At 60.0% G+C, this 114,020-nt stretch carries 102 protein-coding genes (2 of these 102 cut by a window edge); 50 read left to right on the top strand and 52 right to left on the bottom strand.

The window, feature by feature from the left end:
• Window positions 1-1,069, bottom strand: partial view of a T9SS response regulator signal transducer PorX gene (gene porX, locus IEW18_RS09895; RefSeq protein WP_188557675.1) — the 5' portion only. Its footprint begins 500 nt before the window's first position; only the first 1,069 of its 1,569 coding nucleotides appear in the window; the start codon lies at window positions 1,067-1,069; the stop codon falls past the left edge of the window.
• A gap of 345 nt (window positions 1,070-1,414) precedes the next feature.
• On the opposite strand from porX, the gene IEW18_RS09890 reads away from it, so the two are divergent.
• The 7 genes from IEW18_RS09890 (at window position 1,415) to IEW18_RS09860 (ending at window position 9,313) form a co-directional block, all read left to right on the top strand.
• On the top strand, window positions 1,415-2,644 hold the full coding sequence (locus IEW18_RS09890) for an HD domain-containing protein (protein ID WP_188557674.1): 1,230 nt from the start codon (window positions 1,415-1,417) through the stop codon (window positions 2,642-2,644).
• Window positions 2,645-2,711: 67 nt separating this feature from the next.
• Entirely contained in the window at window positions 2,712-4,511 is a 1,800-nt protein-coding gene (locus tag IEW18_RS09885) for a glycosyltransferase family protein (protein WP_188557673.1), read from the top strand.
• Window positions 4,512-4,532: 21 nt separating this feature from the next.
• A complete protein-coding gene (lpxD, locus tag IEW18_RS09880; protein ID WP_188557672.1) occupies window positions 4,533-5,573 on the top strand; it encodes a UDP-3-O-(3-hydroxymyristoyl)glucosamine N-acyltransferase in 1,041 nt (346 codons plus the stop codon).
• A 108-nt stretch (window positions 5,574-5,681) separates the two neighbouring features.
• Window positions 5,682-7,073: a bifunctional UDP-3-O-[3-hydroxymyristoyl] N-acetylglucosamine deacetylase/3-hydroxyacyl-ACP dehydratase gene (locus IEW18_RS09875; protein WP_188557671.1), complete on the top strand. Its 1,392-nt coding sequence runs from the start codon at window positions 5,682-5,684 to the stop codon at window positions 7,071-7,073.
• 95 nt (window positions 7,074-7,168) lie between these two features.
• Window positions 7,169-7,969 (top strand): acyl-ACP--UDP-N-acetylglucosamine O-acyltransferase, encoded by an 801-nt coding sequence (lpxA, locus tag IEW18_RS09870; RefSeq protein ID WP_188557670.1) that lies wholly within the window; start codon window positions 7,169-7,171, stop codon window positions 7,967-7,969.
• A gap of 105 nt (window positions 7,970-8,074) precedes the next feature.
• Window positions 8,075-8,707, top strand: a complete 633-nt coding sequence (locus IEW18_RS09865) for an ABC transporter ATP-binding protein (protein ID WP_188557669.1) — start codon at window positions 8,075-8,077, stop codon at window positions 8,705-8,707.
• A 246-nt stretch (window positions 8,708-8,953) separates the two neighbouring features.
• Window positions 8,954-9,313 carry a hypothetical protein gene (locus IEW18_RS09860; protein WP_188557668.1) on the top strand — a complete coding sequence of 120 codons (360 nt, stop codon included), beginning with the start codon at window positions 8,954-8,956 and terminating at the stop codon, window positions 9,311-9,313.
• A 163-nt stretch (window positions 9,314-9,476) separates the two neighbouring features.
• Here IEW18_RS09860 and IEW18_RS09855 read toward each other — a convergent pair whose 3' ends face one another.
• Window positions 9,477-10,253: a DUF4197 domain-containing protein gene (locus tag IEW18_RS09855; RefSeq protein ID WP_188557667.1), complete on the bottom strand. Its 777-nt coding sequence runs from the start codon at window positions 10,251-10,253 to the stop codon at window positions 9,477-9,479.
• 251 nt (window positions 10,254-10,504) lie between these two features.
• Complete coding sequence (locus IEW18_RS09850) at window positions 10,505-11,350, bottom strand: DUF4197 domain-containing protein (protein ID WP_188557666.1); 846 nt, start codon at window positions 11,348-11,350, stop codon at window positions 10,505-10,507.
• A 99-nt stretch (window positions 11,351-11,449) separates the two neighbouring features.
• Here IEW18_RS09850 and IEW18_RS09845 point away from each other — a divergent pair, with 99 nt between their 5' ends.
• The 3 genes from IEW18_RS09845 (at window position 11,450) to IEW18_RS09835 (ending at window position 14,559) form a co-directional block, all read left to right on the top strand.
• A complete protein-coding gene (locus IEW18_RS09845) occupies window positions 11,450-12,703 on the top strand; it encodes a competence/damage-inducible protein A (RefSeq protein WP_188557665.1) in 1,254 nt (417 codons plus the stop codon).
• Window positions 12,704-12,843: 140 nt separating this feature from the next.
• Entirely contained in the window at window positions 12,844-14,259 is a 1,416-nt protein-coding gene (locus IEW18_RS09840; RefSeq protein WP_188557664.1) for a dihydrolipoamide acetyltransferase family protein, read from the top strand.
• A 93-nt stretch (window positions 14,260-14,352) separates the two neighbouring features.
• The gene (locus IEW18_RS09835) at window positions 14,353-14,559 is read left to right on the top strand and encodes a hypothetical protein (RefSeq protein WP_188557663.1); all 207 of its coding nucleotides are present in this window, start codon (window positions 14,353-14,355) and stop codon (window positions 14,557-14,559) included.
• A gap of 138 nt (window positions 14,560-14,697) precedes the next feature.
• Here IEW18_RS09835 and IEW18_RS09830 read toward each other — a convergent pair whose 3' ends face one another.
• Together IEW18_RS09830 and IEW18_RS09825 are read right to left on the bottom strand one after the other, a co-directional pair.
• A complete protein-coding gene (locus IEW18_RS09830; RefSeq protein ID WP_188557662.1) occupies window positions 14,698-15,105 on the bottom strand; it encodes a DoxX family protein in 408 nt (135 codons plus the stop codon).
• 95 nt (window positions 15,106-15,200) lie between these two features.
• Window positions 15,201-15,803, bottom strand: coding sequence for a nitroreductase family protein (locus IEW18_RS09825; protein ID WP_229728676.1), 603 nt, complete (start codon window positions 15,801-15,803; stop codon window positions 15,201-15,203).
• A 113-nt stretch (window positions 15,804-15,916) separates the two neighbouring features.
• On the opposite strand from IEW18_RS09825, the gene IEW18_RS09820 reads away from it, so the two are divergent.
• Complete coding sequence (locus IEW18_RS09820; RefSeq protein ID WP_188557661.1) at window positions 15,917-16,540, top strand: hypothetical protein; 624 nt, start codon at window positions 15,917-15,919, stop codon at window positions 16,538-16,540.
• 188 nt (window positions 16,541-16,728) lie between these two features.
• On the opposite strand, the gene IEW18_RS09815 is transcribed toward IEW18_RS09820, so the two are convergent.
• The 5 genes from IEW18_RS09815 to IEW18_RS09795 all read right to left on the bottom strand — a co-directional run bounded on the left by IEW18_RS09815 (window position 16,729) and on the right by IEW18_RS09795 (window position 26,768).
• The gene (locus IEW18_RS09815; protein WP_188557660.1) at window positions 16,729-19,314 is read right to left on the bottom strand and encodes a TonB-dependent receptor; all 2,586 of its coding nucleotides are present in this window, start codon (window positions 19,312-19,314) and stop codon (window positions 16,729-16,731) included.
• 340 nt (window positions 19,315-19,654) lie between these two features.
• A complete protein-coding gene (locus tag IEW18_RS09810) occupies window positions 19,655-21,784 on the bottom strand; it encodes a S9 family peptidase (protein WP_188557659.1) in 2,130 nt (709 codons plus the stop codon).
• A 290-nt stretch (window positions 21,785-22,074) separates the two neighbouring features.
• Window positions 22,075-24,765, bottom strand: coding sequence for a valine--tRNA ligase (locus IEW18_RS09805; protein WP_188557658.1), 2,691 nt, complete (start codon window positions 24,763-24,765; stop codon window positions 22,075-22,077).
• A 102-nt stretch (window positions 24,766-24,867) separates the two neighbouring features.
• Window positions 24,868-26,181 (bottom strand): DUF2268 domain-containing putative Zn-dependent protease, encoded by a 1,314-nt coding sequence (locus IEW18_RS09800; protein WP_188557657.1) that lies wholly within the window; start codon window positions 26,179-26,181, stop codon window positions 24,868-24,870.
• A gap of 236 nt (window positions 26,182-26,417) precedes the next feature.
• Window positions 26,418-26,768, bottom strand: a complete 351-nt coding sequence (locus tag IEW18_RS09795) for a 4Fe-4S dicluster domain-containing protein (RefSeq protein WP_188557656.1) — start codon at window positions 26,766-26,768, stop codon at window positions 26,418-26,420.
• A gap of 235 nt (window positions 26,769-27,003) precedes the next feature.
• Between IEW18_RS09795 and IEW18_RS09790 the strand changes: the two genes are divergently transcribed.
• Together IEW18_RS09790 and IEW18_RS09785 are read left to right on the top strand one after the other, a co-directional pair.
• Window positions 27,004-28,029, top strand: coding sequence for an acyl-CoA reductase (locus tag IEW18_RS09790; protein WP_188557655.1), 1,026 nt, complete (start codon window positions 27,004-27,006; stop codon window positions 28,027-28,029).
• Between the two features lie 121 nt (window positions 28,030-28,150).
• Complete coding sequence (locus IEW18_RS09785; protein ID WP_188557654.1) at window positions 28,151-28,462, top strand: hypothetical protein; 312 nt, start codon at window positions 28,151-28,153, stop codon at window positions 28,460-28,462.
• A 259-nt stretch (window positions 28,463-28,721) separates the two neighbouring features.
• Here IEW18_RS09785 and IEW18_RS09780 read toward each other — a convergent pair whose 3' ends face one another.
• From IEW18_RS09780 to IEW18_RS09745, 8 genes are all read right to left on the bottom strand, one after another.
• Complete coding sequence (locus tag IEW18_RS09780) at window positions 28,722-29,594, bottom strand: nucleoside phosphorylase (protein ID WP_188557653.1); 873 nt, start codon at window positions 29,592-29,594, stop codon at window positions 28,722-28,724.
• 215 nt (window positions 29,595-29,809) lie between these two features.
• Window positions 29,810-30,763: an oxygen-dependent tRNA uridine(34) hydroxylase TrhO gene (gene trhO / locus IEW18_RS09775; protein WP_188557652.1), complete on the bottom strand. Its 954-nt coding sequence runs from the start codon at window positions 30,761-30,763 to the stop codon at window positions 29,810-29,812.
• 99 nt (window positions 30,764-30,862) lie between these two features.
• Window positions 30,863-31,501 (bottom strand): NeuD/PglB/VioB family sugar acetyltransferase, encoded by a 639-nt coding sequence (locus IEW18_RS09770; RefSeq protein WP_188557651.1) that lies wholly within the window; start codon window positions 31,499-31,501, stop codon window positions 30,863-30,865.
• Between the two features lie 139 nt (window positions 31,502-31,640).
• Complete coding sequence (locus tag IEW18_RS09765) at window positions 31,641-32,912, bottom strand: hypothetical protein (RefSeq protein ID WP_188557650.1); 1,272 nt, start codon at window positions 32,910-32,912, stop codon at window positions 31,641-31,643.
• Window positions 32,913-32,958: 46 nt separating this feature from the next.
• Window positions 32,959-34,242 carry a DUF2851 family protein gene (locus IEW18_RS09760; RefSeq protein WP_188557649.1) on the bottom strand — a complete coding sequence of 428 codons (1,284 nt, stop codon included), beginning with the start codon at window positions 34,240-34,242 and terminating at the stop codon, window positions 32,959-32,961.
• A 145-nt stretch (window positions 34,243-34,387) separates the two neighbouring features.
• Window positions 34,388-35,032 carry an outer membrane lipoprotein periplasmic chaperone LolA1 gene (lolA1, locus tag IEW18_RS09755; protein WP_188557648.1) on the bottom strand — a complete coding sequence of 215 codons (645 nt, stop codon included), beginning with the start codon at window positions 35,030-35,032 and terminating at the stop codon, window positions 34,388-34,390.
• A 119-nt stretch (window positions 35,033-35,151) separates the two neighbouring features.
• Entirely contained in the window at window positions 35,152-38,169 is a 3,018-nt protein-coding gene (locus IEW18_RS09750) for an FtsK/SpoIIIE family DNA translocase (RefSeq protein WP_188557647.1), read from the bottom strand.
• Window positions 38,170-38,288: 119 nt separating this feature from the next.
• Window positions 38,289-40,025, bottom strand: a complete 1,737-nt coding sequence (locus tag IEW18_RS09745; protein WP_188557646.1) for a DUF6044 family protein — start codon at window positions 40,023-40,025, stop codon at window positions 38,289-38,291.
• A gap of 109 nt (window positions 40,026-40,134) precedes the next feature.
• Between IEW18_RS09745 and IEW18_RS09740 the strand changes: the two genes are divergently transcribed.
• Window positions 40,135-40,557: a hypothetical protein gene (locus tag IEW18_RS09740; RefSeq protein WP_188557645.1), complete on the top strand. Its 423-nt coding sequence runs from the start codon at window positions 40,135-40,137 to the stop codon at window positions 40,555-40,557.
• A gap of 26 nt (window positions 40,558-40,583) precedes the next feature.
• On the opposite strand, the gene xerD is transcribed toward IEW18_RS09740, so the two are convergent.
• Window positions 40,584-41,486 carry a site-specific tyrosine recombinase XerD gene (xerD, locus tag IEW18_RS09735; protein ID WP_188557644.1) on the bottom strand — a complete coding sequence of 301 codons (903 nt, stop codon included), beginning with the start codon at window positions 41,484-41,486 and terminating at the stop codon, window positions 40,584-40,586.
• A gap of 214 nt (window positions 41,487-41,700) precedes the next feature.
• On the opposite strand from xerD, the gene aroQ reads away from it, so the two are divergent.
• The 5 genes from aroQ to IEW18_RS09710 all read left to right on the top strand — a co-directional run bounded on the left by aroQ (window position 41,701) and on the right by IEW18_RS09710 (window position 45,318).
• Window positions 41,701-42,147 (top strand): type II 3-dehydroquinate dehydratase, encoded by a 447-nt coding sequence (gene aroQ / locus IEW18_RS09730; RefSeq protein WP_188557643.1) that lies wholly within the window; start codon window positions 41,701-41,703, stop codon window positions 42,145-42,147.
• Between the two features lie 143 nt (window positions 42,148-42,290).
• On the top strand, window positions 42,291-43,358 hold the full coding sequence (locus tag IEW18_RS09725; RefSeq protein ID WP_188557642.1) for an aminotransferase class V-fold PLP-dependent enzyme: 1,068 nt from the start codon (window positions 42,291-42,293) through the stop codon (window positions 43,356-43,358).
• 92 nt (window positions 43,359-43,450) lie between these two features.
• Entirely contained in the window at window positions 43,451-44,011 is a 561-nt protein-coding gene (locus IEW18_RS09720) for a MarC family protein (protein WP_188557641.1), read from the top strand.
• Between the two features lie 115 nt (window positions 44,012-44,126).
• Entirely contained in the window at window positions 44,127-44,594 is a 468-nt protein-coding gene (gene rnhA / locus IEW18_RS09715; RefSeq protein WP_188557640.1) for a ribonuclease HI, read from the top strand.
• 1 nt (window position 44,595) lies between these two features.
• Window positions 44,596-45,318, top strand: coding sequence for a tRNA1(Val) (adenine(37)-N6)-methyltransferase (locus tag IEW18_RS09710; RefSeq protein ID WP_188557639.1), 723 nt, complete (start codon window positions 44,596-44,598; stop codon window positions 45,316-45,318).
• Between the two features lie 12 nt (window positions 45,319-45,330).
• On the opposite strand, the gene IEW18_RS09705 is transcribed toward IEW18_RS09710, so the two are convergent.
• The 4 genes from IEW18_RS09705 to IEW18_RS09690 form a co-directional block, all read right to left on the bottom strand.
• Entirely contained in the window at window positions 45,331-46,029 is a 699-nt protein-coding gene (locus IEW18_RS09705; protein ID WP_188557638.1) for an ATP-binding cassette domain-containing protein, read from the bottom strand.
• Window positions 46,022-46,300: a hypothetical protein gene (locus IEW18_RS09700; RefSeq protein WP_188557637.1), complete on the bottom strand. Its 279-nt coding sequence runs from the start codon at window positions 46,298-46,300 to the stop codon at window positions 46,022-46,024. Before IEW18_RS09700 ends, IEW18_RS09705 begins: the two co-directional genes overlap by 8 nt.
• A 2-nt stretch (window positions 46,301-46,302) precedes the next feature.
• Entirely contained in the window at window positions 46,303-46,968 is a 666-nt protein-coding gene (locus IEW18_RS09695) for a hypothetical protein (RefSeq protein ID WP_188557636.1), read from the bottom strand.
• A gap of 63 nt (window positions 46,969-47,031) precedes the next feature.
• Window positions 47,032-48,399 carry a saccharopine dehydrogenase C-terminal domain-containing protein gene (locus tag IEW18_RS09690; protein ID WP_188557635.1) on the bottom strand — a complete coding sequence of 456 codons (1,368 nt, stop codon included), beginning with the start codon at window positions 48,397-48,399 and terminating at the stop codon, window positions 47,032-47,034.
• A 285-nt stretch (window positions 48,400-48,684) separates the two neighbouring features.
• Between IEW18_RS09690 and IEW18_RS09685 the strand changes: the two genes are divergently transcribed.
• Both IEW18_RS09685 and IEW18_RS09680 read left to right on the top strand, forming a co-directional pair.
• Window positions 48,685-49,179, top strand: coding sequence for a cytidine deaminase (locus tag IEW18_RS09685; protein WP_188557634.1), 495 nt, complete (start codon window positions 48,685-48,687; stop codon window positions 49,177-49,179).
• 94 nt (window positions 49,180-49,273) lie between these two features.
• Entirely contained in the window at window positions 49,274-49,948 is a 675-nt protein-coding gene (locus IEW18_RS09680) for an alpha/beta hydrolase (protein WP_188557633.1), read from the top strand.
• A gap of 72 nt (window positions 49,949-50,020) precedes the next feature.
• On the opposite strand, the gene IEW18_RS09675 is transcribed toward IEW18_RS09680, so the two are convergent.
• The 4 genes from IEW18_RS09675 to IEW18_RS09660 form a co-directional block, all read right to left on the bottom strand.
• Window positions 50,021-50,773, bottom strand: coding sequence for an SDR family NAD(P)-dependent oxidoreductase (locus IEW18_RS09675; RefSeq protein WP_188557632.1), 753 nt, complete (start codon window positions 50,771-50,773; stop codon window positions 50,021-50,023).
• Between the two features lie 11 nt (window positions 50,774-50,784).
• Complete coding sequence (gene porT, locus IEW18_RS09670) at window positions 50,785-51,597, bottom strand: type IX secretion/gliding motility protein PorT/SprT (RefSeq protein ID WP_188557631.1); 813 nt, start codon at window positions 51,595-51,597, stop codon at window positions 50,785-50,787.
• On the bottom strand, window positions 51,546-52,274 hold the full coding sequence (ubiE, locus tag IEW18_RS09665) for a bifunctional demethylmenaquinone methyltransferase/2-methoxy-6-polyprenyl-1,4-benzoquinol methylase UbiE (RefSeq protein ID WP_188557630.1): 729 nt from the start codon (window positions 52,272-52,274) through the stop codon (window positions 51,546-51,548). Before ubiE ends, porT begins: the two co-directional genes overlap by 52 nt.
• A gap of 129 nt (window positions 52,275-52,403) precedes the next feature.
• The gene (locus tag IEW18_RS09660; protein WP_188557629.1) at window positions 52,404-54,623 is read right to left on the bottom strand and encodes an OmpA family protein; all 2,220 of its coding nucleotides are present in this window, start codon (window positions 54,621-54,623) and stop codon (window positions 52,404-52,406) included.
• Window positions 54,624-55,132: 509 nt separating this feature from the next.
• Between IEW18_RS09660 and yihA the strand changes: the two genes are divergently transcribed.
• From yihA to IEW18_RS09645, 3 genes are all read left to right on the top strand, one after another.
• Complete coding sequence (yihA, locus tag IEW18_RS09655) at window positions 55,133-55,750, top strand: ribosome biogenesis GTP-binding protein YihA/YsxC (protein WP_188557628.1); 618 nt, start codon at window positions 55,133-55,135, stop codon at window positions 55,748-55,750.
• 72 nt (window positions 55,751-55,822) lie between these two features.
• Entirely contained in the window at window positions 55,823-56,299 is a 477-nt protein-coding gene (locus IEW18_RS09650) for an energy transducer TonB (RefSeq protein ID WP_188557627.1), read from the top strand.
• A gap of 30 nt (window positions 56,300-56,329) precedes the next feature.
• Window positions 56,330-56,944, top strand: coding sequence for a DUF5606 family protein (locus tag IEW18_RS09645; RefSeq protein ID WP_188557626.1), 615 nt, complete (start codon window positions 56,330-56,332; stop codon window positions 56,942-56,944).
• Between the two features lie 75 nt (window positions 56,945-57,019).
• On the opposite strand, the gene fbp is transcribed toward IEW18_RS09645, so the two are convergent.
• Window positions 57,020-58,048, bottom strand: a complete 1,029-nt coding sequence (gene fbp, locus IEW18_RS09640; protein ID WP_188557625.1) for a class 1 fructose-bisphosphatase — start codon at window positions 58,046-58,048, stop codon at window positions 57,020-57,022.
• Between the two features lie 155 nt (window positions 58,049-58,203).
• Between fbp and IEW18_RS09635 the strand changes: the two genes are divergently transcribed.
• The 6 genes from IEW18_RS09635 (at window position 58,204) to IEW18_RS09610 (ending at window position 64,524) form a co-directional block, all read left to right on the top strand.
• Window positions 58,204-59,505, top strand: coding sequence for an aspartate kinase (locus IEW18_RS09635; RefSeq protein ID WP_188557624.1), 1,302 nt, complete (start codon window positions 58,204-58,206; stop codon window positions 59,503-59,505).
• Window positions 59,506-59,735: 230 nt separating this feature from the next.
• Entirely contained in the window at window positions 59,736-60,194 is a 459-nt protein-coding gene (locus tag IEW18_RS09630) for a Fur family transcriptional regulator (protein ID WP_188557623.1), read from the top strand.
• Window positions 60,195-60,305: 111 nt separating this feature from the next.
• Window positions 60,306-60,944, top strand: a complete 639-nt coding sequence (locus IEW18_RS09625) for a peroxiredoxin (RefSeq protein ID WP_188557622.1) — start codon at window positions 60,306-60,308, stop codon at window positions 60,942-60,944.
• A 304-nt stretch (window positions 60,945-61,248) separates the two neighbouring features.
• Window positions 61,249-62,469, top strand: coding sequence for a 3-deoxy-D-manno-octulosonic acid transferase (locus IEW18_RS09620; protein ID WP_229728675.1), 1,221 nt, complete (start codon window positions 61,249-61,251; stop codon window positions 62,467-62,469).
• Between the two features lie 114 nt (window positions 62,470-62,583).
• Window positions 62,584-63,510 carry a ribosome small subunit-dependent GTPase A gene (gene rsgA / locus IEW18_RS09615; protein ID WP_188557620.1) on the top strand — a complete coding sequence of 309 codons (927 nt, stop codon included), beginning with the start codon at window positions 62,584-62,586 and terminating at the stop codon, window positions 63,508-63,510.
• Window positions 63,511-63,600: 90 nt separating this feature from the next.
• A complete protein-coding gene (locus IEW18_RS09610; protein WP_373285718.1) occupies window positions 63,601-64,524 on the top strand; it encodes an NAD(P)-dependent oxidoreductase in 924 nt (307 codons plus the stop codon).
• Between the two features lie 231 nt (window positions 64,525-64,755).
• On the opposite strand, the gene IEW18_RS09605 is transcribed toward IEW18_RS09610, so the two are convergent.
• Window positions 64,756-65,409: a fasciclin domain-containing protein gene (locus IEW18_RS09605; RefSeq protein WP_188557619.1), complete on the bottom strand. Its 654-nt coding sequence runs from the start codon at window positions 65,407-65,409 to the stop codon at window positions 64,756-64,758.
• Between the two features lie 196 nt (window positions 65,410-65,605).
• On the opposite strand from IEW18_RS09605, the gene IEW18_RS09600 reads away from it, so the two are divergent.
• The 3 genes from IEW18_RS09600 (at window position 65,606) to IEW18_RS09590 (ending at window position 68,136) form a co-directional block, all read left to right on the top strand.
• Window positions 65,606-66,064 (top strand): peptidylprolyl isomerase, encoded by a 459-nt coding sequence (locus tag IEW18_RS09600; RefSeq protein WP_188557618.1) that lies wholly within the window; start codon window positions 65,606-65,608, stop codon window positions 66,062-66,064.
• A gap of 259 nt (window positions 66,065-66,323) precedes the next feature.
• Entirely contained in the window at window positions 66,324-67,685 is a 1,362-nt protein-coding gene (locus IEW18_RS09595; protein WP_188557617.1) for a dicarboxylate/amino acid:cation symporter, read from the top strand.
• A 184-nt stretch (window positions 67,686-67,869) separates the two neighbouring features.
• On the top strand, window positions 67,870-68,136 hold the full coding sequence (locus tag IEW18_RS09590; RefSeq protein ID WP_188557616.1) for a hypothetical protein: 267 nt from the start codon (window positions 67,870-67,872) through the stop codon (window positions 68,134-68,136).
• 137 nt (window positions 68,137-68,273) lie between these two features.
• Here the strand turns inward: IEW18_RS09590 and IEW18_RS09585 are convergent, their stop codons facing one another.
• Complete coding sequence (locus tag IEW18_RS09585) at window positions 68,274-69,800, bottom strand: sigma 54-interacting transcriptional regulator (RefSeq protein WP_188557615.1); 1,527 nt, start codon at window positions 69,798-69,800, stop codon at window positions 68,274-68,276.
• A 238-nt stretch (window positions 69,801-70,038) separates the two neighbouring features.
• Here IEW18_RS09585 and IEW18_RS09580 point away from each other — a divergent pair, with 238 nt between their 5' ends.
• On the top strand, window positions 70,039-70,734 hold the full coding sequence (locus IEW18_RS09580; RefSeq protein ID WP_188557614.1) for a 2'-5' RNA ligase family protein: 696 nt from the start codon (window positions 70,039-70,041) through the stop codon (window positions 70,732-70,734).
• A 29-nt stretch (window positions 70,735-70,763) separates the two neighbouring features.
• Here IEW18_RS09580 and IEW18_RS09575 read toward each other — a convergent pair whose 3' ends face one another.
• Window positions 70,764-72,236 (bottom strand): TlpA family protein disulfide reductase, encoded by a 1,473-nt coding sequence (locus IEW18_RS09575; RefSeq protein WP_188557613.1) that lies wholly within the window; start codon window positions 72,234-72,236, stop codon window positions 70,764-70,766.
• 210 nt (window positions 72,237-72,446) lie between these two features.
• On the opposite strand from IEW18_RS09575, the gene IEW18_RS09570 reads away from it, so the two are divergent.
• Both IEW18_RS09570 and IEW18_RS09565 read left to right on the top strand, forming a co-directional pair.
• Window positions 72,447-74,747 (top strand): PAS domain-containing sensor histidine kinase, encoded by a 2,301-nt coding sequence (locus IEW18_RS09570; RefSeq protein ID WP_188557612.1) that lies wholly within the window; start codon window positions 72,447-72,449, stop codon window positions 74,745-74,747.
• Between the two features lie 60 nt (window positions 74,748-74,807).
• On the top strand, window positions 74,808-75,221 hold the full coding sequence (locus IEW18_RS09565) for a response regulator (RefSeq protein WP_188557611.1): 414 nt from the start codon (window positions 74,808-74,810) through the stop codon (window positions 75,219-75,221).
• Between the two features lie 108 nt (window positions 75,222-75,329).
• On the opposite strand, the gene IEW18_RS09560 is transcribed toward IEW18_RS09565, so the two are convergent.
• On the bottom strand, window positions 75,330-76,436 hold the full coding sequence (locus IEW18_RS09560) for a vWA domain-containing protein (RefSeq protein ID WP_188557610.1): 1,107 nt from the start codon (window positions 76,434-76,436) through the stop codon (window positions 75,330-75,332).
• Between the two features lie 165 nt (window positions 76,437-76,601).
• Between IEW18_RS09560 and IEW18_RS09555 the strand changes: the two genes are divergently transcribed.
• Complete coding sequence (locus IEW18_RS09555; RefSeq protein WP_188557609.1) at window positions 76,602-76,883, top strand: DUF427 domain-containing protein; 282 nt, start codon at window positions 76,602-76,604, stop codon at window positions 76,881-76,883.
• A 229-nt stretch (window positions 76,884-77,112) separates the two neighbouring features.
• Entirely contained in the window at window positions 77,113-77,778 is a 666-nt protein-coding gene (locus IEW18_RS09550) for a hypothetical protein (RefSeq protein ID WP_188557608.1), read from the top strand.
• 70 nt (window positions 77,779-77,848) lie between these two features.
• Here IEW18_RS09550 and IEW18_RS09545 read toward each other — a convergent pair whose 3' ends face one another.
• Complete coding sequence (locus IEW18_RS09545; RefSeq protein WP_188557607.1) at window positions 77,849-78,829, bottom strand: acyl-ACP desaturase; 981 nt, start codon at window positions 78,827-78,829, stop codon at window positions 77,849-77,851.
• Between the two features lie 109 nt (window positions 78,830-78,938).
• Window positions 78,939-80,678, bottom strand: a complete 1,740-nt coding sequence (locus IEW18_RS09540) for a hypothetical protein (RefSeq protein ID WP_188557606.1) — start codon at window positions 80,676-80,678, stop codon at window positions 78,939-78,941.
• 281 nt (window positions 80,679-80,959) lie between these two features.
• Here IEW18_RS09540 and IEW18_RS09535 point away from each other — a divergent pair, with 281 nt between their 5' ends.
• The gene (locus tag IEW18_RS09535; protein ID WP_188557605.1) at window positions 80,960-82,645 is read left to right on the top strand and encodes an ArnT family glycosyltransferase; all 1,686 of its coding nucleotides are present in this window, start codon (window positions 80,960-80,962) and stop codon (window positions 82,643-82,645) included.
• Here IEW18_RS09535 and IEW18_RS09530 read toward each other — a convergent pair.
• The 3 genes from IEW18_RS09530 to IEW18_RS09520 all read right to left on the bottom strand — a co-directional run bounded on the left by IEW18_RS09530 (window position 82,642) and on the right by IEW18_RS09520 (window position 86,124).
• A complete protein-coding gene (locus tag IEW18_RS09530; protein WP_188557604.1) occupies window positions 82,642-83,550 on the bottom strand; it encodes a glycosyltransferase in 909 nt (302 codons plus the stop codon). The two genes, IEW18_RS09535 and IEW18_RS09530, sit on opposite strands and share 4 nt — an antisense overlap.
• Window positions 83,551-83,763: 213 nt before the next feature.
• Window positions 83,764-85,059, bottom strand: coding sequence for an MATE family efflux transporter (locus tag IEW18_RS09525; protein ID WP_188557603.1), 1,296 nt, complete (start codon window positions 85,057-85,059; stop codon window positions 83,764-83,766).
• A gap of 60 nt (window positions 85,060-85,119) precedes the next feature.
• Window positions 85,120-86,124 (bottom strand): hypothetical protein, encoded by a 1,005-nt coding sequence (locus IEW18_RS09520; protein ID WP_188557602.1) that lies wholly within the window; start codon window positions 86,122-86,124, stop codon window positions 85,120-85,122.
• A 214-nt stretch (window positions 86,125-86,338) separates the two neighbouring features.
• Between IEW18_RS09520 and corA the strand changes: the two genes are divergently transcribed.
• The gene (gene corA, locus IEW18_RS09515; RefSeq protein WP_188557601.1) at window positions 86,339-87,550 is read left to right on the top strand and encodes a magnesium/cobalt transporter CorA; all 1,212 of its coding nucleotides are present in this window, start codon (window positions 86,339-86,341) and stop codon (window positions 87,548-87,550) included.
• Window positions 87,551-87,775: 225 nt separating this feature from the next.
• Here the strand turns inward: corA and IEW18_RS09510 are convergent, their stop codons facing one another.
• Window positions 87,776-90,520: a PQQ-like beta-propeller repeat protein gene (locus tag IEW18_RS09510; protein WP_188557600.1), complete on the bottom strand. Its 2,745-nt coding sequence runs from the start codon at window positions 90,518-90,520 to the stop codon at window positions 87,776-87,778.
• Between the two features lie 345 nt (window positions 90,521-90,865).
• On the opposite strand from IEW18_RS09510, the gene IEW18_RS09505 reads away from it, so the two are divergent.
• Window positions 90,866-92,338, top strand: coding sequence for an APC family permease (locus IEW18_RS09505; protein ID WP_188557599.1), 1,473 nt, complete (start codon window positions 90,866-90,868; stop codon window positions 92,336-92,338).
• A 115-nt stretch (window positions 92,339-92,453) separates the two neighbouring features.
• Here IEW18_RS09505 and IEW18_RS09500 read toward each other — a convergent pair whose 3' ends face one another.
• Together IEW18_RS09500 and IEW18_RS09495 are read right to left on the bottom strand one after the other, a co-directional pair.
• Window positions 92,454-93,164: a carboxypeptidase-like regulatory domain-containing protein gene (locus tag IEW18_RS09500; RefSeq protein WP_188557598.1), complete on the bottom strand. Its 711-nt coding sequence runs from the start codon at window positions 93,162-93,164 to the stop codon at window positions 92,454-92,456.
• A gap of 284 nt (window positions 93,165-93,448) precedes the next feature.
• On the bottom strand, window positions 93,449-93,853 hold the full coding sequence (locus IEW18_RS09495) for a hypothetical protein (RefSeq protein ID WP_188557597.1): 405 nt from the start codon (window positions 93,851-93,853) through the stop codon (window positions 93,449-93,451).
• Between the two features lie 160 nt (window positions 93,854-94,013).
• Between IEW18_RS09495 and IEW18_RS09490 the strand changes: the two genes are divergently transcribed.
• The 3 genes from IEW18_RS09490 (at window position 94,014) to IEW18_RS09480 (ending at window position 97,236) form a co-directional block, all read left to right on the top strand.
• Window positions 94,014-95,348, top strand: coding sequence for an NAD(P)/FAD-dependent oxidoreductase (locus IEW18_RS09490; protein ID WP_188557596.1), 1,335 nt, complete (start codon window positions 94,014-94,016; stop codon window positions 95,346-95,348).
• Window positions 95,349-95,414: 66 nt separating this feature from the next.
• Window positions 95,415-95,645, top strand: a complete 231-nt coding sequence (locus IEW18_RS09485; RefSeq protein ID WP_188557595.1) for a hypothetical protein — start codon at window positions 95,415-95,417, stop codon at window positions 95,643-95,645.
• A gap of 172 nt (window positions 95,646-95,817) precedes the next feature.
• Entirely contained in the window at window positions 95,818-97,236 is a 1,419-nt protein-coding gene (locus IEW18_RS09480; protein ID WP_188557594.1) for a 4Fe-4S binding protein, read from the top strand.
• A 507-nt stretch (window positions 97,237-97,743) separates the two neighbouring features.
• On the opposite strand, the gene IEW18_RS09475 is transcribed toward IEW18_RS09480, so the two are convergent.
• From IEW18_RS09475 to IEW18_RS09465, 3 genes are all read right to left on the bottom strand, one after another.
• Entirely contained in the window at window positions 97,744-98,742 is a 999-nt protein-coding gene (locus tag IEW18_RS09475) for an alpha/beta fold hydrolase (protein ID WP_188557593.1), read from the bottom strand.
• A 72-nt stretch (window positions 98,743-98,814) separates the two neighbouring features.
• Complete coding sequence (locus tag IEW18_RS09470) at window positions 98,815-99,384, bottom strand: hypothetical protein (RefSeq protein WP_188557592.1); 570 nt, start codon at window positions 99,382-99,384, stop codon at window positions 98,815-98,817.
• A gap of 201 nt (window positions 99,385-99,585) precedes the next feature.
• The gene (locus IEW18_RS09465; RefSeq protein ID WP_188557591.1) at window positions 99,586-100,050 is read right to left on the bottom strand and encodes a peroxiredoxin; all 465 of its coding nucleotides are present in this window, start codon (window positions 100,048-100,050) and stop codon (window positions 99,586-99,588) included.
• A 218-nt stretch (window positions 100,051-100,268) separates the two neighbouring features.
• Between IEW18_RS09465 and IEW18_RS09460 the strand changes: the two genes are divergently transcribed.
• The 3 genes from IEW18_RS09460 (at window position 100,269) to IEW18_RS09450 (ending at window position 103,944) form a co-directional block, all read left to right on the top strand.
• Complete coding sequence (locus tag IEW18_RS09460; RefSeq protein WP_188557590.1) at window positions 100,269-100,982, top strand: glycosyltransferase family 2 protein; 714 nt, start codon at window positions 100,269-100,271, stop codon at window positions 100,980-100,982.
• 90 nt (window positions 100,983-101,072) lie between these two features.
• Window positions 101,073-102,563 (top strand): cellulose synthase family protein, encoded by a 1,491-nt coding sequence (locus tag IEW18_RS09455; RefSeq protein ID WP_229728669.1) that lies wholly within the window; start codon window positions 101,073-101,075, stop codon window positions 102,561-102,563.
• Window positions 102,564-102,624: 61 nt separating this feature from the next.
• Entirely contained in the window at window positions 102,625-103,944 is a 1,320-nt protein-coding gene (locus IEW18_RS09450) for an MptA/MptB family glycosyltransferase (protein ID WP_188557589.1), read from the top strand.
• On the opposite strand, the gene IEW18_RS09445 is transcribed toward IEW18_RS09450, so the two are convergent.
• The 8 genes from IEW18_RS09445 to IEW18_RS09410 form a co-directional block, all read right to left on the bottom strand.
• Window positions 103,919-104,875, bottom strand: a complete 957-nt coding sequence (locus IEW18_RS09445) for a hypothetical protein (protein WP_188557588.1) — start codon at window positions 104,873-104,875, stop codon at window positions 103,919-103,921. The genes IEW18_RS09450 and IEW18_RS09445 overlap by 26 nt on opposite strands.
• Before the next feature lie 28 nt (window positions 104,876-104,903).
• Window positions 104,904-105,560, bottom strand: a complete 657-nt coding sequence (locus tag IEW18_RS09440; protein WP_229728668.1) for a TIGR04282 family arsenosugar biosynthesis glycosyltransferase — start codon at window positions 105,558-105,560, stop codon at window positions 104,904-104,906.
• The gene (locus IEW18_RS09435) at window positions 105,553-106,101 is read right to left on the bottom strand and encodes a rhodanese-like domain-containing protein (protein ID WP_188557587.1); all 549 of its coding nucleotides are present in this window, start codon (window positions 106,099-106,101) and stop codon (window positions 105,553-105,555) included. Before IEW18_RS09435 ends, IEW18_RS09440 begins: the two co-directional genes overlap by 8 nt.
• A 111-nt stretch (window positions 106,102-106,212) precedes the next feature.
• Window positions 106,213-107,259 carry an arsenosugar biosynthesis radical SAM (seleno)protein ArsS gene (gene arsS, locus IEW18_RS09430; RefSeq protein WP_188557715.1) on the bottom strand — a complete coding sequence of 349 codons (1,047 nt, stop codon included), beginning with the start codon at window positions 107,257-107,259 and terminating at the stop codon, window positions 106,213-106,215.
• A gap of 73 nt (window positions 107,260-107,332) precedes the next feature.
• The gene (locus tag IEW18_RS09425) at window positions 107,333-107,665 is read right to left on the bottom strand and encodes an arsenosugar biosynthesis-associated peroxidase-like protein (RefSeq protein WP_188557586.1); all 333 of its coding nucleotides are present in this window, start codon (window positions 107,663-107,665) and stop codon (window positions 107,333-107,335) included.
• Window positions 107,666-107,763: 98 nt separating this feature from the next.
• Window positions 107,764-108,315, bottom strand: a complete 552-nt coding sequence (locus IEW18_RS09420; RefSeq protein WP_188557585.1) for a heme NO-binding domain-containing protein — start codon at window positions 108,313-108,315, stop codon at window positions 107,764-107,766.
• 122 nt (window positions 108,316-108,437) lie between these two features.
• Window positions 108,438-109,340 (bottom strand): anti-sigma factor, encoded by a 903-nt coding sequence (locus IEW18_RS09415; protein WP_188557584.1) that lies wholly within the window; start codon window positions 109,338-109,340, stop codon window positions 108,438-108,440.
• A 2-nt stretch (window positions 109,341-109,342) separates the two neighbouring features.
• Window positions 109,343-109,900, bottom strand: coding sequence for an RNA polymerase sigma factor (locus IEW18_RS09410; RefSeq protein ID WP_229728667.1), 558 nt, complete (start codon window positions 109,898-109,900; stop codon window positions 109,343-109,345).
• Between the two features lie 247 nt (window positions 109,901-110,147).
• Between IEW18_RS09410 and IEW18_RS09405 the strand changes: the two genes are divergently transcribed.
• A complete protein-coding gene (locus IEW18_RS09405) occupies window positions 110,148-111,548 on the top strand; it encodes an NAD-dependent succinate-semialdehyde dehydrogenase (protein ID WP_188557582.1) in 1,401 nt (466 codons plus the stop codon).
• A 159-nt stretch (window positions 111,549-111,707) separates the two neighbouring features.
• Here IEW18_RS09405 and IEW18_RS09400 read toward each other — a convergent pair whose 3' ends face one another.
• On the bottom strand, window positions 111,708-112,115 hold the full coding sequence (locus IEW18_RS09400; RefSeq protein ID WP_188557581.1) for a ribosomal maturation YjgA family protein: 408 nt from the start codon (window positions 112,113-112,115) through the stop codon (window positions 111,708-111,710).
• A 134-nt stretch (window positions 112,116-112,249) separates the two neighbouring features.
• Between IEW18_RS09400 and IEW18_RS09395 the strand changes: the two genes are divergently transcribed.
• A complete protein-coding gene (locus IEW18_RS09395) occupies window positions 112,250-113,035 on the top strand; it encodes an oxygenase MpaB family protein (RefSeq protein ID WP_188557580.1) in 786 nt (261 codons plus the stop codon).
• Between the two features lie 452 nt (window positions 113,036-113,487).
• On the top strand, window positions 113,488-114,020 hold the 5' end (the start) of the coding sequence (locus IEW18_RS09390) for an Ig-like domain-containing protein (RefSeq protein ID WP_188557579.1). Its footprint extends 4,126 nt past the window's final position; the window shows 533 of its 4,659 coding nt (coding positions 1-533); its start codon is at window positions 113,488-113,490; the stop codon falls past the right edge of the window.

Below are 114,020 nucleotides of genomic sequence, written 5' to 3'. Positions count from 1 at the left end.
TGACGTTGAGCTTGTAGTTGTTGTGCAGGTTGGCCATTTTTCCCAGCAAGTCCTTGCCCGCCTGCAGGTTGGTTACCTTGTTGTAGCTGTACTTGGCTTTCTGCCCGGCCTTCTGGAACATGATTTCCATGAACTCGGCCTCGTGCATGTTCTTGCCCTCATCGTCGTCGTCCCACACCCACAGGTTGGGATACTTCTTCTGGATGTCGCCGGGCATCATGCCCGAGAAGATGGCGTTGCGGGCGTAGGCCGTGGTAGTGGGCAGAATGCTGTAGTAAGTCTCCTCGGAGTCAACCGTGAACAGGTCGGCAATGATGGGCTCGAGCACCTTCCACTGGTCATAGCGCAGGTTGTCGATAAGCACGAAGTACACGGGCGTGTCACCGGTATCCTTGAGCATGGGAAATACCCGCTCCTTGAACAGCTGGTGCGACATTAGGGGGGCGTCCTTGTCGTCGCCGTTCACCCAATCCTCGTAATTCTCCGTGATGAAGCGGCCGAAGTACGTGTTGGCCTCGTCCTTTTGCATGTTGAAGACGTCGGCCATGCTTTTGCCCTCCGTCTCGTTGATTTCCAACTCCCAGTACACCAGTTTCTTGTACACCTCGGCCCACTCCGAGGGGCTGAGCCGGTCGGAAAGCTGCATGCCCAGTTGGCGGAAGTCGCGCTGGTAGCCTGAGTTGGTAGCTTCACTGATGAGGCGCTTGTTATCAAGCACCTTTTTCACCGAGAGCAGAATCTGGTTTGGGTTGACGGGCTTGATGAGGTAGTCGGCAATTTTGGCCCCGATAGCCGACTCCATGATGTGCTCCTCCTCGCTCTTGGTAATCATCACCACGGGCACGGTAGGGCGCACGGCTTTGATTTCGGTGAGGGTTTCCAGGCCGGTTAGGCCGGGCATGTTTTCATCCAGGAACACGATGTCGTACGTTTTCTCCTGAATTTCCTCAATGGCGTCGGCCCCGGAGTTTACGCCGGTTACCTCGTAGCCTTTTTCCTTGAGGAAGAGAATGTGGGGTTTCAGGAGGTCGATTTCGTCATCGGCCCAGAGGATGCTGTATTGTTGCATGGATGGGAAATGTGAGGTGTAACCTAGCGCCTTTGCGCCGGGTATCGTGGAACGAGCCTTGTGCACGCCGCCTGCCTTTAGCGCTCCATAGACTCCGGTGAGCCGTACGGGCTTAAACAGGTAGCAACTGAAGTTTCGTAAGTAGCTTTACTCCCAATCCCTGGTTTTTGATTTAAAAATTCTTGTCGCGCTATACTTAGAATAGCAACTCCGCGGTAAAGAAGCCAAAAATTGCCGAGTGTTGCGTGAGCGGCCATCTTTCTGCGGTACAGAATACTGGCCTACCCTGCGCGGTACTCGTTATGTTCTCCCATGTGGCCTGCGCAAGCCCGGCCCTGCCTTCTTATGAACAAAAAGAAAATCTTCAACGACCCCGTTTACGGCTTTGTCACCATCCCAACGGAGTTGCTGTTTGACCTGATTGAGCATACCTACTTTCAGCGCCTGCGCCGCATTCAGCAGCTGGGCCTCACCAGCTTCGTGTACCCGGGCGCCCTGCACACGCGCTTTCACCACGCCCTGGGCGCCATGCACCTGATGACGCTGGCCCTGCGCACGCTCAAGGACAAAGGCGTGCAGATTTCCGCCAAGGAAGGTGAGGCCGCCATGGCTGCTATTCTGCTGCACGACGTGGGCCACGGCCCCCTCTCCCACGCCCTGGAGCGCAGCATCTTCCACGACGTGCACCACGAGGAGTTGAGTTTGCACCTGATGCGCAAGCTCAACTCCCAGTTTCAGGGGTCCCTGGACCTGGCCATTCAGATCTTCGAAGGAACCTACTCCCGCCCCTTCTTCCACCAGCTGGTAAGCTCCCAGCTGGACATGGACCGCCTGGACTACCTCAACCGCGACTCGTTTTATACCGGCGTGCAGGAGGGTAGGCCCGGCGCCGACCGCCTCATCAAGATGCTGACGGTAGTGGACGAGCGGCTGGTGCTGGAGGAAAAGGCCGTGTACAGCATCGAGAACTTTCTGGTAAGCCGCCGGCTGATGTACTGGCAGGTGTACCTGCATAAAACCGTAACCTCGGCCGAGCAGATGGTCATCCGCATTATGCAGCGGGCCCGCGACCTGGTGCGGGCGGGCGTAGAAGTGCCCGCTTCCCCGAACCTGCATTTCTTTCTTTCGCGCAGCGTTACGCAGCAGGAGTTTGAAAAGGACGACGAGATTCTGCGCCGCTTCACCCGCCTCGACGATACCGACGTGTGGGGCGCCGTGAAGCTCTGGGCTGACCACCCCGACAAGGTGCTGAACTACCTGGCCCAAAGCCTGCTCGACCGGCACCTATTTAAAATCACGCTGCAAACGGAGGCTTTCGACGATGACTTCCAGTTGGGCATCGTGGATTTGATTGCCGAGCACTTCCAGCTGCCAGCCCAGGATGCGGCCCAGCTGATGATTGCCGGCCGCATCAGCAACAACGCCTACGACGCCGACGGCCAGGACCCCATTGATGTCCTGACCAAGCGCGGCCGGGTAGTAAACGTTGCCGAAGCCTCCGATTTGCCTAATATTCGCGCCATCAGCCAGCGGGTAGAGAAGCACTACATCTGCTACCCCAAGGAAATTCTGTAGCGGCTGTCTGCTGCGTTGCCCGGCCTGCTGGCAGCGCGGTTTCGTCGTTCCATTTTCGCCGCTGCGCATGCTTGCTTTCCTTCGTCGCTCTTTCGCCAGTTTACCCCTGAGCTTGCTGGCGCTGTTTTTTCTGGCGCTGAGCGGTAGCTTGGGGCTACTGTACAGCTGGGTTTCGCTGCCTGACTTGCAGGCAGTACGCCAGGGCATCTACGGCCGTAATGAGATGTCCGAGTTTGTGCTCCAGGCAACTCTCGCTCGCCTTAGCCTGCTGCGCTACGGGTTGCTGGCGGTAGCCGTGGGCGCCACTGCCACGCTAGTGTATATGGTGCGGAGCGGGCGGTTCCGGTCGGAAATAGAAGAGCTGCGGCAGCAATTTCGGGAAGTTAGTCGCGGTGTCGTCCGGGCTGTGCAGCACACCTCCCGAACCGAAAAGCTGCTGGCGATACTGCTGCTGCTCGGGATTCTGGGCTTGCGCTTGTATTACTTCCGCGTGTATCCGCTCAGTACCGATGAGGTAGCTACCTACGACTACTTTGTGCGGGGCGGGCCGGTGGCTATAACCAGCTTCTACCCTATTCCTAACAACCACATGTTGTTTAGCCTGAGCTGCTGGGTGGTTAGCTGGTTTACGGCTGATGATGGGCTGGTACTGCGCTTGCCTACCCTGCTCATCAGCCTTGTGGGCACGCTTGCAGCCTACACTGCCTTGATTCGGGTGACAAACTTCCGAATGGCCACGCTGGCCGTGGGCTTGTTCTGCCTCTCGCCAATGAGCCTGTACTATGCCGTGGCCGGGCGGGGTTACTTTCTGCTGATTGTGCTGGCGCTGGGACAGTTTTTTGCCATGCTGGCCATTCTGCACGCACCCCGTTACGCGCGGCTGGGCTGGGGCGCCTTTATTATGACGGGGGTGCTGGGCCTGTACACCATTCCTACCTATGCCTACCCACTGGTTTCGCTGGGCTTCTGGATGGGAGTAGTTTTTCTTCGGCGGCGCAATTTGGCTGGTTTGCGGCGGCTGACGGCCGCCGCAGTGCTGGTAGCGGCCGGTGCACTGGTAGCTTACGGGCCGGTGATGTGCGTTTCGGGCCTGAATTCCGTTACCGATAACCAATATATTGCGCCCCAAACGCTGCGGGAGTTTTGGCAGTCCTACGGTCTTTACCTCTATAAGCCTGCCCGGGAGCTGTTTGGGCACGAGCAGCTTAGTGCCCCCGGCTTCGTGGTCTTGTTGGCGGCCGCTCTGCTGGGGTTGCCCATTCTGCCGCACCGCTGGCGGCGGGTAGCCTTGCCGGCGGTGGTGCTGGTGCTGCTGCCCTTCGTGTTTATGCCTATTCAGCGGGTCTATAGCCCCGCGCGGGTACTACTCTATGGCACGTTCTTCTTTTTTCTGGGGGTAGCGGCCCTGGGCGAGTGGGTACTGCAACGGCTGCGCGTTTCCCGGCCCTTGGCGTTGGCAGGCATTGGGGCGTTACTCAGCCTCTACGGAATCTATCAGGCAGCCCACTTTCGCTACAGCGTGCGAGGCGCGCAAACCCAAGACCAGCAGCTTCGGCAGGCCTACGCCTGGCTCCGGCCCCGGCAGGCGCGCCGCGTGTACTTCGATGCCCCGTTTCACAAGCTTTACTTTCACCACTACGCCCTTACTACCGGCTACCCGCTGTGGCTGTTTGAAGCCACCTCAGCCCAGGGCACCCGCTACGACTACGTAGTATTATTCCGCGGCCAAACTACGTTGCCGGCCTGGCTTACTGCTGGGTACCGCCCCGTATATTCCGATGCGGGAGCCACTATCTATCAGGCACTAGCCCCGCCGGCTGCCCCGCCGGCCCCGACTCCGGCAGCGGCACCGCGCGCCGGGAAATAGATATTTCTCTACTTTTGCCCGATGGAATTTACCGTAGGCCAGATAGCAGAAGTACTGCGCGGAGCAGTTGAAGGGGACGCCGCCCAGCAAATCAACCGCTTGGCAAAAATCGAAGAAGCCCAGGCGGGCGCCCTCTCCTTTTTGGCCAACCCCAAGTACGAACCCTACCTCTATACGACGGCTGCCTCGGCCGTTATTGTGAGCCGCACCCTGGAACTCAGGCAGCCCGTACCGGCCGCCCTCATTCGGGTCGATGACCCTTACACCAGCTTTACAACCCTGCTTGAGTTCTATCAGCAGGCCACCCGCACCGGCAAGCGCGGCGTGGAGGAGCCCGCCTACCTGGCCGCCAGCTCCACCATCGGCGAAAACCATTACCGCGGGGCCTTTTCCTACGTGGGCGAAAACTGCCAAATCGGGCGCGACGTGGTGATTTTCCCCCACGTGTTCATCGGTGACCGGTGCAAAATCGGGGATGGCACCATTCTGTACGCCGGCGCTAAAATTTACGCTGAAACCGTCATTGGGGCCCGCTGCACCGTGCACGCGGGGGCCGTTATCGGTTCCGATGGCTTCGGCTTTGCGCCCCAGCCCGATGGCTCCTACCGCACCATTCCGCAAATTGGCAACGTGGTGCTGGAAGACAACGTGAGCGTGGGCGCCAACGCCACCATCGACTGCGCCACCATGGGCTCGACCATCATCCGGGAGGGCGCCAAAATCGACAACCTCGTGCAGATTGCCCATAACGTGGAAATCGGGCGCCACACGGTGGTAGCGGCCCAGACGGGCATTTCCGGCTCCACCAAAATCGGCGACTTCTGCGTGCTGGCCGGGCAGGCGGGCATTGCCGGGCACCTGAGCCTGGCCAACCGCACCACCGTCACGGCGCAGTCGGGGGTAGGTAAATCCATTAAGGAAGAGGGCGTGCTGCTGCAAGGCTCCCCGGCCTTCAACCTGCGCGACAGCCTGCGCGCCAATGCCGTATTCCGCCACTTGCCGGACTTGGAGCGCCGGCTCACCCAGCTGGAACGCCGCCGTACCGAACCGGAAAAGCCCTAGCTTTGCAGTCTATTTAGAAGTGAGAAGCGAGAAGTGAGAAGTGAGAAAACCTGATTTCGGGTCTTTCGCTTGTCTCACTTCTCACTTCTCACCTCTCACTTCTACGAAATGAACGACAAGCAACATACCATCAAGGCCCCCGTCACCGTGAGTGGCATTGGCCTTCATACCGGCGTGCAGGCCACCATGACGTTCTGCCCCGCCCCCATCAACCACGGCTACAAGTTTCAGCGCATTGATTTGCCCGGCCAGCCCATCGTGGATGCCGACGTGGACAACGTAGTGGACCTCTCCCGCGGTACCACCATTGAGCAGAACGGAGCCCGCGTGAACACCGTGGAGCATACCCTGGCCGCCCTGGTAGGCTTGCAGATCGACAATGTGCTGATTCAGCTGGATGGGCCCGAGCCGCCCATTATGGATGGCTCCAGCTTTGAGTTCATCAAGCCCCTGCAGGAAATTGGGCTGGAAGAGCAGAACGCCCTGCGCAACTACTTCGAGATTCCCGACGAAATCCGCTACGTGGACAACGCCCGGGCCGTGGAGCTGGCCGCCCTGCCCCTGAACAGCTACCGCCTCACGGTCATGGTCGACTACAACTCGCCGGTGCTGGGCTCGCAGCACGCGTCCCTGACCCACATCGACCAGTTTACCTCGGAAATTGCTTCCTCGCGCACCTTCTGCTTTCTGCACGAGCTGGAAGCGCTCTACAAATCCAACCTCATCAAGGGCGGCGACCTGAGCAATGCCATTGTGGTAGTGGACCGCGTGGTAAGCGACGAGGAGCTGGACGACCTGGCCACCATGCTGGGCAAGCCCAAGGTGGCCGTCAAGAAGGAAGGTATCCTGAATAACGTGGATTTGCGCTACAAAAACGAGCCCGCCCGCCACAAGCTCCTCGACCTGGTGGGAGATTTGGCCCTGGTAGGTCGGCCGCTGAAAGGCCAGATCCTGGCCGCTCGGCCCGGGCACGCGGCCAACGTGGCCTTCGCCAAGCGCATCAAGAAGAAGATGATGGAGGCCCACACCAGCGCCGTGCCCTCCTACGACCCCGCGCGCGAGCCGGTAATGGACATCAACAAGATTGCCGCTACCCTGCCCCACCGCTACCCCTTCCTGCTCATCGACAAGATCATTCACCTCGACGCCAACACGGTAACGGGCGTGAAGAACGTAACGATGAACGAACCCTTTTTTCCCGGTCACTTCCCCGGTAACCCCGTCATGCCCGGCGTGCTGCAGATTGAGGCCATGGCCCAGACCGGCGGCATTCTGGTGCTGAATACTGTGCCCGACCCGGAAAACTACTGGACCTACTTCTTGGGCATTGAAAACTGCCGCTTCCGCCGCATGGTAAAGCCCGGCGACACCATCATCTTCAAGTGCGACCTGACCGCCCCCATCAAGCGCGGCATTGCCAAAATGAGTGGTAAGGCCTACGTGAACGGCAAAGTGGTGATGGAGGCGGAAATGTCGGCCAGCATTGTGAAAAAGAATTAAATGCAGTGTGAAGAATTAAAGGTGGCCCTGACCGTTCAGGAAATGCCATTCTCTTCTCCCATTGCTTTTTAATTCTCAATTTTTAATTGAAAAGAATGAACCAGCCGCTCGCCTATATTCACCCCGAAGCCAAAATAGCCCAGAACGTGGTTGTGGAACCCTTCACGACCATTGATCAGGATGTGGAAATCGGGGAAGGCACCTGGATTGGACCCAACGTCACGATCATGGCCGGGGCCCGCATTGGCAAGAACTGCAAGATTTTCCCGGGCGCCGTTATTGCTGCCCAGCCCCAGGATCTGAAGTTTGCCGGCGAGAAAACCACCGTGTACATCGGCGACAATACCGTTATCCGGGAGTGCGTGACGGTGAACCGCGGTACCGTGGACAAGCTCAAAACCGTGGTGGGCGCCAACTGCCTGCTCATGGCCTACGTGCACGTGGCCCACGACTGCGTGATTGGCAACAACTGCATTCTGGCTAACACGGTGCAAGTAGCGGGCCACGTTGAAATCGGGGATTACGCCATTGTGGGCGGCTCCTCGGCCATTCACCAGTTTGTGCACATCGGTCAGCATGCCATGATTTCGGGCGGCTCCTTAATCCGCAAAGACGTGCCGCCCTTCGTGAAGGCGGGCCGCGAGCCACTTACCTACGTGGGCATCAACAGCATTGGGCTGCGACGCCGGGGTTTCTCCGACCAGAAAATTGCCGAAATCCAGCAGCTCTACCGCCTGCTGTTTCTGAGTGGCCTCAACAACGCCGCCGCCCTCGACCAGATTGAGTTGGAGCTGGCCCCCTCCCCGGAGCGCGACGAGGTAGTAAACTTTATCCGCAACTCGGGCCGGGGCGTGATTAAAGGCTACTCCCGCAACGGCAACGGCAACAGCGAGTAACAACAAAAGTGATACCTGAAGAGCTTAGGGCTTAGAGGTTGTTCTGACGCAAACGCTGTTAGAACGGCTTCTGAGCCCTAAGCTCTTCTTTCTAAGCGCGACACCATGCAGATTACCGCCGCCGGGTTGGGCAAGCGCTTTGCCCGGGAATGGATTTTCCGGGACCTGACCCACACCTTCCGCCCCGGCACGGCTACGGCCATTCTGGGGCCCAACGGGGCGGGCAAAAGCACCCTACTCAACACGCTGTCGGGGCAGATTTTGCCTACCTCCGGGACGCTGGCGTACGAACACGCGGGCCGGGCCATTGCCGTGGAGGACGTGCCCCCGCTGCTGGCTTACGCGGCTCCCTACCTGGAGCTGATTGAGGAACTGACCCTAACGGAGCAGATTCGGTTTCATACCCGCTTTAAGCCCCTGCGGCCCGGCCTAACGACGGAGCAGCTTATCACGCTGATGTATTTGGAGAAGTCGCGCCATAAGCTGGTGCGCGACTTCTCCTCCGGGATGAAGCAGCGCCTGAAGCTGGCCCTGGCCCTGTACGCGGCTACCCCGTTGCTACTGCTCGATGAACCGACTACCAACCTGGACCGCACCGGCGTGGACTGGTACCTGGAGCATGTACGCGCCACACTGCCAGGGCGCACGGTGCTGGTTTCCAGCAACGTGCCGGAAGAATACGACTTCTGCCAGGAGCACTTGCTGATAACTGATTTTGGGGCTAAAGCTGCGCGCTAACGGCTTTTCACCGGCATCTGCGTAGTTTAGGGAACTAGGGTAGAGTGCGAATGGTACCTACCTGGGCGGTTTTTCGGGAACTGTGACGTCGGGAACTGGACAGCAACCGACCAGTAGTTCCTTATGCTGCCCCCGGCGGCTGCCCCTACTGCAACCTTCCCTGCTACTCCTCGCGTATCTTCGCAACTGAAACGCAGCCGCGCCCTTTCACCTGAATTTTTCACCCTTACCGCCCCTAGCAAGGCCATGAGACAACACGACGACCTCGACGACGACCTCTTCGATGATGACGAGCTAGATGACTTCGCCACCACTGGTGGCAGCAAAACGCGCGGCAACCCCGAAGACCAGCTTTCGGCCAAGTACGCCGATTATTTGATGTGGCGCGACACGGGCTCCTCCCACGACGAGGCCCTGGACCTGGCCAGCATGACGGAAGACGAATTCGCCACGGCCGAAGCCACCGAAGACCCCGACGGTAGCACCAGCTTCAGCTCTCTGGACGACCTGGATGACGATGACTTCTCCGACGACGAAAACGACGAGTACGGCAGCGCCGGCAGCTCCCGCAACAGCCGCCGCAACTCCGACTACGACGACTACTAACGCGCCGAGGCAGAGGTGGTGATGTGCTGATGCAGTAAACAACAGGTAGCCATCCACTTCCTTTCAAGCAAAAGGCCCGCTTTCCATTCTCGGAAAGCGGGCCTTTTGCTTTTCTACCCCATTCAGCAGCACACAGCTCGTCAACAGTCGGTATATCAGTCCATTACCCTTGTTTGCTTCCAAAAACCCGACGAAGCAGCTCCGTGCCGCGGGCTAGTGGGTTTTCCCGGATGTTGGCTTCTTCCTGGGCAATAAGGGTAAACAGCCCGTCGATGGCTTTGCCGGTAGCGTACTGGTTCAGGTCAGTCTGCACGGGAGTAACCAGCGGAATGCGGTTGTAGCGCGTGGTGAGGTCGGTGTAGTAGCGGGTAGCGCCTACCTGGTCGAGGCTTTTCTGCACGATGGGTTTGAAGGCAACCGTGAGTTGCTCGGTGGTCGTGCGCTTGAGGTAGTTGGTGGCGGCGTTCTTCTCCCCCGTCAGAATTCCCCACACATCCTTGAAAGTAAGGCTTTTGATGGCCGTCAGGAAGATGGGTTTGGCACTTTTGGCCGCATCCTCGGCGCCCCGGTTCAGCGTCAGCTCAAACTTATCGACTTGGCTACCAAGGCCGATAGAGCGCAAGGTGTTGGCCACGCGCTGGGCATCGGGCGGAAAAGGAATCCGAATTAGCTTATTGAGGTAGAAGCCGTCCTGCTTGGAGGCTTGGTCGGCGCCCTTGCTGATGCCCTGGGTCAGGGCTTCTTTCAGGCCGCGGGCAGCCTCATCCTGGCTGATACTGCCCGTGCTACCCGTTTTAGCGGACGTGGTAGTAGTAGTAGAAGGGGCCGGAATCGTGGTTTTGAGAATATCACCCAGCTTGGGCAAACGCAGTTGGGCCGAAGCGGTAGTGTGCAGGCCCAGCAGGACCACGGGCAGAACAAGAAAACGGCGGAAGTTCATGGCGGCAAAAAAGCAAGTAAGAGGCTGCACACTACTTGGCAGAAACCGGACCAGTTTGCAGCAGATGGTGAGATAGGGAGATGGTGAATAAAATGTACGTCCTGCCGAGGCGGAGCCGAAGCATCTCGCTTGAATTGTTGCGTTGCTAGCCCAACGATTCAAGCAAGATGCTTCGGCTCCGCCTCTGCAGGACGTTCGGTTAATTAGCTATGTGCTACCAGACACCCAGCTTAGTTTACTCACTCCTACTCCTACTTGCCAAATACGCGCTTGAGCAGGGCACTGCCCTGGGCGGCGGGGTTCTGGCGGATGCGGCCTTCCTCAGCCGCAATGAGGGCAAACAGGCCGTCCACGGTTTTCTCGGTGGCGTAGGGTACCAGTTGCGGGTTAAGCGGCGTGACAAGGGGAATTTTGTTGTAGCGGGCCACCATTTCGGCGTACAGCTTAATGGCGCCGGTCTTTTCCAGTGACTGCTGCACGGTAGGCTGGAAAGCCGTGCGCAGGTCGGCGGCCGTCTTTTCGTAGAGCAGCGTGGTGGCCGCGTCGCTTTCTTTGCTGGTGGCCAGCGTAAGGGCATCTTGCAGGCTGAGGTTTTGCACCGCATTCAGGAAGATGGGCTTAGCCTGGGTGGAAGCCGTTTCGGCAGCGCGGTTCAGGGCCACCTCAAAGTTATCCACCAGCGCGCCGGCCCGCACCTTGCGCAGGGTAGCAGCTATTAGCTCGGCTTCGGGCGGAAACGGAATGCGGATATCGGCGTTGCCATTGAAGCCGTCGGTTTCGCCGGCTTGGGCTACGGCGCGCGTTACGCCTTGGCTCAGGGCTTCGCGCAGGCCGCCGGTGGCCTCGTCGGCAGTAAGGGGAGCCTTGACCGGGGCCGCGGGGGTAGCAACCGTAGTGGTTTTAGTAGCTGTGGTTTTGGTGGTGGTTGTTTTGGGGGCCGTCGTCGTCTTTTTCGCCGGCGTGGTTTTCTTAACGGTGGTGGTTTTTTTGGCCGTTGAGGTCGTCTTTTTCGCCGGGGTTTTGGTTTGGGCTACGGCCAGTTGCCCGGCGGCCAGGGTAAGTGTGAGGCCGAGGGCCAAGGTGCGGAACAGAGTCATAAGACAAAAAGAAGTAAACCCGACGGCCGTTGTGGCGTTGTTAGCCGACGGGTTGCCAATATTGCGCCAAATCCGGCACTCCTCCTAACGCTCCGCCCTATGCCCCTTATTCCCGACGTTGAAATCATGACTATTGGCGACGAGCTGCTGTACGGGCAGGTCATCGACACGAATTCGGCCTTTATGGGCCAGGAACTAGGCAAGTTGGGGCTGCGCGTGCGCCAGATTACCAGCGTCTCGGACCGGGCCGATGAAATTGTAGCCGCTCTGGACCAAGCCCGGCAGCGCGCCCAAGTGGTGCTGATGACCGGCGGCCTGGGCCCCACCAAGGACGATTTGACCAAGCACGTGCTGGCTCGCTATTTCAACTCGGAGCTCGTGCTGCACGCGCCTACCTTGGAGCACGTGGAAGGAATTTTTCGGCGCTTCAACCGCCCGATGCTCGAAGTAAACCGGCAACAAGCCTTGGTGCCGGCGGCCTGTCAGGTGCTGTTTAACGAAGTGGGTACCGCGCCCGGCATGTGGTTCGAGGACCAGGGCACCGTGTTCGTGAGTATGCCCGGCGTACCCCACGAAATGAAATACCTGATGACCCACGAGGTGCTGCCGCGCCTGCAGCAGCACTTCCAGACCCCTGCCATTGAGCACGTAGTAGTCCAGACCGTAGGCTTGGGTGAGTCCTTCCTGGCCCAGCAAATCGAGCAGTGGGAAGCAGCCCTCCCCCCAAACGTGAAGCTGGCCTACCTACCCTACCTGGGTGGAGTGCGCCTGCGCCTGACCGGCCACGACGATGGCCAGCCCAACCTCCGGGCCCGGATGGAAGCTCTGCTGCCAGCCCTGCGGGAGCTGCTAGGCGAGCATATTTTTGCCATCGGGGAAATTAAGCTGGAGGAAGCCGTGGGGCAGTTGCTGCAGGAGCGTGGCCTGACGGTGGGCACTGCCGAAAGCTGCACCGGGGGCCTGCTGGCTCACCGCCTCACCAGCATTCCCGGCAGCTCGCGCTATTTTCAGGGGAGCGTCATTGCCTACTCCAACGACATCAAGATGCGGGAGCTGGGCGTAAAGCCTGCAACGCTGGCTGCTCACGGAGCCGTGAGCGAAGCTACCGTGGCCGAAATGGCGGAAGGCCTGCGCCGCCAGTTGGGGGTAGATGTGGCCCTGGCTACCAGCGGTATTGCCGGCCCCGATGGCGGCACGCCCGACAAGCCGGTGGGCACCATCTGCATTGCGTATGCCGATGCCCACCGCACCGTCACCCGGCAGATCAGCTTCAACCGCGGCCGCCAGCTGAACGTGGAATATACTACCACCATGGCCCTGAATATGCTCCGGCATGAAGTGGTGAAGGTGTGAAACGGGGAGTTGCTGTTCAGTTTGCGCGAATGGCGCCGCTACAACAGCAACTCACTATTTCCCAACTTTACCTTTCACAACTTCACTTACCTTTGGGGCTCCAAACCCACCCCACCCTTTTTCCTAACTACCCCAACCGCATGGCACGAGTGGAAATGACGATGCCCAAGATGGGCGAATCCATCATGGAAGGCACCGTCCTGAAATGGCTTAAACAAGTAGGCGACTCCATTGACCAGGATGAGTCGGTGCTGGAAGTAGCCACCGACAAGGTGGACACCGAAGTGCCGGCCCTCCACGCGGGCATCCTCCAGGAAATCCTGGTGCAGGAAGGACAGGTAGTGGCCGTGGGTGCCCCCATTGCCATTATCGAAACCGACGCCGCCAGTGCCACGGCGGCCCCAACTGCCAGCGCCGAAATTCCCGCTCCTTCCGTGAACGGGGCCAACAAGCCCGCCCCCGAAGTTCCCTACCTGCCCGAAGCCGGCGACCCGCAGGCCAACCCCGCGCAGGCCGTAGCCGCCCAGCCCCAGGCCGGCCGCTTCTACTCCCCGCTTGTGCTCAGCATTGCCCGCGAGGAAGGCATTTCCATGGCTGATCTGGAGTATCTGCCCGGCACTGGCAGCGAAGGCCGTGTTACCAAGAAGGATATTCTCGATTACGTTGCCGGCGGCAAGAAATCCTTGGCTCAGCCGGCCGCCGCTACTCCGGCTGCCCAGTCGCCGGCCCCTGCACCCGTAGCGCAAGCCGCGCCGGCGCCGGCTGCAGCTCCCGCACCGCAGGCTGCTCCGGCCCCACAAGCGGCGGCGCCTACCCCCGCTACCAAGGCCGTACCTTCCATCAGTGGCAACCAAGAGCTGCTGGAAATGGACCGCATGCGCAAGATGATTGCCCAGCGCATGGTCGACTCCAAGCGGATTTCTCCCCACGTTACCTCCTTCGTGGAGGCCGACGTGACGGACCTCGTGAACTGGCGCAACAAGCACAAGGACGCCTACAAGAAGCGCGAAGGCGAAAACCTGACCTTCACGCCCATCTTCATCCAGGCCATTGCCCGTGCCATCCAGGATTTCCCGATGATCAACGTCTCAATTGAGGGCGACTACATCATCAAGAAGCGCGACATAAACGTGGGCGTGGCCGTGGCCCTGCCCTCGGGCAACCTCATCGTGCCCGTAATTCACAACGCCGACCAGCTGAACCTGAACGGCCTGAGCAAAAAGGTAAACGACCTGGCCAACCGCGCCCGGGCCAACAAGCTCAAGCCCGAGGACCTGGAAGGCGGCACCTACACGGTATCGAACGTAGGTTCTTTCGGCAACGTGATGGGCACGCCCATCATCATGCAGCCCCAGGTAGCCATCATGGCCGTGGGCGCCATCAAGAAGAAGCCCGCCGTGATTGAAACGCCCCAGGGCGACCTGATTGGCGTGCGTCACTTCATGTTCCTGTCCCACTCCTACGACCACCGCGTGGTAGATGGTTCGCTGGGCGGCATGTTCGTGCGCCGGGTAGCCGACTACCTGGAGCAATTCGACCCGAATACCACCATCTAACGTGGTGAAATGAGAACCGCTGAGGGTTGGTTATTAGGGCGCTGGTTCGCCTTGATAATCAGCCCTCCGCTTTTTTAGCCCTTGCTGTTCTGTATGAATAAAACGCTGCCGCTCATTGCCCTGCTGATTGCCCTGGGCCTGATCATCTTCCTCTACCAACGCCTGCGCACCACGGAAACGGCGCTGGAAATGTCGCAGAAGCGCTTCGCTGATTGCGAGCAAGTAAATTTCCAGCTGCAGAACCAACTGGTACAAGCCACCCGTGGCCCCGTACCCGATAGCCTGAAGATTACGGACTAGCTCAACTCTGAGGCCACAAAAAAAGGCAATCCGAGGCAGGAGGAATCTGGGTTAAATCGGTAAACGGTTCACCCTAGATTCTTCCGGCCGCGGATTGCCTTTTTTAGTGGCTTTCCTACTGTTGCTTTCCTGCGCAGCTTACACTACCGGACCAACGTTCCGGCTGCGGGCTGCATCAACGCTCCAGGGGCCGGGGCCGGCCGCTGCTAGGTACAGGTACACAAAGCAGTAGAGCACGGCCAATTCGCCTTGGTTCACGATGGGTAGGAGCCCTTGGGGCGCGTGGGCCATGAAGTAGGCTACGGCCATCAGGCCGGAGAGGATGAAGGCCACGGGCCGGGTAAACAAGCCGATAACCAGCAGCAGGCCGCCGCCAAATTCCAGGATGCCGGCCACCAGCATCAGGCCGCTGGCCCCGCCGCCGTGGTCGGAAGGGGGCCAGTTGAAGAGCTTCTGGCTACCGTGAAACAACATCAGCAGCCCCGCAACGATGCGCAGGACGCTGAGCAGCCGGGCCGACCAGGGCGAGAGGAAAAAAGTTGCCATACTATATAGGTAAAAGAGTGAGTACTACCCTGCCAACGCAAAAGCAGCTCGCCGGGATACAACGAGCTGCTGTTGAGGCTAGGTAAACGCGGGAGCTACTCCAGTACCCAGGTTACTTTTTCAGGTAGGGGGCGGCGGGTACTGCGGGCGGTAGCGCCTGGCTTGGGGTAGCCCAGATAGAAGAACCCCAACAGCTGGTCAGCCGGGCCGAGGCCGAAGAAGGGTTTGGCTTGCTCTTGGTACGTAACGCCCCCGCTGCTCCAGAAACCCGCCAGCCCGTGCGCTACGGCGGACAGGTGCAGGTTTTGCACGGCACAGGCTACGGCCGCAACCTCCTCTACTTCCGGCACTTCGGGGTTGCGCTTCAGCCCAATGGCAATAACGTGGGAGCTGAGCAAGGGATTAGTGGTGAGCTTTTCCAGCTTGCTGGCCTCGACGTTCTCACCCGCAGTGGCCCGGTAGAGCCCCACCTGAAAAGTGGCCAGCTTCTGGCGGCCGGCTCCGGCAAATACCACGAAGTGCCAGGGCTCGGTACGTTTGTGGGTGGGCGCCCAGGTGGCGTTTTCCAGCAGCTCCCGCACCAGCTCGTCGGGCACCACGCGGCCCGGCTCAAACAGCACCGGCTGCATGCTCCGCCGCCCCCGGATCAGTTGGGTGACCTGCGCGGCGCTTAGGGTAGTTTCGGCTTGATTCATCATGCTTACAAAAGAAAAGAGAGTTCTACTGTTTTGCCTTACTTGCTTTGCTTTTAAGTAGCCATCATGAATTTGGCTATGCTTCTCTCTTATTACTTACTACCTAGCTTATCCCTATGAAACTATTCGTAGCGCCTTTGCTGGCTGCCGCTGCCCTTAGCTGCGCGAGCTGCTCCTTGTTTGATGAGAGCGGAAAAACGACGGTAGCGGGGCAAGTGGTTGATTCCTCGACCGGGCAGGCGGTAGCCAACGCCCAGGTGCGCCTGTTCGCTAACCAGCGCAGCTCCTCTTCCGCCTCCTACAGCCCCGAAGGAAACTGGCGCTCCACGGACGGACAAGGCAAGTTCTCCTTTTCGTTCGACGCCGATGCGGACCTGTCCTATATCCTGCGGGCCTCGTCCTCCCGCGGCGACACGGAGTTTCAGAGTGCCCCGCAGGTTACAGGAGGGCGTAAAAATAAAGACCTGCGCGTACCGGTCGAAGCAGTGGCGTGGGTGCGTATTCACCTGCTAGATGTTCCTCCACGTACGGACGCAGTGAATGTGAAAGTAAGCGGCTTTCAAGGATCCATTACCCTGCACCCGCCCCTGGATACGGTTATCTACCGGATGATCAAGGCGGGTCCCAACCAAGTGGTCGTATGGGAGCTTAATGGAAGCCGGGTAGTACCTGCCACCGAGCATCGTATCCCCTACTCAGTAGCCGGCCTGGACACGATGCGCGTAGACATCCGCTACTAGGCTCCTTCCCTACCCGCTTGCTAGGCCTTCTTTTCTGGGAAGCCAAATTCAGATACTCTCCCTATTCGTCTGGGAGGAAGATGCTGATCAAAAACTCCTTTCTTTATTCTGAGAAGGAAAGCGGGACTCAATAAAAAGGCCTCTTCCTGCACGGAAGAGGCCTTTTTTGGTTTGGTAAATCAACCTTACTAGGGCCGGCCGCCGCTGGGGCCCTGGGCGGGCGTGGCGCCGGCGCCGTTGCCCCCGTCGCCGCCGTCCTTCAGGTCGTCGTTGCTGATGGAGCGGCGGCGCTTGGGCTGGGCCATGCTCATCTTGCCGATGCGGTAGCTCAGGTTCACGCGGAAGCCGGAACGGCGCAGCACGTTCACGCTGTACTGGTCGAGCACGGGGGTAGTGATAGAGCTGCGGATTTTGTTGGTGGGCGTGAAGAAGTTATCGGCCCCGAAGCCGATGCTGCCTTTCTTATCGGCAAAGTCCTTTTTCACGCCCATGCTGTACACCCCAAAGCCGCCCTGGTAGCCTTGCAGCTGCACCTGCCGGCCCCGGTAAAAGCTGAAGGCCTGCACGCCCCAGCCCTTGGCGAAGGTGTAGCCACCCATCAGGCGGCCACTGGCCACCCAGCCCTGGTTGCTGGCCGCGTACAGTACATCGGCGGTATTGTTGTCGAGGGTGGCGTAATACACATCGAAACCGCCGCCCAGCGTAAGCTTATTCTGGATGTTCACATTGGCATTCACGCTGCCGCCGTAGGCGTTTTCAGTGCCAATGTTGTCGTAGCTGGTTCGGATGCGTGCCTCGTCCTGGGTCCGCACGGGCTGAATGGAACCGTCGGTGTTGCGGGCAAACACGGTGAAGTTCAGCGAGGTTTGCTTGATGAAGGTACTGTAACCCAACTCGAAATTGTTGGTTTTCTCCGGCTCCAGCTCGGGGTTACCCACGGTATAGAGCAGCAAGTTGCCCGACTGCTCATTCGGGTTCAAGAACTGGAGCGAAGGGCGCTGAATGCGGCGGTTGTAGGCGGCCTTGAGCACGTTACCGTTAGCCAGCTTGCGCGAAAGGTTTACGCTGGGCACCAGCACCCCGTACGACGGAATAGCGGGCGCATTCTCGGTGCGGAAGTCGGCCGTGATGGTCGTGTACTCGTAGCGGGCCCCGGCTTTCAAGGTGTAGCTTTTCAGGAAGCTCTGGGTGTAGGACAGGTAGGCCGCCGCTACGTTCTGGTTGTAGTCGAACACGTTAGACAGCGTGGTGCCCGGCAACTGCTGCCCGTTGATGAAGGTAGCGTAGTCGCTGTTTACGCGGCGCATGATGTCCTTGGCCCCAAACTCCAGCAGCTGGGTTTTGCTCAGGGGCGTCTGGTAGTCGGCCTGCAGCGTGATTTCCTCGTTGTAGCTGTCGTTGAGGTTGCGGCGGTAGTCGCCGGCATTGTCCCCGCTCAGGGTGGTGTTGGTGAAGTTGTTGGTGCGGGTGTTGCGGCTGTACTGGGCCAGCAGGCTCAGTTCGCGCTGGGGCGTCTCGAAGGTGCGGGTGTAGTTTAGCGTCGCGTCCAGCGTGTTGGAGTTGTCGAGCACCTTCACGTCGCTGAGGCGGTTGGTAAGCGAGTCGCCCTGCACGGGCCGGAAGAACGTGGTTTGCGAGGCCAGGTCGTCCTGGTAGTTGGTGCCGTTGCGCAGGCCCAGCTGCACCGAGGCCGAGAGGAAGTTGTACTTGTTGATGTCGTAGTCCCAGCCCAAGGAGTAGCGCCCGAACACGTTCTGCTGGCGCGTATCGGCCGACTGCACGGTGCGCGTAAGCAGCTGGCGGTTAGCTATGTCGTTGCCACTGATGGCGTAGGTGGTTTGCTCGTTGCGGAAGCTGCCGGGCGTGTTGTACTGGCCCCGGCCGCCGCCGCCCAGCGAGAAGCCCATTTTGCCAACCCGGTACGTGGCGTTCAGGCCCAGGTCGGAGCTGCGCAGGCCGGCGCTGGTGCGCAAGTCCAGGGTAAAGCCCTGCAGGTTGTTTTGCTTGGTGACGATGTTGATGATACCGCCCGAGCCTTCGGCGTCGTACTTGGCCGAGGGCGAGGTAATGACCTCCACGGTCTTGATCTGGTCGGCCGGAATCTGCTTCAGGGCATCGGCAATGCTGTTGGCCGAGATGGTGCTGGGGCGGTTGTTGATGAGCACCCGGATGTTCTGGGAGCCGCGCAAGCTCACGTTGCCGTCGAGGTCCACGGAAAGGTTGGGCACGCGCTTGAGCACGTCGGTAGCGTCGCCGCCGCGGGTGGTTTCGTCTTTTTCGGCGTTGTACACCGTGCGGTCCACCTTCTCCTCCACCAGGCTGCGCTGGCCTTCCACGCGCACTTCGCCCAGGGCCTGCGCCGTCGACTCCAGGGCCACGCTGCCCAGGGCCACGGTGTTGCCGGCCTCCGTAATTACTACCCCGGTTTTCTCCACCAGCTTGTAACCGATAAAGCTGATTTGCACGGTGTAGGTGCCGGCCGCAATGCGCGGAATAGTGAACTTGCCGTTGTCGTCGGCGGCGGTGCCATCCACGGGTTTGCCGGTGGCTGGGTTCACCAGGGCCACGGTAGCGTAGGGCACGGGCTGCTTAGTGCCCGCATCGGTAACGGTGCCCGTGATGCGGCCAGCGCCGGCCTGAGGTTGCGGCGCGGTCATTGCCGGCGCACCAGCGGGCCGACCAGCCCCGGCGGGCCGCTCGCCGCCCCCGGGCACCTGGGCCAGCACCGTGTGGCCGCTACTCGTTATTACAATAAGAAAGAAAAGCTTTTTCATATGCGTGAGGGGAAAGAGCAACGCCCGGCAGAGGGTAGCAAACAGGTACTACCACTTCCTGGCACAAACCTACCTCACCCAAGAGAGCTGCTGAAATGAACCCGACCAAACGGCCAGTTTCTGCCCCCAAAACCGGATAATGTTCGTGCGAATGCCGAGCAACCGCAGCCACAGACGCAACTTTGCCCGCGTGGTCGCACGTTGCCGGGAATATTTATGTGCCTGCGGTCAGGACACAAACAAAAAAGCCGGTTCTTCGAAGAACCGGCTTCTTTATTTGGTCATCCTGCGCAAGCGAAGATGACGGATAAGTTTCCTACAGTTATCCAGCCCGTTTCTGCTACGCCTTTACGCCCAGCAACATCAGCATGAAGGCAAACTGCCGGGCCGTGTCGTGGATGGATTTGAAGCGGCCGGAGGCCCCGCCGTGGCCGGCGGCCATGTCGGTGTGCAGCAGCAGCAGGTTATTGTCCGTTTTCAGGGTGCGTAGCTTGGCTACCCATTTGGCCGGCTCGAAGTACTGCACCTGCGAGTCGTGCAGGCCGGTAGTCACGAGCATGTTGGGATAGGCCTGGGCCTTCACCTGGTCGTAGGGCGAGTAGCTGAGCATGTAGTTGTAATACTGCTGCTGGTTGGGGTTGCCCCACTCGTCGTACTCGCCGGTGGTCAGCGGAATGCTCTCGTCGAGCATGGTCGTTACCACGTCCACGAAAGGAACGGCCGCCACTACGCCCTTGTAGTACTCGGGGTGCAGGTTGACCACGGCGCCCATGAGCAGGCCGCCCGCCGAGCCGCCCATGGCAAACAGCTTCTGCGGGGAGGTGTACTTCTGGTCAAGCAGAAATTTAGAGCAGTCGGTGAAGTCGGTGAAGGTATTTTTCTTCTTGAGCTTCTTGCCATCCTCGTACCACTGCCGGCCCATTTCCTGCCCGCCCCGAATGTGACAGATGACGTAGGCAAAGCCCCGATCCAGCAAACTCAGGCGCGCCGCACTGAAGGTGGGGTTCATGGAAATGCCGTAGGAGCCGTAGGCGTACTGCAGCACCGGTGCGCTGCCATCCTTTCTAAAGCCCTTCTTGTACACAATGGACAGGGGAATCCGGGTGCCATCGGTGGCCGTGGCGTACTGGCGCTCCGTCACGTAGTCCTGCTTGTTAAAGCCGCCCAGTACGGTCTGCTCCTTGAGCAGCGTGCGCGTGCGCGTGCTCATGTCGTAGTCGAAGGTGGAGCTGGGGGTAGTGAGCGAGGAGTAGCCGTAGCGCAGCACGGGCGTGTCAAACTCGGGGTTGATGCTGATGGCGGCCGTGTAGGCCGGCTCCCCGAAGTTGAGGTAGTGCTCCTGCTTGTCCTGCCACCGAATCACGCGCAGCTGCAGCAGCCCCTCTTTCCGCTCGCCCAGCACCAGGTAGTCCTTGAACAGCTCCATGTTCTCCAGAAACACCTCTTTACGGTGCGGAATAATCTCCTGCCAGGCCGTTTTGGCGGTGTTGGCGACGGGCGTTTTCAGCAGGCGGAAGTTGGGCGCGCCGGCATTGGAGCGCACGTAAAACTCCTGGCCGAGGTGCTCGACCTCGTACAAATGGTCGGCTTCGCGGGGCAGAAAGGTTTTGAAGGCGGCTGCGGGGGTAGCCGCGTCCAGAAAGCGGGTTTCCGAGGACATGGTGCTTTCGGCCTGCAGGAAGATGTACTTGCGTGACTTCGAGCGGCCTACCCCGATGCGGAAGGTGTTGTCTTTTTCCTCGTAAATCAACTGGTCCTGCTTCGGGTCGGTGCCGAGGGTGTGGCGGTAGAGCTGAAAATCGAGCAGGGTGCCGGGGTCTTTGCGGGTGTAGAACACCGTTTGGTTGTCGGCGGCCCACACGGCGTTGCCGCTGGTATTCGGGATTTGCTCGGGGTAGAGCTGGCCGGTTTTCAGGTTGCGAAAGCGCAGGGTGTAGAGGCGGCGGCTCACCACGTCCTCGGAGTAGGCCAGCACCTGATTATCGTCACTAACTTCAAAGTCGCCGATCTGGTAGTAGGCTTTGCCCTTGCCCAGCTCGTTGGCGTTAAGCAGGATTTCCTCGGGCGCGCTTAGGCTGCCTTTCTTGCGGCAGTAAATCGGGTACTCCGCGCCGGCCTCGAAGCGGGTGTAGTAGTAATAGCCGTTGTCGCGGTAGGGCACCGACTCGTCCTGCTCCTTGATGCGGCCCTTGATTTCCTGGAACAGCTTTTCCTCCAGCCCCTTCACGGGGGCCAGCTGCTGCTGGGTGTAGGCATTTTCGGCGTTCAAGTAGCTGATAACTTCCGGGTTTTCGCGCTCATTCAGCCAGTAATAGTTATCGGTGCGGGTGCCGAAGGGTGAGGTGAGTTCTTTGGGCTTAATAGCCGCTACGGGTGGTTTCTGCATGGAAGAAGGCTTAGTTGACTGGGCCTGGGCCACGCCGTTTAGCAGCAGGCCCAGGCCCAATAGCAGGGTAGGTAATGGTTTCATAGCGAAGGAAGTGAGGTGAACTTCTGCGCTAAAGGAAACAGAATTTTCGCTACAAAGTAGCCGCATCCACCCGCCTGTCGTCCTGAGCATTCCGCGCATCAAGCAGCGAGGAAGGACCTTCTCAAGTTAGCGCGGTTTCGTACCAACGATTCGCTCTGGCGTGAGATAAGGACCTACGCTAGGCTCAGGACGACAGGCGGGTGGATGCGGCATCTTTACGCGGAAGGCAGCACAAACAAAAAGGCCGCCACGTTACCGTAGCGGCCTTTTTGGCAGGTTCTTACCTGGCTCTACAACGCGGCCAGGCTTTGTTCCAGGGCGGCAATCTTGGCTTCGGCATCGGCCAGCTTCTGCCGCTCGCGCTCCACCAGGTCGGGTTTGGCATTCTGCACGAATTTCTCGTTGGCGAGCTTTTTCAGCACCGAGTCGCGGAAGCCCTGGGCGTACTCAATTTCCTTGGTCAGGCGCTCCTTTTCGGCCCCAAGGTCAATCTGGCCTTCCAGGGGCACGAAGAACTCCGCCCCACCCGACACGAACCCTACCGCCGCGGCGGGAGCAGCATCAACTACACTGATTTCGGTGAGGGAAGCCAGCTTGCGGATGATGGCGTCGTAGTCCTGGAGTAGGGCTACATCGTCGGTTTTGGCGGCCAGAGTCAGGGGCTTGTTGGGGCCCAAACCCTTCTGGTTGCGGATGTTGCGCACACCGGCCACAATGTCGAGGGCGCGGTCCATGCGGGTTAGCAGCTCGGCGCTGCCGGCCACCGGCTGAGCTTTGGGCCAGGCGGCTACGCACACGTAGTCCTTGGGGCCGCGCGCAGCCAGCTCGTGCCAGATTTCCTCCGTGATGAAGGGCATGAACGGGTGCAGCAGCTTGAGCAGGGTTTCGAGGAAGCCCGTCGTCAGCCGCAGGGTTTCGGGGTCGATGGGCGCCTGGTAGGCGGGCTTGATCATCTCCAGGTACACGGAGCAGAAATCGTCCCACACCAGCTTGTACACGGTCATCAGCGCATCCGACATCCGAAACTTCTCGAAGTGCTCGTCCAGCTCCGTGAGCGTGGTGTGCAGCTTGGCCGAGAACCACTCCACCGCCTTGGCATTCACGAACGGCAGCTCCGCGCCTACCTCCCAGCCCTGAGTTAGGCGGAAGGCGTTCCAGAGCTTGTTGCAGAAGTTGCGGCCCTGCTCCACCAGCTTCTCATCGTAGAGCAAGTCGTTGCCGGCCGGGGCCGAGAACAGCATGCCCGTCCGGACGCCATCGGCCCCAAACTGCTTGATCAGGTCCAGCGGGTCGGGCGAGTTGCCGAGCTGCTTGCTCATCTTGCGGCCCTGGGCGTCGCGCACAATGCCCGTGAGGTACACGTTGCGGAACGGAATTTCCCGGCGGTACTCCAGGCCAGCCATAATCATGCGGGCCACCCAGAAGAACAGAATGTCGGGGCCCGTTACCAGGTCGTTGGTGGGGTAGAAATAGTTAACGTCGGCGTTGTCGGGGTCCTTGAAGCCGTCGAACACCGAAATGGGCCACAGCCACGAGGAAAACCAGGTATCCAGCACGTCCTCATCCTGGCGCAGGTCAGTTAGCTGCAGCTCGTCGTTGCCGCTTTGCACCCGAGCCAGCCGGAGGGCCTCCTCGGGATTGAGGGCCACCACGAAGGTGCCATCGGGCAGGTAGTAGGCCGGAATCTGCTGGCCCCACCACAGCTGCCGCGAAATGCACCAGTCGCGCACGTTTTCCATCCACACCCGGTAGGTGTTCTTGAACTTGGCCGGGTGCAGCTTCACAGTATCGTTTTCTACTACCTCCAGGGCGGGCTTGGCCAGGTGCTCCATTTTCAGGAACCACTGCATGCTCAGGCGGGGCTCAATGACGGCCTTGGTCCGCTCCGAGGTCTGGACGATGCTGGCGTACTCCTCCACCTTCATCAGGTGGCCGGCTTCCTCCAGGTCCTTAACAATGTTGCGGCGGGCGGCAAAGCGGTCCTGTCCCACGTACAGCACGGCCTTGTCGTTGAGGGTGCCGTCGTTGTGGAGAATGTCGATGACGGGCAGGTTGTGCTTGACGCCCAGCTCGTAGTCGTTCAAATCGTGGGCCGGCGTCACTTTCAGCGCGCCCGTCCCGAAGTCGATGCTCACGTACTCGTCCAGAATCACCGGAATCTCGCGACCCAGCAGCGGAATGCGCACCTTAGCGCCGTGCAAATGGGTATAGCGCGGGTCGTTCGGGTTTACGGCCACGGCCACGTCGGCCATGATGGTTTCGGGCCGGGAGGTAGCCACCGTCAAGTAATGAGGTGAAGAGGTGATGGAGTGAGGCGGTTGCTCTGCCCCATTCACCCCCTCACCTTTCACCTCATCACCTTTCACCACCTCGTAACGCAGGTGGTACATCTTGGCCATCACGTCCTTGGGAATTACCTCTTCGTCGCTGAGCGCCGTTTGGCCCAGGGGGTCCCAGTTTACCATGCGTACCCCGCGGTAAATCAGGCCTTTCTGAAACAAGTCCACGAACACGCGCAGGACGGCATCGGTCAGTTCCGGCTCCATGGTGAAGCGCGTCCGGTCCCAGTCGCAGGAAGCGCCCAGCTGCTTAAGCTGCTCCAGAATAATGCCGCCGTACTTCTCCTTCCAGGCAAAAGCGTGCTCCAGGAACTGCTCCCGGGTCAGATCCTTCTTTTCGATGCCCTGCTCCTTGAGTAACGCTACTACCTTGGCTTCGGTGGCAATACTGGCGTGGTCGGTGCCGGGCACCCAGCAGGCTTCCTTGCCCTGCATGCGGGCCCGGCGCACCAGCACATCCTGAATGGTATTGTTGAGCATGTGGCCCATGTGCAGCACGCCCGTTACGTTGGGCGGCGGAATAACCACTGAGTAGGGCTGTTTGCGGGGGTTGGCTTTGGCTTTAAAGAAGCCCTGCTCCTGCCAGCGCTGGTACCATTTGGCTTCAACGTCGGCGGGAGTATAGGTTTTGGCGATGGACATCGTCGAAGGGAATCAGGTCAGAATACGGGCAAAAGTAGACATTTCGGGCGGGGCCGGGAAATATGGTTCCGCCCGAAATGTCAGCGTCGCCAAGCGCCCGTTCTACTTCCCCGTTCGAAATCTTACCGAATACGGCTTGAGCGGGTAGCCGTCCTCGGACTGGAAGCCGCCGTCCGTGACCACAAATTCGTAGTCGTGTTCCGGCAGCAGATCTACTTTAAATGTGATGGACCGTTTGTCGGTCGCGAAACCAACTTTTTTTAAGTTAGGCCAAGTAGTCTTGCCGCCTGCCCCGTAATCAATGCTCGTATAGGGACTCATTGGCTGCGAGAATTCAATAATCAACTCCTTGAGGGAAGCATCTACTGCCTGGCTGCTGACTAAAGGTCGAATCTGGGTCACATAGGGCCGCTTTCTCTCGTAGGCTACTCTTAAGGCTGCAACTGAACTACCGCTGAAATACCGAGACTTCGTCAGAAAAGCTTCTACCGCCAGGTTACTGGTATAGTCCAGTTCAATCATTTCCCGGATAGCCTGCTGCTTGTTGGTGGCCCGCTGATAATAAGCTTTGCAAATGGCATAGCCCATGTAGTAGCCCAAGTCGCCTATATGGTTCGGGTCTTCGGAGCTATTGTTGTAAAACCAGTTCCGAAAACTCGGAACAAACATTTCCGTCTTGAACCGTTCTTTCAATGCAGCTTCATGCTGCGGGCCATAGCTCGTGTAGGCATAGGGCATAGTTTTGCCGGTTACCAGCTGCGTAATTAAGTCGCAGATTCCTTCGTATATGGCTTGCCCTAGCACATTCTGCCCGTAGTGACGAATCTGAGTGTGCACGTATTCGTGCACATTAAGCGGGATGATGTGTTTAATTGGGTCCGTTCGGTAGTTGTTTGCCAAAAAGATTTGGGTAGCCTTCGAGAATTCGGAAATATCCACGGCTGGGGTTCCGGTTGACACCTCGGCGCCAATCAGTACCAGGCTATCCTGAGTGGTACCGCCAGAGCGCAGGGCCCCGATGGTGAAATAGATGGTAGCTGGGCGCAGAGCCGGATACAACGCTTTAAATTTCAGCAGGTAATCTTCCAAACCCTCGACACCGGATTTGGCTAGTAGCGTGCGCGGCCGAATGGAGTTCCAGAACCGCGGATACCGCCGCACCGCACTCACCCACTCCCCGGGCGTGTAATCCTTGGCTTCCATCAGGGCCCGCAAGCCTGGGGTACCGGGCTCAATGTATATCCGGTTGAGGTAACTGAGTTGACGCAGGCTGTCGGTGGTAGTACGCATGCTATCATAGGCCACCCAGAACCGGTCGATATCCGAGGTAAAAACGCGTTGCTTTGTTTGCTGGCCCAGAACCTGGTGCCCTGCTAGCAACCCTAAGAAGCAGAAGGTAAGTAGGTGTTTTAGCATAATAATTCAAGTGAATAGTGGAAGTAAAGTAGCAGGAAAAGCATAGGCGGCTAAAGTGACTGCAGCTCTATGCTCTTCGTTGTCTTGGTACTGCTGGAGCGCTGCTTTATAAGCTACGCCTACCTCGCAATCAACAAAATGGCTCGCGCCCAGCGCGCTCCGGGTAGCAGAGCTTTTGGACACGAGCCATTTGCCGGCTATTACTGTAAACTAGCGGGACGTTTCTTCCGAAAAGCCTAGGCTTCCTGGTGCAGCCACTGCTTTTTGCTCAGCAGCTTCTCCTGCGTTTCGCGGTAGTCGGGGTCGTCTACGCAGCAGTCCACGGGGCACACGGCGGCGCACTGGGGCTCCTCGTGGAAGCCCACGCATTCGGTGCATTTATCGGACACGATGTAGTAGTACTCGTCAGAAATCGGGGTTTGGGGCGACACGCCCGAAACGGTAGCGCCCCCGTCTACTTGCACTTCTTTCAAGCTGGTGCCATCGGCCCAGCGCCACTGGGCGCCGCCTTCGTAAATGGCAGTATTGGGGCATTCCGGTTCGCAGGCACCACAGTTGATGCACTCGTCGGTTATCATGATGGCCATAGCCTCGGGTATCTTAAAAAGGTAGGAAAAGGGATGCTTTGCTAGTACGCAACCTGCCCCGGGCAGGATGCCGACGGGCAAAATTAGGAATTAGCCGTACTCAACAAGAATTTTGCCTCCTGAATTCCGAATGTCCGCCAGGAATCCAAACGTAGCTTGCGGGGGTTTACCTAGCTACTCACCGGAGGCACTACCTGCTCCTGCCTTTTTCTTCGCCTCGTTTTCCGTTTTACATATGACGCACGCCGACCGCCTGGCTGCATTTGTGGCCCTGGGCCAGCGCCTTACTGCACTCACTACCCCCGCCCACGCCGATGAGCTGGCCAGCCTGGCTGCCCGGGCTCGTAATCAAAACAATTGGTTTGATCTGCCCAATGTTGCTTCCGCTATCCGGGGCATTGGGCATCTGCTCGAGGAGGAGCCCTTGCGGCAGTGGGCGGGCCGCTACCGCCCGGAGCCCACTACCCCGCGCAAGATTGGGGTAGTCATGGCCGGCAACATTCCGCTCGTTGGCTTTCATGATGCCTTGTGCGTGCTGCTTTCGGGCCACCTTCTGCTGGCCAAGCTCAGCTCCGATGATACGGCACTGATGACGTGGATTCTGGAGGAGCTCACCCAACTGGAACCCCGCTTCGCGGAGCACATTCAGCTGGTACCGCGCCTGAACGCGGCCGATGCCTTTATTGCCACCGGCTCCGACAACACGGCCCGCTACTTTGAGTACTACTTCGGCAAGAAGCCCAACATCATCCGCCGCAACCGCACCAGCCTGGCCGTACTGACGGGCCGCGAAACCGACCACGACCTGGGCCTGCTGGGCGAGGACATTTTCCGCTACTACGGCCTGGGCTGCCGCAATGTGAGCAAGCTCTACGTGCCGGAAAAGTACGATTTCACGCCTCTGCTCGACTCCTTGCAGCCCTGGCACCGCGTGCTGGAGCACAACCGCTACCAGAACAACTACGACTATAACAAGAGCATCCTGCTGGTGAACCGCGTGCCCCACCTCGACTCCGGTTTTCTGCTGCTTACCCAAAGCACGCAGCTGGTGTCGCCCATTTCGGTGCTGCACTATGAAACGTACAGCAACGAGGTAGACCTGGTGGTACGCCTGGCCGACGTAGCGCCTCAAACCCAGTGCATTGTCTCCTCGGGCGGGCTGTTTGCGGGCAGCTTCCCGTTCGGGCGGGCCCAGGAGCCGGGGGTAGCCGATTACGCCGATGGCGTAGATACCATGGCCTTTTTGGCGGAATTGGCGTAAAAAAGCAGAACAGGACGGAAGGCAACTACCTGCCTGGCGCCCTTCAGGCGTTCCTCACGCCCGATTCGGCACTTTCCTTGCCTTCCCCTGTACTTCTTAAACGCTCTATTCCTGCATTGCCATGATTCCCGAACTAAAGACCACCGACCCAACTATAGAAACCGTTGAAAAAGAGGCCATTCCCGGCCTGCGCTTTGCCGCCGAGGATGCGCTGACGGATAAGGCCGCCATTCAGCGCCGCCGCCACGATGCCGAGCGCGCCGCCACCCTGGGCAATGCCTACCACGGCAAACTCGACATCTATTTCCAAACCGCCGATGGCAGCGTAAAACGAGTGTACACCACCGTGTGGGCCACCCACGAGGAGTACCTCACGCTTAAATCAGGCATCTCACTACCCCTGCACTCGGTGCTCAGCTTCGACTTCTACTAATCACGGATTGAGACGGATTTTTCGGATTACACGGATTTTTTCAGGTAGTCCACCTCCACAAGAATGTTCGTTGCACGAAATAAAAAGCCCGCTTGACAAGACGTCAAGCGGGCTTTTTTGGCGGTAGCAGGAAGCTACTGGGGCAGGTCACGGCCTCCTAACGTCAGTGTTTTGCAGAACTGCCAGAACGCCTAGTGAGTGCGCAAACCAGCCAGACAACGAATCCGTGTAATCCAAAAAATCCATCTAAATCCGTGATTTAGAGGCGTTCCAGGGTGGTGGCAATCAGTTGGTTGATGACCTCTTCGGAGTTGGTGGCGAATTCACCGGTAGCGCGGTTGGCTACAATGGCGTTCAAGGATACTACCTCGTGGCCCAGCATGCGGCCCAGGGAGTAGTAGCCGGCCGTCTCCATCTCGAAGTTGGTGAGGCGGAACTCGCCCTCGGCGCTGTGGTGGCGGAACTGCTGGAATTGCTGAATCAGAGTGGGCAGGCGCAGGTCGAGGCGCAGCACCCGGCCCTGGGGACCGTAGAAGCCGGGGCAGGTGAGCGTATTGCCGGTAATCATGCCCGCGCCTAGCTGCTCGCGCAGCAAATCAGAGCCACGGACGCAATACGGGCGGTAGTCAAGCTGCAGGCTTTGCTGTATGCCGCGCGCTACCTCTACTTCCAGACCAGTTTCTACCAGCGGATAGAACTGCATCAAGGAATCCAACCCCACGGCGTGCTCTGATACCAGCAGGGAGCCCACGGGAATATCGGCCTGCAGGGAACCGCTGGTACCTATCCGCACAATGCGCAGGTTGATGCGCTCCTCCAACGGGCGTGGCTCGCGGGTCACGAAGTCAATGTTCACCAGCGCGTCCAGCTCATTCATCAGGATGTCGATGTTGTCGGTGCCCATGCCCGTGCTGATGACGGTGAGGCGCTTGCCGCGGTAGTAACCCACGTGGGTTACAAACTCACGCTTCTGAATTATCGTCTCAATAGAGTCGAAGTGCTGGCTGACGGTGGGTACACGCTCCGGGTCGCCAACCGTGATGATGGTTTCAGAAAGGTGGTCGGGTAGCAGGTTCAGGTGATAGATGCTGCCATCCTTGTTGAGGATCAGCTCCGATTCGGCGATGGGCATAACGGGGGGATTTTTAGAAAAGGAAGGTGCAATGGTACGGCAAAAACCGCAGTTTGGGTTCGCTCCGTAATAATAACACGCGCGCAAAAAGCACGTCAACCTGAACGCAGCGAAGGACTTTGTCAGGCGAGAGCAACCATCGTCTTACCGATTCGTTCTCGCCTGATAAAGTCCTTCGCTGCGTTCAGGGTAACAGCTGAAAATAGCCATTTTCCCTACCGCGCCGGGGCGCGGTAGGAAAGCAGACCCTGCTCGGGGTTGTAGTTGTTGCTGTTTTTGGGGTAGGCGCCGGTGCCGTCGTAGGGACGCTTGTCGGGGTGCTCCTGGCAGGCTGGGGAGCATGCGCCGTCAAGTTGCTGCCCGCAGGCTTCGCAGAGCGGAATATGGGCGTTGCAGTGCGGGTTAGCGCAGTTTACCATCCGGTCGGAGGGGGTATGGCAGTGGTGGCACTGGCTGATGACGCTGGGGTTGACGCTGTTCACATCCACGGCTACGCGTCCATCGAACACGTAGCACTTGCCCTCGAAATCTTCGCCGCCGGCTTCCAGGCCGTACTTAATGATGCCGCCGTGGAGCTGGTACACGTTCTCGAAACCCTGTTCCAGCAGGAAAGCCGAGGCCTTTTCGCACTTGATGCCGCCGGTGCAGTAGGTCAGCACTTTCTTGCCCTTGAACTGCTCTAGCTCCTGCACCTTCTCCGGAAACTCGCGGAAGTTCTCAATGTCGAGGGTAATGGCATTCTTGAAGCGGCCCAGGTTGTGCTCGTAGTCGGAGCGCACGTCGAGCACCACGACGTCTTCCTGGTCTTTCAGGTCGCGGAATTCCGTGGGCGAGAGGTGAATGCCCGTGCGCTCGTAGGGCTTGATGTGCGGAAGGCCAACGTGCACGATTTCGGGCTTCACGCGCACGTGCAGCTTCTGGAAGGTATGGGCCGGGGCTTCTTCAACCTTAAACTCCAGGGTAGCAAAACGCGGGTCGGCCTTTACCAGGCGCATGTACTGCTCACAATCGGCGCGGCGGCCCGACACGGTACCGTTCAGCCCTTCGGAGGCCACAATAATGCGCCCGAGCAGGTTCAGGCTCAGGCACAGGCGGTGGTGTTCCTCCCGAAACTGCTCCGGATTCTCGATAGGCGTGTAGCAGTAGTACAGCAGAACGAGGTAGTCCATTTTCAAGTAAAAATTAAGAATCAGGAATTAAGAATTGACTATCAGGAATCAGGAGTATTCGCCCAGCAGTGGCACTACCCAATTCTTAATTGTTCATTCTTAATTCTTAATTAGCTGAGCTGGGTTGCCGAACACCGTCTGGCCGGCGGGTACATCAGCCACCACTACGGAGCCGGCGCCCACGCGGGCTTTGGCCCCGATTTTCACGCCGGCTACAACCACGGCCCCCGCCCCGATAAATGCCAGCTCGCCCACTTTCACGTCGGCATTGAGAATGGCCCCGGCCCCGAGCTGGGCGTAGTCGCCGAGTTCGGCTTTCACGTCCACAATGGCGTTGGCGCCCAGAATGCAGCCGTCACCAATCTTGGCCGTGCCCGCTACCACGGCATTGGCTCCCACCAAATTGCCGTGCCCCAGCCACGCGTGCGGCGACACGCTGGCGCGCTGGTGAATGGCATTGACGGGCGCTACTTCGTATTCCTGGCGCAACATGCCCGTAAGACTGCGGCGGCTGGCCGTATCCTCGGTAGCCACGAAAACTTCGCACTTTTTGCCCAGTAGTTTCAGCAGCTCCTTGTCGTCGGTGTTGCCCATTACCGGCACGTCGTTCAGTTCAGTATTCTGCAGGGCGGCGTCATCATCGAGCAGGCAATACACAACGACGTCATTGCTTTGAAAGGCGTCGAGGGCGGCCGTGCCGACGGCTTGCGCACCCAAAATGATTACGGGATTTTCCATGGATCAGCGGATCAGAAACGACCGTATGGCGGCCGGAAAGTTTATTTTCGGAGGGCAAAGATACGACTTCTTAGGCCCTTGCCCACAGCCGGACTACTGGGGTGGCGCAGCCTCCCCGAGTAACCAACAAAAGTGCCGGCTACAACCTGAAGTAGCGAAGCACGCGAGTGGCCCAGGCGTTTTGCAGCCCCAACACCAGCAGAAACGGCAGAAACGTCACGCGGTAGCGGTTCAGGGTACCCAGGTTGGGCGTAGTCAGGCCGAGCAGCACCGCTACCAGGCAGCAGTACAGTAGCAAGGCCGCCGCCACGGCAAATGGCAAGTAGCCGGGCTGCCGGCGCGCCACCGCGCCTAAAGCCAGCACGAGGGCCAGCAGCAGCACCAGATTTTCCGCCCCCGCAATGGTGTAGAGGATGCTGCGACCTTCCCAGGGCCAGGGCCGCACGAGCGTATTAACGAGGGCTTGCGGGGCATGTCGAACTACGCTTTCGGTTGTGGGGCGAAGGTCAGGGTAGGTCAGGTGCGGGCGGTTGCCGGAGGAGGCCAGCAGCTGGGTATAGTTGCGCTGCAGCTGAGAAGTGAATTTATTGGCCCGAAAGACGGGGCTTACCTCACTGGCCGCCCAGGCCCCCGCCCCCAGCAGCCCTACCATCAGGCCCAGCTGCACCAGGCGGCTGCGGCCCACTCCTAGCTGCTGCACCAGCCGCACGAGTCCCAGTCCGGCCAAAGTCCCGAACAGTACTACCGCAAAGAAGTACCGCATCTTAAAATGCAGCCAGACCGCCAGCAGCAGGCCACCTATCAAGGGCCACCGGAGGGGCATTTCACCATACAAGAGGCGCACGACCAGGGCTACCACCAGCGCGCCGCTGCTTACCAGCAGGCTTTCCTTGGTGAGGCCGGCGGTCCAGTACACCACCGTGGGCCAGAGCAGGAAGCCGACCACGGCGGCCCCGGCGTTGGCGGCCGGAAAGCGCCGATGAAGCTGGCGCACCAGCTCCCAGCTACCCATAAAGCTGCTCAGGGACAAGTAGCTGGCGTTGAGCAGCGGGTTGCCCAGGCTGGCCAGATTTGCTACGGATAATACCTTGGTAATGAACAGCGTATTCGAAAACCCGTGGAATACCAAGTGCCAGGGTCCCAAGTGAAACTCATCGGTAGTCAGCATGTGCAGCCACTGGCCCGGGCTCCGCCAGAGCAGCTCCGTCATCCGTTCGGCCCAGACCAGAAAGAAGCGGGCGTCCTCGCTCAGCAGCACCACTGATATACCGGTAGCAACCAGCTTCAGGCCCAGCGTAGGCAGCACCCAGCGCCCCAGCCCGGGGAGTTGCCGTACGCGCGGCAGCCAGCGCAGAAAGGCCAGCAGCAGCAACGCATTGAGCAAGAAGGCAACCAGCAGCTTGAGCAGCACCAGCACGAAGGGTTAAAAGCAAACGGGTAAGCCGCTAACAGCAGTGCTAGCGCCGCCGCAAGATACTAGCCCCAATGGCACACTCCACGCAGCGGCGCGGGGCGCAGTAGCCCCGGTGCAAGGCCAGCAACCCCTGAGAATCAGCGGCCGTAGCATTGCGGAAGGTAGCGGCCGCGTAGGCGTCGGTCAGATGGTTGTGCTCGGCGGGCAGCTCTTCCAACAACGACACGGCTGCTTCAACCAGTTCCGGGTTGCCCACGTACTGGGCAAATGCGACCCGCAGGGGCACTACCAAGTTCGTGATTAACAAATGAATGCTGCTGCGCCCCAGCGCGGCTACCTTACCGGGGCGCCCGGGCCGCGAATGGTTTTGCCAGTACTCGGGCAGTGGGGTTGTAAAAAAATCTTCTAATGCCCGCACGCTCCGGGCCGTTTGCAGGGCGTCAAATACGGTAGGACGGGCATGCAGCAGGCTCACGAGCTGGGCCAGGCGCACGGTAGGAAAGTTAGCGGGGCGCAAGCGCAGGAAATTCCAGTCGTGGGAAGCCAGGGCGGTGCCGCTCAGGTTGTACTTGTGGCGCAGAAACGCAAACTCCTGCTGCAGCTCCCGGGCATACGCATCGCCTTGCATTTCCTCCTCCAGAAACCCGGCCTGCCCGAACACCAGCGCCGCCAGTTGCCGCGCATCGTGGCGGTGGCGGCGAATCACGGCCAGGGGCAGAGCTTTAGCCAGGCGGGCCATGGGCTCCGTGTTTTTCTGGAAGCCAAAGGCCGCGGCTAGCCCATGCCAGACAGTAGCTTCCCAATCTTGCCCCTGCTGCTGAAAGACACTCAGCAAAGCTTCCGCCTTTTGTTCTATCCGCTCCAGCAGGGTGCGGCTGGTCATCATGGTGCGGGTCAGCTCCATTACCTGTGGCAGCAAAGGGGCGCAGGGCAGCACCACCTCGTGGGGCTGGTCGCGCAGCCGTTCGTAAGCCGCCAGCAGGCCAGGCTCCAGGCGCGGGGCCAGCGCCAGGGCCGGCACCACGGAGCCGTTGGTTCGCTCCACCGGCGCGTCGGCCGCGTACACGACGTGCAACACTACCTGATCATACTTCTGGTCCGTTTGGTGCTGGTGGCGGTGCCAGTCGGAAGCCCGGATGTGAATTTCAACCGCCCCGTTCCACTCTACCTCTCCGAGCTGCACGCGGGCATTCAAAAAATCAGGGCCGGCATCGGAGTTGCGCTGCCCAGGCCGGAGCACAGTTACGGGCTGCCCGTCTTCCGTTCGTAAGTCTGTTTTGCTAAAGTATTGATGTTGCCACACGTAGTGGAGAAAGTCTTCCTGCATAGCAGTTCTACCAGAGTATATAGAAAATATTACTAAAGCAGGGAAGATAGGCAAAGCGGGACGCGCATGAGAGCCAAAACATAAAAATAAACCGACCCGCCTCTGCAGAGCGCAGAAGCGGGCCGGTTGTACAATTGGGCTGGCGTTAGCGTAGGTCAATCACCTTCACGCCTTTGTACTTGGCTTTGTCGAAGTTGAAGGTGGTAGCATCTACCGGTACGTTGGGCTGGAACTTGCTGATTTTGTAGGTGTAGCGGTTGCCGTTCTTCTTGAACATCTGCCAGCTTTTCACGGCCTTATCCGTCTTACCTACTTTCAGGCGCACCTTGTACACGGGGTTGTTCCGGTCCTCGGGCGAGAGTTCGATAACATCAACCAGCTCGCCACCTTCCTTGGCTTCCTGCACGTAGGCGTACTTGTAGCCTTTTTTGTAGAGGGTGTAGATCTGGGAGGGCGAGATTTCCTGGTCTTCGGGCTCGTAGTCCGAGATGTTCACCTCGTTTTCAGCCTTCATGTAGGTCCACATGGTCTGGCCGTTGTTGATGACCTCCTGGCCGCTCATTTTCAGCCGAAACTTCTGACCGCTCACGGTGATGTCGCCGCTTAGGTTTTCCTTTACCTTGGCCGCGTCGTTTTCGAGGGTTTGGGTAAACGTCGCCTTGAAGGCCTTCATGGCCTGGTACTTGGCGCTCATCTGATCCAGGATCTTACCCGCTTTGGGGTCCTGCTGCGCCGTGGCGACAGAAGTCAGCGACACGGACAGGGCGAGCAGGGCGAGATATTTTTTCATTGCAAAAGAGAGGTGGTGGTGGAGAGCGTACTGTAAGAGCGCAGAACTCCGATAAAGTTTAACCGCAGCGCATAAAAGTATAAAACAAAGTTCACGCGCCGGGTTTCGAGGATGAACTCCTACCGGGGCAGGGTATTCAACAACTGTTCCAAACTGTATTCGTCCGGAATCAGAACCTCGCGGGCCTTACTGCCTTCAAACGGTCCGACGATGCCGGCGTGTTCCAATTGGTCGATTAATCGGCCGGCGCGGTTGTAGCCCAGCTTCAGGCGGCGCTGCAATAGGGAGGTGCTACCCTGTTGGTGCGTGACGATAACACGGGCCGCTTCCTCGAACATGGAGTCGCGCTGGGCCGGGTCGAAGTCCTCGGCATCGTTGCCGCCCCCGCTTTCCCCTACCACTTCCGGCAGGTGATAAGCATCGGGGTAGCCCTGCTGCTCGCCCACAAAGTCGCAGAGGCGGTCCACCTCGGGCGTGTCAATAAAGGCGCACTGCACCCGAATGATGTCGGAGCCCTGGGAAATGAGCATGTCGCCCTGCCCGATCAACTGATCGGCCCCGCCGGCGTCTAGAATGGTGCGGGAGTCGATTTTGCTGGTCACCTTGAAAGAAATTCGGCAGGGGAAGTTGGCCTTAATGATACCCGTAATAACGTTCACGGAGGGGCGCTGGGTAGCCACAATCAGGTGAATACCAATGGCGCGGGCCAGCTGGGCCAGGCGGGCAATGGGGGTTTCTACCTCCTTGCCGGCCGTCATCATCAGGTCGGCCAGCTCGTCAATCACCAGCACAATGAAGGGCATGTAGCGGTGGCCCTTCTTGGGGTTGAGGCGGCGCTCCACAAACTTGCGGTTGTACTCCTTGAGGTTGCGGCAGCCGGCGTCCTTGAGCAGGTCGTAGCGCCGATCCATTTCCATGCACAAAGAGTTGAGCGTGTTTACTACTTTCTTGGTGTCGGTGATGATGGGCTCCTCGGTGTCGGGCAGCTTGGCTAGGAAGTGACGCTCAATCTTGTTGAAGATGCTCAGTTCCACCTTCTTGGGGTCGACGAGCACGAACTTGAGCTGGCTGGGGTGGCGCTTGTAGAGCAGGGAAGCCAGAATCACGTTCAGGCCCACCGACTTGCCCTGGCCCGTAGCACCGGCCATCAGCAGGTGGGGCATCTTGGCCAAATCCACCACGAACACTTCGTTGGTGATGGTGCGCCCGAAGGCAATGGGCAAGTCCATTTCGGTGCCGATGAACTTGTCGGTGTTGAATACCGAACGGATGCTCACCATTTCCTTTTTGGCGTTCGGCACCTCAATACCAATGGTACCCTTACCCGGAATCGGGGCAATAATGCGGATACCCAGGGCCGCGAGGCTCAGGGCAATATCGTCCTCCAGGCTCTTGATTTTGGAGATGCGCACCCCGGCGTCGGGCACAATTTCATAGAGCGTAACGGTGGGTCCGATGGTGGCCTTGATGCTGGCGATGTTAATGCCGTAATGGCCCAGCGTTTCTACAATCCGGTCCTTGTTGGCTTCCAGTTCCTCCTTAGTTACCTGAGCTTTAGCTACTCCGTAGTCATTCAGTAGTTCAAGGGTAGGATACTGGTAGCGGGGCAGGTCGAGGGTAGGGTCGTATTCGCCGGTGGGCATGACCTCCTCTGCCTCATTTTCCTCGGCAATGGTGGCCATGTCGGCGCCGGCGGAGGGGTCCAGCTCGTGGGAAGAGGTAGTAGCATCTTCCACCTCAAACGACAAGCCAGCGGACACTACAGGGGCTGCGGCAACCAAGGGCGCAGCCGGGGCCGAGGGAGCCGGCAGCGGCGTATCGTCGTCCACCAAGTCGGCCAGGGAGAGCGGGGTAGGCACAGAGGACACCACTGTCGGCGCCGGCTGGGGCGCCACTTCCGCTGTGGGTATCTCAACCGAGAAGCTGGGGCCACTAGCTGGGGCGGCAGTGGTCAAAGCGGCCGCGGCAGCCCCCGTCAGGGACGAGCCAGCGCCGGTAGTTACGCTAAGGGGCAGGGCCGTAGCGGCCGCTAAGCCACCAGCACCTACTGTGGCGGCGGTGCTGGCCGCCATGCTGGTGGGTGGGCTCATTACCGGAGCCGCTACCGGGCCGGTGCGCAGGGGCTGGGTTGGGAGTTCGTCTTCCTCGTCCAGCTCATCCTCAGTGGGTGCTGCGGCAGCCAACGGCCCCACCCGCTTAAGGGTAATGCCCAGCGAGTCATCCTTTTCCTCCTCATCCTGCGGTTCAACGGCACTGGCAAAAGCAGAAGCCGGGGCCCGACGGGCCGGGGCGTACGCGGGCTCCTCATCTTCGGCCTCGTCCTCTTCCTCACCGGCGCTCCGGCGCAGGTTTAGGTTCAGGCTGGTTACGTTAAAGAAGAACACCACGAAGGAAATCAGCAGGAAAGCCAGCAGTAGCACCGTACCCCAGCCAATGAGGCTATCGAGCCAGTAGGCCGTTTCGTAGCCCACGCCCCCGCACAAAAAGTCGAGGCTGTGCGCCAAGTTGGGGTCTACATCGGGACTCTGAATGGTGAGCACCACGTAGCCCAGCAATACACTGAGCCAGAGCATGGTAAACAGGCACAGCGCCAGAACATAGGTAAAGGAAACCCCGGCGCGGCGGAACACAATTTTGTAGCCGATGAAAAAAACGATGGGAATGGCCGCGAAGGCCGCCACGCCAAAGCCCTTCTGAATCAGGAATTGCGCCAGCAGCGCCCCAATCAGGCCCAGCCAGTTGCCCGTTTCCTGACCCGCTTCCTTAAGTGGGGTGCGGCCCACGGTTTCCGTCACGCTCTGATCGGCGTGGCCCGTAAACAGGAAGGAAATAAAGGCAATGGTCAGGTAGATGGACCCGATCAGGAAGAAAAAGCCCAGGAACAGCTGAAACCGCCGGTCGCGCAGAAAGCCAAACAGCCCGCTCAGGTTCACGACGGGCAGCTTCAGGGGTTTGCGTGGCGCTTTGGGAGCCGCTGGCCGAGGTGAGCGGGCAGCGGGCTCGTTCCGACGCGAAGGCTCGGGTTCAGCAGGGCGGGAAGACGGGTTGCGGGCCGCGCGCGGCTCGCTCACGGGCCGGGGCTCGTTGGTACGGCCCGGAGCCGCGGAGGAGGATTGCTTGTAGGTATTTTTAGCCATTAGAGACACGCCAAAGACCAAATCTAGACAATTCCGGTGAGTAACCGAGTAGCCGGCCAATGAAGTAATTCCGGCATTAAATGGGCTTTACACCAGGCAAGAGGCAGGTGCTCAGCTAGTCAGTTCCGGACTTGGTACACCCAAATTCGCCAGTAAGCCCCCGGGGCCGTCCGGCTTTCCAGGAGTTGTAACCCACTGCGCGCCGGGTGCCGCAGCTTGGCCGCCGACAGTACGTAGCGCCCGCCCAGCCGGTGAAATGCCCGGGCATCGAAAGCCCACTCGTTTACTACCCGGGCCGGAAACGCGCCTACGCGAAAGTTCTTGCCCAACTCGGCCGAAAATAAGTAACAGCGGTTACCCCAGGCGTCGAAATAGGTTTGAAGGGCGGGACTTTTGGCCAGTTCGGCGGCAATCAGGGGGCGGAATTGCCGCTTGTACCGTAGGGGGTAGTTGTTCTGGTAGGCATCCAGCGTGTAAAAGCCGTTGAGCGTGGCTACGGCCGGCGCAAAGCCCAGGCAGGCTACCCGGTACTGCGCCGGCCGTTGGCCAGTACGGGCCTGGATGTCCTGTTGAATGCGGGCAAACAACGCGGGGGCCACGTAGGCGGCGTAGGTAGGCTCGGTGGCAGGCAGGCGGCCCAGCAGGCGGCGCACGTTCAGGGTCCACTCCGGGTTCATGCCCAGCCCGATTAGCAGCTGCAGCCCCACCAGCACCAGGGGCAGGCGGCCAGGCGGCAGGTAGCGTAAACTCAGCACGAGCACGCCAAACCACAGCAGGGGCGTAAGGAAGTGGATACGAGACAGGTTAAACGCCCGCAGCAGCGGCACTACCCGCTGCGCTACCCCTATTAGCTGCGGATAAAAACCACAGAACAAAGCCACTACCACCAAGATACTCAAGCTAAGCATCAACCGCTGAGCAAGCTGCTGCCGGGCGGGGCTGGCGGGCCGGTAAGCCAACGCCAGCCCCGCCGCCAGCAGGGGTGCGGCGCGCGGAAACAGGCCGGCGTGGTACTGGCCCAGCCCGAAGTAGCGGGCCGCCCCACTTAGCCCCGCCCCTACCCCACCGGGTGCCAGCCGGGCGTAGTCAAACTCAACCCGGTGCGAGACGAACTGCCGCTCAATCAGCAGGGAGTACACCAGCGGATACTCTACCAGCAAGTAGCTCAGGGCCAGCAGTCCTACTCCCAACACCGGCCGCCACGCTACCTGGCCGTACCGAACGGCGTCCCAGATCAGCACTAAGGCCGCCACGGCCAGCACGAACAGGCCCGTCAGCACCAGGCTCGACCAGAGTGCAAACCCTACCAGCATCAGCCAGTCAGACCAGTGGCCCCGGCCCCGGCGCAGGTTCAGCAGGGCCAGCACCACCCAGGGCTGGCCCAACACGGAAACTCCGTAGGCCGTGTAGGTAGGCAGCACGGCCCAGGCCAGCGCCAGCGCGGCACATAGCGTGGCCCGGCCGGCCCCGGGCAACCCGTAGCGGCGCAGCAGCAGGTACATGCCTACCAGGCCCGCCAGCCGCACGAGCAGCTCGTGCAGCAGGTAGGCCGGCAAAGGGTCCAGCAGCGCCATCAGGCCTACCAGGGGCTGCAAACCTGGGCGCAGGGCGTTGCGCGGCAACCCGTTCATGAGCCGCTCTACCACGGTAGCCGATCGGTAATCCAGCGCTTTGCCTTCTTGCAGCAGCGCAAAGGGCGGCGCCAGCTCCGTGTCGAGGTTATCGTCGATAAGAATGTAGGTAGCGCCCCGCGGGGCCACGTACACCAAGCTCAGGAGCAGAACCCCGACCACGGCCCACAACAGCGGACTATCCGACCAGATTCGAAACCCTGATTTCCTAGTATATTCAGACATAGAGCAGTAGGCCGTGCCGGCGGCGCAAAACTAAAATTTCCTTTTTTAAGCCTTGGCCTTACGATTCTCTAGCTGCGTTATATATGCTTCTCCCTATTTTCCCCTTCCTATGTACCACCGTTTACTCTCTGCCCCCGGCAGCCCTGATTTTTGTCAGATATACTATGACGAAGCGCATGATTGGCTTCGGGCAACTTGGACGGGGCTTGTGGGCCCTGAGCACGCCCAGCAGGGAGCTACCCTGGGGTTGGACATGCTGAAGCAACTGAACTGCCCCTACCTGCTCAATGACAATAGTCGCCTGCAAGGGCTCTGGTTTGACTCGTTGGAGTGGCTGGCTACTACCTGGGGCCCGCCAGCAGCCGAGGCCGGCCTGCGCTACGTAGCGCACATTGCCCAACCCGATGCCTTCGTGAATACCTGGTCGGCGGCTGACAGCAGGCGGCTCCTGTCGCAGTTTGAAATCCAGATTTTCGACCATGAGTACGAGGCCGTAGAGTGGCTGAGCAGCTGCCAGCGCCAGGTAAGATAAGCCAACGCCCGGGGGCATTGGGTAGGCTAGCTGCGCGGATGAAACTCCGTAATCACCTGGCGGAGGTAGTCCCGGTCGAGGTGGGTGTAGATTTCGGTGGTCGTGATGCTTTCGTGGCCCAGCATTTCCTGCACGGCCCGCAGGTCGGCCCCGCCCTCAATCAGGTGGGTAGCAAAGCTGTGCCGGAACGTGTGGGGGCTGATGCTTTTCTGAATGCCGGCTTTTACCGCGGCGTCCTTGATGATGTTGAACACCATCACCCGCGAAAGGCCGCTACCGCGCTTGTTCAGAAACACCGTATCCTCGTGGCCGGGCTTGATGTCGAGGTGGGCCCGGATGCCTTGCAGGTAGAAGCCCAGGTGCTTTAGCGCGTCGCGCCCGATGGGTACTAGCCGCTCCTTATTGCCCTTGCCCGTTACGCGCACAAACCCTTGGTCGGCGTACAGATTCGAGAGGCGCAGGCCGGTCAGCTCGCTTACGCGCAGGCCGGAGCTGTAAAGAACTTCCAGCATGGCGCGGTTGCGGGTGCCCTCGGGCGTGCTCAGGTCGATGCCACTGAGTACCTGCTCAATTTCGGGGTAGCTGAGCGTGTCGGGGAGCTTGCGGCCCGTTTTGGGGGCGTCCAGCGTGTCGGTGGGGTCCAGCGTGAGCATATCTTCCATAATCAGGAAGCGGTAGAAGGCCTTGATGCCCGAGAGCGTGCGCGCCTGCGAAGTAGCCGTCATGCCCAGGCCACCCAGCCAGGTCAGGAAGTCGCGCAGAATGCGGGTAGTCACCTGCTGGGGCGTGGCCGGCAGGTTTTCCAGCTCCAGGTACTGCCGCAGCTTGTGCACGTCGCGCACGTAGGCTTCCACGGAGTTAGCCGAAAGGGACTTTTCCAGCTGCAGGTAGCCTTCAAACTGTTTGAGCGCAATGGACCAGGTGGACATGGGCAGCGTGGGTGGGTAAGGAAATAGGTGGGGTAAAGGTAACGATGTCGGCAGCCCCGGTGCCAGCACTTGCATGCTAACCGGACTGTTTCGACGTTATCAGCGCAAATCAGCGTTACCCTTCGGTCGGCTCCGACAGGCTACTACCTTTGCGGCGCGGGTAGGCTTGGCCGGCGGCCCAGCTCTTACTTCGCGTCTTCTCCCCTTCTCTCCTATGCACATTCTGCTGCTCAACGGCCCCAACCTCAACCTGCTTGGCCAGCGCGAGCCCGGCATCTACGGCGCCCGCTCCTTCGAGGACTATCTGCCGGAGCTGCGCGAGGCATTTCCGCAGTTCACGCTGGAATATTTTCAAAGCAACCACGAAGGCGCCCTGATCGACAAGCTGCACGAGGTAGGCTTCACGTATCACGGCATTGTGCTGAATGCCGGCGGGTACACGCACACCAGCGTGGCCCTGGCCGATGCCATTGCTGCCATTGGCACGCCCGTAGTGGAAGTGCACCTGAGTAACCTGCACGCCCGCGAGGAGTTCCGCCAGAAAAGCCTTATCGGCCGTAACTGCGTAGGCAGCATCAGCGGCTTTAAGCTTGAAAGCTACAAGCTGGCCCTGCACTATTTCGACGGTCAGCGCCCCAGGCGGGTAGGGTTTAAAGTGTAAAACACGGAGATGGTGAACGGGTGAGTCGGGGGGCAACTTGCGCAAAACCGCGCCGTCTGCCCAGCAAACTCATCCTCTGGCCAGTTTTCCATCCCGGTATTTCACCGTCCTTTGCCTTTCCATTCCCTTAGTCTTTCCTTCCTATGTATACCTTCAATCCCGGCCCTTCGCAAGTGTACCCCCAGGTGCGTCAGTACCTTCAGGATGCCTTCGACGAAGGCTGGCTCTCGGCCCAGCACCGCGGCGAGCGGTTTGTGCAGCTTATGCGCCAAACCGTGCAGGAGCTGAAAAACAAGCTCAACGTACCCCAGGACTACACCGTGTTCTTTATGAGCTCGGCCACCGAGTGCTGGGAAGTGCTGGCCCAGAGCCTGACGCCTACCAAAAGCTTCCACCTCTACAACGGCGCCTTCGGGGAGAAGTGGTTTGAGTACGCCCAAGCGCTACGCCCCGAGTCGGCGGGCCTGAAGTTCGGCGTTGATGAGGTGCCGGATGTGTACAACCTGCCCGGCCTCGATGAGAAGACGGACCTGGTCTGCATCACCCAAAACGAAACCAGCAACGCCACCCAGCTGCGCGACGGGGTAGTGCTGAACATGTACAACCGCCTGCCCGGCAACGCCCTGCTGGCCGTGGATGCTACCTCCTCGTTGGGCGGCATTCAGCTCAAGTACATCAAGGCCGATATCTGGTACGCCTCGGTGCAGAAGTGCTTTGGCTTGCCGGCGGGCTTGTCCATCATGCTGCTCTCGCCGCGGGCCATTGAGCGGGTGCGCAAAATCAATGAGCGCCGCCACTACAACTCGCTGATGGCCCAGTACGAAAAGATGCTCAACTACCAGACTACCCACACCCCCAACGTGCTGGATATCTACCTGTTAAGCCGCACCCTCACCGACCGCCCCGCCATCAAGGCGGTGCACCAGCACCTGCAGGACCGGGCCAATAAGCTCTACGACTACTTCGACCAGGCTACCCAGCTTTCACCCCTGATTACCAACCCCGAGGCTCGTTCTACCACCGTTATCGGCCTGCAGGGCCCTGCGGCCCTGATTGAGGAAGTAAAGCGCCGGGCCCTGGCCCAGGGCCTGCAGCTGGGCAGCGGCTACGGCCCCTGGAAGCCTACCAGCCTGCGCATCGCCAACTTCCCGGCCATTCCCGACGCGGCCTTCGAGCAGCTGGTGCAGTTTTTCGCCCGCGAGTTTGCGTAAGGCAAAGGCGAAGTTGCGACAGGTGAAGTTGCGCCCAGACGCGCACCAGCCGGTTTTCGCAATTGTACCTCTTACCACCTCACCTTTCCCCTATGTTCAGCTTTAAGGAAATTGCTTCCGTCACGCTGACGCTGTTTGCCATCATCGATATTCTGGGTTCCATCCCGATTATCATCCAGATCCGGCAGCGCGAGGGCAAGATTCACTCGGAAAAGGCCACGCTGGTAGCCGGGGTCCTGATGATTGCCTTCCTGTTTCTGGGCCAGAGCATTTTATCCTTGTTCGGGGTTGACTTTCAGTCGTTTGCGCTGGCGGGTGCCATTATCATCTTCCTGATTGGGATGGAGATGATTCTGGGGGTAGAGCTGTTCAAGCACAATCCGCTCAGCGCCACGGGTTCCATCGTGCCGCTGGCGTTTCCGCTGATTGTGGGCGCTGGCACCATGACTACGCTGCTTTCCTTGCGCGCCGCCTACCAACTACCCAACGTGCTGGCTGGGGTGCTGGTGAACCTGGTGTTCGTGTACCTGGTGCTGAAAAGCTCGGCCTGGATTGAGCGTAAGCTGGGAAAAGCCGGCGAGGACATTCTGCGCCGCGTGTTCGGCGTAATTCTGCTGGCTATTGCCATCAAGCTGTTTAAAAGTAATTTTTAATTGATGTGGAGAAGGTGGGAAGTGTGGGGAGGGAGAAAACAATCTGCTTCCTACCTAGCAGGGCCATTTCCCTTCCTCATTCTTCCCATTCGCCACATTCTTCCCGTTTTCGCCATTGATTCACTTATTTACCGATGGCTCCTCGCGGGGCAACCCGGGGCCGGGCGGCTACGGGGCCATTCTGCGTTTTGGCCAGCACGAGAAAGAGCTGACCCAGGGTTTCCGCCTGACCACCAACAACCGCATGGAGCTGCTGGCCGTCATTGTGGGCCTGGAGGCCATTAACCGCCCTGAGCTGCCCATTACCGTCGTCACGGACTCGCGCTACGTGGTGGATGCGGTAGAGAAAAAATGGGTATTCGGCTGGGCCGCGAAGCCGGATTTTGGCAAGAAGGCCAACGAGGACCTCTGGCGGCGCTTCCTAAAAGTATACAAGCAGCGCAGCGTGCAGTTCCGCTGGGTGCGCGGCCACAATGGCCACCCCGAAAATGAGCGGTGCGACCAACTGGCCGTGTGGAGCGCTACCAAGGGCCCCTTGCTCACGGATGAAGGCTACGAGCTGATTGAAGCCAAGCGCGGGTAGCATGCCCAACGCCTACTTTCAGTTCAAGCAGTTTCGGGTGGAGCAGGGTGCCTGCGCCATGAAGGTGAGTACCGATGCCTGCGTGCTGGGCGCGGTGGCGGCCGTGGAAGGCGCGCACCGTCTGCTGGACGTTGGCACCGGCACCGGCCTGCTGGCCCTGATGGCCGCCCAGCGCAATCAGGCAGCTTTCGTGGAAGCCGTGGAACTGGATGCGGCCGCCGCGGCCCAGGCGGCCGCCAACTTCCGGTCCAGCCCCTGGCCTGACCGGCTGGTGGTGCATGCCCAACCCCTGGCCCATTTCGCGGCCACGGCTCCGGCACCCTTCGACCATATTCTCTGCAACCCGCCGTTTTTCCGCAACTCGCTCCGCTCCCCGGATGCCGGCCGCACCACGGCCCGGCATACAGCCGCTGACTCCCTGACGTTTGCCGAGCTAGCCGAGTTTGCCGCAACCTACCTCACGCCGGCCGGCCAGCTGACCGTGCTTCTACCCCCACCCGAAATGCAGCACTTCGCACAGGATGCGGCCAGGGCGGGGCTGCACCCGATTACCCGGCTGGTCGTGCACCACCGCCCGGGGAGCAAGGCGTTACGGCATATTACCAGCTTCGGGCGCCTAGCTGGGCCGGTACTGGAGCAGCAACTACTGTTGCACGAGGCCGATGACACGGTGTATTCTAGCCGGTTTCAGAAGTTATTGGCCCCGTTTTACCTGGGTTTGTAGGGCCGGAGGTCGCTAGTCGGGTAGTAGCTCCCGCAGGTGGGCCAGCTTCTGCTGGTGCAGGCGGTCGAGAAGGTCGGTGCGCAGGTGGGCAAACTCAGTAGCCGGATAATGCCGTAATACTTGCCCGTCAGCCAGCACGGTTATTTCGTCGCAAAGCTCGGTTAGAGAACCTAGCAGATGGGAAGTCAGCAGAATGCCTACCCCCTGGCTACGCAGGCGCCGGAGCAGCTCCATCACCAGCAGGTTGGTGCTCAGGTCGAGGCCGTTGAAGGGCTCATCGAGAATGAGGTAGCGGAAATTCTGTACCAGCAAAGCCAGCAGGGCCAGCTTCTTTTTCATTCCGGCTGAGTATTCCTCCGCATACTGATCCAGGGGTAGCTCCAGCAGGTAGTTCCAGGCGGCCAGATCGGGCACCGGGCGCCCCCGGGCTTGCAGGCAAAACTCCAGGTACTCGCGCCCCGTGATGCGCGGGTAGAAATACGGCTCGTAGGGTAGTAGCCCCGTGTGCTGGCGAATGGACAAGCCCGCCGTTTCGCGAATGGTACCGGAGTAGTCGGGATGCAAGCCATAGAGGCAGTGCAGCAGGGTGGTTTTGCCGGCGCCGTTGGTCCCCACTAGGCCGTGCAGGCTACCAGGCTGCAAGGTCAGGTCGATGTGCTCCAGGACCAGTTGCTCGCCGAAGCTCTTGCGCAGGCCGCGTATTTCAATCATAGCGGTAGAAAGCTAAGCGGCGGCGGCTTTGGAGCAGCAAGCCCAGCAAACAGGCTGCCAGCAGGGCCAGGTAGGCCGGGTTACTGCCAAGGATACAAAAGCCTACCACTACGGCCCCGGCCTGGGTGAGGCGAGCCAAGGTAACGTGAGGGTAGAAAGCATACTTAGCCATAAGTACCATGGTAACCACGAGCCCGCACCAGAGCAGCAGGCCGGCGCTGCCTCCTACCCCAGCCGGGCCCTGGGCCATAATACCAGCCAGCGGTGCCACCGTCAGCCCGAAGTACAGCAGCCCCCCCCTATCCGGTTGCGCAGCCACTGGCCGGGAGTGCGCAACACGGGCAGCAGCCAGGTCTGGGGCTCAGCGGGGCCGTAAATATCCAGCAGGAGCAGCAGCCAGCCTACCACGGCCAGCGCGGGGCCGGTGGCTGTGTGCCGGGTGGTAGCCGCTACGGCCAGCAGCCCTAGCCACGCCAGCCCCAGGCCCACGCGCCGGCCGCCACTCACCCATTCAAAGGCAGTGCTGCGAAACAAGCTGGGTTGGTGAGTTCGGCTGGCGCGGGCGGTGGCAGGTGGCACCAGCGCCACGGCAGCCGCCAGGACCACGGTCAGCGCAGCGGGCGCCAAACGGCCCCACACCAGCAGGAACAAAGCCGGCAACACGCTCAGCAAAGCATATTCGGTGGCCAGCCAGCGCCGAAAGTTCGGCGCCGTGAGCTGCAGAAACGTTAGGTCGGGGCGGGGGCGGTGCAGGCCCAGAACCATAGCCGCTACCACCAGCGGCACTCCCCAGGCCAGAAACGGGCTACTGGCAGCTACCACCAGCGCCCGCGCCCCGGCCAACGTCAGCAAGGCTCCCAGGACCAGCAGCCGCCACCAGCCCAACTCGCGCAGCAAGCGGCCCAGCACCCTGACCCGCAGGAAGAGGTAGTTTCGCATGGGCTCATCAACGCTGCCAGCCGCCATCTATTTTAAGGTACCCGTTTGAGGTGCTCCCCAATTTTAGCAGTCTGGCTTCTGAACGGGTAGCACACGCTCCTCCTCCACAAACTGAATAGCGTAGTCCTGGGCCAGCTCCGCCAGGATGGGCTCGTACAGCTCGGGCAAGGTGGGAATGACCACGCCCCGCTGCGTCAGCTGCCCCTGGGCCAGCCGCCGCACGGCCATTGCCACCGGCAAGCCCACCGTTTTGGCCATGGCCGTGTGCACGGTATCATCGCCTACTACCACCAGCGAGGAAGTAGCAACGTGAGCTTGACCATCCAGAGTAAACTCCACCAGATGCTGCATCACAATCATGTCGTGGTCAGTGGGTTGCAGGGCCCATTTTTCCGTCAGCAGACGCTCCAGCAGCTGGGCCGGAGTGGCATTGGGCACCCCAACAGGACGAGCCGTGAACAGGCCCAGCCAAGCCAAACGCTGTATTTCCGCCCCTTCGGGCGCCAGCCCGAGGTAGGCGGCTACCCGCGCCGGCAGGGCCAAGCCAGGCATTGCAGTTGGTAAATAGGCTTCAAGTAGCTCTGCCCACGTCAGATCCGCTGCGTTGCCCAGGTGCACGGAGTCGTCGGTGAGGCCCAGGCGGACCAGGGCGTGCCAGGCGGCGCAGTAGCCGGGGCGGCGCAGGGTTCCGCGCAGCATGGTCGGCACCTCGTGCAAGCCGTACGGAGCCCGGTAGCTGAGCGAATCCCGGTTGGCGTAGCCTTCAAACTCGCCCACGCCAGGCACTACCACCGCTTGGGTGCGGGCAAACAGCTGCTGGTAGGGAATGAAGCGCAGCCGGCCGGCCTCCACATACTTGGCCGTGCTCTGGCCCGCCAGCACTACGTTCCGGGGGTTCCAGGTGAATTTATATTTCCAGGGGTTGTCGCCCTCCGCGCTGGGAGCCAGCAGCCCGCCGCAGTACGATTTAAACGCGGTAATCTGCCCACCCCGCCGGCGGATGTCGGCCAGCAGCCGCATGGCCGACATGTGGTCGAGGCCGGGGTCCAGGCCGCACTCCATCAGGATGGTGATGCCAGCGGCCCGGGCTTCTTCATCCAGGGCCCCGATTTCCTCGCTCACGTAGCTGGCCGTAACCAAGTGACGGGCCAGCTGCACGCAGGCCCGGGCTACGGGGCCGTGGAGCAAGGCTGGCAGCATGGAAACCACAATGTCGGCGCCCTGCACCCGCTCCAGCAAAGCCGTTTCGTCCTGCATATCGAACGGGACGGCCTGGGCGTACGCCGCGTGAGCGTGCAACACGGGCGCCAGATGCGCTGGCTGCATATCGGCCACGGTCAGCTGCCAGTTTTCCTGGGGAGCGTGCTGCAGCAGGTACTGCAGAAGAGAGGAGGCCGAGCGGCCGGCACCAAGCAGCAGAATACGGGTCATAGGATGAAATGGATGGGCGAGGGAGTAGCAAGAAGCCGCCTACCGACGCAAGGCCGGGAAGCAAGGGCCAATATTAGAAATTTGCGCGGCAGCAGCTGGCAGTACGCTGAAGGCAAGGCCAACCGTCTGGGGTAGCATCGGCAACCTCGGTTGGAAGCCGCGGATGAGCAAATCTGGTATTTTTCCTGGGGCCTCCGTCGGCAAGTCAAAAATTCGTACATTCACCGCCCCTTTTCACTCCCCGGGGCCGCGCGTCGGTACCGGGCCGTTCTTCCCTTGCGCCCGATGGCCCAACCTCTCCACCTGACCATTACCGTTGACGTGGTGGCTTCCGAAGCCGACCTCACCCCTGCCGAAGCCGCCACCTGGCAGGCCGCCCGAGCTGCCACTGACCACGCCTACGCTCCCTACTCCCACTTTCACGTAGGAACGGCCTTGCTGCTGGATGATGGCACTATTTTCCGGGGTACCAATCAGGAAAACGCCGCCTTTCCCTCGGGCTTGTGCGCCGAGCGCACGGCCTTATTCGGGCTAGCTGCTACCCAACCCGAGCGGCGCATTCTGGGCATGGCCGTGGCCGCCCGCCCGGCCCAGGGCGAGTTTGTACCAGTTACTTCCTGCGGCGCCTGCCGCCAGGTAATGGCCGAGTATGAGCACCGGCAGCACCAGGCAATTCCGCTGTTGCTGCCCGGCCCGAATGGCAGCATCTATCGCTTCAACTCCCTGTCGGACCTATTGCCCTTCGGCTTTACCTCTGACGACCTCCCTCCCATCAAATAAGCGCCAGCAGACGGTGCCCAAGTCCGGCCTCGCCTGAAATGGCGCGGGTTAGATTCTGAGTGCATTGCTTAGCCCTTGCCTGTACTTGCCTTTTATGACTGCTCAGGAGCATCACCTGCCTGTTGTACGCACGGCCCGTTACTACCAACTGGGTGAGCTTTCAACGGCTACCCGTCGCGTGTGGGTAGTGGCACACGGTTACGGGCAGTTGGCGGCCTACTTTGTCCGGCACTTCGCGCCCTTAGTTGACGCCGACCCGACCCTGGTAGTGCTAGCTCCCGAGGGTCTGTCGCGCTTTTACTTGCAGGGCACGGGTGGCCGCGTTGGCGCTACCTGGATGACCCGCGAGGACCGCCTCGTAGAAATCAATGACTATGTGGCCTACCTCAATCAACTGCTGGCCGTGGTGCTACCCCAGGCGGCACCCGAGGTAACCGTGACGGTGCTGGGCTTTTCGCAGGGTGCCGCTACAGTAAGCCGCTGGCTAACCCAGGCCCGGTTTCGCCCGGTGCAGTTAGTGCTGTGGGCCGGCGCCTTTCCGCCCGACATGGATTTCGCCGTGGCCGCTCACCTTTTACGAGAACTGCCCGTAACCCTTGTTTGCGGGACCGAAGATGAATATGTAACAGAGGAAGCACTGGAGCAGCAACGCAGTTTTTTCCGCCGCGTCGGCGTCGAGCCTACCATCCGTCGTTTTGTCGGCAAGCATACGCTAAACGCCGCTGTGCTGGCAGAGCTGAACGAAGCTGAAATAGCTTTTCGACGGTAGCTCAGCTGCCAACCACTGAAAAAGGCCGCTTTGAAAGCGGCCTTTTTCGTTGGTTGATAAGTAGTGGTCTGTTTAACTCTCCTTGCGGATTGTAGCGGCAGCTCCCTGCGCGGCGGGCAAAATCAGGACTTCCGCAATGTTGACGTGGGCGGGCCGCGTGACCATGAACTGAATCAGGTCAGCGACGTCTTCGGCCCGAAGCGGTTCAAACCCTTTGTACACGCTAGCGGCCCGCTCGGTGTCGCCTTTAAAGCGAACCTCCGAAAATTCCGTTTCTACGGCCCCCGGGTTTACTTCCGCCACCCGAATATGGTGAGGCAGTAAGTCAAGCCGCATGCCTTTCGTTAGGGCGGCTACGGCAGCCTTCGAGGCGCAGTACACGTTGCCGTTGGCGTACGTCTCGTGGCCCGCAATGGAGCCGATGTTGATGATATGGCCCGAGTTACGCCGGATCATGGCAGGTAGCACCGCCCGACTCACGTAAAGCAGGCCCTTCACGTTGCCATCCAGCATATCATCCCAGTCCTGGGGGCTACCCTCCTGAATGGGTGCCAACCCATGGGCATTGCCGGCATTGTTAATGAGCACATCCACGTCCTGAAACGCGGCGGGCAAGCTCTGCACGGCAGCGTCCACCGCTGCCCGGTCGCGCACGTCAAACGTCAGCAGGTGGGTAGGGGCTCCCGCTAGCTCCTGTGCCAGTTCCTCCAGGCGCTCTAGTCGGCGGCCCGTTAGCACCAGCCGAAAGCCCGCCTTGCCCAACGCTACGGCCGTAGCCCGCCCAATGCCCGAGGAAGCCCCGGTGATAAATGCAGTTTTCGTCATGTGAAGAAAGTTTAACGCCCCGACCAAATATTCAGGTATAGGGTCACCGTGTTGCTTTTCATGCTCTGCAGGCTGCGGCTGTACACATCGGTGCCGGGCTTGTAGAGGTTGGTGAGGCCGTGGGAAAACCGAAGCTCCGGCGAGAACTTAAAGAACGGATAGAACAGGTCCATACCAACGCCGTACTCCAGGGCCACGTCGCTGCTTTGGGCCTGCAGCAGGTTTACCTCCGGGTCTTTGCGACGGTTTCCGATGTTAAAGCTCGGTTTCACGCCCCCGATGATGTACACCCGGGAGTTGCGCCGCCGCTGTGACTTCAGCTTAAACAGAATCGGTAGGTCAATCTGCGTGCTGCCAATTTCCTGATCCGCTATTTCCTCCGGATCGTTAGGACTACTAGGCGCGTAGCCGTAGCTATTAAACTCAATTCGGCGCGTCAGGAAGCTCACGCCGGGCGAGAAGTTCAGGGCCCCGTAGTCGCCAATCCGCAGGTCGCCGAGGAAGCCCACCGAAAAACCGGGACTGATGATGGAATTAGCCGATACGCCCTGGCTGGGGTAGCCGGGGGCCTGCTCAATCTTGTAGCGGGAAAAATGGGGCGCCACGTACATGCCTAGGTGCAGCCAGCGGCTGTCGTAGCCGGGCAAGTTGTCGACAGTCACAGACTTTACTTGCCCGTTACTGCCCCGGCTGGCGGAGCTGCGGCTTTTACGTTGGGCCTGGGCACCGAAGGGCAACGCTCCTAAGGCCAGCGCTAGCAGGGCTAGTCGGGTTACTTTTGAGCCGTGTAAATGGAGCTGATGCCGAACGTGAGGGGTTGCCATGCGGGAGAGTTAAAGCCGATTTTACGCAGAATAGCCAGAAAGTCCTGGCCATCCGGAAATGCCTGCACTGACTCAGGCAGGTAGGTGTAGGCGGCGCGGTCCTTGGAAATCAGCTTTCCAAACACCGGCAAAATATTCTTAAAGTAGAAGTTGTAGGCCTGCTTCATGGGAAAGGCCGTGGGTTTGGAGAACTCCAGCACCACCATTTTGCCGCCCGGCCGCAATACCCGATACATTTCGGCTAGCCCCTTTTCCAGGTTCTCAAAGTTGCGCACCCCAAAGGATGCCGTCACTGCATCGAAGTGATTGTCCGGGAACGGCAGGTTTTCCGAATCACCCAGTTCCAACTGAATCCGTTGGGTCAGGCCCTTCTGCTGCAATTTGCGCCTCCCTACCTCCAGCATCCCTTCCGAAATATCTACACCCGTAATCTGGGCATCGGGGGTAGCAGCCCGCAGAGTTTCGATGGCAAAATCGGCCGTGCCGGTGGCAATATCCAGAATCCGGGCGGGCCGCAGCTGCTTGAGCTCATCCACGGCCTTGCGGCGCCAGTAGATATCCGTACCCACGCTCAAGAAGTGGTTCAGGAAGTCATACTTGCCAGCAATGCTGTTGAACATCTGGGCCACCTGCGATTTTTTACCGGCGGCGTCATCTTTGTAGGGTACTACGGACATATTTCTCAGGGCGATGAACGAGGAAACGGGGGCGAAATTGCCCAAATACAACGGGCCCGCCTGCATTATGTTGAAAAAAAACGGGTCGGACTATTAGCCCGACCCGTTTTGCATTCTGAAAACAAACGATTAGTCGTTGTCCGTCTTCACTTTGGTTTTCGAACCATCAGCTTCCTTGGCTTTCGAGTCGATGGTACCGTCTTTGGTGACGGTCTTGCTCTTCTCGTCGTTGGCGCCTTTGGTTTTTACTTTCACTTTGTCGCTGTCCTCGTCCACCTTGGTTTTTACCTTGGTGCCGTCGGGCAGCTTAGCCTTGCTCTTGCCGGGCTGCAGGGGCACCGAAGTGGCCGTACCCGTGGTAGATGAGGAAGATGAAGAAGCGTTGGTAGTGCCGGCTCCTGCGCCAGTACCCGTGCCAGCACCAGCCGAAGGATTATTCAGGCGTGGAGCAGTGTCACCTTCTTTCACAATCACGCGGAACTCCACGCGACGGTTAAGCTGCATGTTTTCCGGCGAATCGTTAGCCGCCGCCGGGCGACGCTCACCGTAGCTTACCGTTACCATGCGCGTTTCAGCAATACCTGACTTCTTCAGGTAGTTATAAGCAGCATCAGCACGGTTCTGGCCCAGTACAATGTTGTACTCGTCGGTGTTACGTGAGTCACAGTGGCCCTCAATGGAGATATTCACTCCCGGGTTGGCCTTCAGGATGCTGCTGATATTGTTCAGCTCCGTAATCGACTCCGGACGCAGTTTGTACTTGTCTGTGTCGAAGTAAATCTTCTGGAACTGCACAAACTCTCTGCCCGTGGTATCCACGTAGTTCACGTAGAAATCTTTCTCAACAACAGTTGAATCGTTGGTAGAAATCGGAACAGCAAATTCTTGCGTCTCGATGTTCTTTCCATCTTTCGATACAGCTACCTGATAGGTACGACCCGAAAGCACATTGACCTGATAGTCACCAGTTTCTGGCTTGGTTACATCACGGTAGCTCAGTGCAGTTTTATCAGCCTGGGTGCCGCTGAACACCAATTCTACACCGGGAATAATGGTGCTGTCGCGTGAGGACAGTACCCGACCCCGGATAATGGCATTCTTGATGTAGTTAATAGTATAAATGTCCTTCTCACCGTAGCCACCAATGCGGTACGAGGACAAGTAAGCGTAGCTACCGTCGGGGCTCAAGCGGTAATAGGTATCATCATCAGGCGTGTTGACGGGGTAGCCCATGTTCTCGGGACGGCCCCACTTATTGCCCACTGAATCCCAATCCGACTTGAAGATATCGTAGCCACCCATGGTGTTGTGACCACGCGATGAGAAGTACAACGTCTTGCCGTCCTTGCTCAAGTAAGGGCTGTCATCGTCATATACCGTGTTAACGGCGTTACCGAGCGTTTTAGCTGGGCCCCAATCGCCACCTGGCTGACGAGTAGCGTAGTAGATATCCAGCGTCCCTTCTTCAGAGAATTTGCTGGTAGAGAAGTAGATTGTTAAGCCATCTGGAGTAATGAAGGCGTCTGATTCAAAAGCTTTAGAGTTGATATTGTTGTTCAGCTTCTTAGGAGCTGTCCAATCACCACCGGCCTTCTCCGTGTAGAAAATGTCCCCATTTTCATCCTGCCGGTACATAAGCATTTTGGTGTCGTTGTCGAACACCTGGATAGAGGCATCGTGGCCCTTGCCGTTCAGTACACCGCTCAACGAACGGGGCTTTTCCCAGTTCTCGTCGTCAACCCGCTTGGCTTCAAAGATGTCTTCGAAATATTCGCCATCTGAAGCCAGATTACCACCTTTTTTACCTTCGGCGTTGCCAGCTCCCGTTACGTTTTCACCGCGCGAGGTGAAAAGCAACAGCTTATCATCACCGGATATTACAGGGCTGTGCTCCGAGTAGGGAGTGTTGATAGTAGGGCCCAGATTTTTTACAAAAATATCCTTAGGGCTGTTGAATTGCACTTTGGCATTCTTGCTGTGCTGAATCAGCTGGGCTAGCTCCTTCTTGCGGGTATCCTTGCTTTTCAGCGTCGCGTTGTACGCCTGGAAGTGGGCAATGGCCTCATCAAAATTGTAGTTCAGGTGATCTACCCGGCCCAACCAGTACTCTACATCTTTTGATACGTTCTTCTTTAGACGCTGCGCCTTATAGATATAATCGCTGGCTTTTTCTTTGTCGAAGGACATATAGGCAATACCCGCCCGGAACAAAGCCTGTGCATTATTAGGCTCTTTGGCCAACACCTGCTCATAGTAAGGAATGGAGGCCCGATAGTTCTCTTGTGAAAAGAACTTGTTAGCAGTCTTCAGTTGCTTGCGTGTGCTTTGAGCCAGGGCAGGCTGGGCCATAGCAGCCGTAAGCGCGAAGGCGCACGAGGCTTTCAATAACCTTCTGACTAAATTGTCCATTGTTGGAGGGTTTAGGGAAATAAGGAGTTGCAAAGGAGGAGTTGAGAAATGCCATACACCGGCTGTGCAGGCAGTTTTTCAAGAGTTGCCTCTTATACTGAAAACCTGCCTTAGGGTTGAGGCAGGTGCGGCAAAAAAGCGCGACTGATGTGAGATAAGCACCATCAGTCTTGCCAATTTACCCGGACATATTGCCTTTGCGCTTGACAAACGGCGGGCAAAGATAGAAATTTTATAATACGACCTTAGCCGCATCCAATTCTTCAAAATACTTGAAAATGAAGGCTAAAAGAGGTAAAGAATCCTAATTCCATACTTCACCTTTGGTCGCTACTGACCGCACAAATATAGTCTGACTACTTAAACTACAAGGTTTTTCTCCAAAAAATTATGAATTCATCCGGTACCCGCTGAATATCTACCTTTGTATTTCTGCTGACCATTTACCTATGAATATCCAGGAAGCAAAATTTCTGATGAGCAATTCTCGTCTTGAGGATTGTCCGCCCCCTACGCTCCCGGAGTATGCCTTTATTGGCCGCTCCAACGTGGGCAAGTCTTCCCTGATTAATATGCTGACGGGGCAGAAAGGTTTGGCAAAAACGTCTTCGCTACCAGGCAAGACGCAATTAATCAATCACTTTCTTATAAATAATAATTGGTATTTGGTTGATTTACCCGGCTATGGTTACGCTCGCGTAAGCAAAGATTCGCGGGTGAAATGGGGCCGAATGATTAATTATTATTTACGCAAAAGAGAAAATCTGGCCTGCGTATTTGTGCTGCTAGACTCCCGCCATTCTCCTCAGGCAGTTGATCTGGAATTTATGGAGCAGCTCGGAGCCGAGGGAATCCCCTTCGTGATGGTATTTACGAAGGCCGACAAACAATCCGGCTCGCGCACGCAGCAAAACGTCGTAACCTACCTGCAGACTATGCAGCAAAGCTGGGATGAAGTACCCCGGCATTTTATCACCTCAGCCGAGGATAAGACGGGGCGGGAAGAGATTCTACAGTTTATTGCCGACGTAAATCAACAGCTCGCGCAAGAGGCCGATAATGCGTAAATTGGCCCCGTAATTGCCTGGTTGCGGCCGGGCTCTACCACTGGGCATTTTCTGTCTTTCTTCGCTTATTCCATGAAAAAATTCACCATCCTGCTGGGTATGGGCCTGCTGGCTTGTTCTACCGCGGCTGTGGCTCAGAAAACCAAAGTAAAGATCAAAACCGATGGCCCGGTTCCTGAGGCTGCCGCCGCTCCCACCGACGCGCCTGCTCAAACAGCCCCGGCACATGCGCCTAAGGCCATTCCGGTAGCGGAGTACTACCAGGGCGGACAGGAGGCCATGTATGCCTTCATCGAAAAGGAGTTGAAATACCCCATCATGGCCCGGCGTAACCGCATTCAGGGCCAGTGCATTGTGAGCTTCACGCTGAATACCGACGGCACCATGTCGGGGATTAAGCTAGTGAAGAACATTGGTGGTGGCTGCGGGGAAGAAGCCCTACGGGTGGTACGCCTGCTGAAGTTCAACAAGCCCGATTACGCCATTCTGACCAGCCTGCCTATCACCTTTAAGCTGCCCGCGCCCGGCCAAGCTGCCGCAACTGAGTAACTTCGCACTTTCCAATAACTGCTTTTTCTTATGCCCTACGACCTGAAGGAAGTTGCCGCCATCAGCGGAATGCCCGGTCTGTACCGCCTCGTGAAACCAACCCGCGCAGGCGTTATCATTGAAGCCCTCGACGAGAAAGGCACCCGCTCGGTGGCCTCCGCCCGCAACAAGGTGTCGCTGCTCCAGGAAATTTCCATTTATACCCAGGACTACGACCAGACGGTGCCCCTGTCGGAGGTGTTTGACCGCATCCACCAGAAGCACGGCGCCGAGCTGGCCCTGACCCATAAGTCGGACGACCGGGACCTGACGGCCTTCATGGGCGAGATTATTCCTGACTACGACCGGGACCGGGTGTACATGTCGGACATCAAGAAGCTGGTGCAGTGGTACAACACCATTAGTAAGCGCCTTGAGTACCAAGCGCCTGCTGAGGAAGAAACCGCAGCCCTGGAGGCAACCACTGCCGAGCAGCCCACACCAGCTCAGAAGGCTACTAAAAAGACCGAGGCTGAGCCCACTGCTGACGAGGCCATGAGCACGGCCGGTATTATCCCAGCCGCCGAAGAAACCAACGCGGCTGGCAACCCGGAAGCCGGTGAAACCAAGCCCGCCAAAAAGACCAGCAAGAAGAAAGCCGAATAGCTTTTTTGTTGATTACATAGAAAAGGCCGCTCAGGAAGCTGAGCGGCCTTTTCTATGTAGTTGGTTTATGACCGGCTACGCCTTAAGAACGGCATCGTTGGCGAATTCGGGGGCCAGAAACTCCTCTACTTTCTCTACCATTTCTGAGGAGCCAATAAACAAAGGGCACCGCTCGTGTAGGTCGTGGGGCTCAATCTCCAGGGTTCGGCGGCGGCCGTTGCTGGACTTACCGCCGGCCTGCTCCACAATGAAGGCCAAGGGGTTACACTCATACATGAGGCGCAACTTACCATTAGGGGCTTTCTTGGAGGTAGGATACATGTAAATGCCACCCTTCAGCAGATTCCGGTGAAAGTCAGCCACCAGGGAGCCAATGTAGCGGGCCGAGTAATTCTGATCCTTGCAGTAGGCTACAAAGCCCTTCATACCCTCCGAAAACGACTCGGATACTCCTTCGTTAACGGAGTAGATGGCCCCCGATTTAGGCGTCTGAATGTTGGGGTGCGAGAGGAAGAACTCGCCCAGGGAAGGCTCATAGGTGAAGCCGTTTACGCCGTTGCCGGTGGTGTACACGAGCATGGTACTGGAGCCGTAAATCACGTAGCCGGCCGCTACCTGGTGGGTGCCAGTTTGGAGGCAGTCCTGGTGCGTTCCGTCGTTGCCGGTGGGTGACACGCGGCGGTAAATGCTGAAGATGGTACCGATGGATACGTTGACATCAATATTCGAGGAACCGTCCAGGGGGTCAATGGCTACCACGTACTTACCCTGCATGTTGCCGGTCTGAATCATCTCATCGTCTTCCTCCGAAATGATGGTGCACACCTCGCCGCCGTTGCGCAGAGCCCGGATAAAGCGGATATTGGCAATAACGTCGAGCTTTTGCTGGTCTTCGCCTTGCACGTTGCGGTTACCATAGGCCCCGGCTATATCAATCAGGCCCGAGCGGTTGATTTCCCGGTTTACAATCTTCGCGGCCAGGGCTATATCGCGCAGCAGCTGGGAAAGCTCGCCGGTGGCATACGGAAAATCTTCCTGCTTGCGCATGATGAAGCGGTCCAGGGTGGTGCCAACGGGCAGGGCCAGCTTGTCGTGGTTTGTCATGGGGTGGAAAAAGGATGCGGGTGGGAAAGGCCAAAATTAACCAATTTGCCGAAGTAGCCTGAGCGAAATTTCGCTACCAGGTTTTCGCGCCCCTTCTCCACGTGCAATTTTCTGGTTTTACTAGGCAAAACGACGCTTGGCCCTACATTTGGCTCATGCAGTACCCGCTTCCTCTTCGGATTTTCAAGTTCGGCGGCGCCTCCGTGAAGGATGCCGCGGCCATTCGCAACCTGGTCCGCATCGTGCAGGAACACGGCAGCAGCAGCCAACTGCTCATCGTGGTTTCGGCCATGGGCAAAACCACTAATGCTCTGGAAGAAGTGTATCAATTGGCGCAGGCCGGGCAGGACTACTCCGAGCCACTGGCCGCCATCTGCGACTTTCATCAGCGGGTAGCGCAGGAACTGGCGGTAACCGGGGGGGCAGATGATCCGCTTGAAGGCCCGCCTACCCTAACTAACTTACTGGAACAAGTGCAGGATAAGCTGTCGACCCTTACTGCAGGGGAATTCGACAAGCAGTACGACCAGATAGTGAGCTTTGGAGAGTTGCTGGCGACGCTGATTGTAGCCCAGGCCTTGGGCGCGCATTGGCTCGACTGCCGCCCCCTGTTGCGCACGGACCACACTTGGCGGGAAGGCCGCGTTGACTGGCCGACCACGGAGCGCAACCTGCGGGCCACCCTACCCGAGGCGCTAAGCCGCGGACCGGTAGTAACGCAGGGTTTTTTGGGCGGCACGGCCAGCGGCTACACTACCACTCTGGGCCGGGAAGGCTCCGACTACACGGCCGCCATCTTCGCGTATTGCCTCGGGGCCGAGTCGGTGACGATTTGGAAGGATGTGGCTGGTTTGCTTAACGCCGACCCGAAAATCTTCGCCGATACGGTACGCTACCCCGAGGTTAGCTACCAGGAAACCATTGAAATGGCGTACTACGGGGCTTCCGTCATTCACCCCAAAACCATTAAGCCCCTGGCCGTGCGCAGGATTCCGCTGCTGGTAAAGTCGTTTCTGGACCCAGCGGCCGAGGGTACGCGCATTCATGACTGCCGCCACGGACTGCTGGCCCCGGCCTTTATCCGCAAAACCAGCCAGTGCCTGATTTCCTTTGAGTCGAAGGATCTGACCTTCATTTCCGAGGAAAACCTGGAGGTAATTTTTGGGGCCCTGGCCCACGTGCGGCTTAAAATTCACCTGATGCAGAACTCGGCCATCAGCTTTTCTGTATGCACCGATTTCTCGGCTTACCGGCTGGAAAAGCTGCTGGAAACCCTACGCGGGCAATTTACCATTCACTATAACACCGGGCTGGAGCTTTACACCATCAAGAACTACGATGCGGCCAGTATCCGGCGCCTCACGGAAGGGCAGGAGCTACTGCTGGAGCAGCGCACCCGCCAAACCTTTCAGTTTGTGTGCCGGGCACCCGAAAACGTGCCGGATCGGCTGCTCTAGCAAGTCTGACTTGTTGCCTGGTAATAAGCGGCAGCATGCTAGCGGGCCGCTGCCGGCGGCACGTGCTGGCACACTGAAAAAGGCTGACCTGCTCGTTTCTAGAGCGCTGATTTAGAAACCCTCCATAAGCCGCCTACCTCACAATGGGCCAGGGAAACCTTGCCCGCTGGAAACAATTTTGTCCTGCTGCACCTTATACGCGTATCTTTGCGGAGAATTATTCTTGTCTGGTGGCTCTCTCTACTGATCATTTTTCCCCTTCTCCCGACGCGGCACACCTCCGGGCCCGACTGTCCCAGGCTGGCCTGCGGGCTACCCGCCAGCGCCTCGTGATTCTGGAAAGCCTACTTACGCTGCCGGGCCATCCCACCGCCGAGCAGGTGCACCGGCAGGTAGTGCGCCAGGAGCCGAGCATTTCCTTAGGCACGGTGTACAAAGCCCTCGATTCCTTTGTGGCCGCGGGCCTGACCCGGCGCGTAGCGGCCGCCGAAGGCACCTCCCGCCGCTACGATGCCGACTGCACGGAACATCATCACCTGTTCTGTACCGATACGCAGGAGATTATCGACTACTGCGACCCGCAGCTCGACACCCTGATTCGTGAGTTCTTCGCCGCCAAAGGCCTGCAGAACTTTCAGCCCCACTCCTTCTCCCTGCACATTACGGGTAGCAAGCTGGCCAACAAATAGGTGGCCGGCAGCTAGCCTTTCCGCCCTGTTTACCGCGCTTTTCTGCTCGTTTCCGGCTTTTGGCTACCCCTTCTTAGTTCCTAGTCCCTTTTTCACTTCATTACCAAACTCATGGCAGTTCTCGTAGGTAAGCGCGCTCCTTCTTTCAAAGCCACCGCCGTTATTGACGGCGAATTCGAGGAGGATTTCTCTCTCGACCGTTACCTGGGCAAGAAGCACGTTATCTTCTACTTCTACCCCGCCGACTTTACGTTCGTGTGCCCCACCGAAATCATTGCCTTCCAGGACCGCCTGGCAGATTTCGAGGCTAAGGGGGTTGCCATCGTAGGCTGCTCCACCGATACCCATTTCTCCCACTTCGCCTGGCTGCAAACGCCCCGCGACAACGGCGGCATTCAGGGTGTTACCTACCCGCTGGTAGCCGACGCTACCAAAACCATTGCCGCTAACTACGACGTGCTCGGGGGCCATTACGACTACAACGAGGCCGGCGAAATGACCTTCGTTGGCTCGCCCCTCGCCTACCGCGGCTTGTTCCTGATTGACAAGGATGGCATTGTGCGCCACCAGGTAGTAAACGATGGGCCGCTGGGCCGCAGCATCGACGAAGCCATGCGCATGGTGGACGCCCTGCAATACTTTGAAGTAAAAGGCGAAGTATGCCCTGCTAACTGGGAAGAAGGCAAAGAAGCCATGTCTGCTACCCGCGAAGGCGTGGCGAACTACCTTGGTAAGCAGTCTGCTCACTAAGTTTTCGGACCCTGTTAAAACAAAAGCCCCGGCCCGTTGGCCGGGGCTTTTTTGGTTATGGTGCGGCGGCCGGACCGGAACCCCGTACTTTTGCGGCGCGGTTGCGCCCAGCAGCCCGCGGCAGCGGCTAGCGTATGGTAGGTTGCGCGCGGTTTTTAGTTCGGCGCCGTAGTTTCGGCCTTAGAGAAAGTGCTGGCTGCTTTTTCGGGGCGGGAGCTGTCCAGCTTCCTTGTGGTATTTTGGGGCTGTTTCACTTGACACCTGACTTTCGACGTTGCTTTTCCTTTATTCCATTGTTCTGCCCTTGTACGCGCTGCTCCTGCGGCTGGTAGCCCCCTTCGTGCCGAAGGCGGCGCAGTGGGTGCAGGGCCGGCGCAACTTGCTGCCGCATATTCAGGAGGCGCTGCGCCACGAAACGGCCCCCCTGGCTTGGTTTCACTGCGCCTCCCTGGGTGAGTTTGAGCAGGGCCGCCCCCTGATGGAAGCCTACGTGGCCCGTCACCCCGGCCACAAAATCGTGCTGACGTTCTTTTCGCCCTCAGGCTACGAGGTGCGCAAGAACTGGCCCGGCGCGGCCTACGTGTTTTACCTACCCCTAGATACGGCCGAGCACGCCCGCACTTTCCTGGACGCCGTGCACCCTACGCTGGCCGTGTTTGTGAAGTACGAGTTCTGGTATTATTTCCTGACTGAGCTGCGGCGCCGGGGCATTCCTGCTATTTGCGTTTCGGCTATTTTCCGGCCGGAACAGGCTTTTTTCCAGCCCTGGGGAGGCTTTTTCCGCCGCATCCTCAGCCGCTTCACTCACATCTTTACCCAGAATCAGGCCTCCGTGGACTTGTTGCGCCGGGCCGGTATAGCCCACGCCAGCGTGGCCGGCGACACCCGCTTCGATACGGTAGTGCGCACGGCCTCGGCCCCGCCCCGCGCCCTGCCGCTGGTGGATGCCTTCACCGACGATTGGGCCCCAGTCTTTATCATTGGCAGCAGCTGGCCCGAGGATATGCCCGCGCTTACGCCCCTGCTGCACCAGTACGCCGATCAGCTGCGCTTCATCGTGGCCCCGCATGAAATCAGCGAAACCAACCTGCGCTTGGTGGAGCACGCCCTGCCCGGTCGGGTGGTGCGCTACTCCCAGGCTACGGGCGCTACCGTGGCCGAAAGCCGCGTTTTGCTGATGGATAACGTGGGCCTGCTCAGCCAGTTGTACCGGTTTGGGCACTACGCCTACATTGGCGGGGCCTTTGGCAAAGGGCTGCACAACACGCTGGAAGCTGCTGCTTTTGGCCTTCCACTGTTCTTTGGGCCTACGTACTACAAGTTTCAGGAAGCTCAGGACTTGGTGGAGCTTGGGTGCGCCTTCCCAATTTCCTCCGCCGATGAGTTACTCACGGCCTTTGGGCCGCTCTACCACCGCGAGGAAGCCCGCCTGACGGTCCAGGACCTGAGCCTAGACTACGTGCACGACCACAGCGGCGCCACCGGCAAAATCATGAGCTGGTTAGATAGTGAAGTGGTGGGATAGTAAAATGGCGAGTGTACTGTTCGGCAGCCCATACCTGCCGGCTAAAACATCAACTCACCATTTCACCATCTCACTTCCCAAACTCACACCCTCCTTCCCCCACACCCTAGCAATATGACCGGAATCATCGTTAAATCTACGGGCTCATGGTATATCGTGCGCGAAACGGCTACCGGCCAGCTGCACCGCTGCCGGCTGCGGGGCAAATTCAAGCACAAGGGCCTGAAAGTGAGCAACCCGCTGGCCGTGGGTGACCAGGTAGATTTTACGGTGGAGGAGCAGACGGAAGGTGCGGGGGTGATTCATCATATTGAGCCGCGGCGCAACTACATTATCCGCCGCTCGGTGCACAAGGCCGAGCACGCCCACATTGTGGCCGCCAACCTCGACCAGGCTTTGCTGGTGGTAACGCTGGCCTCACCGGCTACCTCTTTCGGGTTCATCGACCGATTTCTGGTGACGGCCGAGGCCTACAGCATCCCCGTGACGCTGCTGTTCAACAAAACCGACCTCTACGACGAAGATCTGGCTGATTATCAGGAGCAGATTCTGATGATGTACCAGCGGGTAGGCTACCCCGGCCTGCGCTGCTCGGCGCACACCGGCGAAGGGGTAGCGGCCATTGACGCGCTGCTGGACGGCAAAGTATCCCTGCTGTCGGGCCACTCGGGGGTAGGAAAAAGCACGCTGATCAACGTGCTGGTGCCGGACCTGGACCTAAAAACAGCCGAAATCAGCGAGTTTTCCGACAAGGGTGTGCACACTACTACCTTCGCCGAAATGCTGGAAGTACGGCCCGGCACCTACCTCATCGACACGCCCGGCATCAAGGAGCTGGGGCTGGTGGATATGAAGCCGGGCGAGCTGGCCCACTTCTTCCCCGAAATGCGCGCCCTGCTCAACCAGTGCCGCTACCACAACTGCCAGCACCTGCACGAGCCCGGTTGCGCCGTGCGCGAGGCCGTGGACAAGGGCAAAATTGCCCTCCCGCGCTACGACAGCTACGTGAGCATGCTGGAAGGCGACGACAACCGGAAGTAAGTGGCGGGAGGCAAAATTGTGCAGTAGTGCAGCTGGGTTCCTCCTCCGGGGTGCTGCTTCGCGTAGAATCCTGGTTCGGCCTATAGAAGGCTGATTAGGTTTAGAACTCCACCTTTCACTAGTACACCTTTGACACAACATACCATTGCCTTTCTGGGCCTGGGCAGCATGGGCCAGGCCATGGCCGCGAACCTGCTCAAGGCCGGGCACCGCCTGCGCGTGTACAACCGCACCGCCAGCAAAGCCGAGCCCCTGCGGCAGCAGGGCGCCACTATAGCGGCTACCCCGGCTGAAGCCGTGCAAGACGCGGAGTTCGTGTTTACCATGGTAACCGATGACGCCGCCCTGCAGGAGCTGTGCCTCGGCCCGAATGGGTTTCTCTCCGCCTTGCCCCAGGGAGCCATTCACGCCTCGTGCAGCACCGTGGCCCCCGATACCAACCGCCGCTTGGCCCAGGAGCACGCCCGCCACGGCAGCCACCTGGTAGCCACGCCCGTGTTTGGCAAGCCTGATGTAGCGGCGGCCGGCAAACTCTGGCTGGCCGTAGCGGGCGAAGCCAGTGCCCGCGAGAAAATTAAGCCGGTGCTGGAGGCCTTGGGGCAGGGCACCCATGATTTTGGGGATGACGCTGGCGCGGCCTCCGTGGTTAAGCTCTGCGGCAACTTTATGCTGGGCGCGGCCATTGAAGCCATGGCCGAAGCCTTTACGCTGGCCCAAAAAAGCGGCCTCGACCGGCAGCAGGTGTACGAGTTCTTTACCTCTACCCTGTTCAACACGCCCATCTACAAAAGCTATGGCAAGCTCATTGCCGAGCGCCACTACCAGCCCGTGGGCGCCCCGCCGGCCATCATTCGCAAAGACCTGCGCCTGGTTCTCGACGAGGCCCGCACCCGCGTCGTGCCCATGCCTTTCGCCAACATCATCCACGACCACCTTTCCACCAGCGTTGCCAAGGGCGAGCAAAACGATTGGGCTGGTTTTGCCGAGCGCGTAACCGAGGGCGCAGGGCTATGAGGTCGTAGATGGTGAGAAAGTTGTTGTCATGCTGAGCAACGCAAAGGACCTAATCACGCGGGAACGAATCGTTGGTTCGAGGCCACGCTGGCGTGATTAGGTTCTTCGTGAAGCTTAGGATGACAGTTCTCCTTTTTTACCGGCTTAACCATCACTTCGCTTGACTACCATCCGCAAAAAAGCCCGGCTGAAGCAGCCGGGCCTTTTTAACCAATCAGGAAAGAATAGTGGCTAGCTGGCCGGGGCCAGGGGCAGCAATACGCCGTCGATGACGTGGGTCACGCCATTGCTGGAAATAACGTCAGGAGTCTGCACGCTCACGGGGGCATCCTTGCCGTTGCTGATCATTACTTTGCCGTTCTGCACCGAAACCTTGATTTTCTCGCCGTTCACCGTGGTTAGCTCCTGTCCGTCGCGCAGGTCCTGGGCCAGCAGGCGGCCCTGAATTACGTGGTAGGTCAGCACGCCCTTGAGCTTTTCTTTGCTTTCGGGCTTCATCAGGCCGGCCAAAGCGCCGTTGGGCAGCTTGTCGAAGGCAGCGTTGGTAGGCGCGAATACGGTGAAAGGGCCGGTGCCGCTCAGGGTTTCATCGAGGCCGGCAGCCTTCACGGCTTTTACCAGGGTAGTCACGCTGCTGGCCTGCACGGCATTCTGCACGATGGTTTTGTCCGGCGTCATCGGTACGCCGTCCACCAGGACACCTTCGGCCTTACCCATGCGGGCGGAGTCAGACATCATGGCCGCCGAATCGACGGTGGTAGCCATGGAGTTGGTAGTGGTGGTCGTTTCGGTGGTTTGGTTGTTGTCGCCGCAGCTGCTGAGGCCGAAGCTCAGCATGCCCGCCGATAGTAAGGTGAGCGTAGCAAGGCGCATAGTCTTGTTCATATGACGCGAAACAGGAGTTTGGGAGAGGTAGGAAAGTGCGGGTTCTGGTTGAGCTAGGCAACCAGTGGTATGCTTACGCACCAAAGCCGTAGCTGGATGCTTAGCCGCCCCCAAAATGGCTACCTTTACTTCCGCAAACCATACCCGCCGTGCCGCCAGGCGCGTATACGGGCCCATTCCACCTACTATTTACCCGATGAAAACTGCCGAAATCCACACCAACAAAGGCGTGATGAAAGTGGAGTTCTACGAACAGGATGCTCCCAACACCGTGAAAAATTTCACCGACCTGGCCCAGAAAGGGTTTTATGACGGCCTGAAATTCCACCGCGTTATTCCCAACTTCGTGATTCAGGGTGGCTGCCCCAACTCCCGCGACGGCGCCAAAGGCACGCCCGGCACCGGTGGCCCCGGCTACAAGATTGACTGCGAGCTGACTGGCAACAACCAGTACCACGAGCGCGGCGCCCTGAGCATGGCCCACGCCGGCCGCAACACGGGCGGCTCCCAGTTCTTCATCGTGCACGACCGTCAGAACACTGCCCACCTCGACCGGAACCATACCGTGTTCGGTAAAGTGGTCGACGGCCTGGATATCATCGACCAGATCAAGGCCAACGACACCATCGAGAAAATTGTGGTGAACGAAGCCTAATTCTCTGGCTTGCTCGCGTAACTAAAAAGGGCCACCTAGTGCATAGGTGGCCCTTTTCTTTATCCTTTTGCTTGTAGCAGCGGTTAACCAGTAACTCAAAGCCCTTGCTATAGAGCCGGAGCCGAACCATCGGTTCCGCTCTGCCTCGGGAGTTACTGTGTCACGGTGCCCAGCCCGCCGCTTACCATCAGGCGCTTATCCTTCCGGCTTAGGCTTTACTTATTCCGGAGCAAAAGGCCGCTTCCGGCCTGCTTACCCTATGAAAAAACTCGCATCCAACCTTACGTTTCAGGTACTCACGGCCATTGCCCTGGGCGTACTCGTGGGGGCGCTGTTCCCCCAATTCGGAGCCGCCCTCAAGCCCGTCGGCGACACGTTTATCAACCTGATTAAGATGCTCATTGCCCCCATCATCTTCCTGACGGTGGTGCTGGGCATTGGCGGAATGGGTGATTTGAAGAAGGTAGGCCGGGTGGGCGGCAAGGCGCTGCTCTACTTTGAAATTGTCACGACCCTGGCCCTGATCATCGGGGTTACGGCGGCCAATCTGGCCCGGCCCGGCGTGGGTATCGATGCCCGGGCGTCGGTAGTAACGCAGAGCGCGGCGCAGGCGGCCGAAGCCTCCAAATACACAACCCAGGCCACAGCGGACGGGGGCATGAACTGGGTTGACTTCTTTACGCACATGGTGCCCCACAGCTTGGTTGGGGCGTTTGCCGAGGGCGAGGTGCTGCAAGTATTGCTGATTGCCGTGCTGTTCGGGCTGGCCGTAAGCCGCATTCCGCGGGAGTTCGGGGAGCCGCTCATGCGCACCTTCGACCGGCTTTCCCACGTCTTGTTCGGGGTGCTGGCCCTGGTGATGAAGCTGGCGCCCATTGGCGCGTTTGGGGGCATGGCCTTTACCATTGGCAAGTACGGGCTGCACGCGCTACTACCCCTGGGCAAGCTAATGCTGGTGGTGTACCTGACCATGTTCCTGTTTGTGTTCGGGGTACTGAACGCCATTATGCGCTTTTACGGGCTGAGCTTGTGGCGCTTTCTGGGCTTTATCAAGGAGGAAATCCTGCTGGTGCTGGGCACGTCGTCTTCGGAGTCAGCCCTGCCGCGCATGATTGACAAGCTGGAGCGTTACGGCTGTTCCCGCTCGGTAGCGGGCCTGGTAATTCCTACGGGCTACTCCTTTAACCTCGATGGCACGTCTATTTACTTGTCTATAGCGGCTATTTTCCTAGCCCAGGCCTTTACTATCCACCTCTCCCTTACCCAGGAAATTTCCCTGATTGGCATCTTGATGCTGACCAGCAAAGGCGCGGCCGGCGTGACGGGCTCGGGCTTTATTGTGCTGGCTTCTACCCTAGCGGCCACCCGCGTTATTCCGGTGGAAGGCGTGGCCCTATTGCTGGGCGTAGACCGGTTTATGTCGGAGGCCCGCGCCATTACCAACGTCATCGGCAACGGGGTAGCTACGCTGGTCATTGCCAAAAGCGAAAACGAGTTTGACGAAGACCGCCACCAGTTGGCCTTGCAAGGCCGGGCCGTTCCGGCGGCGCAGGAACCCGAAGCTGCTACTCTGCTACCTCAGGTAGAAGTTCCCACTGAGCCGGCTACTCCTCATTCTTGAGCCAGCCCATTACTAAGGAACCCGCAGCCGCAAGCGGTAACTTCAGGCAATTATTCTGCAGTCCTGGCTGCCACATTAAAGTCGTAAGCTTCAGCTTAGCAAGCTCAGCATAAATAACTCATCCTTAACAACTTATTAAACATATTCGTACCACCAGCAACTTTCACGTAATTAATTACCTGCTATGTTGCTGTCCAAACACCTGCGCTTACACGCCATTCTGCTGCTTTTGCCTTTGGGCATGAGCTGCTCCATAATCAAGAACAATGAAACCAGCTCTGCCGACCCTCAGATTCGGGAGTTGGAACAACGGGTAGCCGACCAGAAACGAGTTGCTCAGGAAGCGGAGCTTCGCGCCAAAAGCGAAAAGCAGGAACTCAAGGCCCGGGAGCTACGCCTAAAATCCTTGAAGAGCGAAGCCAAGGCCCGCCAAGTAGCCGCCGGGAGCTAACGCTAGCCTGCACGCGCCCGTACCACTTGCCCCAACGCACGCCAGAGGGTCGAGCAGTCAGGTTTTCTGGCCAAAACGAAAAGCCCCGCGCACCTTTCGGTACGCGGGGCTTTTTTGTGTCAGGACTACCCAACAGGCTACCGGCGGCGGCCGCGCTGGGGCTTTTCGTCCTCGTCCTCGTCGTCATCCTCGCCGAAGCTGGGCATGGTGAACATGCTGCTGAGCAGGTCCTTGAACTGGGCCCCGGCGGTGAGGCGGTTTCTGGAAATCAGGCTGTACTCGGAGAGGCCGTGGAGCAGGAATTCCATCAGGAAGTAAGTGGTTTCCTCGTCCTCGTTGGGGTGCAACTCCTTCACGATGTCGCGCAGGCCGGGCACTTGGTCGAGGGCGGCGCGGTAGTCTTTGGTGGACGCGTCGTGGAGCATGTCCACGGTGTGGCCGCTGCCAAACCACTCCTGCACCGTTTTGTAGGGCGAGGGGCGGCCTTTCAGCTTTTTGGCTTTGTCGGGGTCAGGAAAGTAGTTCAGGAACAGGGTGCGTACGGCCTTGCCCATAAGCTTTTCGGCCACGATGCCCGCGCCTTCCTGCTCGCCTTCGTACACCAACTCCACCTTGCCTGTAATGGCGGGCACGGCCGAAATAAAGTCGCCGACGCGCACGTAGGTATTCTTTTCGCCATTGATGAGGGCGCGGCGCTCGGCCCCGGCCACTACCTGCTCGTAGGCCGAGATGGTGAGGCGGGCCGACACGCCCGACTTAGCATCCACGAACTCGGAGCCGCGGGCCTCTACGGCTACCTGCTCCACCAAATCGTGCACAATTTCGTTGCTGGTCACCATGCCCTTCTGCTCCTCCCGAATGCGGGCTTCCTGCTTGGTGATGCGCTTGCCGATTTCGATGGATTTCGGGTAATGGGTGATAATCTGGGCGTCGATACGGTCCTTGAGGGGCGTCACGATGGAGCCGCGGTTGGTGTAATCCTCGGGGTTGGCCGTGAACACGAATTGCAGGTCCAGGGGTAGACGCACCTTGAACCCACGAATCTGAATGTCACCTTCCTGCAGAATATTGAACAATGACACCTGAATGCGGGCCTGCAAGTCGGGCAGCTCGTTAATCACGAAAATGCCGCGGTGGGCCCTGGGAATCAGGCCGAAGTGAATCACTCGCTCATCAGAATACGGCAGCTTCAGGGTAGCGGCCTTGATGGGGTCGGCGTCGCCGATCAGGTCGGCCACCGACACGTCGGGGGTTGCCAGCTTCTCGGTGTAGCGGTCGTCGCGGTGCAGCCAGGTGACGGGCGTATCGTCGCCGCGTTCGGCAATCAGGTTCTTGGCGAAAACCGACAGGGGCTGCAAGGGGTCGTCATTCAGCTCCGAGCCTTCGATTACGGGAATAAACTCGTCGAGCAAGCCTACCAACAGGCGGGCAATGCGGGTTTTGGCCTGGCCGCGCAAGCCCAGCAGGTTGATGTGGTGGCCGGCCAGAATGGCCCGCTGGAGTTCGGGAATGACCGTTTCCTCGTAGCCATAAATGCCGGGAAACACGTCTTCCTTGCTTTGCAGTTTAGTAATCAGATTGTCGCGCAGCTCCTGCTTCACGGAGCGGGGCTGATAGCCGGATTTCTTCAGGGCACCGAGGGTGCGGATGTCGGGTTGCGTCATACGGGGAGTGAATTACCGGCCACCCTGCGGAATCCGGACTAGTGGCAGTTCGGTTCAGGTGGCGGAGGTAGTAGTATAACTAGGAAGCGGGGCGGTTGGTTCGGGAAGAAAATTATGGGCTATGCGTGCGGCTGTATTTTCGGGGGTAGGCTGCGTGCGAAAAACGGCTACCCCGCTTACGCAGAAAAGGCGGGCAACCGCTTGGCACCGTTCCATCATTCCCTTACCCTTATCTGCTATGAGCTTAGAAGAGCACTACAACGCCATGCGTACGGCCGCCATGGGGCAGCTCCTGCACGATGGGGCAGCGCTTGACCAGCTTCTGAACGCGCCGGAGCAAGACGCCCGCCGGGGCCTTACTCTGCTGGCGCGTCCTCCGGCCGGCATTACAACCCGCATTGCCGCTGTGCTGGCCGATTTGCGGCGCGCCGAGCCCGATCAGTATTACTACCCCGCCCCTGACATTCACCTTACCATTCTCTCGATTATCTCCTGCTACAGCGGGTTTTCCCTGGCGCTTATCAACTCAGCGGATTACCGAGAGCTGGTCGGTAGTATTCTGCGCGGGGTGGGCCCATTCCGCATCCGCTACGCCGGCCTGACGGCTTCTGCGGGCAGTATTATGGTGCAGGGTTTTCCCGAAGACGACAGCCTGGAAGAGTTGCGCAACGAGCTGCGGGTAGGGTTTCGGCGCTCTGGCTTGTTGCAGTCCATTGACCAGCGCTACGCCCTGCGCACGGCCCACTCCACGGTAGTACGCTTCACGGCGCCGCTTCGCAACCCAGCCCACCTAGTAGCCCTACTGCAGCAGGAACAGCAAACACCTATTGGCTCATTTGAAGTAGATACCCTGGAGCTGGTGTTCAATGATTGGTACCAGCGGGCAGCCAACACCGTGCCACTGGGCCAGTACCACCTACCCTATTATTCTTAGCCACCATCCTGTCCGGCTCCTGCCGCAGCTCAAGGCTTTTGCGCCAAAGCCTGCTCCAGAGCCTGCATTGTCTCCGTTCCGGCGGAAGGCCGGGGCGCCGCCCCGCGCCAGATGCGGCCGTCGCGCCCGATAATCCAGTAGCTCGGGAAGGCCGTTACGCCGTACGCCGAGGAGGCCTGGTACCCACCGGGGTCGAGCAGGTGGACGCTACCTGGACCGGTAAGCGGGTACTTGGCTAGGGCCTGCTGCCAGTCGGCGGCTTTGCGGTCCACGGAGATATACAGGAAAACTACGTCGCGACCCATAAACTGCTTTTTCAGCTTCACGGCGGCCGGAGCTTCGGCCAAGCAGGGGGCGCAGCTGCTGTACCAGAAATCGAGGTAGATGACCTTGCCCCGGAAGTCGGCCAGCGTCACGGTTTGGCCGCGGGCGTCGCGCAAGGCAAAGCCTGGGGCCGGCTGGCCGGCCTGTAAGCCGCCCGTTACGCGCCAGGCGTGGCGCACACTGCGCACGTACGTGGAGTCATGGGTACGGGCCAGGTAAGTGGGCAGCACGGCCCCTACTGCCGCGCGGCTGGTCGGAAAATCGTAGAGCTGCCTCAACAGCATTTCCCCAATTACCTGGTCGCGCAGGGTAGTTTCGCCCAGGTGGGCTGTAGCAGGCGCGTAAAGCTGATCCGGGAGGTTGGGCGCCAGGGCCAGCCGATCGGAGGGCGGCAGCAGAAACACGTAACTGTAGGCCCCGTGGAAGAAGGCTAAAGTTTGAGCGAACGTGGGGCGGGCGGCAAACAGGCCCTGCGCGGGTAAGGGTAGAGTTTGCAGGAAATCGAAGTAACCGGCGGGCAGCTCGGGCTCCCGCTGGGCCAGGCCTTTACGGTGGCCCACGTAGCGCAACACCGAAAGCCCGCGCTGCAATTCCAGCAGTTGCCGGCGCAAGGCCACCAGTTCCGCGGGCAGGGGCTGCCGGGCCTGCCAGGCCGCTAGGGTATCGAGCTGGCGCTGATGGTAGGCGTCGGCCTGCTGCCGGAACTCGGCGGGGGGTAGGGCTGCGTGCACGTTTTCGGGTAGTTCCCCAAAGTTGTAGTCAAAATGGCGCTGGGCCTGGGTGAGGTAGTTGTTGGCGTGGGCCCCGCGCCCCCGGAAGCGCAGGGTGGCAAGCAGCTGCTGCCGGTCGGCGGTCAGCTCCAGGGAGTCGCCGGGGCTGAGGTACACCGTCAGCGCATCACCCATAGCCAGCTGAGCGTCGATGGGCCCAGTGAGGCCGGTCAGACGGACTTCAAACGAGCCATCGGGCGCTACCGGAAATTTCTGCTGCCCGCGCTCGGCCGGGCCCGGCAGCTTGCGCCAGATCCGCACGGTATCGTAAGGGGCAGCGTGGAGAAGCCGGCCGCGCAGCACCGCGGTAGTAGGAGCCGCTACGGCCACGGGCGCGGCCAGGGGCAACAAGGTGCGGGGGGTAGCACAGCCGCTTAACACGAATACTACTGGCATCAGATATTTCATACAGACAGGATAGCAAAATCGGCGTTAAGGTAGCACCGCGCCCCGCACCGCTGGCTAACTAACTGAGGATGTGCCTGCTAATTTACGCTAGACTGAACCTTACACAGCCCGCGCTAACCCGAGCACAGGCCTGGAGCGGCGGTTGTCTATGGTAGTAATATCTTTAGCCTTCTGCTACCTTGCTTCCCCTCATCTCAGCCTTCGCCTTCCGTGCCAGACCAACCCGTGGATTACCAGGCAGCTTTTGAGGCTCTGCCGGGCAGCTTTGTACTGGTAGAGCCTAACGCTCCTGACTATGCAATTCTGGCTATCAGCAGTGACCTACTTAAGCTGACGGCCCAGGCCCGGCCGCAAGTGCTTGGCCACAGCGTATTTACGGTGTACCCCAAAACCCCGGACGCCCCCACAGCTGCCGGTTTATCAGCACTGCGAACGTCCCTGCAAAACGCGGCGCACACCCGGCAGCCCGACCAGATGCCCGTTGTGCGTTACAAGGTGCGCAATACGGCGGGGGTGCTTGAGACCCGCTACTGGTCCGGCCTCACCAAACCGCTGCTGAATGCCGCCGGACAGGTACACCACCTACTGCACACCATACAGGATGTTACCGAACGGGTGCGGGAGCAGGACCAGCAGCGGGAGCTGCGCAAGATTGAGAAAACCTACGGGCTGTTTTTGCAGGCTCCGGTAGCCGTTTGCATTCTCACGGGGCCGGAAAACACGATTGAGCTGGCCAACGATGAGATGCACCGTTTCTGGGGCACTACCCCGGCCGTAACGGGCCAACCGTTGTTCACGGCCCTACCCCAAGCTCGGGAGTACGGCTTTGCCGAGCTGCTGGAGCAAGTGCGCAATACCGGACAATCATACTTCGGCACCGAGTATCCGGTGCAGTTTGCGGGGCCCGAGCAGCCGGTGCAGTACTACAACTTCACCTACCAGGCGTACTTCGAAAACTCCACTGACACAGCGGCGGCTGGCGTTTTCTGCGTGGCGCACAACGTGACAAAGCAGGTAGTGGCGCGGCAGCAGGTGGAGGAAAGCGAGCGGCGGGTTCGCTCTTTGGTAGATAGCGCGCCCTTCCCAATTAGCGTGCACGTAGGCCAGAACCTGCGCATACAGTCGGCCAACCAGGCCATGCTGCAGGCCTGGGGGAAAGGTGCCGATGTGCTGGGCCGGCCATTTGCCGAGGTGTTGCCCGAATTTGAGGGGCAGGAAGTCTTTGCTCAAATGGCCCAAGTGTTTTCTACTGGCCAGCCGTTCGGCGTTCGTAATCAACGGATAGAAGTTGTTATTGCAGGGGCACCCCAGACCTTTTACTACCACTATAACTTCACGCCTCTGCTCAACCCCGATGGCAGCGTCTACGGCATCGTGAACACCGGGGCCGACGTGACGGACCTGATGCTGGCCCGCCAGCGCATTGAGGAGTACGCCGTGGAGCTGCAGGAAAGCGAGGAGCGGTTTCGCATTATGGCCGACGCGGCGCCCAACCAGGTTTGGGCCGTGCACCCCGATTCTTCTATTCGCTACGTGAACCGAGCCTTTCTGGAGTTTGTGGGCGTTAGCCTGGAGGAGTACTTGCGGGTAGGCTGGGCCAGCTACCTCTACCCTGAGGAGATGGAGTACGCCCAGCATATCCTGACCGAAGCCATCAGCCGCCAAACCATCTACCGATTTGAGCACCGCATGCGGCGCCACGACGGGCAGTACCGGTGGTTGCTAGCCCAGGGGGCACCCAGCTACTACCCCAACGGCGAGCTGTACGGCTACGTGGGTTCGGCCATTGATATTACGGACCTCAAGCAAATGAACGAGCAGTTGGTGCAAACCAACAACGACCTAGACAACTTCGTATACACCGCTTCCCACGACTTAAAGGCCCCCATTTACAATATTGAGGGATTGCTGCACGCCCTGTTGCAGACGCTGCCCCCCGACACCCGGCACTCGGGGCAGGTGCAGCACCTCGCCGACATGATGCAGGAGTCTGTGGACCGCTTCACCAAAACCATCGCCAACCTTACGGACATCGTTAAGCTACAAAAGGAAAATAGCGAGGAAGCCGTTATGGTGGAGCTGGCCAGCGTACTGCAGGACGTGTGCCTAGACCTAGAGCCGCTGCGCGCTAGCGCGGCCGGCCGCTTTGTCAGCACAATTCCGGCGGAGCTGGCCATCCGGTTTTCGACAAAAAACTTACGTTCCGTGCTCTATAATCTGCTGAGCAATTCCTTGAAATACGGGGCCCCGGATCGGCCGCCGCTGGTCCGCATTGCCTGCGAACTTACCCCAGCGTACCACGTCCTGACTGTGGCCGACAATGGCCTGGGCATTGAGCAGGAGCATCAGGAACAACTTTTTAGCATGTTCCGCCGGTTTCATAACCACGTTGAGGGCAGCGGCATTGGGCTGTACATGGTCAAGAAAATGGTAGAAAATGCCGGCGGGAAAATCTCCGTAACCAGCCAAACCGGGGTAGGTTCTACTTTTCAGGTCTATTTTCGGCATTAACCGGGTGCACTAGGCTTCCGGACTAGGAGTAGTTACTTGCAGCATAATTCATACGTACGAATGGATAAGCTTTCCTGCATCTTACTGGTGGACGACGACAAAACCACCAATTTTCTTAATCGGTTGTTACTGGAAAATCTGGGGGTAGCCGACCGGGTGTTGGTGGCAGAAAACGGCCGGGAGGCGCTACGACTCATTGAGCAGAACAGCACCGAGGAAACCTGCCCCGCCCTGATTCTGCTCGACATCAACATGCCTGTGATGAATGGCTTTGACTTTCTGGATGCTTACCAGGACCTTTCCTTTGACCACAAGCAGTCCGTGGTTATTGTGATGCTGACTACCTCTCTTAACCCCCGCGACGTAGCCCGCCTGCAGCAACTGCCCACCAACGGATTTATGAATAAACCCCTAACCAAGAAAATGGTGCACGACGTGCTGAAGGAGCATTTCAACCTGGAGTTTCCGGCCTAGTCCACTATTTTGCCAGCAGTACCCAACCGTATTTCCATGAAAAAGCCGCTAACATGCTACGTTAGCGGCTTTTTCATGGAAATACAATCCGTAAGAGGCCTCAGGCAGTTACACCGATTTGCGGCGGTTGCGCTTGTAGTCTTCAAAAATCAGGTGACCTAGTCCTTTCAGGGAGCTATAGTAAGCTTTGCCCTGGTTTACCTGCGTAAACTCCTCCACGAACTGCTGCAGGTAGGGGTCCGAGGCAATCATGAAGGTAGTAATGGGCACCTTCAGGCGGCGGGCTGCCGCGGCTAGGTTCAAGGTTTTGTTGACCACTTTCCGGTCGAGGCCGAAGGAGTTTTTATAATAGCCGTTGGATTCCTTCAGACAGGTGGGCTTGCCGTCGGTAATCATGAAAATCTGCTTGTTAGGCGTTTTGCGTTTGCGCAGCAGATCCAGAGCCAGCTCCAGGCCAGCCACCGTATTGGTGTGGTAAGGGCCCACTTGCAGATACGGCAGCTCTTTCACCTCAATCTGCCAGGCGTCGTTGCCGAACACAATGACGTCGAGGAAATCCTTGGGGTACTTTTGCTTTACCAGCTCGGCCAAAGCCATGGCTACCTTTTTGGCGGGCGTAATCCGGTCCTCGCCGTACAGAATCATGGAGTGCGAAATGTCGATCATCAGCACCGTGCTAGTCTGCGACTTGTGCTCATTCTCGCGCACCTCCAGGTCGCCTTCCGTCAGCATGAAGTTGTCGCCCTCCATGCCGTGGTTGAGCTGGGCGTTGCGAATAGACTCCGTCATGGAAATCTGGTCCAGGGAGTCGCCGAAGCGGAATTCACGCATGTCGGTGCTTTGCTCATCACCCTGGCCCGTGTGGGGCGTGCGGTGGTTGCCCTGCCCTGACTTCTTGAGCTTGCCGAAGATTTCCTCCAGGGCCGACTTGCGGATGTTCTGTTCGCTTTTGGCCGTGATGTTAAACGCGCCCGGCTCCTGCGGGTCCTCATCGATGTAACCCTTCTTTTTCAGGTCCTCGATAAAGTCGCCCATACCGTAGCCGTCATCGGTAAGGCCGTACTGCTTATCCAGCTCATTTAGCCACGAGAGGGCCTCGCCCACGTCGCCGCTAGTGATGGTGACAAGCTGCATGAATATCTTGAAAAGGGAGTCGAAGCCTTTTTCAGTCGACTCCTCGGGCACGTAGTCCCGAAAACGAAAGCCTGCGGACATATTAAAGGGGAATGAGCTTTCAGAACAACCGTTGGGGTAGCAATGTTCGTTTCTACAGTCGGGGCTGAAAATTACGGAGTTCGAGAAGTGCCCAGAAGCCACTCTCTTACTGCTTTCTCAAGCCCACATATTCACTATTTCACTAAGTCACAATTCGCTGAGTGTATGAGAGCCATCTGGAACAATACGGTTGTAGCCGAAAGCAATGACACCGTAGTAGTAGAAAACAACCATTACTTCCCACCGGAATCCATTAAGCGGGAGTTTTTCGAGGACAGTATTGCGGGTACTACCTGCCCCTGGAAGGGCCGGGCTAGCTACTATTCCCTGCGTGTGAATGGGGAGCTGAACAAAGACGCCGCCTGGTACTATCCTGAGCCCAAGGAAGCCGCCGAGCAAATCAAAGGCCGTGTGGCCTTTTGGAAGGGCGTGCAAGTGGTGTTGTAGTTGCGCTTTTTCAGCTCAACCAGTGCCACTGCAGTTGAGGCGGCGTATCGCTGAACATCAATTTGTTGCTATATTCTTAGTGGGCAGCCCTTTAATCAATATATAATAGAAAAAATACAACTCAATATCTTTACCTTGCGTTTACAAACGCTGAACTCTCCCCGGCGAACCTAGCGTACGGGAAGTCTCGTACGCTACCTCAGGACTATTCCCTAATACCTCTTCTACCATGCTCACTTCTTCTTTCCCTCGTTTGCTGCTGGCTACCGGCGTTGTAGCGGCTTCCCTGACGGCTTGCGACTCGACGCGCCCCGTGGCCAGCGAATCCTCCGCCGAATCAGTTCCGGTTTCCCCTACCGTAGATGAAAGTGATGTAAGCTTTAACCGCGAAGTAACGCAGGGAGACTACCGCTTCACCGTGAAGTCCTACGGCTCGCAGGAGCCCCGGTTTATCAGCATCCGCTCCTACCGCGGGACGGCCCAAACCATTGACCCGCTGCGCGTGGAAGTAAATGGCGCTGTTACCAACGTCGCCTCCGCCGACCTGAACGGCAACGGCAAGCCTGAGCTGTACGTGATGACCGACAACAAGCGCGCCAACGGGGGCCTGTACGCTTTTGAGTTTGCCGAGCGCGGCTACACGCCCATCACGGCTCCTGGCACGCCGGGCGGCAACGCCGGTATGGGCTACTCCGGTCAGGACACTTACCAAATCAGCGGCAACAAGCTGGTACGCACTTTCCCCGTGGCTAGCACATCTACGGCCACCGCTGGTACCACGGCAGGCACTACGGCCGGCTCGACTCCCGCCACTACCACCGGCACGCGCACCGTGGAGTACACCCTCGATAACTCGGGCAAGCTGGTGATGGGCCAATCTATGGACGCCAAGTAGTCGTCTCTAGCCTTCATAAAAAAGCCTCCGCAATTGCTTGCGGAGGCTTTTTTGGTGCAGTAGCGCTACCCTACTCAATCCACTTGAACTTGTACTCAAGACGAGGAATGGGCATGCGGTCGGCAACGCGGCGCAGGCGGTTGGGCAGAGCCATAATGTATTCGCGGGCTTTCTCGGCGGCGCCGTTCAGGCCGGTAATCTGGTCAATTCGCCAGGTAGCAATCAGCCCTTCGAGAATATCGGTGTAGTCCTGGCTGGTGTACACGCCCAGGCGCTGCGCGGCATCGGTGAAGTGACCGAAGGTTTTACCCATTTCCACGCCCATTTCGCGCATGTAGTGGGCCGGCATCACAATTTTCTTGCGCATCATGTCCTCGAAGGCCAGCATCATCTGGGAGGGGTCGACTTCGAAAATCTTCTCCACGAAGCCCTGATACACGCGAGCGTGGCGGGTTTCGTCGCCGGCAATCATGCCGCAGATTTTCGAGAGCTGGTCGTCGCCGGCTTTGCGCGAGAGGGTGCCCACGCGGCGGTGTGAAAGGTTGGTAGCCGCTTCCTGGTAGCTGGTGTACACAAAGGCGCGGTAGGGGTCATGCGCCGTGCCCAGGTCGAAGCCGTCGGCAATCAGGTGCTGGGTGCTGACCTCAAACTCGCGCATGTTCACGCGGCCACAGAGGTAGAGGTAGCGGTTGAGCAGGTCGCCGTGGCGGTTTTCCTCGGCCGTCCAGCCCCGAATCCACTGGGCCCAGCCGTTGTCATGGTCCCGGTTCAGGTCGTCGAGCTGATGAAACCAAGCCTCGTAATTGGGCAGGGCTTCTTCGGTAATCGTATCGCCGATAAGGACGGCCAACAGGTCGTAGCTCAGGCCTTTGGCCCGCTCACGGAGCAGCTTTACTTCGTCGAAAAAGTTCTCCTGGCGCGGATCAGGCAGAAAATCCGAAGGTTGCCAGCTGGTCTCCACGCTTTTGAGAAAGGAGCCAATATTTTCTTTTACATAGGGCTCCATATGCTGGAGCACTTCCGCTCGGGAGGTTACGGAGTCAGTAATCATGGCAACGGGTGGTGAAGGGAGTAATATGCAAAGTCAAAGGTATAGTACTCCTACCCCACCGTAGTCGGAATAAGTCCCGCAGCACCTATAAAATTTTGGCTTCGGGGCTTTATTGCGAAAATTTTGTACGCATTACGTAAAGCTGAGCTTTTGCCTGGCGCTTGCTACCCGGCTCCACAGGAAATAATTGCATAACGGGCTGCCCGGGCCGCCGCTCCAGCGTAAGCTGCCGATTGAGCAGGGCTGCGCCTTCTATTGTGAGCACCCAGGCCACATCGGGCCGCCTGCCCAGTCGCCGCAGAGCCTCGGTGAAGTTGCGCGTACCGGTAAGGTAGTAAAGCAGAACCGTTTGGGCGGGGTGCAGGGTCTGCCAGCCAGCTACCGACATGATTCGGGGCCCGTGAGCCAGCACAAAAGAATACTCGCGCGCTGGCGGATGCCCCTCGGTAAATGGCGACTCCGACTTGTAGGTTTCCTCCAGCGCATCCGTAACGACCACCTTAGCCCTGCCAGTTCGCCTTACATGCAGTAGCTCATGCCCCCGTTGCGGGGCCGACAAGGCCAGGCGCTGATCGGGGGAAAGGATGGCCGAACCGGCGAGCAGGGGTTGCCGCTCCAGGCGGTTGCGCAGCTGCTCCCGGGCCAGCACGCCGCTGCGGTGCCAGGTTTTGTAGCCATAAGGCACGGCCGCTACCACCAGCGCCAGCAGCAACGTTTGCGGGGCGCTCCGGGGTAGTACGGCCGCCGGCACGCGAAGCAGAAATACCAGGTTGCTGAGCACCCAGAAATCCAGCAGGGGCAGCGCCAGCCGGGGCGGCAGCTTCAGCACCGTGCCTAGGCCCAGGGTAAGTCCCAGGTACGCCAGTTGCGCGGCCCAGAATTGCCAGCCGCCGGCTTTCTGCTTGTAAACCAGCCCCCAAGTAGCCAGCACGAGCAGCAGCAGCGGGAAATAGTCGCGCGCTAGTTGAATCAGTACGCTGCCCAGCTTGCCGGGGGCCGTGTGCAGCAGAAAATACGCGGGCCGAAAGGGCGCGGCGCGGGCAAAAAACGCTTCGTTGATTAGAGTGGAGTCGGCCAGCAGCCAATGGCGGGCGGCGGCCAGGCCCAGGCTGTCCCGGGGCGCTAAGGGGTGCAACGGCGGGGCGGCAAGCTGAAAATCGTTGAGGTTGGACTTGAGCACATCCAGGCGACGGAAGGTGGCGGCGGCCGGGCTCCAGGTCAGGTTCAGCCAGAGGGCGCCTACCACGGCCCAGGCCCCTACCCCCACCAGCAGCGGCAAACTTCGGCGGCCCGCCAACCACCACGCGCCGGGCAACGCCACCACCACGCCCAGCAGCGCCGCGCTCGGCCGAATCAGCCAAGCCAACCCGAAGGCCAGCAGCCCCACCGCCAGCGCCCGGCGGGCCGGAGCCCGCTGGGCCGCAAACAACAACCCCGCCCCGGCCAGCAGCACCGGCACCCGCGCGTAGTTAAACCAGAAGCTATGCTCCAGCCAGGCTACCCCCCAGAACAGCACGACGAATGCCAGCCCCCACCAGCGCCCCGCGTGCCCCCGCAACAGCCGGCGCAGCACCGCAACCACCAGCACAGTAGCCAGATACAGCAGTCCATACAAGGTACAGGCGTACCACGGCTGGTAGGGCGCGGCGGCGTACAGGCGGCTCCACAAGGCGGCGTAGCCGTGGAAGTACAGGTGCAGATCGGTTACGGGGGTGGCGGCCGTAGTGCCGCGCAACAGCTCTATAATCGTTAGGTCGTCATTCGTTTCGAAGTAGCAGCCCAGCAGCAGGCCACTACCCAACAAGAGCAGGAGCGGCAAACCCAGCACGTAAAGACGGCGCAGCATCATGGCCCGCAAGGTAGTGGGCAGATGGGGAAGTGGGGAAATAAGAAAGTTGCGAAGTGGTGATTGAGGGCGTTGTCAGGGCGAGCAGCGCGACGCCAGCCGTCTTGGCCAGCGTGCTACCCCTCAGGATGGAACCAGTCTTTAATCTCTGCCAAGGCGAGAGGCTGGTTACGTTTCTGAGCTTATACCAGAGGAGAGGACGGGGCGGCGGCGTGGCTCCTCGCCAGAATACTGCACAGATTCACTGCTCTGCAACTTCCCCATCAGCCTACTACCTTGCCTTGGTGAACCGCCTGACTTCCCGCCTGCCCGACTGGACCCTGCTGCTGGTGGTAGGGCTGACCGTAGCCTACTTCCTGCTTACCCACGAAGGCCTCTACGCCCTCGATGACTATTTCTACGCTCGCTACGCCCACCAACTGCTCACGGGCACCTTCCGGGTGGAGCCCGACCCGCTGGGGCTCCTGCACGATCCGCTGAAGGAGCGGCCGCTGATTTTTGGGCCGGTGGCTGTGTGCTACGCGTTGTTTGGGCTGAACATCCTCAGCACCACCCTGTGGCCCCTGCTGGCTACGCTGGGCTGCGCGGTGCTCATCTGGCGCCTGTACCGCCGGCGGGAGCCGCTGGTGGCGGCCGCAGCCATGCTACTGCTGGGGCTGCACTACTTCACCCTCAACCTAACCAACTACCTCTACCCCGATAACATCCTGATGTTCTGGTGCCTGGCCGGCGCCGGCACCTTGCTGCGGGGCCGGGAGCCGGGGCGGGCAGCGGGCCGGTGGGGGGCGGGGTTTGCCGCGCTTTCCTTCGCGGCCCTGCTGAGCAAGGAAACCATTGTGTACTACCTGCCCTTCTACCTCGGCGTGCTAGGTTGGGATGCTTATAAGCGCCGGCACGGGCGGTTTTGGGGGGTGGCGCTGGCTACCGGCGCCGGCCTGCTGGCCGCTTACCTGGGCTTCTACCAGTATTACACGCACGATGCCCTCTACCGCATCCATTTGATTGAGCAGACCAACCAGTTTTTGCAGGAAGGAAACTACCTGGCCGGCAACCGGGCGGCCCTGCTCAGTCGCGTAACCTGGCAGCCCCTGGCCTTTTTCGTGGGGGCTGGCCTGGGCCTGATGCTGATGCTAGCCGCCGTGGCCGTGGGCCGCCCCACACCCCTTGCAGCGGCAGAAACCGGACCGGCTGCCCCGCCGGCCGAGGCCCCGGACCGGCGGTTCTGGCTGCTGCTGGCCCTGAGTACGCTGCTGCTTTACTGGGTAGGGAGCACCTCACTTAGCCAGTACAATCCCATCAGCTTGCTCCCGCGCATGACTACTCCCCTGCTCCCGCCCCTGGCCCTGGCCGCGGGCTTCGGGTTGCGCACGGTAGTGCAGCGGACCGGCTGGTGGGCCATAGCAACGGGGTTAGTATGGCTCCTAGCCGCTGCCTGGCTGCGCAATGCCGCTGCGGTTCTTTACGCCCTTCCCGGCCTGTATGTGTTGCTCCTAGGAGTAGGCGCCAGCCGGCCCTGGTGGCCCGCCCGCCTCCGGGCCGGCACCCCCGGGCTAACTGCCCTGACGGTGCTCGTGCTGGCGGGCGCCTTGGCTATTCGGCCGTTGTATTTTATGCGCAAGCCTTCCGTTTCAGGGCACTTTGCCCAGGACCGTCTCATCCGGCAGCACCTGCAGGCGCCCGCCCAAGGGGTGGTTTTTGTGGATGATTACCTAATTGGCAACTACGACTTTTACTACGGTTTCCGTCCGCCCGCTGGCTTGCACTACCGCCGCTACTGGGCCCGCGACTCAGTGCAGCTGGCCCCGGGCCAGCACGCCTGGCTTTTGCTCAACCGTGCTACCCTCAGCAACGATGAGCTTACCCGCAAGCTTATCCGCTACTCCCCCGACTCGGTGCTGAGCTGGTACCCCCGCCGCCGGCTAGTGGCCGAGGACGGGCCGGTAGCGTTGTTCGACGTATCCGGGTTTTAGCAGGCCCGGGCCAGCAGCCAGTCCAGGGGGCGCACGTCGCGCAGCTCCCGCAGCAGTTGGTACAGTTCCCGGGCCTCGGGGCGGTTGCGGTGCCGGATAGCCTGGCGCATTTCCCAACGTACGCGCACGGCCAGGGCCGCCCGCTCCTGCTCCGTGCGGCACAGGGCCAGCGCCTTGCGGCACACCCGGATGGTGGAGGCCAGGTAGGGGTCGTGGGGGCGGTAGCCTTTGCGCGACATGGACTGCGGGTGCAGACGTTTCTGGGTGGTTACTTCGAGCAGTAAGTGAAACTCCCAGTTGCGGCTGGCCCGAACCCAGAAATCGAAGTCTTCATAGGCCAGGCTCTCGTCGTAGCCGCCCAGCTCCTCCAGCACGGTGCGGCGCATGGTCATGGTGGGAGTGCTAATGAAATAGCGGGCCAGCACCTCGGCGAAGACCAGGCCGGAAGCGGGCTGCGGGTGCAATTGCCCGCTTGCGTCGCGGCGGAAGTGGTAGCGCACGTGCTGGCCGGCCTCGTCAATGAGCTCGGCATCGGAATACACCATGCCGCAGCGGGGCCCAACCTGCGCAAACTGCCGGACCTGCTGACTGATACGCTCCGGCAGCAGCACGTCATCGGTGGCGAAATCCAGCAAAAACTCTCCTTTCGATAGTCGAAACCCGTGGTTGAAAGCCCGGCAGTTGCCCACGTTTTCCGGGAGCAGGTATAGCTGCCAGCTAGGGTGCGCGGCGGCGTACCGGCGCAGAATGGCCGGACTCTCGTCGGTGCTGGCATCATCCACCAGAATTACCTCCAGGTTGGGGTACGTTTGGGCAGCAATGGAGTCGAGGGCCGCTTCCAGAAACCGGGCGTGGTTGTAGCACAAAGCCACAATGGAGACAAGCGAGGCGGGAGCAGCTGACATGGGACCGGCAAGTTAACAAGTTTGAGCCGTGAAGCGGGGGCAGGGTAATAGCCCGGAAGCGCGCGGAGGTTAGCAGCAGGGCGCTACGCGGGCAACAAAACAACCAGCAGGCGGCTTCTGCGGCAGGACATTCTGCCAAGCCGCAGAGGCCACAGGCAGCAGAGGGCAAGTAGCAGCCAGCGGCTGGTTGAATGCTACTTGACCTCTCCTATGCTACTTGCCCAGCTCCCGTCGGAAAAACCACAGGCACCAGGCCAGGAGCAGGCCATAGCGGGCGGCCTGGGCCAGCGGCGCCCCGAGCAGGCCGTAGGTGGGCAAGAGCAGCGCCAGCAGCAGGGCCAGCACCACGGCCGAAACTGCCTGCACGGCCACATATTGCCCCACCCGCGCCTGGGCCGTGAGCAGAAACAGCAGCACCCAGGTCAGAAACTTCAGCCAGTCGCTGAGCAACTGGGGGCCCAGCAGAAAGTTGGCTTCCACAAAGCGCGCATCGAAGAGCACGGTAAGCAGCCCCCCGCGCAGCAGCCACAGCGCCCCCAGCCCCGCAGCCAGCCCGGGAGCCAGCAGGGCCAGTACCGTGCGCACCAACCGCCGCCGCTCGGCGGGCCGACCGCTCAGGGCCGCCAGGCGGGGGTAGTACACGCTGCTCATCAGGGCCGAAAACACCATGGTGTAGTTGTCGGAGAGCTTGGCCACGGCCTGCCACAAATCGGTGGGCCCCAGCCCAAACTGCCGGATCAGCACCTGGCGCAAGCTGAAATCTACGGCCTTACTGAACAGCAGCACACTCAGGGCCATCAGCAGAAAGCGCCCCAACGCCCGCAGGCCGGCCCAGCTAACCCGGCCCCGCAACGGCGGCAGCAGGCCGGCCCGGTGCGCTACCAGCAGCGCGGGCCCCAGGGTAGCGCCCTGGGCCAGTAAGTAGGCCAGCAGGGCCGCCGGTATCGAGCCGCCTCCAACCAGCACCGCCGCTACCACGGCCGGTCCCAGCAAGCTCAGCAGCACCGTCAGCCCCACGTAGGCCCGCAGCCGTCCCGCCGCCAGCAGCACCGATACCACCAAGGCGTGCCCCGTAAGCAAAGCCAGCCCCATCAGGAGGCCCGCTACCCATCCTAGGCCCATCCCGAACACGGCCACTAAGGGCTGGGGTACCAGAAGCAAGGCCAGGGCCGCCACTGCCAGGGCCGCCAGGTTCAGCACTAAGCCCGCCCCCAGCCAGGCCCGGTAGCGGCCCGAGCCGGCGCGTAGCGGTGCCAGGTATTTTACTACCCCCACGTGTACCCCATCGTTGGGCAGGGTAGTAAACAAGGCCATCAGGTTCTGAAAGTGGGCCAGCAGCGTCAGGCCACCGGGTCCGCCGTACACGGCCAGCAGCTTGTTCAGCACCAAGGCTCCCGCCGTACGCGCCCCCACGGCCACGCCCGAGCCCAGGGAGCCGCGCAGAAAGTGGCCCAGCACGGCCGCGCGGGGCTCAGGCCGGGAATCTGGGGCGGAAGAGGGAGTTGCCATGGCCCGCAAGTTACGCGCCGCAACGGCGTGCCCGACTACCGGCCGCCGAGGCCCGCTACATTACAGAGCCTTGGTAAACGACAGCTTGAGGCTGGCCACGCCCCCCAGGTGGCGCTTAAACTGCAGTAATGATTGATTTAGCCCCGTGGGCAGCGTGGAGGTGCCCAAATCCAGCAGCCGCATGCCGCTGGCCTGGCCAAACGCGTGCAGCCCGGCGTTGAGCAAGACCACGGGGCTCAGAGAGTTGTAGGCTACCGGGCTGGCCGGATAGAAGTTATAGAGCACGTCGGGGCTTACCTGAATGGCCACGGTCAGGGCTGCCCACTCGCCCTGGGCGTCCCTGACCGAAAACAGGAAGTGGTTGCGCGGAAACTTCTGAAACAGCTCCTGCAGCCGCTCCAAGGGCATGGACAAGATCTGGCCTTTTTCTTCCCGGCAGCGGCGCAGAAACTCGTAAGCCAGCGGCAGCAGCAGCGGGGGCTCCTGCTCGAAGCGCAGGCCGTGCCGCTCGCACTTGAGCAGGCGCCGGCGCTCCGAGGGGTGCAGGCCCGCCCGGTAGCTGCGGGTAAGCGGCAGATGCATGTTTATTTCGGCCAGTTCTACGCGGTAGCCCAGTTGGGTGAGCAGGTGCGTGAGCTGGGCGCTGGCCCGGGGCTGGTAGGCAAAGGCGGGGGGGCGCAACGTCAGCTGCCGGATTCCGCGCCCCTGCAGCTGCTCCTGCACCGCCTCCAAAAAAGCCCGCAGTACGGCATCGGATAGCCCGTCGGCGGCTTGTACGGCCCCGAAAGGTGCCTGCCAGGGGCTGCGGGCCTCGGTCTGGTCTTCGCCCTCGAACACTGAAAGCTGAGCTACCGTCTGGCCCACTTCCCTATTTTCCAGAAAAAAATGCAGCGGCTCGCCTGGTGATTTCTGGAGCGCTAGGTGGGCCGGCGTGAGGTAAAGCCACGGCGAATACGCCAAAGGCAACAAGGGCTCCGAGCCTGCTTCCAGCTGCAGCCGAACCGCGTACTGCCCACCGCCAGCGGGCAGCGGCCAGAAAAGAGGAGAGGCAGCAGGAGAAAGCAAAGGCGGCACGGTTAGGGGCAAAACAGCGGGCGAAAGTACAAGGATTTTAGTCGGAACCAGCCACTGAGAAGGCCTGGTGAAGGGCCCAGCGTACTTGCAATCAGCAACCCTGGCTTTCCACCAGCGCCCACAATTTGTCCGCTACCTTGCGCCAGGCAAAGCTTTATTGGTGTGAATGCCGTAAACTACCTCCACAATTGGCCGCTTGCTTTTGATGATGTCTGCCCCTGAGCCCACTCCCCTTACTACTACCCCGCCCCCCGTCCTACCCTTGCAGGAGGAGGAAGAAGAACAGCTCCACTCCCGCGGCATTGCCGACCACGACGCCACGCGCCAAGCCCGACAACAGGCCGTGGGGCAGCGCCCGGGCACGCTGGTTGTTCGGGAGGACTCCCTGAAACCCCGGCTGTTTCTGATTTCCTACGCCGATGACTTTCTGGAGGAGCGGGAATATCATGACTACGACCACCTACTGGCGTACTTCCGCCAGCACCCCGAGCGCCGGCACTGGATTGACGTGCGCGGCTACGACGACCTGCCCCTGATGCAGCGCCTGCAGGAGGACTTCCGCATTCACCCCCTGCAAATGGAGGACGTGCTGGGCGACTTTCAGCGGGCCAAAGTGGAGGAAACCGAGGACGGCCTGTTCCTGGTTTCGCGCATGACGGAGTTTACCCGCCTGCTCGACATCGACGACGATCAGCTGTCCATCTTTACCGGCCCCAACTACGTGCTCACCTTCCAGGATGATTACGAGGATTGCCTGGAGGCCGTGCGCCAGCGACTGCGCTCCACCCGCAGCACCATCCGCAGGCGCAGCTCCCTATACCTGGCCTACGCCCTCACCGACGTGGTACTCGACCATTACTACCCCACCATGGCCGCCATCGGCGACTACCTGGAGGTTCTGGAGGAGCGCATTTTCCAGGGCAACTCCGACCGGCGGGTACTGAACCGGATTCTGCACATCAAAAAGGACATCGTCCGATTTCGCCGCTTGGTGTACCCGGAGCGCGACAAGATTGCCGAGCTGTTGCGCCTGCCCGACGAGGAAATACCGGAAGAAATCAAGGTATTCTTCAAGGACTGCTACGACCACGCCATTCAGGCCCTGGACCTGGCCGAAAGCTACCGTGAAACCGTCAGCAGCCTGATTGACCTATACATGTCGGACCAGAGCAACCGGGCCAACGAGGTCATGAAAGTGCTGACCATTATCAGTAGCATCTTCATTCCGCTCAGCTTTGTGGTGGGTCTCTACGGCATGAACTTCCAGCGCGAAGCCCCCGACGGCCGCATCAACTACCTCAACATGCCGGAGCTCTACAGTCCCTGGGGCTACCCCATTCTTCTGGCAGTGCTGGCACTAATTGTCATCGGCCAGCTCACCTATTTCTACCGCAAAGGCTGGCTAACCAAGCGGTGAGGTAGTGAGTTAGTGGCCGGATAGGCGAGTGGAACCCGGCTGTCATCCTGACGAAGGAAGGACCTTATCCCGCGAGAACAAGTTGTTATTACGATTATCGTTACGCGGGATAAGGTCCTTCCTTCGTCAGGATGACAGCCGGGCTTATTTATTAACTCGCTGCCCCCTTTTTACTTCCCTGCGCAACCACTGTTTCGCTACCTCACTACCTCACCGAATCACCGCCTACTGGGCCAGTCGCACGTCGGTGCGGCGCAGCTCATTGCCCACTACCCGGAAGAGGTGGTACAAGCCGGTGGCGGGGTCATGGGTGAGCCCAATTTGGGGGGTGCTGCTGTCGAAGGGCTGGTCCCCCACCAGGCGGGCCCGGGCATCGTAGAGGTAGGCCTTGCCGGGGCCGGTTTCCGTGAGGGCGTACACCTGCCGCCCCGGCCCGAAGCTGAAGAACTGCACCGAGCGCGGAGCCGAAGTGATAAAGCGCTGGCTAAGCAACTGCTGGCCGGCGGGGCTGAACATCGTCAGCTGCCCCCCGTCTTCGCGCACCACCACGTAGGCGCGCTGCTCCTGATCGGGAACCAGCCGGAACTGGGTGGTACGGCTCCAGGTGGCCACCCGGGCGCGGCTCAACACGTCGCCGCTGAGGTTGAAGGTGACCCGCTCGCCGCGCTGGCTAACCACCGTGAGGCGGGTGCGGCTGAAAGAGGTGCCGGTTTCCACGAGCACGCCGCTGCCCAGGCGGGCCCCTATACTAATAGGAAAGCCGGGATAGGGCGCGCCGGCCTGGTCGAAGGCGTACACGTAGCCGTTTTCCAGCAGCACCAGAACTACGTCGCGCCCATCCACCGTCAGGTACTGGGGCGGACCGGCCAGCCGGAACTCCAGTTGCTTGGGCTGCCAGCCGGGGTAGGCCCGGCCTTGAGTATCGTAGAGAAACAGGTTGCCACTGGCCCCGGCCACCAGCAGGCGCCGCACCGCGCCCCCGGCGGGGGGCGAAATGCTCAGGGAGGTAGCCCGCACGGTATCGGGCAGGTTCAGGGGGAAGTTGGGCTGCACCTGCCCGCTGCTATTGTACTGAAACAGCTGGCTGGGAGTAGCCAGCAACACGCCCGTGCCGCCGGGCAGGCGGTAAATCGGTCCTACTACCGGCCCGGGCAAGGAATCAGACCAGGCCACCACGTTGTCGGGGGTGACGTAGTGAAGCACCCGGGCCGTATCCTGCACCAGCACGCCCGGCAGCTTGGTCCCGGCTACCGTTACCAGCTCGGGCGAGGAACTGAGGGGTAGCTTAAAATCGAGCACGCTGCCCGTGCCGTTGGGGTTTTGGGGGCGGGCCACGGCGGGCCCTACGGCCGGGTGGCGCAACACAAACTGGGTGAAGTACTGGGCGCCGGCTTCCCGCTCGTTGGCCGCCGGCACCCACTGCATGGCAATTTGGGGAAAGCGCTTGAACAGGCTTTCATTGCGCAGCAGTCCGGCCCGGCGCTCTTCCTGCAGGCCCCGCAGCAGCAGGTTCCAACAGTTGCGCGTGTCCAGCATAATGCTCAGCCGGGCCAGGGGTTGGGTATCTTGTAGGAAAGAAACCTGGGTAGGCGAGCGGCTCCAGACTTCCCCGGCCGCTACATCCGTCAGCCACTGGCGCAGGGCGGGCTCGTCGTCGCCAAAGGCCACGTAATTGCCTACCTGCGCTACCACCGGCTGCGGCCCGAAACCCTTGAACAAGGACCCTAGCAGCAGCTGCGGAAGCTCGGGCACGCCGGTTTGGTGCAGCTGATAGGCCCCCACCCGCCCAAAGGCCGGGCTGGCCCCCACGGCCCGCCGCATTTGGCCCAGCAGCAGCCCCACCTTCGCGGGGTTGGCCGTGTAAGCCACCGCCAGCTTGCCCGGCCGCGCCCGGGCCGAGGCCGTTGCCAGGTAGCACAGAGCTACTTCCTGGCTGAGCTGAGCCGTGAGACTATCCAGGAGAGGTTGCACACCCGGGGCCAGGGAGTCGGTGAGGGTCAGGGGCTGGCGGGTACCGCGCAGGGCCGCGGCCGGGCCCAGGCCCAGGTGCACCACCAGGGCCGTGCGCAAGGGGAGTACTTCGGCCATGTGCAGGCGCTGGGCGGGCTGGCCCACCAGCCGCTGGTGCAGGGCGTCGCGGGCGGTTTCGGGGTTGGCAAAACCGTTGAGGACCACCTTGTTGCCGACCAGCTTGAGTTGGGCCATTTCGTTGCGGGCCAGACTGGCCACGGCGGCTATTTCAGTGCCCAGCTCCTGGCGAAAGAACACGTTCATGAGTTGGGGTAGCCGCCGCTGGTTGAGCAGTAGGGTGGCATCCACGTCGCGGAGCTGAAAGTAATCGGTGCTCTGGAACTCGGCCGCGACGGTAGAGGCATCCAGGTTTTCCAGGCGACGGGCCACGGCCTCTACCAGCGCCGGATTGGCACTGATCAGCAGGTGGTTGCGGTAGTTGAGCATGGTTACGCCCTCCCCCGCGCCGGACCGGGGCCGTACCTCGGTCAGCACTTCGTCCCGGTAGTCGCGGGTAGTAACCAGGAAGCGCGGGTCGCGGCTGAGTCCTTCCACCAGGCTGCGCACTTGCCGGTATTCCCGCACGCTGCTGATGGGCACCTGAAACAGGATATCGAAGCGGCCGGGACTCGTGACGTGCAGGGAAGTCAAGACCCGCTTCCGGCCCAGAAAGCGCAGCACCACGTTGCGCCCCCCGGTCAGGCTGTCGGCCAGGGCCAGGTTGTCTTCCATCTGCTGGAAGTAGCGCACGGCCGTCAGGTTGTCCCAGAGCTGGGTTTCCTTGAGGTGGCGCACCAGCGTAGGATGGTCGCGGGTGACGGTAACCAGCACGGCATCGTCGGGCACCAGGGCCCAGGGGTCCACGGGTACGCGCGCTACAGTGCGGCGGTAATACACGTAGGAGCCCAGCGCCGTGAGCAGTAGCAAACCCGTCAGAAATACCAGTACTCGTTGCGACATGCAGGAAACCCAGGGAAATGGGCTGGCAAAAATAGGGGTTTGGATGGGAGCGTACGCCGGAAGCTATTCTGGGCTGGAAGATAGGCTACCGGCCTTGGTAAACTACAAGAAATATGGCCGAGTGGATGGCGCAGGCCAGTTGCGGCCCCGGGCAGCCGGGCGCAGCCACCGCGCGGCAACCGGCTCACTACCGCTGAGCTGGCGCGCATCGTTTTTCAAATCAGCGGAAACAGGAGAAGGCACCCGCCGTCTACGCAGAAACCAGGCGCGGGGCAGCGCGCCTTTGCCCTTATCTCCGGGCTAATCTTCTATCTTCCGGCCCGAAACACCCTTTACTCTCCCTTTATGTCCGAAAAACAAGGTCATTTTCAGCGGGCCATTACGCTGTTTGATGCCGTCATGATTGTGACCGGCAGCATGATTGGCTCCGGCATTTTTATCGTCTCCACGGGCATTGCCCGGCTGGTGGGCTCGGCCGGCTGGATGCTGGTCGTGTGGCTGGTGACGGGCGTCATTACCCTGGCCGGGGCCGTGAGCTACGGCGAGCTGTCCTCCATGTTTCCCAAGGTGGGTGGTCAGTACGTGTACCTGCGCGAGGCCTACAACAAGCTCGTGGCCTTTCTATACGGCTGGACGCTGTTTCTGGTAATCCAGACCGGGGTTATTGCGGCCGTGGCCGTGGCCTTCGCCCGCTTTACCGGGGTGCTGATTCCCTGGTTTTCGGAAAGCAACGTACTCCTGGAAGCCGGGGCGTTCAAGTTTACCACGGTGCAGCTGCTGGCCATTGGCTTGCTGATTTTCCTGACGTTTATCAACTCTCGGGGCGTGCGCTCGGGCAAGCTGATTGCCAACGTGTTCGGCAGCACCAAGCTGATTGCCCTGGCCCTATTGATTCTGTGCGGGTTTCTGTTTGGCATCAACGACCAGGCCGTTAGTCAGAACTTCCAGAACGTGTGGCAGGCCATGAGCTTCAACGCCGCCGGCCAGGGCGTGCCGCTGACCACCGGAGCCTTAGTAACGGCCATTGGCCTGGCCATGACGGGCTCCTTGTTCAGCTCCGACTCCTGGAACAACATCGGCTTTTCGGGCGACGAAATTGTGAAGCCCGAGCGTACTATTGTGCTGAGCATGGCCCTGGGTACGGCCATCGTAACGGCTCTTTACATCCTGATTAACGTGGTGTACCTGCTGGTGCTACCCCTGCAGGGCGACCCGAATGCTACCGACGTGCTGGGCCGCGGCATTATGTACGCCACCAACGAGCGGGTAGGCACGGCCGCCGCCGAAAGCATTCTGGGCGCGCCGGGCGCCTACGTGATGGCCGTCCTGATTATGATCAGCACCTTCAGCGCCGACAACAGCATTCTGATGTCGGGGGCCCGGGCCTACTATGCCATGGCCCGCGACGGGGTGTTCTTTTCGGGCATGGGCCGCCTCAACAAGGCTGGCGTGCCCAGCGTGGCCTTGTGGGCCCAGTGCGCCTGGGCCTGCGGGCTGTGCCTGTCGGGTTCCTATGGGGAGTTGTTGAACTACGTTATGTTCTCCGTAATTCTGTTTTACGTCATCACCATCATCGGCATTTTCATCTTGCGCCGCACCCGCCCCGAGGCACCCCGCCCCTACCGCGCCTTCGGCTACCCGCTGGTGCCCCTGCTGTACGTGGTGCTGGCCTCGGCCTTCTGCTTTATCCTGCTCACCGACCCCGAAAACTCCAAGTTTGCCCAGCGCGGCCTGCTGCTGGTGGCCCTGGGCGTGCCGGTGTATTTCTTGTTTGGTAAACGCCTGGGTAGCAGTCCGCCCCCTACCCCCGAGCCGTAGTAAGAACTTGCCGATCAGTAGAATACAACAGGCCCCGCCGGATTACCGGCGGGGCCTGTTGTAGTTAGGTGCTTGTAGCGTTAAAACGGACGCCAGCCACACAACATTGTTTTGCTTATCGGCGCCGGCGGCGCGGAGCATCCTCGCGCGGTACCAGGGTAACGTTCTGGGCTTGGCCGTTGCGAGCGTGCACTTCGTGGTCCTCGTAGCCGCCGTAGCCATACACCAGCGTGTTGTCGCCGGCCGGTACTTCAATGCTGTAGTTGCCGTTGGCATCGGTGCCGGCAACCCTGCGCGAGCCTTTCAGCATGACGGTGGCCCCGGCCAGGGGCTGGCCCTCCTCGTCGAGGATTCGGCCCGAGAGGGTGACGGTAGCAGGTGACGCCTCCGTGGCAGCGGGAGCGGCTGGCACCGGCTCAATAGCCACTGGCTCAGCGGCAGCATCGGCGCTTGGCGCTGCCAGGGCCGTTGCGGCCCCCGTTTCCGGGGTAGCGGTGGCCGAGCGGTTCATGGATTTCTTGGTGACAGCGGCTGCCTCCGCTTCAGCGTCGGCTTTGTTGGCAGTTTCCTCTTCGGTGGTCGACGCGGCTTCCTTTTCGCGGTGGCCGGTTACGCTCGCTTCTCCTAACTCCATGATGGGCATGGCGTTGGTAATGCGCCGCGTAGCTTGGGCCGGTAGCAGCACGTAGCCCAGCACCACCACAGCCACAATAATTCCGACAATAATTGCCAACCGGCCATTGCCAGAGGAAAGCTCTTCTTCCTCGTGGTTTAGGTCCGGGGTTAACTCATCCTGTTCTACTGGGGTAGTAGTTTTGGCATCCATAAAGTAATTGAGTTGAAAAAAGGTGTGGGAAGCGCGGGTGAAGAAGTCAGCAAAGCAGGTTGGCTCCTATCCGGACGAACGCCAGCTGTCTTATCGGACTCTAAAGATATAGGGAGGAAAACCTGCTAACCTAATGCGGCCTTTAGCCTGCTTGATTTATTTTTTTGTCATTCCGGCAATCAAAAGCGCTTTCAACGGGGCAAATCGGCAAAAAAATGCCGGCTGGCTCCCTACGTAGGAACCAGCCGGCAAGGCAGGTACTACCCGTTTTAAGGGATAGAGGCTTAGTCTTCCACGGGCTTGGCAGGGCCGCTGGTCGTCTTTTCGCCGAACTCTTGGTCGCGGGTGCGCAACTGGTGGTCCAGTTCAATGCTGCCCTCCGACTCGAAGCCGGGGCCCGCGGCGTGCTCCCCGGCATCGTTGTGTGTGTTGCCGCCCTGCGGAACGCCCTCGGCACCGCCAATGTGCAGGTTTTCCAGTTGGTCTTTCTGGTCGGAGCGCTGGGTGTAGCCGCCGGCGCCCTGGTTACGATAAGCGCTAGGGTCGTTGCCTTCCTTGCCGTTGCTCATCATCTTTTTGAATTCCTTTTCCTTTTCCTGCTGCTCGCTATAGGGAGCGGCGTGCTCGGTGTTTTCGGACAGGTTTTGGTTTTCGTTATCGTTGTTTACTTCGTTCTGGGGCGTTATCATCAGTGTAGGAGTTTTGGTGATGGATAGTTACTTCACCAGTACGGCTGCTACTCACCGGGGTTAGGCAAACTTGCCGGGAACTGCCGCGAAAAACCACTTCCCCCACAACGGCGTAGCTTTGCCCAGCTCGGGTTTCTTTTTCGCTCTGGCTTGGCACTGCATGCACCTCCTTATCATCGGCAATGGCATTACCGGCGTTACCTGCGCCCTCACGGTGCGGCAGCTTCAGCCCACGGCCCGCATTACCCTCGTTTCGGAGGAAAGCCTGCACCATTTTTCGCGCCCCGCCCTCATGTACGTGTACCTGGGCCACCTGCGCCCCCAAGACATCAAGCCCTACGAGGACTGGTTCTGGGCCGAAAACCGCCTGGAGCTGGTGCACGCCCGGGCCACGACCATCGATGCCGGGCGCAAAACCGTCAGCCTGAGCACGGGCCCTACCCTCACCTACGATAAGCTGCTACTGGCTACCGGCTCGGCGGGCCGCCGGGCCAACTGGCCGGGCCAGGAGCTAGCCGGGGTGCAAGGCCTGGTAACCCTCCCCGACCTGGAACGCATGACCCGGGACACGCACGGCGTGCGTGAGGCCGTGGTAGTGGGCGGCGGGCTGATTGGGGTAGAGCTGGCCGAAATGCTGAGCGCCAAAAACATTGCCGTGACGCTGCTGGTGCGCGAAACCCACTACTGGGCTTCCGTGCTGCCCGCCCAAGAAGCCGCCCTGGTTCAGCAGCAGCTAGCCGCCCATCACATCAACGTTCAGTACCGTACCCAGCTGGCCAAGATTCTGCCGGATGCCCAGCGCCGCGTGCGGGCCGTGCGCACCACCCAGGGCCAGGAGCTGCCCTGCCAGTGGGTCGGCCTCTCGATTGGGGTGGAGCCCAACCGGCAGCTGGCTCAGGCGGCCGGGGCCGAAACCGACCGGGGAATTCTGGTGGATGAGTACCTGCAAACCAGCCTGCCCGACGTGTACGCCGCCGGCGACTGCGCCCAGCACCGCCGCCCCGAGGCGGGCGAGGTGGCCATTGAACAGCTATGGTACACGGGTCGGCACCAGGGCGAAACCGTGGCCCACACCATCTGCGGGCAGCCGACGCGCTACCAGCGGGGCCCCTGGTACAACTCGGCCAAGTTCTTCGACCTGGAGTATCAAACCTACGGCCGCGTGCCCGCCCAAGTGCCCCCGGGCGAGCACACGTTCTGCTGGCAGCATCCCAGCGGGCGGCACTTATTGCGCCTGAATTTTCGTTCCGATACTACCCTCGCCGTCACGGGCCTGAACGCCCTGGGTCTACGCCAGCGCCACGACGTATGGGACCAGTGGCTACGGGCCGGCACCCCCGTTACCACCGTACTAGCCGAGCTGGGCGCCGCTAACTTCGACCCGGAGTTTTATCGCCAGCATGAGGCCGATGTGGTGCGGGCGTTCAACCAGCAGTATCCGCAGCACCCGGTGACGCTCCGGCGCCGGCGGGGACTTTTTTCTTTCCGTTCCTAACCGGACCGGCAGGGTTTGCCGGCCGTTTTGGCGAAACTCTGCCGCCTGTTTCACTTTGCTTGCCCTATGGATTTCTCCAAACTCTACCACCCCAGCGCCCTGAACAGCTTCCAGTACATTGCCCTGGTAGGCGCCGTCATGAGCGGGGCCGCGCAGCTGATTATCCGGCTGCTGGGCCACGCCCAGCCCGAAGGCTACAACTGGCTATACCTTTGCTGGTTAGGCCTGTACGTGGTGGGCTCCCTGCTGAACTTGTTCGGCAAGCCCCACGATCCGCACCATCACCATCATCACTAACCGCCGCGGCCACCCGGGCAGCTTCCGCAGCGCCCACGCAAAAAGTACCCGTTCGTGCTCCTAGCAGGCTGGTGGCTGCGTTAGTATGCGGAAGCTGCCGGCGGTAACCTCCGGCCTAGCTGATAGGGCTTTTCGCGCCGAAGCCAACGTATTCGTTTCTGTTTTCTGCCTTATGTCTACTGTTTCGCTTGCTGCCCCTACCCCGCCCGTTACGCCCGTTTCGGGAGTTGAGAAAGCACTGCTAACCCTGGTTGGGCTGGGGTTGCTGCTGCTGCTGCCGGTAGCTTTCGATGCGGATGCCGAGCGGGCCCGGCTGTGCTTTTTCGTAGCCCTGGGGCTGCTGAGTGCGGGCACGTTGGGCTGGGCTGCCTTTACATTTGGCCGGAAGCCCGCCGGTGTGCGCCAGGACAACCTCTGGCTGCGCGGCAGTACCGGCCGCGGCAGCCTGGCCTGGCTTACGGCGGTGGTCCTGACCGGCTTTTACGTGGTGCTCTACTGGTTTAGCGCCGATGATGGACAGGGCAACTTCGGGCCCCTCAATCAGCTCGTGCACGCCCTCGATCCGCTTAGCCAGGCCCTGCGCCGCCACCCCGCCGACCAGTGGTTTTTGTACGGTACGTTCTACACCCTAGCCGTGCTGGTGATGGGGGGCCGGGCGCTCTGGAAATACCGCCCCTCGCCCTACCAACAGATTCGTACGGTATCGGTGATGTTCTTTCAGCTGGGGTTTGCCTTCCTGCTGCCGGGCCTGATGCTGGCCCTGCAGCGCCCGGAGTACTACTTCAGCTACTTCTGGCCCCTGAAGCAAGACTACCTGTTTCCCGGCACGGTAAGCTACCTGCTCAAGGATGGCGGGCCAGGGCTGGGCGTATTTATGGTGTTCTGGGGAGCAGTCATGTCATTTCTGGCCACGCCGGTGCTTACCTACTTTTTCGGAAAGCGCTGGTACTGCTCCTGGGTGTGTGGCTGCGGGGGCTTGGCCGAAACCGCCGGCGACCCTTACCGCCACCTTTCCGATAAAAGTCGGGAAGCCTGGCGCTGGGAAGTACGCCTGATCTACCCAATTCTGGGGCTTATCGTACTGATTACGGCACTGCTGTGGCTGGGCGCGGCGGGCGCGCTGCCCGGCTGGTTTACTACCCCGCAGCAGTCGGGCGTGCCGCTGCTGGGGGGCCTGAGCCCGGTAGATGGCCTGGGCAAAGTGTACGGGTTCTTTATCGGCTCCATCTTCGCCGGGGTTATCGGGGTAGGGTTTTACCCTCTGATGGGCAGCCGGGTGTGGTGCCGTTTCGGGTGCCCCATGGCTGCTTACCTAGGGCTGTTGCAAAAGCACTTCTCCCGCTTCCGCATTACCACCAACGGCGGCCAGTGCATTTCCTGCGGCAACTGCTCCAACATCTGCGAAATGGGCATTGATGTAAAACAGTACGCCCAGCGCGGGGAGCCTATCATCCGGGCCGCCTGCGTGGGCTGCGGGCTGTGCAGCACGGTCTGCCCCCGCGGCGTGCTTAATCTGGAAAACGGACCGCGCGAAGGCCGCTACCAGGGCTCCCAGCTGATTACGGCCGAAAGCCTCCGGATTCTGAGCTAACAGCCCGCAGCACCTTCGCGCTAACCGGCTCATGGGCCATCAGGTTGCCTGAATCGGCACAACTGACCCAGCGGTGTAAATTGGTTATTCTCGCACCCTTCGCTGGGGCGGCAGCGGTGCAACGCTTTTTTCCGGGGCGGAAGCTGGCATTTTCATACGCGGCATTTTCTGACCGGCCGTGTCGGGCACCGCCACGCGCATAGTATGGGGCCGGGTTTGATAAGTACCGGAGGTGGTAGCCCGATCTGACTGCGGGCTTACGGCGCGTCGCTTCCGGCTTGAACTCCGCCCGTTGGCTCCACGCGGTTGGGGCTGGTTAACGCCCAAGGTTGGCCGGGTACTTACTTCGGTATCGGCAACGGGCGCAGATTGGGCATGCGCGGCATAGACCAGAAAACAGCAGCCGACCGACAGCAACATCTTCATAGTAATTCAGCTAGGGGATTCTAAAAACCGATTCTTCACGAGTATAAAAGGTTGCCCACCACCGCTTTATCCCAATAGGTTTTACTTCACAAACGCCAGCAGCGCCGCCAGAAACTGCGAAGTAGCTTCCAGGTGCGGAATGTGGCCTACCCCGGGCAACGGCACCAGCTTGGCTCCTTTAATTTGGGCGGCGGTCCGGCGGCCGAGTTCCGGATACTGGCCCATGCGGGCCAGCACGACGGGGTCCTTAATCAGGCCCTTACCCACTACCGTACGGTCGTCCTGCCCGATGATAAGCAAGGTGGGTACCTGCACCCGACTGAACTCGTAGCTCACGGGCTGCTGGTAAATCATGTCGAAGGTGAGGGCGTTGGCGCGGGCAACCCGCGGGAAATCGGGGTGGCGGGTTTGGGCCGCCAAGGGCAGCAGCCACTCGTCGTGGGCTTTGGGGTAGCCGTGGGGGTAGTAGGTAGCGTGGTACTTGCGGATGCTTTCCTCGGTGCTTTTGCGCTCCGAGGCTTCGGCCTGGGCAATGGGTTGGTAGGGCACGCCCAGGCGGTAGTCCTCCAGTCCGATGGGGTTTTCCAGCACCAGCCGCTCGGTGAGCTGCGGGTAGAGCAGGGCAAACCGGGTGGCCAGCATGCCGCCCATGCTGTGGCCAACCACCACTACCTTCTGCACGCCCAGCGTATCGAGCAGGCGGCGGGTGTTCAGGGCCAGTTGGTGAAAGGAATAATGAATATCCGGCTTGTCCGACTTGCCAAACCCTATCTGGTCTGGCACTACCACCCGGAAGCCGGCCCCGCTTAGGGCCTTAATGGTTTCGCGCCAGTAGGCCCCAAAAAAGTTTTTGCCGTGCAGGAGCACTACCGTGCGGCCGTTGGGCTTGCTGGTAGCGGCCACGTCCATGTAGGCCATGCGCAAGCGCTGGCCCTCAAGGGTCAGGGGCAGGTAGCGAACGGGAAAGGGATATTCGTACCCGTCGAGGGTAGCGTTGAGGCTGGTGGGCGCAGAAGGTTGGGCTGCCACTGAAGTAGTGAGCAGCGCCAGCAACAGCAGGCCGGAAAGGAAACGCAGCATAGCAGAAAAGCGAAAAGGAAGCAGTTGCTACTTCCAACCATCTTTCCGGCCCAGAGGTTACGCCGCCGCTGGCTACGCCCCCTGCGGACCGCGCTGCTTCAGGCGCAGCTCCAGCACGCGGGTGTCCTCGTTGCTCCAGATAAAGTTGCGCACGTCCTCGATGCGGAAGACAACCAGGCCATCGGGCAGGCCATATTCCGTGAAGCACTCCATCAGCACGTGCTCCTGGGTGAGTTGGCGCACGTAGCCGTAGTAATCCATGCTCAGGTGGGTGTATACGTTTACCAGCTGGCCAGCCTGGTGGGCCCGCTCCAGCAGCAGGGGCACCGTCAGGTCTTCCTGCTCCAGAAAAGCGGGCGACTTCAACCCGGCGTACACTTTGTCCAGGTTATCGGCCTTGAACTCGACGTGACGGGTGTACTGATCATCGAAATCCAACTGAAAGACGTCCAGCAGATTAAACGACTGGATGGCCGTGGGCATGCCGTCGCGGTTGATGATGCGCAGCACCACTACTTCCTCGGAGTAGCTCAGCACGTAACCCACCGAAAACCGCGACGGGTCGCCTTGGCTACTACGCACTCCTAACAGCCGCTTTTCCCGCCGGGCGCGCTCAAACACTTCTTGAAACAAATTGGGCATACTAACCTACGATACACGACTACACTTCCGGGTTCGCCAGCTTCTTCCTGCTTAGCCCATAGTGGGTCCACGGGCCGTATTTATGCCCGGCCCAGGATAACGGCTGGTCCGCGCAAGGAAGAAAGAGCAGCTTTCACTAACTGCCAGCCGAAGCTCAACAGTACGTGAAGCAGCAAAAGTAGGCAATTGCAAAGCTCAACCCTAGTTACTACTGTCGAGCTTTCGCAGAACTTCCCGGGCCTGAGCTACGTGGTCGGTGGCCCGGCTCATGGAGTTAAAGATATATTGAATAATTCCCTCCTTATCAATGACAAAGGTGACGCGCCCGGGCAGCAGGCCCAGCAGGGCGCGGGGCACCTCGTAGAGCTTGCGCACCTGCCCGCCGGCATCGGCCAGCAGCGGAAAAGGCAGGCGGTGCTTCTGGGTAAACTTCTGGTGGGAGGCCTCACTATCGGAGCTCACGCCCACTACCTCCGCCCCTAAGTCCTGAAAATCCTGGTACTGGTCGCGGAAGGAACAGGCTTCGGCGGTGCAGCCGGGCGTATCATCCTTGGGGTAGAAGTAAAGCACCACGCTGCGCTGGCCGCGCTGGTCGCGGAGGCGGAAGGTTTCGCCGGTGGTGGTGCGGAGGGTAAAGTCGGGGGCCTGGTCGCCAATCTGGAGCATGAGTACTACAAGTAAAGCTGGGGTATACGGCTAACCAAGAAACAGCGGCCGGAGTTGCAGGGCTTGGCCTGAGGTAGCGGCCCAGCAAAAGGCATGCGCGGGCGCTACCTCAGGCCAGTAAAAAGCAGAGTTCAGGGGCCGGAGGCGGTTTGTGGTCGGGTTGTGGGGCCGGAAGCGTCACACTTGCGCATCTTTGCAGGCTCAACCTTGCCCCACCCATGTCTGTTGCCCTTCTGCCGCCGGCCGTCATCGACGTTATTATCCCTGCTTACAACGAAGAGAAATCTATCGGCCGGGTACTGGCCGAAATTCCAAAGGGGTTGGTGCGCGAGGTAATTGTGGTAGATAACAACTCCCGTGACCAGACCGGCCCGGTGGCCGCCGCCGCCGGGGCTACCGTGCTGCGGGAGCCGCGCCCGGGTTATGGCCACGCCTGCCTGGCCGGCATGGCCCGCTGCTACGGCCGCCCCCTGGCCGAGCAGCCCGATATCATCGTGTTTCTGGACGGCGACTACTCCGACTACCCTGCCGATATGACGGCGCTGGTGGCCCCGCTGCTGCGCCAGGAAGCCGACCTGGTGATTGGCTCCCGGGCCCTGGGCCAGCGGGAGGCCGGCTCGATGCTACCCCAGCAACTGTTTGGCAACTGGCTGGCCACGAACCTGTTGCGCTACCTTTACGGAGCCCGTTTTACCGACCTGGGCCCGTTTCGGGCCGTGCGGCGCGAGGCCCTGCTCCGTATCGGCATGCAGGATACTACCTACGGCTGGACAGTAGAAATGCAGCTAAAGGCGGCGAAACTAGGGCTGCGCTGCACGGAAATACCCGTGCGTTACCGGCGGCGCATTGGCGTAAGCAAGGTGTCCGGCACGGTGAAGGGCACGCTGGGCGCGGGCTACAAAATCCTGTGGACTATTTTCCGCTACCTGTAACCCGCGGGAGCGGCTAGGCTGCTTTCGGGTCGAGTGCAGCCAGTACCATAACACCCAGTTCTTTTCCTCCTTTTTCTATTCCCCAGCTGCTTGCTACTTGCTTTACAACTTTTGCTGATTGGGTTGTACGGGCTCTGCCTGCTGCTGCTGCTGGGCTTTAGCGTGGGCCAGTGGCAACTCACCCGGCTGGCCCGCCGGGCCTACGCTGCTCCGCCCCAGCCTACCCCATCTGCCCCGGCCGAGTGGCCATTGGTGACGGTGCAGCTCCCCCTGTACAATGAGGTGTTTGTGGCCGAACGCCTGCTCGATGCCTGCGCCGTCCTGCGCTACCCCGCCGGGCGCCTGCACCTGCAAGTCCTCGATGACTCCACCGACGAAACCGTGACGCTGGTAGCCGCCCGGGTAGCGTACTACCGCGCCCAAGGTCTGCGCATCGACCATGTGCGCCGCCCTACCCGCGCGGGCTTCAAAGCCGGTGCCCTGGCCCACGGCCTCGCGCTTACCCGTGGGGAGCTGATTGCCATTTTTGACGCCGACTTCGTGCCCCCGCCCGATTTTCTGGAGCAAGTTATACCTCATTTTTTTCTTGATGAGGCGGAAAACACCCGCACCGGGGTAGTGCAAACCCGCTGGGGCCACCTCAACGAGGGCTACTCCTTGCTGACTACTCTGCAGGCCTTCGCCCTGAACGCTCACTTTTACGTGGAGCAGGTAGGCCGGCGGCAAGGCGGGCACTTCCTGAACTTCAACGGCACCGGGGGCGTGTGGCGCCGCGCCTGCATTGAGGACGCCGGCAACTGGCACGCCGATACCCTCACCGAAGACCTCGACCTGAGCTACCGGGCCCAGCTGCGGGGCTGGCACTTCCGCTACTTACCGCAGGTAGCGGCCCCGGCGGAGCTGCCCGCCACCATGGATGCCCTCAAGTCGCAGCAGTTCCGCTGGACCAAGGGGGGCGCCGAAACGGCTCGTAAGCACCTGGGTGCCGTATGGCGTTCAAACCAGCCCTTGGGCACGCGCCTGCAAGCTACTTTTCACTTGCTAAACAGCACGGTGTTTCTGGCTATTCTGCTGATGGCCGTGCTAAGCGTGCCACTGGTGTTCATGCGGGCCCGGGTGCCGCAGCTGGAGCCAGCCTTTCAAATGGCCACCGGCTTTCTGGTGGTGCTGGTGCCGCTGGTTTTCTACTTCCGCACGGCCTGGCAGCGGGCCGCCTTAGACCGGCCGCCGCCCCGGCCCGGCTTTGGGGGGCAGCTGCTGTTGTTTCTGGCGTTTTCCATGGGCTTGTCCTTGCACAACTCCCGGGCGGTGCTGCTTGGTTTGCTAGGCCAGCGCACCGCGTTTATCCGCACACCCAAGCTGGGGCTGGTGCAGCAGCCAGGGGCCTGGCGAGGCCGCCGCTACCGCACCAGCCGCCTGCTCAGCGGCCTCACGCTGCTGGAAGGGCTGTTGTGCCTGTACTTTCTAGTTGGAATCGGGGCCGGCATTTATCTGCGCGAGTTTGGACTCCTACCCACGCATGTGCTCCTGGCCACGGGTTACGGGCTGGTCTTTTACTATTCATTGCGGCATGCTTCCTAGGCTCCGAAGTAGAAACTGCTGCTAGCCCTGCCTTCGCCAACCTTGCCTCCTGCGCTGTTCTATGAAACCGGCCGTCCGTATTCTACTGCTTGCTGGTAGCGCCGCACTGTACGGAGTGCTGGCCTATGCTACTCCGCGGACGGAGTTTGGGCAGCTGCTGGGGATACTGCTGCTGGCATTTGGGCTATACGGCTGGGCAATGCGGGCGGGGTTACCTCTGCGCCAGGGCCTGGTGGCGGCGCTAGTATTGCGCTTGCTCTGGCTGCCGGCCCTGCCCGCCCTCTCCGACGATTACCACCGCTTTCGGTGGGACGGGCTACTGGTTGCTCAAGGCGTCAACCCGTATCAGTTCCGGCCCGATGAGCTGCTAAAACCCACGGGCCCACTTCCGGCCCAGCTGGCAGCCGAGCTATATCCCCGGCTCAATTCCCCGCATTACTATTCGGTGTACCCGCCGGTGTGTCAGGCAGCATTTGGGGCCGCGGCCCGCTTGTTTCCAACTTCGGCGCTGGGGTTTGTGGTAGTCCTGCGGCTGCTGATTCTGGGGGCGGAACTGGGCACGGCGTTGCTGCTGCTCGCCCTGTTACGGCGGTTCAACTTGCCAGCGCAACAAGCCTTGTGGTACTTGCTCAACCCGCTGGTACTCGTGGAGTTAACGGGCAATCTGCACTTCGAGGCGCTAGTCGTCTGCTTGCTGCTGCTGCTGCTCTGGCTGGCTACCCGTGGCCAAGTGGCGCGGGCAGGCGCGGCCCTGGCCTTGGCCGTCGCTACCAAGCTGCTGCCCCTGCTGGTGCTGCCCCTGCTGGTGCGCCGCCTGGATTGGGGCCAGCTACTGCGCTTTCTATCGGTGCTGGCAATAGGGCTGTTGGTGCTGTTCGCGCCCTTTCTATCCATTGAGTTGTTTCGCAACATCGGGCGCAGCCTCACGCTGTACTTCCGCAACTTTGAGTTTAATGCCAGCGTGTACTACCTGTTGCGGGCCGCCGGCCAGTGGTACAAGGGTTACAACGATATTGCCCGCATTGGGCCGGCGCTGGCGTGCGCTACGGCCGTGGGTAGCCTGCTGCTGGCAGCGCGCGAGCGGCAACCGGCCTGGGCAACACTTCCCCGCGCCCTGCTCCTGCTCCTGACGTTGTACTTTTTGCTGGCCACCACAGTACACCCGTGGTACATCACGCCACTGATAGCCCTGGGCGTGTTCACCCGCCTGCACTATCCCGTGGCGTGGTCGGGGCTGGCGGTGCTTTCCTATTCGGCCTACCGCACTTCCGCCTACACCGAAAACCTATGGGTGGTGGGGCTGGAATACGGGTTGCTGCTGGCGGTGTTGGTTGCGGATGCCCGGCAGGGCCGATTTAGCGCTCAGCCGCAGCGGGCGTAGCAGCGGCCGTATCAGGTGCAGCTGAACCGGCCGCTGCCACGGGCCAGTACACGTAGCGGCGCACTTGCTTGAGCCGGAGCGTGCGGCCGTCCCAGGTACTTTGGCGCAGCAGCACGTTGGGGTACCGTTTACCAAACCAATACACGTTCTGTTTTTGGTTGGTAAGCGCGACCGTCACGCACCAGGCCGGCTCGGGCGTGTCGGCCGTCAGGGCATCTTCCGTGCGAATCTGGGCGTGGTAAAGCACGGGCGGGGGGGCCTGGTTGGTTTGCTGGAGCTCATACACATCAGCTTTGAAGGTAGGCAGGGCTTCAAAGCGCAAGCTGCGCAGGGTGTACGGCAGCGCATCCTCGAACAGCACCACCCGCCGTAGCTGGCGCTGCCCTCCGCCCTGGCCGTCCCAGTACGAATTATAGGTTTGCACGTACTGCATACCGTCGTCGAGGATGGCCTTGAACGTGTTGCCGCACCACTCCTGCGAGGAGGTAGTAAGCTTGTAAAGCTGGGCTGGCTGGTCGCGCCGAAAGAACAGGGAAGTCAGAAAGTGGTAAGGGTACTGCTCCGTAGGAATAGTGCAGAACTGGTTTACTTTCATCACCGGAAACACGTCTTTACGGCGCGTATCGTCGGTTTTAACGTTATACTGCTGGTTGAACTCCTCCTTAACCGTAATGAGCGTGAAGTCGAATCGGCGGGGTTCCCCGTACACTACCCGCTCGGCCTCATAGGTAGCTACCTCGGCCTTGCCATCTTCCCACAACCGATCCATGGCCCACTGCTGGCGCAGGGGGCCGCCCCGCCGGGTCAGGGGGTTCTCGGTAGCGGTGGCCGGAGCCGCGGCCGGCGTCGCCGGTTTGCTACCCGAATCAGTGGAACAAGACAGCAGACCAGCGCTCAGGGCGCCGCCCACTACGAAGGCAACTGTACGCATGGAAGGAAAACAAAAGCTCAGGGGTGCGCTACAGTACGCGCAAACCCTGCTCAAATGTTTTCCCGGTGGTAGCTTCCCAGGCACGCAGGTCAGCCCCGGTATCAATGTCGCTGAGTTCAGAAAGCAGATGAAGCCGCAGCCCCAGTTGCTTCACATCGGCCACGGTAGCGGAACGTACGGTGTCAGTACTCCAGCTTTTCCCCGTGAATAAGCTCGACCATAGCTGCTTCATTCCCAGCAGGTAGTACCCTCCATCGGTGGCGGGCCCGAGTACTACATCGTGGGTGCGCAGGGCATCGAAAGCGTCCGTCAGGTGGGCTGTCGTCAGGCCCGGACAATCCGTCCCGATAATAACCACCGCCGAGGCCTGCCGTTCAAAATCGTGGGCAAAAGCCGCCTGCATTTTCTCCCCCAGGTCGCCGGCCGGCTGGGGAAGCTGCTCATAACCGGTCCACTCGTCAGTCAGGTCAGCAGCCGGGCCAGCTTCGGCCAGCCACACGGTTTTGTGTACCGGCAAGGAAGCCACCACAGCTCGGGTGTGAGCCAGCAGCTGGCGGTATACTTTCAAGGCTGCTTCGGCCCCAATGTCCGCCGCCAAACGCGTTTTCACGCGCCCCAGCTCCGGGTATCGGGCAAAAACAACCAAGCGGTTAAGCGCTGCATCGGCCATGGAATTGTTATTCATACACCGGGTTTCCTTGTTTCAGCCAGGCGCGCCACATCACCGAATAGGGGTGCACGTTGGTTGTCGGTCCGTGTGCGTTTACTAGGCTGTGGCCATCGTTTACCCACTGAAAAATGCCCCCGTACAAATTGCGCACATCCTGAAAGCCCTGCTCCCGCAGCCACGCCCCCACCTGCTCGCTCCGGGCCCCCACGGTGCAGTACACCACGACCGGCTGGGTACGGGACAACTGGCGTAAGTTGGTGTCACGGAAATGGTCGAAATCTACGAAGCGGGCCCCTTTTAAGTGACTTACTCGGTATTCAGCCGGGGTGCGAGTGTCCAGCAGCACAACCGACGCGGGGTTGCGCTGTAGACTAGCGGCCAGGGCCGCGGGCTGCACCAAGGGCACCGTCTGTTTATACAGTAGCCGCAGCATATGGTCGTAAGCCGTCATAGTGGAGGCTGGCGCGGGGGCGGAAGTAGCAGATTTGGGCTGTTGCCCGCAAGCCGTTAGAGCGGCGGCCAGAAGTCCCGCAAGCAGGCTGGAGCCTCGTTTCATGTATGTTTCAGTATGCCTAGGTTGAAGCGTAATCATGTTACCCCACTACCATTCTGGCAAGTAACAACTACTGGCTGACGGGCAGCCTTTGCCGGCTACCTGTGCTACTGTTCAAGCAGTTGTGCCGCCACAGCTGGAACCGGCCCCGGCAGTGCAGCCGTAGCAATGCTGGTTGATGACGATGGCCCGCGCGTTGAGTTGGGCCTCATCGAAGTCCCGGATGTGCTGTACCGGGCTGGCTACCGTCAGGTCCAGCATCTGGTTGAAGTCGCAGTCGTAAAGCTGCCCATCCCAGCCAATACTAAGCGTAGATCGGCACATGACGTTAGCCGCGGCCACCGGGTTGTAAGCCGCCACTAGCTTTTCCATGTAGCCCTCGTAGTTGCCGCTTTCCAGCAAATACTCCAGGAAGCGGCTCACGGGTAGATTGGTAATGGTGAGCAGGTTGTTGAACACGATGCCGTACTCCCGCCCGAGGCGCTGCTTGAACTCCCGCTCCAGCCCGGCTTGGCTGCCCGGCATAAAAGCTCCGGAAGGATTATATACCAGGTCCAGGCTCAGACCCGAGCCTTCCTGCCCGTAGCCCACGGCATTGAGCATTCTCAGGGCCCGGATAGAGCGTTCGAACACGCCTTCCCCGCGCTGAGCATCGGTACGGCCCGCTGAAAAGTGGGGCAATGACGACACCACCCGCACCCGGTGGCGGGCAAAGAACTCGGGCAGGTCGTGGTACTTCTTATTGGCCACGATTATGGTCAGGTTGCAGCGCACAATGATTTCCCGCCCCAAGGCCGAAATCTGCTCCACCAGCCACCGGAAGTCTGGGTTCATCTCCGGAGCGCCGCCGGTCAGGTCCACCGTAGCAATGCTGGTGCGGGCCAGGGCATCGAGGCAGAGCTGCATGGTGGCCCGGGTCATGATTTCAGTGCGGTCGGGTCCGGCATCTACGTGGCAGTGCTTGCACACCTGGTTGCACATCTTGCCCACATTTATCTGCATGATGCTCAGGCCGGTAGGCAGCAAGGGCAGTAAGCCGCTCTGTTGCAGCTTGTGGGCGAACGGCGGCAGATGCGCACCTTCCGCCTCCGCCTGGGTCAGCACGTTGAGTTGGTAGGCCGTATCCGCTAGGGGAGCGTGCCGGGCCAGCAGGGACTTGATCATGCGCTATGAACTCCTAAGCTAACAGGGTAGTTCGCCGCTTCAGCAAGCAGCAAACCCCATTGGCAGCTGACTACATGCTTAACTCCTTGGCTTTGTTCATCATCTGCACGCCGTGCACCAGTGCAGCCCCGCCTTTAATGGCAGCTGCCACATGTACGGCCTCCATCATCTGGGCCTCGTCGGCGCCTTTCTGCAGGGAGTCGGAAGTGTAGGCATCAATACAGTACGGGCACTGCACGGCGTGGGCGACGGCCAGGGCAATCAGGGATTTTTCCCGTTCGGTCAGGGCCCCGTCTTTAAATACCTCGGCGTAGTAGGCAAAAAATTTGTTGCCCATTTCCGGCTGCCACTCCGTAATATTACCAAACTTGGCCAAGTCCGCAGGATTGTAATACGTGCTCATAATTAGGTTTTTATCTTTTGCTGAATGAATTAAGAATTAAGCTGATTCCGGCCAGCTGAGGCGGGCTGTTCCGCTGGCACTAGCTAGTAAGCGCTCAACTAGGCGGTAGGTTTTATGCGCCGCACCCGGATGCGTACTTCCTCCCCGTTTTCGTTGGTAGTAGGCTCTACTTTAATGACGTCAGCTTCATCGAAGTACTTGGCCAGCCCGCGCACAATGCCCACGGCCAAAGCCCCCATCCGCCGCTTCGACACATAGTCGATAAACAGCTCATCGGGGCCAATGCGGGTAACGTTGAGCACGGGCGGTGCATTCTCGGCGTGCTCACTACGCACCTGCCGGTGCATGGTGTTCTCGGTATGCTCAATCATGTCGAGCGTGTTCCAGCCGGGCTGTAACAGGCGCTGGTACATGTACATAAGGTCGGGCACCAAATACTCACCGAACTTCTCGTGCAGCTCATCGGCCGACAGCCCGGTCATCTCGGCAGCCTGCCCAACTAGCCGGTACATGTGCTCATCGGGGTACACATGTTTGTGGTCGAAATCGGTAGCAGTAAGCCCCGAATTTTCTAGCAGCTGAATCCAGGTACTGTGGTCGTACTGGGTCTGAACGTAGCGCTTCAGAAGCGTAAATATGGTTCCGTGCACGGGGTTGGTGGCTGGGGTTGGAATCGGAAGATAACCGAAAACCAGTTATCCGCCAGCCAAAGAACAGAATAAGGAGCAGGCCGCTTGCGCCGCCTGCTCCCTATTGCACTGGTGTGTTACCGCTACAGGTTCCCGATTACAGTCATGGTGCTCAGCGTGGGCGAAGCTACCCCACCTGCGTCCTCTACCGTCATGGCAAAGGCCTGGGCGCTGGCTATGTCCTTCATCTGCTGGATACTGTCGCCGCTGGCCGTAGCGCTGGCTAGTACCCCGGCGTCAACGGGCTTGCCGTTGTCGAGGGCCCAGAGCTGGTACTGCTTACCAGTAGGCGGTGCTGGCAAGTTGCGGACATCCACGTACACGGCTTTGGTCTGCGGGTTGTAGTACACGCGAGCCAGAGCGTCCGGAGCTTTGGGCGTACCCTTCAGATCCACGGTGCGGAAGGCTTGGTTGCGCAGTACGGAAAGCTGTTGGTCTCGCTCGTTCAGGGCTGCTTTCTGAGTGGCTGCGTAGCGCGACTGTTCGGTTTGAGCTACCTCTAGGTTGGCTTCAGTTTCACGCAGCCGACTATATAAGAGGAAATTACCTAGGGCACTCAGCACCAACAGGGCTACCGAAGCCGCAATCAGCCACCGCGTACGGCTGCCATTAGCGGTTTCTACGGGCATTTGCCGCACTACGGCTTCCCCGGCGGGGGTAGCAGCAGGCGCCGCCGCTACAGGTGCCGAAGCGACCATGCGGGGCTGGGTGGAGCCGTCGTCGGTAGACGGACGGCTGGTGTTTTGTTCTGGGGCCTGAATGGCTTGCTGCCAGCCGGTCAGTACCCGTTCCCGCATATCAGGGGGCGGGGTAAGGGCGTGGGCTTCAGCGTAGGCATCCAAGCTCGCAATAACTGTTTTCAACTCCCGGTTTATTTCCGGGTGCTGCCGTGCGATGCGCTCTACTTCGGCGCGCTCGACCTCGTTGAGTACGCCCAGGGCGTATTCCTCAAGGATACCAGATTCGATATATTCCTGGATATTCACGATTACCGAATCAATTTAGAAAGTACTTTGATGGCCGCCCGGGCGCGGGTTTTAACCGTACCGAGCGGGAGGTTGAGTTCTTCTGCCACTTCGCTTTGCGTAAATCCGCCGAAATAAAGCAGGTCCACGATTTGCCGCTGCTCCGGATTCAGCTGGCGCGTCATTTCCTGCAAGCCAATGTGCTCAGGCCGGAACGAGGGTTCGGCGGCCTGGCGCAGCGCTGCACTTTCTTCGATTGGCTGCGTACGACTACCTACGCGGTACTGTCGGGAGCGGATTTTGTCGATGGCTAAATTTCGGCACACATTCATTACCCACGTAAACAAACGCCCTTTTTCGGCGTCGTAGGAAGGAAAGGAGTGCCAGATTTTGACCATGGCTTCCTGCAAAACGTCCTCCGCAATTTCTTCTTTCTTGACGATGCGCATAATCACACCGAACAGGGCTGCGGAGTACTTGTCGTAGAAGATGGTCATGGCCCCTTCGTCCCGGTCGCGCAGGCGTTGCACGAGCAGAACTTCAGTTTCGAGGGCAGCTGACTCAGGAGTAGGAACAGACACGGGCAGCAACTAATGGAAACAGGGTGGCGTAGCAATGCCAGCCCTGCAGATGAAACGAAAGTACTGGATAAACTTACATTTCGACACGTAGGCACCCAAAAAGTGCAAACCACGCACCTGAACATCTTGCTACGGTCCTTGTACGGTCGAAGTTACCACTGCCGAGGTTAACCAAGGAGCCAGTTTACTTGTTCATTCCTTCTTTACGCCCCGGTCTCCTATAGGCCTGTTTTCATTCTGTATTCTCATGGCTATTGAATCTTTCAACCCTCACACGGGTCGCGTAGAGCGTCGGTTCCGGGCATTCAGCTGGGTTAAAACCGAGCGTATTCTGGCCCAAGCTCACCGGGCCTTTGGCGAGTGGCGCACTACCTCATTCGCGCACCGGGCCGGCCTGATGCGCCGGGCCGCCGAGCTGCTGCGGGAGCGGCAAGATGAGTTGGCCCGCCTGATGGCCCTGGAAATGGGCAAGCCCGTCGTGGATGGCCGCGCCGAAGTGCAAAAGTGCGCCCTCACCTGTGACTACTACGCCCAGCACGCCGAGCACTTCCTGGCCGACGAGGAAATCAAGACGGAGGCCCAGCGTAGCTTTATTTCCCACGAGCCCATTGGGGTAGTGCTGGCCGTGATGCCCTGGAACTTTCCGTTCTGGCAGGTAGTGCGCTTTGCCGCCCCGGCTCTGATGGCGGGCAACGTGGGCCTGCTCAAGCACGCCTCTAACGTGCCACAGTGCGCCCTGGCCCTGGAGCAGATTTTTCACGATGCCGGCTTTCCTCCCGCCACCTTTCGTGCCCTGCTCATTGGCTCCGATTTGGTAAGCCAGCTCATTGAGGACGACCGGGTGAAAGCCGTGACGCTCACCGGCTCGGAGCCGGCCGGGGCGCAGGTGGCTGCCACGGCCGGCCGCCAAATCAAGAAAACGGTGCTGGAACTGGGCGGCTCCGATGCCTTTATTGTGCTGGCCGACGCCGACGTGGAGCTAGCCGCCAAAACCGCCGCCCAGGCCCGTATGATTAACGCCGGCCAGAGCTGCATTGCCGCCAAGCGCTTTATTATAGAGAAGCCCGTGCTCAAGGAGTTTGTGGCCAAGATGAAAGCGCACCTGCTGGCCTTCCGCCCCGGCGACCCGCTCGACGAGGCCACCCAGTACGGCCCCCTGGCCCGCCCTGACCTGGCCGACGAGTTGACCCAGCAGGTAGAGGACTCAGTGCGGCAGGGTGCCAAGGTGGAGTTGTTCGGGGGCCAGAGCAAGCCCGGCACGGCCCTGTTCCGGCCCGTTATTCTGACCCGCGTGAAGCCCGGCCAGCGCGCCTACGAGGAAGAGTTTTTTGGTCCCGTGGCCATTATCCTGGAAGCTAAAGATGCCGACGACGCCATTCGCCTCGCCAACGACTCCCGTTTCGGCCTGGGCGGCTCCATCTGGACTCGCGACGCCAGTCGCGGCGAGCAATTGGCGCGGCGCGTGGAGGCCGGCGCAGTATTCGTGAACAGCATGGTGAAATCGTCGCCGGAAATGCCGTTCGGAGGCGTCAAGAAATCGGGCTACGGGCGGGAGCTTTCCCACCTGGGCATCCGGGAGTTTGTCAATCAGAAGTCTATCTGGGTAGCCAAGGAAACCAAGCCAGAAGCACAGAAGAAAGTTGAGTAGTTAGCTATTTGGGAGTTAAAGCAAGCGGTAAACTTCCCTTTAGTGTACCTGCTTGGTCGCTTCTGGGTAAGGCGGGTTGAATAGCTTGAACAGGCATCTCTGCTCTCAGCAGTAGACTACTCTGAAAGGCCGTCCAGCCGCCATAGAGCATTTTCGCAATTACGCCTGACCAACTGCACTCGACTTTCTACCCTGCCAAACCCGCTCCAACCCTACCCCTGCCAGTACCCCCAGCGTGTAGCAAAGCAAGTCGCTCCAAAGAAAGCCCTGGCCCAGCACGAGGCTGCCGGGCCAGGTGTGACGCAGGGCATCCAGCCAGGGCGCGTGGTAGAGCTGGCTGAATTCGGTGCCAAAAGCAAAGCTCAGGGCCACGGCGCCAACCCGGCCGCTACCCCAGCGCGGCCAGCCCAAGCCAACCAGCCAAAACACCAGCAAAGCCCACAGCGCGTCGCCGGCGTAAGTCCCTACCCAGGCTGGCCATAGCGGCGCAAACCGGCGGGAAGCCACACCCAGGGCTATAGTTAGCAGGCTTAGCCCCCCGTACCACATTCTGTTTCTATTCACCATACAGCATTCATCAAAGGCAACAGGAAACCAAAATTAGTGTTTACTTTGTATTTCAAAGTAATTTGTAATAAGACTATAACGAAGCGGGCACCAGGGCCGGCGCTTGGGCGTTTCATCTTGGAAATAGAAAAAACATGGAGTATTTCGTAGCGCAAGACTCGGTGGTGCGCGCCATTTGGGGCAAGGCCGACACGGTGCTGTTCATTTTTGCGGGAGCGGCGGCCGAGTTTGCCGTCAATAAGGCCGTCGACTGGCTGTACTTTACGGGCCGCCTGCCCGCCGACCCATTGGGCCGGCTGTTTTCCACCGTGGAGTATGCCCGCCAGATAGTGTTTGCCGAGCGCCACGGAGCCGAGCGGGCCATTGACACCATTGCCGCCATTCACGCCGCCGTGGAAGCCAAGCGGGGTCAGCGCATTCCGGCCTGGGCTTACCGCGACGTGCTTTACATGCTTATCGACTACTCCATCCGGGCCTATGAACTGCTGGAACGGCCCTTATCTGAGGCGGAAAAAGCCGAGGTATGTGCCGTGTTCTGCCGGGTAGGGCAGCGCATGGGCATTCCTGATTTGCCAGCTACTTACTCGGCCTGGCTCCTAGATCGGGAGCATCATGTGGCGCAGGACTTGGCGCACAGCCCTTTTACCACCAACCTGTATGCCCAATACCGCAAGCACCTGGGGCCCCTGCGGTACCAGTTGCTGCTGCAGGGGCAGGCATTGGTAGTACCTGCCCCGGTTCGGGCGCTGTTGGGGCTGGGCCGGCGCTCCTGGTTGCAGCCCGTAGTGCCCATTTACCGCCGCACCCAGCACCTGGCCTTAAGCAAATGGGTGAAAACTAGCCTACTGCCAGCCGCCTACCGGGCCCAGATCAACGCCCTGGACCAGGAGCCGGCTGTGGCGCGGCCCCTGGCAGCGTAAGCCCGGGCCGCTACCGCAAGAGTAGCAAAGCAACTGGCACTCGTCTTAGCCACAGCGGGTAAAAAATCCGGGCCGAAGCATTTGTTTTTTAAGCGCCCAAAGCTGGCGCGAAGTACCTGTCATCGGAGCCAACGCGGCCCGGATGGCAGGTATTTTTGCTTGTGTTGTAGGCGTATTGGCTTGTAGACAAAGCCGGGAATTGGGGCATGCAGGCCAGAAACGGGGCTTGGAAATAGCCGCCAAAGGGAAATACATTAGCACTATTCGCGGCCCTGGTTGAATTATTCTCCAGGCAAAAATTACTCGGTTCCGCCGCTCACGAGCGGGCAGCCTACTGCTCCGGCCACAGATGACTTCTTCGCTACCCCTGCCCGCAGCTGCTTGAACTACAGCCCGTTGCTGCTGGCCTCCGCGCTTGCTCCAACCTTTTTTGTCCTCCAAACCCCACCGTTATGAAAAGAACTTTCTACCAGTATGTCCATCGAGTCCGTGCGCGGGGCTTGGCCTTGATTGGCGGACTCTGCTTAATAACCCAGCTACCCGCCCAGGCCCAGCAGCAGCTCGTGTGGGAGGAGAACTTCAATGGCACCACCATCAACCCCGCTACCTGGACCTTTGACCAGGGCGACGGGTGCGCCCAGGGGGTATGCGGCTGGGGCAATAGTGAGCTGGAAACCTACACCAACCGCCCCGAAAACGCCCGCGTGGAAGGCGGCAACCTTATCATTGAGGCCCGGCGCGAAAACTACCAGGGCAAGTCCTTTACCTCGGCCCGCCTGAAAACCCTGGGCCGCGTGCAGTTCAAATACGGTACGCTGGAAGCCCGCATCAAGGTACCCAACCTGCAAAACGGGCTGTGGCCGGCCTTCTGGATGCTGGGCGCCACCGGCACCTGGCCGGCCAGCGGCGAGGTCGACATTATGGAAATGGGCTCGGCCGCCGCCATTCAGGCCGGGCTCACCAACCGCCGCCTGGGCGGGGCTAC

This window comes from Hymenobacter glacieicola (assembly GCF_014640315.1).
In the GTDB taxonomy this organism is placed as follows: domain Bacteria; phylum Bacteroidota; class Bacteroidia; order Cytophagales; family Hymenobacteraceae; genus Hymenobacter; species Hymenobacter glacieicola.
The sequence above is the reverse complement of the archived record's forward strand: the minus strand, read 5'-3'. Positions and strand labels throughout refer to the sequence as shown.

Bases quoted from the DNA above. Each gene is read 5' to 3' on its own strand.
- IEW18_RS09470 (WP_188557592.1), bottom strand. From the start codon at position 99,384: ATGCCCAATTTGTTTCAAGAAGTGTTTGAGCGCGCCCGGCGGGAAAAG.
- IEW18_RS09495 (WP_188557597.1), bottom strand. From the start codon at position 93,853: ATGATAACGCCCCAGAACGAAGTAAACAACGATAACGAAAACCAAAAC.
- IEW18_RS09875 (WP_188557671.1), top strand. From the start codon at position 5,682: ATGAACGACAAGCAACATACCATCAAGGCCCCCGTCACCGTGAGTGGC.
- IEW18_RS09540 (WP_188557606.1), bottom strand. From the start codon at position 80,678: ATGATGCTGCGCCGTCTTTACGTGCTGGGTTTGCCGCTCCTGCTCTTG.
- IEW18_RS09525 (WP_188557603.1), bottom strand. From the start codon at position 85,059: ATGGCAACTCCCTCTTCCGCCCCAGATTCCCGGCCTGAGCCCCGCGCG.
- IEW18_RS09750 (WP_188557647.1), bottom strand. From the start codon at position 38,169: ATGGCTAAAAATACCTACAAGCAATCCTCCTCCGCGGCTCCGGGCCGT.
- IEW18_RS09405 (WP_188557582.1), top strand. From the start codon at position 110,148: ATGGCTATTGAATCTTTCAACCCTCACACGGGTCGCGTAGAGCGTCGG.
- IEW18_RS09445 (WP_188557588.1), bottom strand. From the start codon at position 104,875: ATGCGTACAGTTGCCTTCGTAGTGGGCGGCGCCCTGAGCGCTGGTCTG.
- fbp (WP_188557625.1), bottom strand. From the start codon at position 58,048: ATGACAAACCACGACAAGCTGGCCCTGCCCGTTGGCACCACCCTGGAC.
- IEW18_RS09435 (WP_188557587.1), bottom strand. From the start codon at position 106,101: ATGAAACGAGGCTCCAGCCTGCTTGCGGGACTTCTGGCCGCCGCTCTA.
- IEW18_RS09635 (WP_188557624.1), top strand. From the start codon at position 58,204: ATGCAGTACCCGCTTCCTCTTCGGATTTTCAAGTTCGGCGGCGCCTCC.
- IEW18_RS09835 (WP_188557663.1), top strand. From the start codon at position 14,353: ATGAATAAAACGCTGCCGCTCATTGCCCTGCTGATTGCCCTGGGCCTG.
- IEW18_RS09780 (WP_188557653.1), bottom strand. From the start codon at position 29,594: ATGCCCATCGCCGAATCGGAGCTGATCCTCAACAAGGATGGCAGCATC.
- IEW18_RS09465 (WP_188557591.1), bottom strand. From the start codon at position 100,050: ATGCTCCAGATTGGCGACCAGGCCCCCGACTTTACCCTCCGCACCACC.
- lpxD (WP_188557672.1), top strand. From the start codon at position 4,533: ATGGAATTTACCGTAGGCCAGATAGCAGAAGTACTGCGCGGAGCAGTT.
- IEW18_RS09585 (WP_188557615.1), bottom strand. From the start codon at position 69,800: ATGACGCAACCCGACATCCGCACCCTCGGTGCCCTGAAGAAATCCGGC.
- IEW18_RS09660 (WP_188557629.1), bottom strand. From the start codon at position 54,623: ATGGCCCAGCCTGCCCTGGCTCAAAGCACACGCAAGCAACTGAAGACT.
- IEW18_RS09565 (WP_188557611.1), top strand. From the start codon at position 74,808: ATGGATAAGCTTTCCTGCATCTTACTGGTGGACGACGACAAAACCACC.
- IEW18_RS09690 (WP_188557635.1), bottom strand. From the start codon at position 48,399: ATGACCCGTATTCTGCTGCTTGGTGCCGGCCGCTCGGCCTCCTCTCTT.
- IEW18_RS09855 (WP_188557667.1), bottom strand. From the start codon at position 10,253: ATGAACTTCCGCCGTTTTCTTGTTCTGCCCGTGGTCCTGCTGGGCCTG.
- IEW18_RS09530 (WP_188557604.1), bottom strand. From the start codon at position 83,550: ATGTCAGCTGCTCCCGCCTCGCTTGTCTCCATTGTGGCTTTGTGCTAC.
- IEW18_RS09710 (WP_188557639.1), top strand. From the start codon at position 44,596: ATGCCCAACGCCTACTTTCAGTTCAAGCAGTTTCGGGTGGAGCAGGGT.
- IEW18_RS09840 (WP_188557664.1), top strand. From the start codon at position 12,844: ATGGCACGAGTGGAAATGACGATGCCCAAGATGGGCGAATCCATCATG.
- IEW18_RS09605 (WP_188557619.1), bottom strand. From the start codon at position 65,409: ATGAACAAGACTATGCGCCTTGCTACGCTCACCTTACTATCGGCGGGC.
- IEW18_RS09505 (WP_188557599.1), top strand. From the start codon at position 90,866: ATGTCCGAAAAACAAGGTCATTTTCAGCGGGCCATTACGCTGTTTGAT.
- lpxA (WP_188557670.1), top strand. From the start codon at position 7,169: ATGAACCAGCCGCTCGCCTATATTCACCCCGAAGCCAAAATAGCCCAG.
- IEW18_RS09440 (WP_229728668.1), bottom strand. From the start codon at position 105,560: ATGAATAACAATTCCATGGCCGATGCAGCGCTTAACCGCTTGGTTGTT.
- IEW18_RS09740 (WP_188557645.1), top strand. From the start codon at position 40,135: ATGTACCACCGTTTACTCTCTGCCCCCGGCAGCCCTGATTTTTGTCAG.
- IEW18_RS09865 (WP_188557669.1), top strand. From the start codon at position 8,075: ATGCAGATTACCGCCGCCGGGTTGGGCAAGCGCTTTGCCCGGGAATGG.
- IEW18_RS09820 (WP_188557661.1), top strand. From the start codon at position 15,917: ATGAAACTATTCGTAGCGCCTTTGCTGGCTGCCGCTGCCCTTAGCTGC.
- IEW18_RS09595 (WP_188557617.1), top strand. From the start codon at position 66,324: ATGAAAAAACTCGCATCCAACCTTACGTTTCAGGTACTCACGGCCATT.
- IEW18_RS09795 (WP_188557656.1), bottom strand. From the start codon at position 26,768: ATGGCCATCATGATAACCGACGAGTGCATCAACTGTGGTGCCTGCGAA.
- trhO (WP_188557652.1), bottom strand. From the start codon at position 30,763: ATGGACTACCTCGTTCTGCTGTACTACTGCTACACGCCTATCGAGAAT.
- IEW18_RS09545 (WP_188557607.1), bottom strand. From the start codon at position 78,829: ATGATTACTGACTCCGTAACCTCCCGAGCGGAAGTGCTCCAGCATATG.
- yihA (WP_188557628.1), top strand. From the start codon at position 55,133: ATGAATATCCAGGAAGCAAAATTTCTGATGAGCAATTCTCGTCTTGAG.
- IEW18_RS09760 (WP_188557649.1), bottom strand. From the start codon at position 34,242: ATGCAGGAAGACTTTCTCCACTACGTGTGGCAACATCAATACTTTAGC.
- IEW18_RS09675 (WP_188557632.1), bottom strand. From the start codon at position 50,773: ATGACGAAAACTGCATTTATCACCGGGGCTTCCTCGGGCATTGGGCGG.
- IEW18_RS09550 (WP_188557608.1), top strand. From the start codon at position 77,113: ATGCTCACTTCTTCTTTCCCTCGTTTGCTGCTGGCTACCGGCGTTGTA.
- IEW18_RS09650 (WP_188557627.1), top strand. From the start codon at position 55,823: ATGAAAAAATTCACCATCCTGCTGGGTATGGGCCTGCTGGCTTGTTCT.
- IEW18_RS09825 (WP_229728676.1), bottom strand. From the start codon at position 15,803: ATGATGAATCAAGCCGAAACTACCCTAAGCGCCGCGCAGGTCACCCAA.
- IEW18_RS09645 (WP_188557626.1), top strand. From the start codon at position 56,330: ATGCCCTACGACCTGAAGGAAGTTGCCGCCATCAGCGGAATGCCCGGT.
- IEW18_RS09810 (WP_188557659.1), bottom strand. From the start codon at position 21,784: ATGAAACCATTACCTACCCTGCTATTGGGCCTGGGCCTGCTGCTAAAC.
- IEW18_RS09425 (WP_188557586.1), bottom strand. From the start codon at position 107,665: ATGAGCACGTATTACAATCCTGCGGACTTGGCCAAGTTTGGTAATATT.
- IEW18_RS09720 (WP_188557641.1), top strand. From the start codon at position 43,451: ATGTTCAGCTTTAAGGAAATTGCTTCCGTCACGCTGACGCTGTTTGCC.
- IEW18_RS09555 (WP_188557609.1), top strand. From the start codon at position 76,602: ATGAGAGCCATCTGGAACAATACGGTTGTAGCCGAAAGCAATGACACC.
- IEW18_RS09500 (WP_188557598.1), bottom strand. From the start codon at position 93,164: ATGGATGCCAAAACTACTACCCCAGTAGAACAGGATGAGTTAACCCCG.
- IEW18_RS09845 (WP_188557665.1), top strand. From the start codon at position 11,450: ATGCCCCTTATTCCCGACGTTGAAATCATGACTATTGGCGACGAGCTG.
- lolA1 (WP_188557648.1), bottom strand. From the start codon at position 35,032: ATGAAAAAATATCTCGCCCTGCTCGCCCTGTCCGTGTCGCTGACTTCT.
- IEW18_RS09395 (WP_188557580.1), top strand. From the start codon at position 112,250: ATGGAGTATTTCGTAGCGCAAGACTCGGTGGTGCGCGCCATTTGGGGC.
- IEW18_RS09575 (WP_188557613.1), bottom strand. From the start codon at position 72,236: ATGAAATATCTGATGCCAGTAGTATTCGTGTTAAGCGGCTGTGCTACC.
- IEW18_RS09790 (WP_188557655.1), top strand. From the start codon at position 27,004: ATGACGCACGCCGACCGCCTGGCTGCATTTGTGGCCCTGGGCCAGCGC.
- IEW18_RS09705 (WP_188557638.1), bottom strand. From the start codon at position 46,029: ATGATTGAAATACGCGGCCTGCGCAAGAGCTTCGGCGAGCAACTGGTC.
- IEW18_RS09860 (WP_188557668.1), top strand. From the start codon at position 8,954: ATGAGACAACACGACGACCTCGACGACGACCTCTTCGATGATGACGAG.
- IEW18_RS09850 (WP_188557666.1), bottom strand. From the start codon at position 11,350: ATGACTCTGTTCCGCACCTTGGCCCTCGGCCTCACACTTACCCTGGCC.
- IEW18_RS09600 (WP_188557618.1), top strand. From the start codon at position 65,606: ATGAAAACTGCCGAAATCCACACCAACAAAGGCGTGATGAAAGTGGAG.
- rsgA (WP_188557620.1), top strand. From the start codon at position 62,584: ATGACCGGAATCATCGTTAAATCTACGGGCTCATGGTATATCGTGCGC.
- IEW18_RS09625 (WP_188557622.1), top strand. From the start codon at position 60,306: ATGGCAGTTCTCGTAGGTAAGCGCGCTCCTTCTTTCAAAGCCACCGCC.
- IEW18_RS09805 (WP_188557658.1), bottom strand. From the start codon at position 24,765: ATGTCCATCGCCAAAACCTATACTCCCGCCGACGTTGAAGCCAAATGG.
- IEW18_RS09800 (WP_188557657.1), bottom strand. From the start codon at position 26,181: ATGCTAAAACACCTACTTACCTTCTGCTTCTTAGGGTTGCTAGCAGGG.
- IEW18_RS09400 (WP_188557581.1), bottom strand. From the start codon at position 112,115: ATGGTGAATAGAAACAGAATGTGGTACGGGGGGCTAAGCCTGCTAACT.
- IEW18_RS09745 (WP_188557646.1), bottom strand. From the start codon at position 40,025: ATGTCTGAATATACTAGGAAATCAGGGTTTCGAATCTGGTCGGATAGT.
- corA (WP_188557601.1), top strand. From the start codon at position 86,339: ATGATGTCTGCCCCTGAGCCCACTCCCCTTACTACTACCCCGCCCCCC.
- IEW18_RS09560 (WP_188557610.1), bottom strand. From the start codon at position 76,436: ATGTCCGCAGGCTTTCGTTTTCGGGACTACGTGCCCGAGGAGTCGACT.
- IEW18_RS09490 (WP_188557596.1), top strand. From the start codon at position 94,014: ATGCACCTCCTTATCATCGGCAATGGCATTACCGGCGTTACCTGCGCC.
- xerD (WP_188557644.1), bottom strand. From the start codon at position 41,486: ATGTCCACCTGGTCCATTGCGCTCAAACAGTTTGAAGGCTACCTGCAG.
- IEW18_RS09725 (WP_188557642.1), top strand. From the start codon at position 42,291: ATGTATACCTTCAATCCCGGCCCTTCGCAAGTGTACCCCCAGGTGCGT.
- IEW18_RS09450 (WP_188557589.1), top strand. From the start codon at position 102,625: ATGAAACCGGCCGTCCGTATTCTACTGCTTGCTGGTAGCGCCGCACTG.
- IEW18_RS09815 (WP_188557660.1), bottom strand. From the start codon at position 19,314: ATGAAAAAGCTTTTCTTTCTTATTGTAATAACGAGTAGCGGCCACACG.
- IEW18_RS09885 (WP_188557673.1), top strand. From the start codon at position 2,712: ATGCTTGCTTTCCTTCGTCGCTCTTTCGCCAGTTTACCCCTGAGCTTG.
- IEW18_RS09890 (WP_188557674.1), top strand. From the start codon at position 1,415: ATGAACAAAAAGAAAATCTTCAACGACCCCGTTTACGGCTTTGTCACC.
- IEW18_RS09480 (WP_188557594.1), top strand. From the start codon at position 95,818: ATGTCTACTGTTTCGCTTGCTGCCCCTACCCCGCCCGTTACGCCCGTT.
- IEW18_RS09680 (WP_188557633.1), top strand. From the start codon at position 49,274: ATGACTGCTCAGGAGCATCACCTGCCTGTTGTACGCACGGCCCGTTAC.
- IEW18_RS09590 (WP_188557616.1), top strand. From the start codon at position 67,870: ATGTTGCTGTCCAAACACCTGCGCTTACACGCCATTCTGCTGCTTTTG.
- IEW18_RS09830 (WP_188557662.1), bottom strand. From the start codon at position 15,105: ATGGCAACTTTTTTCCTCTCGCCCTGGTCGGCCCGGCTGCTCAGCGTC.
- IEW18_RS09685 (WP_188557634.1), top strand. From the start codon at position 48,685: ATGGCCCAACCTCTCCACCTGACCATTACCGTTGACGTGGTGGCTTCC.
- porT (WP_188557631.1), bottom strand. From the start codon at position 51,597: ATGGCAACCCCTCACGTTCGGCATCAGCTCCATTTACACGGCTCAAAA.
- IEW18_RS09695 (WP_188557636.1), bottom strand. From the start codon at position 46,968: ATGCGAAACTACCTCTTCCTGCGGGTCAGGGTGCTGGGCCGCTTGCTG.
- IEW18_RS09510 (WP_188557600.1), bottom strand. From the start codon at position 90,520: ATGTCGCAACGAGTACTGGTATTTCTGACGGGTTTGCTACTGCTCACG.
- IEW18_RS09460 (WP_188557590.1), top strand. From the start codon at position 100,269: ATGTCTGTTGCCCTTCTGCCGCCGGCCGTCATCGACGTTATTATCCCT.
- IEW18_RS09475 (WP_188557593.1), bottom strand. From the start codon at position 98,742: ATGCTGCGTTTCCTTTCCGGCCTGCTGTTGCTGGCGCTGCTCACTACT.
- IEW18_RS09580 (WP_188557614.1), top strand. From the start codon at position 70,039: ATGAGCTTAGAAGAGCACTACAACGCCATGCGTACGGCCGCCATGGGG.
- ubiE (WP_188557630.1), bottom strand. From the start codon at position 52,274: ATGTCCGTAGTACCCTACAAAGATGACGCCGCCGGTAAAAAATCGCAG.
- IEW18_RS09485 (WP_188557595.1), top strand. From the start codon at position 95,415: ATGGATTTCTCCAAACTCTACCACCCCAGCGCCCTGAACAGCTTCCAG.
- IEW18_RS09770 (WP_188557651.1), bottom strand. From the start codon at position 31,501: ATGGAAAATCCCGTAATCATTTTGGGTGCGCAAGCCGTCGGCACGGCC.
- IEW18_RS09785 (WP_188557654.1), top strand. From the start codon at position 28,151: ATGATTCCCGAACTAAAGACCACCGACCCAACTATAGAAACCGTTGAA.
- aroQ (WP_188557643.1), top strand. From the start codon at position 41,701: ATGCACATTCTGCTGCTCAACGGCCCCAACCTCAACCTGCTTGGCCAG.